The 114312-nt window shown below is 64.1% G+C and carries 104 protein-coding genes, 1 tRNA gene and 1 pseudogene (2 of these 106 only partly in view); 51 read left to right on the forward strand and 55 right to left on the reverse strand.

From position 1 onward, the window contains the following. The 3 genes in view from secF to AAFG13_RS03930 are tightly spaced (at most 6 nt apart) and all read left to right on the forward strand, a layout consistent with a single transcriptional unit that may run on beyond the window. Window positions 1-992: the 3' portion of a protein translocase subunit SecF gene (secF, locus tag AAFG13_RS03920; RefSeq protein ID WP_212319609.1), read on the forward strand. 37 nt of this gene lie to the left of the window's left edge; 992 of the gene's 1029 nt are visible here — the last part of the coding sequence; its start codon lies beyond the left edge, outside the window; its stop codon occupies window positions 990-992. 6 nt (window positions 993-998) lie between these two features. Next, entirely contained in the window at window positions 999-1382 is a 384-nt protein-coding gene (locus AAFG13_RS03925; protein ID WP_092114014.1) for an MTH938/NDUFAF3 family protein, read from the forward strand. After that, complete coding sequence (locus tag AAFG13_RS03930) at window positions 1379-2242, forward strand: phytoene/squalene synthase family protein (protein ID WP_212319613.1); 864 nt, start codon at window positions 1379-1381, stop codon at window positions 2240-2242. Before AAFG13_RS03925 ends, AAFG13_RS03930 begins: the two co-directional genes overlap by 4 nt. A 97-nt stretch (window positions 2243-2339) precedes the next feature. Here the strand turns inward: AAFG13_RS03930 and AAFG13_RS03935 are convergent, their stop codons facing one another. The 4 genes from AAFG13_RS03935 to AAFG13_RS03950 all read right to left on the reverse strand — a co-directional run bounded on the left by AAFG13_RS03935 (window position 2340) and on the right by AAFG13_RS03950 (window position 5609). Next, on the reverse strand, window positions 2340-2624 hold the full coding sequence (locus AAFG13_RS03935) for a DUF1488 family protein (protein ID WP_212319615.1): 285 nt from the start codon (window positions 2622-2624) through the stop codon (window positions 2340-2342). 75 nt (window positions 2625-2699) lie between these two features. Beyond that, window positions 2700-3803: a serine/threonine protein kinase gene (locus AAFG13_RS03940; protein ID WP_342711182.1), complete on the reverse strand. Its 1104-nt coding sequence runs from the start codon at window positions 3801-3803 to the stop codon at window positions 2700-2702. Between the two features lie 5 nt (window positions 3804-3808). Then, complete coding sequence (gene trmFO, locus AAFG13_RS03945; protein ID WP_342711183.1) at window positions 3809-5242, reverse strand: methylenetetrahydrofolate--tRNA-(uracil(54)-C(5))-methyltransferase (FADH(2)-oxidizing) TrmFO; 1434 nt, start codon at window positions 5240-5242, stop codon at window positions 3809-3811. A 214-nt stretch (window positions 5243-5456) separates the two neighbouring features. Next, a complete protein-coding gene (locus AAFG13_RS03950; RefSeq protein ID WP_016846063.1) occupies window positions 5457-5609 on the reverse strand; it encodes a DUF1127 domain-containing protein in 153 nt (50 codons plus the stop codon). Window positions 5610-6343: 734 nt separating this feature from the next. On the opposite strand from AAFG13_RS03950, the gene AAFG13_RS03955 reads away from it, so the two are divergent. Beyond that, on the forward strand, window positions 6344-6631 hold the full coding sequence (locus AAFG13_RS03955) for a hypothetical protein (protein ID WP_092114028.1): 288 nt from the start codon (window positions 6344-6346) through the stop codon (window positions 6629-6631). A 131-nt stretch (window positions 6632-6762) separates the two neighbouring features. On the opposite strand, the gene AAFG13_RS03960 is transcribed toward AAFG13_RS03955, so the two are convergent. Further along, window positions 6763-7578: a lytic murein transglycosylase gene (locus tag AAFG13_RS03960; protein WP_212319621.1), complete on the reverse strand. Its 816-nt coding sequence runs from the start codon at window positions 7576-7578 to the stop codon at window positions 6763-6765. 233 nt (window positions 7579-7811) lie between these two features. Continuing rightward, window positions 7812-8723 carry a DUF2189 domain-containing protein gene (locus AAFG13_RS03965; RefSeq protein ID WP_212319623.1) on the reverse strand — a complete coding sequence of 304 codons (912 nt, stop codon included), beginning with the start codon at window positions 8721-8723 and terminating at the stop codon, window positions 7812-7814. Between the two features lie 288 nt (window positions 8724-9011). Here AAFG13_RS03965 and AAFG13_RS03970 point away from each other — a divergent pair, with 288 nt between their 5' ends. Both AAFG13_RS03970 and AAFG13_RS03975 read left to right on the forward strand, forming a co-directional pair. Next, window positions 9012-9425: a DUF3597 domain-containing protein gene (locus tag AAFG13_RS03970; protein WP_092114034.1), complete on the forward strand. Its 414-nt coding sequence runs from the start codon at window positions 9012-9014 to the stop codon at window positions 9423-9425. Window positions 9426-9563: 138 nt separating this feature from the next. Next, window positions 9564-10355, forward strand: a complete 792-nt coding sequence (locus AAFG13_RS03975; protein ID WP_342711185.1) for a fumarylacetoacetate hydrolase family protein — start codon at window positions 9564-9566, stop codon at window positions 10353-10355. A gap of 11 nt (window positions 10356-10366) precedes the next feature. Here AAFG13_RS03975 and AAFG13_RS03980 read toward each other — a convergent pair whose 3' ends face one another. After that, complete coding sequence (locus AAFG13_RS03980) at window positions 10367-10639, reverse strand: GNAT family N-acetyltransferase (RefSeq protein ID WP_212319627.1); 273 nt, start codon at window positions 10637-10639, stop codon at window positions 10367-10369. Window positions 10640-10739: 100 nt separating this feature from the next. Between AAFG13_RS03980 and AAFG13_RS03985 the strand changes: the two genes are divergently transcribed. The 5 genes from AAFG13_RS03985 (at window position 10740) to AAFG13_RS04005 (ending at window position 16350) form a co-directional block, all read left to right on the forward strand. After that, complete coding sequence (locus AAFG13_RS03985; RefSeq protein ID WP_342711186.1) at window positions 10740-11684, forward strand: tetratricopeptide repeat protein; 945 nt, start codon at window positions 10740-10742, stop codon at window positions 11682-11684. 184 nt (window positions 11685-11868) lie between these two features. Then, entirely contained in the window at window positions 11869-12270 is a 402-nt protein-coding gene (locus AAFG13_RS03990; protein WP_342711187.1) for an SPW repeat protein, read from the forward strand. 226 nt (window positions 12271-12496) lie between these two features. Beyond that, the gene (locus AAFG13_RS03995; RefSeq protein ID WP_342711188.1) at window positions 12497-14137 is read left to right on the forward strand and encodes an acyl-CoA synthetase; all 1641 of its coding nucleotides are present in this window, start codon (window positions 12497-12499) and stop codon (window positions 14135-14137) included. A gap of 4 nt (window positions 14138-14141) precedes the next feature. Next, window positions 14142-15017 carry a DUF296 domain-containing protein gene (locus tag AAFG13_RS04000; RefSeq protein ID WP_342711189.1) on the forward strand — a complete coding sequence of 292 codons (876 nt, stop codon included), beginning with the start codon at window positions 14142-14144 and terminating at the stop codon, window positions 15015-15017. A 328-nt stretch (window positions 15018-15345) separates the two neighbouring features. Further along, window positions 15346-16350, forward strand: a complete 1005-nt coding sequence (locus AAFG13_RS04005; protein ID WP_092114046.1) for a hypothetical protein — start codon at window positions 15346-15348, stop codon at window positions 16348-16350. A 21-nt stretch (window positions 16351-16371) separates the two neighbouring features. Here the strand turns inward: AAFG13_RS04005 and AAFG13_RS04010 are convergent, their stop codons facing one another. Both AAFG13_RS04010 and AAFG13_RS04015 read right to left on the reverse strand, forming a co-directional pair. Continuing rightward, window positions 16372-16695: a hypothetical protein gene (locus tag AAFG13_RS04010; RefSeq protein ID WP_342711190.1), complete on the reverse strand. Its 324-nt coding sequence runs from the start codon at window positions 16693-16695 to the stop codon at window positions 16372-16374. A gap of 4 nt (window positions 16696-16699) precedes the next feature. Beyond that, window positions 16700-17107: a PaaI family thioesterase gene (locus AAFG13_RS04015; RefSeq protein ID WP_212319639.1), complete on the reverse strand. Its 408-nt coding sequence runs from the start codon at window positions 17105-17107 to the stop codon at window positions 16700-16702. Window positions 17108-17284: 177 nt separating this feature from the next. Between AAFG13_RS04015 and AAFG13_RS04020 the strand changes: the two genes are divergently transcribed. The 3 genes from AAFG13_RS04020 (at window position 17285) to AAFG13_RS04030 (ending at window position 19829) form a co-directional block, all read left to right on the forward strand. Further along, window positions 17285-18052 carry an AAA family ATPase gene (locus tag AAFG13_RS04020; protein WP_342711191.1) on the forward strand — a complete coding sequence of 256 codons (768 nt, stop codon included), beginning with the start codon at window positions 17285-17287 and terminating at the stop codon, window positions 18050-18052. 157 nt (window positions 18053-18209) lie between these two features. Further along, a complete protein-coding gene (locus tag AAFG13_RS04025; RefSeq protein ID WP_342711192.1) occupies window positions 18210-18749 on the forward strand; it encodes an SRPBCC family protein in 540 nt (179 codons plus the stop codon). 141 nt (window positions 18750-18890) lie between these two features. Then, complete coding sequence (locus AAFG13_RS04030; RefSeq protein WP_342711193.1) at window positions 18891-19829, forward strand: cytochrome D1 domain-containing protein; 939 nt, start codon at window positions 18891-18893, stop codon at window positions 19827-19829. Between the two features lie 67 nt (window positions 19830-19896). On the opposite strand, the gene AAFG13_RS04035 is transcribed toward AAFG13_RS04030, so the two are convergent. Next, window positions 19897-20292: a c-type cytochrome gene (locus tag AAFG13_RS04035; RefSeq protein WP_342711194.1), complete on the reverse strand. Its 396-nt coding sequence runs from the start codon at window positions 20290-20292 to the stop codon at window positions 19897-19899. Between the two features lie 86 nt (window positions 20293-20378). Continuing rightward, the gene (locus AAFG13_RS04040; RefSeq protein ID WP_212319646.1) at window positions 20379-20942 is read right to left on the reverse strand and encodes a hemerythrin domain-containing protein; all 564 of its coding nucleotides are present in this window, start codon (window positions 20940-20942) and stop codon (window positions 20379-20381) included. A gap of 276 nt (window positions 20943-21218) precedes the next feature. Between AAFG13_RS04040 and AAFG13_RS04045 the strand changes: the two genes are divergently transcribed. Together AAFG13_RS04045 and AAFG13_RS04050 are read left to right on the forward strand one after the other, a co-directional pair. After that, entirely contained in the window at window positions 21219-21551 is a 333-nt protein-coding gene (locus AAFG13_RS04045) for a PRC-barrel domain-containing protein (protein WP_050400497.1), read from the forward strand. 190 nt (window positions 21552-21741) lie between these two features. Then, complete coding sequence (locus tag AAFG13_RS04050) at window positions 21742-22113, forward strand: VOC family protein (RefSeq protein ID WP_342711195.1); 372 nt, start codon at window positions 21742-21744, stop codon at window positions 22111-22113. A 121-nt stretch (window positions 22114-22234) separates the two neighbouring features. Here the strand turns inward: AAFG13_RS04050 and AAFG13_RS04055 are convergent, their stop codons facing one another. The 5 genes and pseudogenes from AAFG13_RS04055 to AAFG13_RS04075 all read right to left on the reverse strand — a co-directional run bounded on the left by AAFG13_RS04055 (window position 22235) and on the right by AAFG13_RS04075 (window position 28303). After that, complete coding sequence (locus AAFG13_RS04055; RefSeq protein ID WP_342711196.1) at window positions 22235-22876, reverse strand: hypothetical protein; 642 nt, start codon at window positions 22874-22876, stop codon at window positions 22235-22237. 74 nt (window positions 22877-22950) lie between these two features. After that, window positions 22951-25926: an excinuclease ABC subunit UvrA gene (uvrA, locus tag AAFG13_RS04060; protein ID WP_176531237.1), complete on the reverse strand. Its 2976-nt coding sequence runs from the start codon at window positions 25924-25926 to the stop codon at window positions 22951-22953. A 321-nt stretch (window positions 25927-26247) separates the two neighbouring features. Beyond that, a complete protein-coding gene (locus AAFG13_RS04065; RefSeq protein ID WP_212319748.1) occupies window positions 26248-26907 on the reverse strand; it encodes an outer membrane beta-barrel protein in 660 nt (219 codons plus the stop codon). 237 nt (window positions 26908-27144) lie between these two features. Further along, window positions 27145-27471, reverse strand: a pseudogene (locus tag AAFG13_RS04070) (outer membrane beta-barrel protein); the annotation flags it as partial. Between the two features lie 88 nt (window positions 27472-27559). After that, entirely contained in the window at window positions 27560-28303 is a 744-nt protein-coding gene (locus tag AAFG13_RS04075; protein WP_342711197.1) for an outer membrane beta-barrel protein, read from the reverse strand. Between the two features lie 446 nt (window positions 28304-28749). Here AAFG13_RS04075 and AAFG13_RS04080 point away from each other — a divergent pair, with 446 nt between their 5' ends. Continuing rightward, window positions 28750-29244: a single-stranded DNA-binding protein gene (locus AAFG13_RS04080; protein WP_092114064.1), complete on the forward strand. Its 495-nt coding sequence runs from the start codon at window positions 28750-28752 to the stop codon at window positions 29242-29244. 19 nt (window positions 29245-29263) lie between these two features. Here AAFG13_RS04080 and AAFG13_RS04085 read toward each other — a convergent pair whose 3' ends face one another. Then, a complete protein-coding gene (locus AAFG13_RS04085; protein WP_212319658.1) occupies window positions 29264-29632 on the reverse strand; it encodes a low molecular weight protein tyrosine phosphatase family protein in 369 nt (122 codons plus the stop codon). Between the two features lie 340 nt (window positions 29633-29972). Between AAFG13_RS04085 and AAFG13_RS04090 the strand changes: the two genes are divergently transcribed. After that, window positions 29973-30371 carry a DUF2306 domain-containing protein gene (locus AAFG13_RS04090; protein ID WP_342711199.1) on the forward strand — a complete coding sequence of 133 codons (399 nt, stop codon included), beginning with the start codon at window positions 29973-29975 and terminating at the stop codon, window positions 30369-30371. Between the two features lie 212 nt (window positions 30372-30583). Then, window positions 30584-33310, forward strand: coding sequence for a DNA gyrase subunit A (gene gyrA, locus AAFG13_RS04095; RefSeq protein ID WP_342711200.1), 2727 nt, complete (start codon window positions 30584-30586; stop codon window positions 33308-33310). A gap of 424 nt (window positions 33311-33734) precedes the next feature. Here the strand turns inward: gyrA and AAFG13_RS04100 are convergent, their stop codons facing one another. Beyond that, a complete protein-coding gene (locus tag AAFG13_RS04100; protein WP_173643488.1) occupies window positions 33735-33914 on the reverse strand; it encodes a hypothetical protein in 180 nt (59 codons plus the stop codon). 261 nt (window positions 33915-34175) lie between these two features. Between AAFG13_RS04100 and AAFG13_RS04105 the strand changes: the two genes are divergently transcribed. The 3 genes from AAFG13_RS04105 (at window position 34176) to AAFG13_RS04115 (ending at window position 38883) form a co-directional block, all read left to right on the forward strand. Next, window positions 34176-34985, forward strand: a complete 810-nt coding sequence (locus AAFG13_RS04105; protein WP_212319665.1) for a transglutaminase family protein — start codon at window positions 34176-34178, stop codon at window positions 34983-34985. Next, entirely contained in the window at window positions 34982-35173 is a 192-nt protein-coding gene (locus AAFG13_RS04110; protein WP_212319667.1) for a hypothetical protein, read from the forward strand. The genes AAFG13_RS04105 and AAFG13_RS04110 overlap by 4 nt, the downstream gene beginning before the upstream one ends. A gap of 635 nt (window positions 35174-35808) precedes the next feature. Then, entirely contained in the window at window positions 35809-38883 is a 3075-nt protein-coding gene (locus AAFG13_RS04115) for a hypothetical protein (RefSeq protein ID WP_212319669.1), read from the forward strand. Between the two features lie 97 nt (window positions 38884-38980). Here AAFG13_RS04115 and AAFG13_RS04120 read toward each other — a convergent pair whose 3' ends face one another. Both AAFG13_RS04120 and AAFG13_RS04125 read right to left on the reverse strand, forming a co-directional pair. Next, window positions 38981-40846 (reverse strand): KUP/HAK/KT family potassium transporter, encoded by a 1866-nt coding sequence (locus tag AAFG13_RS04120; protein ID WP_312011732.1) that lies wholly within the window; start codon window positions 40844-40846, stop codon window positions 38981-38983. Window positions 40847-41192: 346 nt separating this feature from the next. Further along, on the reverse strand, window positions 41193-41450 hold the full coding sequence (locus AAFG13_RS04125; protein ID WP_342711201.1) for a hypothetical protein: 258 nt from the start codon (window positions 41448-41450) through the stop codon (window positions 41193-41195). Between the two features lie 266 nt (window positions 41451-41716). Between AAFG13_RS04125 and coaD the strand changes: the two genes are divergently transcribed. The 5 genes from coaD (at window position 41717) to queA (ending at window position 44865) form a co-directional block, all read left to right on the forward strand. Then, window positions 41717-42214 (forward strand): pantetheine-phosphate adenylyltransferase, encoded by a 498-nt coding sequence (gene coaD, locus AAFG13_RS04130; protein ID WP_092114077.1) that lies wholly within the window; start codon window positions 41717-41719, stop codon window positions 42212-42214. Window positions 42215-42261: 47 nt separating this feature from the next. Beyond that, entirely contained in the window at window positions 42262-42825 is a 564-nt protein-coding gene (locus tag AAFG13_RS04135; RefSeq protein ID WP_173643492.1) for a peptidylprolyl isomerase, read from the forward strand. A 6-nt stretch (window positions 42826-42831) separates the two neighbouring features. Next, window positions 42832-43272: a hypothetical protein gene (locus AAFG13_RS04140; RefSeq protein ID WP_212319675.1), complete on the forward strand. Its 441-nt coding sequence runs from the start codon at window positions 42832-42834 to the stop codon at window positions 43270-43272. Continuing rightward, the gene (locus AAFG13_RS04145) at window positions 43248-43712 is read left to right on the forward strand and encodes a peptidylprolyl isomerase (protein WP_016846097.1); all 465 of its coding nucleotides are present in this window, start codon (window positions 43248-43250) and stop codon (window positions 43710-43712) included. The genes AAFG13_RS04140 and AAFG13_RS04145 overlap by 25 nt, the downstream gene beginning before the upstream one ends. 76 nt (window positions 43713-43788) lie before the next feature. After that, a complete protein-coding gene (gene queA, locus AAFG13_RS04150; protein ID WP_342711202.1) occupies window positions 43789-44865 on the forward strand; it encodes a tRNA preQ1(34) S-adenosylmethionine ribosyltransferase-isomerase QueA in 1077 nt (358 codons plus the stop codon). 150 nt (window positions 44866-45015) lie between these two features. Here the strand turns inward: queA and AAFG13_RS04155 are convergent, their stop codons facing one another. From AAFG13_RS04155 to AAFG13_RS04170, 4 genes are all read right to left on the reverse strand, one after another. Next, entirely contained in the window at window positions 45016-46053 is a 1038-nt protein-coding gene (locus tag AAFG13_RS04155) for an aspartate-semialdehyde dehydrogenase (protein WP_212319679.1), read from the reverse strand. 249 nt (window positions 46054-46302) lie between these two features. Next, window positions 46303-46905, reverse strand: coding sequence for a PepSY domain-containing protein (locus AAFG13_RS04160; RefSeq protein WP_249132681.1), 603 nt, complete (start codon window positions 46903-46905; stop codon window positions 46303-46305). Between the two features lie 305 nt (window positions 46906-47210). Further along, the gene (locus tag AAFG13_RS04165) at window positions 47211-47948 is read right to left on the reverse strand and encodes a TetR/AcrR family transcriptional regulator (protein WP_342711203.1); all 738 of its coding nucleotides are present in this window, start codon (window positions 47946-47948) and stop codon (window positions 47211-47213) included. 97 nt (window positions 47949-48045) lie between these two features. Further along, window positions 48046-49179, reverse strand: coding sequence for a patatin-like phospholipase family protein (locus AAFG13_RS04170; protein ID WP_212319685.1), 1134 nt, complete (start codon window positions 49177-49179; stop codon window positions 48046-48048). A gap of 255 nt (window positions 49180-49434) precedes the next feature. Between AAFG13_RS04170 and tgt the strand changes: the two genes are divergently transcribed. Beyond that, window positions 49435-50568, forward strand: a complete 1134-nt coding sequence (tgt, locus tag AAFG13_RS04175) for a tRNA guanosine(34) transglycosylase Tgt (RefSeq protein WP_342711204.1) — start codon at window positions 49435-49437, stop codon at window positions 50566-50568. Between the two features lie 10 nt (window positions 50569-50578). On the opposite strand, the gene AAFG13_RS04180 is transcribed toward tgt, so the two are convergent. Continuing rightward, a complete protein-coding gene (locus tag AAFG13_RS04180) occupies window positions 50579-50794 on the reverse strand; it encodes a hypothetical protein (RefSeq protein ID WP_050400485.1) in 216 nt (71 codons plus the stop codon). 228 nt (window positions 50795-51022) lie between these two features. Here AAFG13_RS04180 and cysK point away from each other — a divergent pair, with 228 nt between their 5' ends. Together cysK and AAFG13_RS04190 are read left to right on the forward strand one after the other, a co-directional pair. Next, window positions 51023-51997, forward strand: a complete 975-nt coding sequence (cysK, locus tag AAFG13_RS04185) for a cysteine synthase A (RefSeq protein WP_092114098.1) — start codon at window positions 51023-51025, stop codon at window positions 51995-51997. 3 nt (window positions 51998-52000) lie between these two features. Then, the gene (locus tag AAFG13_RS04190) at window positions 52001-52246 is read left to right on the forward strand and encodes a BrnA antitoxin family protein (protein ID WP_092114100.1); all 246 of its coding nucleotides are present in this window, start codon (window positions 52001-52003) and stop codon (window positions 52244-52246) included. 78 nt (window positions 52247-52324) lie between these two features. Here the strand turns inward: AAFG13_RS04190 and AAFG13_RS04195 are convergent, their stop codons facing one another. Then, window positions 52325-53200, reverse strand: a complete 876-nt coding sequence (locus tag AAFG13_RS04195; protein WP_342711205.1) for a DMT family transporter — start codon at window positions 53198-53200, stop codon at window positions 52325-52327. Between the two features lie 142 nt (window positions 53201-53342). Here AAFG13_RS04195 and AAFG13_RS04200 point away from each other — a divergent pair, with 142 nt between their 5' ends. Next, window positions 53343-53741: a RidA family protein gene (locus tag AAFG13_RS04200; protein WP_342711206.1), complete on the forward strand. Its 399-nt coding sequence runs from the start codon at window positions 53343-53345 to the stop codon at window positions 53739-53741. Between the two features lie 85 nt (window positions 53742-53826). On the opposite strand, the gene AAFG13_RS04205 is transcribed toward AAFG13_RS04200, so the two are convergent. From AAFG13_RS04205 to AAFG13_RS04235, 7 genes are all read right to left on the reverse strand, one after another. Further along, window positions 53827-54381, reverse strand: a complete 555-nt coding sequence (locus AAFG13_RS04205) for a hypothetical protein (RefSeq protein WP_212319693.1) — start codon at window positions 54379-54381, stop codon at window positions 53827-53829. Beyond that, window positions 54326-54685 (reverse strand): hypothetical protein, encoded by a 360-nt coding sequence (locus tag AAFG13_RS04210; protein WP_249132680.1) that lies wholly within the window; start codon window positions 54683-54685, stop codon window positions 54326-54328. The genes AAFG13_RS04205 and AAFG13_RS04210 overlap by 56 nt, the downstream gene beginning before the upstream one ends. 193 nt (window positions 54686-54878) lie before the next feature. Then, window positions 54879-55478: a formyltransferase family protein gene (locus tag AAFG13_RS04215; RefSeq protein WP_342711207.1), complete on the reverse strand. Its 600-nt coding sequence runs from the start codon at window positions 55476-55478 to the stop codon at window positions 54879-54881. A 119-nt stretch (window positions 55479-55597) separates the two neighbouring features. Beyond that, entirely contained in the window at window positions 55598-56887 is a 1290-nt protein-coding gene (locus AAFG13_RS04220; RefSeq protein WP_212319697.1) for a hemolysin family protein, read from the reverse strand. 217 nt (window positions 56888-57104) lie between these two features. Beyond that, window positions 57105-57362: a hypothetical protein gene (locus AAFG13_RS04225; protein ID WP_212319699.1), complete on the reverse strand. Its 258-nt coding sequence runs from the start codon at window positions 57360-57362 to the stop codon at window positions 57105-57107. Window positions 57363-57490: 128 nt separating this feature from the next. Beyond that, window positions 57491-57706 (reverse strand): hypothetical protein, encoded by a 216-nt coding sequence (locus AAFG13_RS04230; protein ID WP_342711208.1) that lies wholly within the window; start codon window positions 57704-57706, stop codon window positions 57491-57493. Window positions 57707-57840: 134 nt separating this feature from the next. Next, the gene (locus tag AAFG13_RS04235; RefSeq protein WP_212319704.1) at window positions 57841-57990 is read right to left on the reverse strand and encodes a hypothetical protein; all 150 of its coding nucleotides are present in this window, start codon (window positions 57988-57990) and stop codon (window positions 57841-57843) included. Between the two features lie 245 nt (window positions 57991-58235). Between AAFG13_RS04235 and AAFG13_RS04240 the strand changes: the two genes are divergently transcribed. The 7 genes from AAFG13_RS04240 to AAFG13_RS04270 all read left to right on the forward strand — a co-directional run bounded on the left by AAFG13_RS04240 (window position 58236) and on the right by AAFG13_RS04270 (window position 62002). Then, on the forward strand, window positions 58236-58427 hold the full coding sequence (locus AAFG13_RS04240) for a hypothetical protein (RefSeq protein ID WP_342711209.1): 192 nt from the start codon (window positions 58236-58238) through the stop codon (window positions 58425-58427). 139 nt (window positions 58428-58566) lie between these two features. After that, window positions 58567-59418: a 3-hydroxybutyryl-CoA dehydrogenase gene (locus AAFG13_RS04245; protein ID WP_342711210.1), complete on the forward strand. Its 852-nt coding sequence runs from the start codon at window positions 58567-58569 to the stop codon at window positions 59416-59418. Between the two features lie 297 nt (window positions 59419-59715). Next, the gene (locus tag AAFG13_RS04250; protein ID WP_092114117.1) at window positions 59716-59976 is read left to right on the forward strand and encodes a DUF3551 domain-containing protein; all 261 of its coding nucleotides are present in this window, start codon (window positions 59716-59718) and stop codon (window positions 59974-59976) included. Window positions 59977-60063: 87 nt separating this feature from the next. After that, the gene (locus AAFG13_RS04255) at window positions 60064-60228 is read left to right on the forward strand and encodes a hypothetical protein (RefSeq protein ID WP_212319712.1); all 165 of its coding nucleotides are present in this window, start codon (window positions 60064-60066) and stop codon (window positions 60226-60228) included. Window positions 60229-60265: 37 nt separating this feature from the next. Next, window positions 60266-60748, forward strand: coding sequence for a hypothetical protein (locus AAFG13_RS04260; protein WP_342711211.1), 483 nt, complete (start codon window positions 60266-60268; stop codon window positions 60746-60748). A 606-nt stretch (window positions 60749-61354) separates the two neighbouring features. Further along, entirely contained in the window at window positions 61355-61549 is a 195-nt protein-coding gene (locus tag AAFG13_RS04265; RefSeq protein ID WP_092114120.1) for a hypothetical protein, read from the forward strand. Window positions 61550-61756: 207 nt separating this feature from the next. Next, window positions 61757-62002, forward strand: coding sequence for a hypothetical protein (locus AAFG13_RS04270; RefSeq protein WP_342711212.1), 246 nt, complete (start codon window positions 61757-61759; stop codon window positions 62000-62002). A gap of 728 nt (window positions 62003-62730) precedes the next feature. Here the strand turns inward: AAFG13_RS04270 and AAFG13_RS04275 are convergent. Both AAFG13_RS04275 and AAFG13_RS04280 read right to left on the reverse strand, forming a co-directional pair. After that, a complete protein-coding gene (locus AAFG13_RS04275) occupies window positions 62731-63279 on the reverse strand; it encodes a hypothetical protein (RefSeq protein ID WP_342711213.1) in 549 nt (182 codons plus the stop codon). Window positions 63280-63852: 573 nt separating this feature from the next. Next, window positions 63853-64242, reverse strand: coding sequence for a hypothetical protein (locus AAFG13_RS04280; protein ID WP_342711214.1), 390 nt, complete (start codon window positions 64240-64242; stop codon window positions 63853-63855). 35 nt (window positions 64243-64277) lie between these two features. Here AAFG13_RS04280 and AAFG13_RS04285 point away from each other — a divergent pair, with 35 nt between their 5' ends. Together AAFG13_RS04285 and AAFG13_RS04290 are read left to right on the forward strand one after the other, a co-directional pair. After that, a complete protein-coding gene (locus AAFG13_RS04285; RefSeq protein ID WP_342711215.1) occupies window positions 64278-64484 on the forward strand; it encodes a hypothetical protein in 207 nt (68 codons plus the stop codon). 17 nt (window positions 64485-64501) lie between these two features. Beyond that, complete coding sequence (locus AAFG13_RS04290; protein ID WP_342711216.1) at window positions 64502-64678, forward strand: hypothetical protein; 177 nt, start codon at window positions 64502-64504, stop codon at window positions 64676-64678. Between the two features lie 118 nt (window positions 64679-64796). Here AAFG13_RS04290 and AAFG13_RS04295 read toward each other — a convergent pair whose 3' ends face one another. The 4 genes from AAFG13_RS04295 to AAFG13_RS04310 form a co-directional block, all read right to left on the reverse strand. Next, the gene (locus AAFG13_RS04295) at window positions 64797-66161 is read right to left on the reverse strand and encodes a D-glucuronyl C5-epimerase family protein (protein ID WP_342711217.1); all 1365 of its coding nucleotides are present in this window, start codon (window positions 66159-66161) and stop codon (window positions 64797-64799) included. 339 nt (window positions 66162-66500) lie between these two features. Beyond that, window positions 66501-66576: transfer RNA gene (locus AAFG13_RS04300), tRNA-Lys, on the reverse strand. A gap of 179 nt (window positions 66577-66755) precedes the next feature. After that, on the reverse strand, window positions 66756-69584 hold the full coding sequence (locus tag AAFG13_RS04305; RefSeq protein ID WP_342711218.1) for a glycosyltransferase: 2829 nt from the start codon (window positions 69582-69584) through the stop codon (window positions 66756-66758). Between the two features lie 193 nt (window positions 69585-69777). Next, on the reverse strand, window positions 69778-70389 hold the full coding sequence (locus tag AAFG13_RS04310) for a beta-1-3, beta-1-6-glucan biosynthesis protein (RefSeq protein WP_097672279.1): 612 nt from the start codon (window positions 70387-70389) through the stop codon (window positions 69778-69780). A gap of 244 nt (window positions 70390-70633) precedes the next feature. Here AAFG13_RS04310 and AAFG13_RS04315 point away from each other — a divergent pair, with 244 nt between their 5' ends. After that, window positions 70634-72262, forward strand: a complete 1629-nt coding sequence (locus AAFG13_RS04315) for a beta-(1-6) glucans synthase (RefSeq protein WP_212319723.1) — start codon at window positions 70634-70636, stop codon at window positions 72260-72262. Here AAFG13_RS04315 and AAFG13_RS04320 read toward each other — a convergent pair. Together AAFG13_RS04320 and AAFG13_RS04325 are read right to left on the reverse strand one after the other, a co-directional pair. Next, entirely contained in the window at window positions 72222-72602 is a 381-nt protein-coding gene (locus AAFG13_RS04320) for a hypothetical protein (RefSeq protein WP_342711219.1), read from the reverse strand. The genes AAFG13_RS04315 and AAFG13_RS04320 overlap by 41 nt on opposite strands. A 95-nt stretch (window positions 72603-72697) precedes the next feature. Then, window positions 72698-74074, reverse strand: a complete 1377-nt coding sequence (locus tag AAFG13_RS04325) for a hypothetical protein (protein WP_342711220.1) — start codon at window positions 74072-74074, stop codon at window positions 72698-72700. A 183-nt stretch (window positions 74075-74257) separates the two neighbouring features. Between AAFG13_RS04325 and glmU the strand changes: the two genes are divergently transcribed. Next, window positions 74258-75616, forward strand: a complete 1359-nt coding sequence (gene glmU / locus AAFG13_RS04330; protein WP_342711221.1) for a bifunctional UDP-N-acetylglucosamine diphosphorylase/glucosamine-1-phosphate N-acetyltransferase GlmU — start codon at window positions 74258-74260, stop codon at window positions 75614-75616. Between the two features lie 284 nt (window positions 75617-75900). Here the strand turns inward: glmU and AAFG13_RS04335 are convergent, their stop codons facing one another. The 3 genes from AAFG13_RS04335 to AAFG13_RS04345 form a co-directional block, all read right to left on the reverse strand. After that, window positions 75901-77484, reverse strand: a complete 1584-nt coding sequence (locus AAFG13_RS04335; RefSeq protein WP_342711222.1) for a cation acetate symporter — start codon at window positions 77482-77484, stop codon at window positions 75901-75903. Between the two features lie 15 nt (window positions 77485-77499). After that, window positions 77500-77790 carry a DUF485 domain-containing protein gene (locus AAFG13_RS04340; protein WP_342711223.1) on the reverse strand — a complete coding sequence of 97 codons (291 nt, stop codon included), beginning with the start codon at window positions 77788-77790 and terminating at the stop codon, window positions 77500-77502. 78 nt (window positions 77791-77868) lie between these two features. Beyond that, complete coding sequence (locus AAFG13_RS04345; RefSeq protein ID WP_342711224.1) at window positions 77869-78819, reverse strand: LysR family transcriptional regulator; 951 nt, start codon at window positions 78817-78819, stop codon at window positions 77869-77871. A 262-nt stretch (window positions 78820-79081) separates the two neighbouring features. Between AAFG13_RS04345 and AAFG13_RS04350 the strand changes: the two genes are divergently transcribed. Then, window positions 79082-80137, forward strand: coding sequence for a carbon-nitrogen hydrolase family protein (locus tag AAFG13_RS04350; protein WP_212319732.1), 1056 nt, complete (start codon window positions 79082-79084; stop codon window positions 80135-80137). Between the two features lie 65 nt (window positions 80138-80202). Here AAFG13_RS04350 and AAFG13_RS04355 read toward each other — a convergent pair whose 3' ends face one another. The 3 genes from AAFG13_RS04355 to AAFG13_RS04365 are packed head-to-tail and all read right to left on the reverse strand — an operon-like array spanning window position 80203 to window position 82095. After that, window positions 80203-80538, reverse strand: coding sequence for a hypothetical protein (locus tag AAFG13_RS04355; protein WP_342711225.1), 336 nt, complete (start codon window positions 80536-80538; stop codon window positions 80203-80205). A 55-nt stretch (window positions 80539-80593) separates the two neighbouring features. Continuing rightward, a complete protein-coding gene (locus tag AAFG13_RS04360) occupies window positions 80594-81868 on the reverse strand; it encodes a hypothetical protein (RefSeq protein ID WP_342711226.1) in 1275 nt (424 codons plus the stop codon). Further along, on the reverse strand, window positions 81865-82095 hold the full coding sequence (locus AAFG13_RS04365; protein ID WP_212319735.1) for a hypothetical protein: 231 nt from the start codon (window positions 82093-82095) through the stop codon (window positions 81865-81867). Before AAFG13_RS04365 ends, AAFG13_RS04360 begins: the two co-directional genes overlap by 4 nt. A gap of 288 nt (window positions 82096-82383) precedes the next feature. Here AAFG13_RS04365 and AAFG13_RS04370 point away from each other — a divergent pair, with 288 nt between their 5' ends. Then, window positions 82384-83178 (forward strand): adenylate/guanylate cyclase domain-containing protein, encoded by a 795-nt coding sequence (locus AAFG13_RS04370; RefSeq protein WP_342711227.1) that lies wholly within the window; start codon window positions 82384-82386, stop codon window positions 83176-83178. A 64-nt stretch (window positions 83179-83242) separates the two neighbouring features. Here AAFG13_RS04370 and AAFG13_RS04375 read toward each other — a convergent pair whose 3' ends face one another. The 4 genes from AAFG13_RS04375 to AAFG13_RS04390 form a co-directional block, all read right to left on the reverse strand. Then, on the reverse strand, window positions 83243-85210 hold the full coding sequence (locus AAFG13_RS04375) for an oleate hydratase (RefSeq protein WP_342711228.1): 1968 nt from the start codon (window positions 85208-85210) through the stop codon (window positions 83243-83245). A gap of 126 nt (window positions 85211-85336) precedes the next feature. Then, window positions 85337-85660, reverse strand: a complete 324-nt coding sequence (locus tag AAFG13_RS04380) for a hypothetical protein (RefSeq protein ID WP_342711229.1) — start codon at window positions 85658-85660, stop codon at window positions 85337-85339. Between the two features lie 44 nt (window positions 85661-85704). After that, entirely contained in the window at window positions 85705-86925 is a 1221-nt protein-coding gene (locus AAFG13_RS04385) for a sensor domain-containing diguanylate cyclase (protein ID WP_342711230.1), read from the reverse strand. A 246-nt stretch (window positions 86926-87171) separates the two neighbouring features. Next, window positions 87172-88287: an acyltransferase gene (locus tag AAFG13_RS04390; protein ID WP_212319739.1), complete on the reverse strand. Its 1116-nt coding sequence runs from the start codon at window positions 88285-88287 to the stop codon at window positions 87172-87174. A gap of 330 nt (window positions 88288-88617) precedes the next feature. Here AAFG13_RS04390 and glmS point away from each other — a divergent pair, with 330 nt between their 5' ends. Next, window positions 88618-90444 (forward strand): glutamine--fructose-6-phosphate transaminase (isomerizing), encoded by a 1827-nt coding sequence (gene glmS, locus AAFG13_RS04395; protein WP_212319740.1) that lies wholly within the window; start codon window positions 88618-88620, stop codon window positions 90442-90444. Window positions 90445-90642: 198 nt separating this feature from the next. After that, window positions 90643-91428, forward strand: a complete 786-nt coding sequence (locus tag AAFG13_RS04400; protein ID WP_342711231.1) for a DUF502 domain-containing protein — start codon at window positions 90643-90645, stop codon at window positions 91426-91428. A 128-nt stretch (window positions 91429-91556) separates the two neighbouring features. Here the strand turns inward: AAFG13_RS04400 and AAFG13_RS04405 are convergent, their stop codons facing one another. Together AAFG13_RS04405 and recG are read right to left on the reverse strand one after the other, a co-directional pair. Further along, window positions 91557-91844: a GIY-YIG nuclease family protein gene (locus AAFG13_RS04405; protein WP_342713542.1), complete on the reverse strand. Its 288-nt coding sequence runs from the start codon at window positions 91842-91844 to the stop codon at window positions 91557-91559. Window positions 91845-91967: 123 nt separating this feature from the next. After that, a complete protein-coding gene (gene recG, locus AAFG13_RS04410; protein WP_342711232.1) occupies window positions 91968-94076 on the reverse strand; it encodes an ATP-dependent DNA helicase RecG in 2109 nt (702 codons plus the stop codon). Window positions 94077-94295: 219 nt separating this feature from the next. On the opposite strand from recG, the gene AAFG13_RS04415 reads away from it, so the two are divergent. From AAFG13_RS04415 to AAFG13_RS04435, 5 genes are all read left to right on the forward strand, one after another. After that, window positions 94296-94586 carry a succinate dehydrogenase assembly factor 2 gene (locus AAFG13_RS04415; RefSeq protein ID WP_342711233.1) on the forward strand — a complete coding sequence of 97 codons (291 nt, stop codon included), beginning with the start codon at window positions 94296-94298 and terminating at the stop codon, window positions 94584-94586. Beyond that, entirely contained in the window at window positions 94583-98101 is a 3519-nt protein-coding gene (gene mfd, locus AAFG13_RS04420; protein ID WP_342711234.1) for a transcription-repair coupling factor, read from the forward strand. The genes AAFG13_RS04415 and mfd overlap by 4 nt, the downstream gene beginning before the upstream one ends. Before the next feature lie 258 nt (window positions 98102-98359). Beyond that, window positions 98360-99073 (forward strand): hypothetical protein, encoded by a 714-nt coding sequence (locus AAFG13_RS04425; protein ID WP_342711235.1) that lies wholly within the window; start codon window positions 98360-98362, stop codon window positions 99071-99073. A 320-nt stretch (window positions 99074-99393) separates the two neighbouring features. Then, window positions 99394-105387, forward strand: a complete 5994-nt coding sequence (locus tag AAFG13_RS04430) for a hypothetical protein (RefSeq protein ID WP_342711236.1) — start codon at window positions 99394-99396, stop codon at window positions 105385-105387. A gap of 552 nt (window positions 105388-105939) precedes the next feature. Next, window positions 105940-111843 carry an AIDA repeat-containing protein gene (locus AAFG13_RS04435; RefSeq protein ID WP_342711237.1) on the forward strand — a complete coding sequence of 1968 codons (5904 nt, stop codon included), beginning with the start codon at window positions 105940-105942 and terminating at the stop codon, window positions 111841-111843. Between the two features lie 103 nt (window positions 111844-111946). Here the strand turns inward: AAFG13_RS04435 and AAFG13_RS04440 are convergent, their stop codons facing one another. Next, window positions 111947-113173 (reverse strand): GGDEF domain-containing protein, encoded by a 1227-nt coding sequence (locus tag AAFG13_RS04440; RefSeq protein WP_342711238.1) that lies wholly within the window; start codon window positions 113171-113173, stop codon window positions 111947-111949. Between the two features lie 106 nt (window positions 113174-113279). Continuing rightward, on the reverse strand, window positions 113280-114312 hold the 3' portion of the coding sequence (locus AAFG13_RS04445; RefSeq protein ID WP_342711239.1) for a class I adenylate-forming enzyme family protein. 479 nt of this gene lie beyond the right edge of the window; the window shows 1033 of its 1512 coding nt (coding positions 480-1512); the start codon falls outside the window, past its right edge; its stop codon occupies window positions 113280-113282.

Here is a 114312-nt window from a genome sequence, read left to right on the forward strand (position 1 = left end):
TCGCCGTGCTCACCGTGGTCGCGGCGCTCGGGCTGATGCCGGCGCTGCGCATCGTGCCCGACGACACGCATTTCGACTTCACGCGCTTTCGCCGCATCAGCTTCCCGATCTCGGCGCTGCTCTCGATCGTTGCGATCACGCTGTTCTTCACCCACGGCCTGAATTTCGGCATCGACTTCAAGGGCGGTACATTGCTGGAGGTCCGGGCCAAGTCCGGCACCGCCGACATTGCCGCGATGCGCACGACCTTGAACGGCCTGGGCCTCGGCGAGGTGCAGTTGCAGCAGTTCGGAGGTCCGGCCGAAGTCCTGATCCGCGTCGCCGAGCAACCCGGCGGCGATCAGGCACAACAGGACGCGGTGACGAAGGTTCGCGGCGCGCTCGGCGATTCCGTCGACTACCGCCGCGTCGAAGTGGTGGGACCGCGTGTCTCCGGCGAATTGCTCGCCTACGGCATGCTCGGCCTGATGCTCGCGATCGTCGGCATCCTGATCTATCTCTGGTTCCGGTTCGAGTGGCAATTCGCGCTCGGCGCCATGATCGCCAACGTCCACGACATCGTGCTGACGATCGGCTTCATGTCGATCACCCAGGTCGACTTCGATCTCACCAGCATCGCGGCGCTGCTGACGATTCTCGGCTACTCGCTCAACGACACCGTCGTCATCTACGACCGTATCCGCGAGATGCTGCGGCGCTACAAGAAGATGCCGATGCCGCAGCTGCTGAATGAATCGATCAACTCGACGCTGTCGCGCTCGATCATCACCCACGTCACCGTGACGCTGGCACTGCTCGCGCTGCTGCTGTTTGGCGGCCAGGCGATTCACAGCTTCACCGCCGTCATGATGTTCGGCGTGGTGCTGGTCGGCACCTATACCTCGATCTTCATCGCGGCACCGATCCTGATCTATCTCGGCGTCGGCACCACGCGGCGCGACGCCGCCGACGATGAATCGGAGAAGAAGCCGAACGCGGCAGCCAAGAAGTAGCCGGTCATGAGCAACTCCTCGGACGCTCCCCATCTTCCGAGGTCGGCGCCGATCGAGGCCTACGGCAAGGGCGGCTTCGCGTTTGCCGATATGTCGCACCGCGGCTCGCTGCTGTGCCTGCCCGATGCGATCTGGGCCTGGGCGGTGACCAGGCCGCAGGAGATCGACGAATACGCGCTGCAGAAGGTATTCGCGGCCGCCAATGCGATCGACACGCTGATCGTCGGCACCGGCACCGAGGTCTGGGTGCCGCCGAAGGGCCTGCGCGAAGCCCTGCGCGCGGTGCGGGTGGTGCTCGACCCGATGCAGACGGGCCCCGCGATCCGCACCTACAACATCATGCTGGGCGAGCGGCGTCGCGTCGCGGCGGCGCTGATCGCGGTGCCATGAGCACGACGGAGGCGCCGACCGACGGCGCGGCATTCTGCGCCGATCTGGTGCGAACCCATGACTTCGTGCGCTACGCGTCGACCTTGTTCATGCCGGGTCCGGAGCGCCGGGCGCTGCTCGCGATCTACGCCTTCAACATCGAAGTCTCGCGCGTGCACGAGCAGGTCAGCCAGCCGCTGCCCGGCGAGATGCGGCTGCAATGGTGGACCGACATGCTGGCCGGGACCGGACACGGCGGCGTCGAGGGCAATCCGGTCGCAGCTGAGCTGCTGTATGCGATCCGCAATCACCGCCTGCCGGTCTCGCCGTTCTCGCTCCTGGTCGAGGAGCATCAGTTCGATCTCTACAACGACCCGATGCCGTCGCTGGCCGCGCTCGAGGGCTACCTCGACGCCACGGCATCGGCGCTGTTCGCGCAAGCCACGCGCGTGGTGGCGCGGCCATCGGAGGCGATCGATCACCTGGCCCGTCATGCCGGCCTCGCGCAAGGCATGGCGCAGGTCATCGCGGCGCTGGGCCGCGATGCCTCGCGGCAGCAGCTGTTTCTGCCGGTCCAGCTGCTGCAGCAGCACGGCAGCAGCAAGGAGGAGGTGTTTGCCGGCAAGCCCACGCCGAACATCGGTGCTGCGATCGATCAGCTTGCGGACGAGGCCCAGGGCCATCTCAAGACCGCATTCGGGCTGCTTGCGGATGTGCCATCCGGCGTGAGGCCGATCTTCCTGCCGCTTGCTCACATCAGGCGCGAGCTGAACCGGGCAAGGAGGGCCGACTACGATCCGTTCCTGCCGAAGCCGGCGTCGCGCCTGCGCACGCTCTGGACGTTGTGGCGAGCTGCGCGCACCGAAGAGTTCGGTCGCTAGAGCATGATCCGGAAAAGTGCGAAGCGGTTTTCCGAAAAGATCATGCTAAAACAAGAATCTAAAGCGCGATGACGATTCAACGCAATCTCATCGCGCTTTAGCTCTGTTCCTTCGAGATGTGCTTGGTGAAGATCCGGATCGTCGCGCCTTTGACCACCGGGCCGCTGTCAAAGATGTCGGATGCGATCATCTCGATCGCGTCGCGCAGCGCAATGAACTGCGCCTGCCGGGCCAGGCTCGGTGTTCCGCGCGTGCCGGCCAATTCGTCCATTGCGGCGTCGCTGATCTGACATTCAATTTCCTGATCGCCGTGCATCATGGTGAATCCGAACGCCAGGCGTTCGGAATCATATCCCCCGATACGGCCACGGGTGAGTGGCATTAAGCTTGTCCCTTGAGCGCGCTAGCCCTCACAAGATTGGCGCTTCGAGCTGCGTTTGTCGAGAGTGCGCGCGCTTCAGCGCGCCAGCCGATCCATCTCGGCAACTTCGAAATTGAAGCGATCGCGCAGATTCTTGCGTTGCTCGAGGATGTCCTTGAGGAACTCGCGATCGGCGTCGCTGCGCATCATCGGTTCGATCAGGTCGATCTGGTTCATGGCGACGAGCTGCAGGATTTCGGTGCGTGGCTTGCCGGCCGCATCGCGCGGCAATGCATGCACGATCTGGATGTGTTCGGGCGGCTTGACGCCCTTGGCCGCGGCAAGCTCGTTGCGCAGCGTCTTTTCCAGCGCGGACTGGTCGGCCTCGACGAAGGCGTAGAGCCCGACGCCGACGCGCCGGTCGGCAAAGGCGACGATCGCGGTGTCGCGCACGTCGGGATTCCTGCGGATCAAATCGACCAGCACCGGCGCGTCGTTGACCAGCCGCCGGCCGCCGCCCTCGCGGTCGGTGAAGTTGAATATGCCGCGGGTGATTGCCTGATAGACCTTCTTGCCGGTCTTGAGCCAGACGCTGGCGACCGCGGACTTCTTCGCGAGCACCTTGCGCTCCATCGGCGTCAACGCCTCCGGCGCGTAGCTGCGCTTGTGCTTCAACAGATGCCGCAGATCCTCATAGGCCGCGATGCGGAACAGCCGGCTTCGGGTCTTGAAGCAGGCAGCAAGCTGAAAGTCGGTGAGGTAGGCGCGGCTGTCGCGGCCGACCAGCCAGTTCTGCTCCTTGGCGAGGTCGTTGTGGCAGATGCCGGCACGATGCAGCTTGCGTAACGCGGCCTTGGCGGAACGGAAATAGGCGACGTCGCCATGCGGCTTCGCCAGATGCAGCGCCGCGCCGTCGATGAAGCCGCGCACCAGCGCGCGCCTGCCTGCCCACAACAGCTTGGGGCCGACGTCGAGATCGTGCGCCAGGGTCAGCGCGCGGCGTTCGCGCGAGAACAGATGCAGCGCCACGGCGAACGACCAGAACGGCACCTGATCGAGCCGGCGCAGCACGCCTTCGACCTCGCCGTCATCGGTCCGGAAGCGGCCGCGCTCGACGGTCGAGAACACGTCGCGCTTGAGCAGCACGCCCTGGCTCCATCGCGCCGACAGGGTGGCGTCGTCATCTTTCGGCAAGCTCATGACTGTCAGGCCGCTGCCGCAACGCGCAGGTGCTCTGCGATCCAGTGGTCGAGGTCGGCGAGTGCCCGCGCGCTGATCGCCTGCTTCTTGGCGACCGTCTTCTCGTTGCCGCGCAGGCGCGAGCCGTCCGGCTTCTTGGTCGGAGGGCTGGCCAACGGCGGGAACAGACCGAAATTGATGTTCATCGGCTGGAACGAGCGCGAACCGGCGTCGATCGTCTCGATATGACCACCGGTGATGTGGCCGAGCAGCGCGCCGAGCGCGGTGGTGGCGGGCGGTGGCGTCAGCGCGGTGCCGCGCATGTCGGCGGCAGCGCAGAGGCCCGCAATCAGGCCGACGCTGGCCGACTCGACGTAGCCCTCGCAGCCCGTCATCTGGCCGGCGAAACGCAGCCGCGGCTGCGCGCGCAGGCGCAGCTGGCTATCGAGCAGCTTCGGTGAATTCAGGAAGGTGTTGCGATGCAGGCCGCCGAGCCGGGCGAACTCCGCGTTCTCAAGGCCCGGGATGGTGCGGAACACGCGCTGCTGCGCGCCATGCTTCAGCTTGGTCTGGAAACCGACGATGTTGTAGAGCGTGCCGAGCTTGTTGTCCTGCCGCAGCTGGACGATCGCATATGCCTTGACCGTCGGATTGTGCGGATTGGTCAATCCCACCGGCTTCATCGGCCCGTGGCGCAGCGTCTCCTGACCGCGCTCGGCCATCACCTCGACCGGCAGGCAGCCGTCGAAATAGGGCGTGTTGGTCTCCCAATCCTTGAAGTCGACCTTCTCGCCGTCGAGCAGCGCCGCGACGAAGCCGTTATATTGCTCCTTGGTCATCGGGCAGTTGATGTAATCGGCGCCGGTGCCGCCGGGACCGACCTTGTCATAGCGCGATTGAAACCAGGCCACCGACATGTCGATGGAATCCTTGTGCACGATCGGTGCGATCGCATCGAAGAACGCCAGCGCATTCTCGTCGGTGAGCTGCCTGATGGCGTCGGCGAGCGGCGCCGAGGTGAGGGGACCGGTGGCGACGATCACGTTGCTCCAGTCGGCCGGCGGCAGGCCCGCGACTTCCTCGCGGCTGATCTCGATCAGCGGATGTTCGTTCAGCGCTTTGGTGACGGCAGCGGAAAAGCCGTCGCGGTCGACCGCCAGCGCGCCGCCGGCGGGCACCTGATTGGCATCGGCCGAGCGCATGATGAGGGAGCCCAGCCGCCGCATCTCTGCGTGCAGCAGCCCGACCGCGTTGTTGGCGGCATCGTCGGAGCGGAAGGAATTCGAGCAGACCAGTTCGGCGCAGCCTTCGGTCCGATGCGCCTCGGTCATTCGGTGCGGGCGCATTTCATGCAGGACGGCACGGACGCCGGAATTGGCAACCTGCCAGGCGGCTTCCGAGCCGGCGAGCCCCGCGCCCACGATGTGCACGGGTTGGGAAGAGGATTGATGCGGTGTCATCGCGCAGCGTTAGCGCGTTTTGATTCCATATGCATCTGAAACTGCAGCAGAGCGTTTTCAAGCGAAGTGGGTACCGGTTCGCGTGAAGTAAACGCGTCAAACCTAGGACCAGAGGCCATCCCGTTCCGATGCCGTCGGAACGGGATGGGCTCTGAAACGAGAACGCCCGCTGTGGAAGCGGGCGTTATCCGTTCATCAGATGGCTTGCGGCCGATTAGCCGTTGTAGGTACCGGCGGCAACGCGCGGAATGTCCGAGCGGTCGAGGCCGATATCGGCCAGTTCGCGATCGCTGAGCTGGGACAGTTCGCTGACATTGCGCTGATAATCCCGGAAAGCCTGGATCATGCGGATGAGCGAGAGCAACATGGTAGTCTCCTAGTAATTCAGATTCAGCTTTTCAAAAGCCTCATCGTTGAAGTGAATATAGATGATATGGTGCGGCGCGGTAGTTCCAATGGTGCGATGCAGCTAGACCCAAAACGCATGGCGGCGGTAAGGTCTGGTTAACCGTTGGGCACTTGCCGAGCAGGTCTGTAAATGAAAGTTCCGTCGACACGCAGTGTATCGCAAAAATATTCCTGAAATCAATTGGTTGATAGAATTGCGGCAAGCTCGATCAGGTTGGATATATGGTAATTAAAGACCGCCCAATCAAGTTTTTCCGCGCCTTCGCTCACCGGATCACATCGATGTGTTCCATGCGTGATTCGCATGCGACAAGATGGCATTGAAATGATTTTTTGTTCATATGTTGGTGCGAGCGTCCATGAATGGGTGGAGCGTCAATCGGTCGTATTGACGCGAGAGGTAATTCGGTCCTCCCGCGCCGTGCGGATCTCCGTCGCGTCCGGCGTGTCGCGTGGAATGCGCTGAGGATTATCGGAAATGCATTTCGATTGAAGTGAACGTTGGCAGCAAAGCTAATGCGGCGCCGCTTCCTTACCGACATGTAATCGAAATACTATGCAACGCATGCGCGATCCGCGTGCAGCGCTCATCACATTCGTATCGCGCGAAGTTCATTCTGAATGGCGCCGGGAACAGCGAATAATTGCGCTGCAGATTCCGCAATCACGCAGGGATCTGTCCAAGAACAAGAGATGGATCATCCCATGATTAAAACATTCATCGCCGCAGCCAGCATGGCTGCCGTTGCTTATGCTGTCGCTGCTCCCGCCCAGGCCGCTCATCGCCATCATATGGGCGTCGGCTGCAGCGGTGCCAATTTCGGCAAGACGGAAGCTGCCGTCGAAGCTATGGCCGACAATGAGGTCAAATTCGCGGCGGAGAAGGAAGTCTCGCTCGCCCAGGACGCGATGCTGAACAACAAGTGGGGCGCATGCGGCGCGCACCTCAGCAAGGCCGCCGAAGAGAGCATGGCGAAGTAAGCTTTTGATCATGGCATAAGGGCCGATTGCCTGGGGCAATCGGCCCTTTTTGATTCATCCCGGAGCGGGAGCGGTTCTGATCGAAGCGGAGCCGACGTGCGGGCTTCTCGCCGCTACGCAACTCCACCGCGCTACGGAGCCTTGGCGAGCTGGGTGGCGAAGTAGCCGATCGTCTTGGCGTACACCTCGCTCTTGTTCCATTGCTGGATAACCGCGAAATTCTCGCTGCCGGGCTCCCAGCCTTTGCCCTTCTTCCAGCCGTAGCTCTTCAGGAAGTTCGCCGTCGAGGCCAGCACGTCAGGCACGTTGTGCAAGAGGTCGCGCTTGCCGTTGCCGTCGAAGTCGACCGCGAACTTGATATAGGACGACGGCATGAACTGGGTCTGGCCGATCTCGCCGGCCCAGGCGCCGCGCATCTCCTGCGGCGCGAGATCGCCGCGCTCCACAATGCGCAACGCATCCATCAACTCGGCCTTGAACATGTCGGAGCGGCGGCAATCATAGGCCAGCGTCGCAAGCGAGCGCATGGTCTGAAACTTGCCGGTGTTGACGCCGAAATCGGTCTCCAGCCCCCAGATCGCGACCAGGATTTCGCCCGGCACGCCGTAGGCCTCCTCGATCCGCGACAGCACCGAGCCGTAGCGCTTCATCATGTCGGAGCCACGATTGAGCCGCGGCGGCACCATACGACCCGAGAATTGCTCGAAGGTCTGGCTGAATACCTGCTGCGAATGGTCGCGCGCCAGGATCGCCTTGTCCTGCGTGACGCCACTCAAGCCGGCCTGGATCGCGTTCTGCGAAATGCCCTTCGTCACAGCCTCTTTCTTGAAATCGTCGAGCCAGGACTCGAACGTGCCCGTGCCGCATTGGGCGGCGAGCGCAGACGCGGTCGAGGTCAACAGCCACGCCCCGACGGCGAGCGTGTGAAAGGAAAAGCGCGAGGTCATAGGCAATTTCACTCCGGAGTCTGCGATGTCATCGATTGGTCGCGAAACCCGGCGGGTATGTTCGCGGCAACAGCGGCTAAAACAAGGCTCGTGATCGAGCCGTTTATCTCAGGCAATGCTGCAAATGCCACGCCAATTTCACACCCATTTGACGATCCGGAACGACAAACCGCCGGCCGAATATAATCGGCCGGCGGTTGCTTTGGCGTTTACGCGTTCGGGGTGACTGGCGCTTAGCCGCGATCGCTGCGCCGCCACGGGAACAGGTTGGCCGGGAAGTCGGCGGCGGGCTTGCGCTCACGCGGCTCGGGGATCACCGGCTGCGCGTTCGGATCCTTGACGATGACCTCGCGATAGAGATGCCAGGTGGCGTGACCGAGCAGCGGGATCACGACGGCGAGCCCGAGGAAGAACGGGATCGTGCCGAGCACCAGCAACACCGCGACGATCAGGCCCCAGGCCGCCATCGGCACCGGGTTCTGTGCGACGGCGCGCATCGACGTCACCATGGCTTCGCCGGCGGTTGCCTGGCGGTCCAGCATCATGGGGAAGGCGACCACGCTGATGCACAGCGCGACGAGCGCGAACAGGAAGCCGACGCTGCAGCCGACCACGATCAACCACCAGCCTTGCGGGGTGGTCAGCACGCGCTCGGCAAAATCGGGAATGTTGGCTGCGGTCTGATAGCCGAATACCGCGGTGTAGATCGCCTGTGCGGTGGCGATCCAGGTCACGAACAGTGCGAACAGCAACGTTCCGACCCCGAGCATCGCGCCGAATGACGGCGAGCGGAATACCTGCATGGCGTCCCATGCGGATGCCTCACCGCCGTCCTCGCGCCGACGGCTCATCTCGTAGAGGCCGATCGCGGCGAACGGGCCGAGCAGGGCAAAGCCCGCGGCCAGCGGAAACAGCAGGGGCAGCACGGAATAACCGTGCACGGTGCGCGCAAGCACAATGCCGAGCACGGGATAGATCAGACACAGGATGATGGCGTGGCTTGGCACAGCCTTGAAGTCTTCCCAGCCGAGACGCAGCGCTTGATGCAAATCGGACAGGCCGATGGTGCGGATAACCGGCGCAGATGCGGGACCTTGTCCGCTCTGCGTCATCGATGTGACATTGCCTTGGTATGGAGTGGCCATGGTCGTTGTCTCCCTCTGGGCGGGCGCATTCTGCGCCCGGCACGCGGGCACAAACGTACCGCCTCTCGAAGCGATCACGAGCAAGCCAGACGCGAAAGACAGAGCAGGGAACTGGCCGTGTCGCGAACTGTGCACTGAGGGTACTCCCAAACCGCGGCAAAAGCACTCACGCTTAGGTGAATGTCGCATTGGCAAGGTATTGAGGGAGCGATACACTTGAACTGCGATCTCGGTCAGCCGGCGCGTTGCCGCGTGGCCTTCACATCTCAACTCTCTTGGGAGCGAACGATGAGCATTTTCGGAAAAATCATGGGCGCGATCTTCGGCAGCAGCGCCAGCGCCGCGCCCGCCGGCGGAACGGCCACAAGCGCAGCTCCCGCCGGTGGATCCGGTAGCGCCTCGCCGTCGCCTGCCGCGGTACCCGCCGGTGCGGCGCCCGCGCAGTCCGTTGACGTCGCCCCCATCCTCGACAAGGCGGTAGCCGCGAAGGGCGAGAAGCTCGAGTGGCGGACTTCGATCGTCGACCTGATGAAGGCGCTCGACATCGACTCCAGCCTGTCGGCGCGCAAGGAGCTCGCCAAGGAGCTCGGTTACACCGGCGACACCAACGATTCCGCCAGCATGAACATCTGGCTGCACAAACAGGTGATGACGAAGCTCGCGGCCAATGGCGGCAAGCTGCCCCCGGATATCAAGCACTGACGGGATCATCATCCCGCACACGGCCAGGGCCCGCGCCAGCGCGGGCCCTTTTTTATGGACCGGCGAGCATCTATAGATCGGCGGACAAGAAGGAGAACGCCCATGAAAACTCCCAAGAAAACTCCCAAGAAAACTCCCATGACTGATCTCGATCGCCGGACGATGCTTGCGACCGGCGCCCTCGGACTGGCCGGCGCCGCCGCGCAATCTGTGCCGGCCCACGCCGAGGCCGCGCCCAAGGCGATGTTTGCGGTCCCGGCCGTGACGATCCCGATCGTCGGCGCCACCGAGGTGTTCCAGGTCCGCCGCATCTACTGCATCGGCCGCAACTACGCCGCGCATGCGATCGAGCGCGGCTCCGATCCGAGCCGCGAGCCGCCGTTCTTCTTCCAGAAGCCGACGGATGCGATCCAGAATGTCGCGATCGGCACGGTCGCGGATCATCTCTATCCGTCGCTGACCAAGAACTATCACCACGAGGTCGAGCTGGTCGCCGCGCTGAAGTCCGGCGGCGCCAACATCCCCGCCGACAAGGCGCTCGATCACGTCTATGGCTACGCGCTCGGCCTCGACATGACGCGGCGCGATTTGCAGAACGGCATGGCCGCGGAGAAGAAGCCGTGGGAGATCGGCAAGAGCTTTGACCATGCCGCGGTACTCGGGCCGATCCATCCGGCTGATAAGACCGGCCATTTCACGCAAGGCGCGATCTCGCTCGCGGTCAACGGCACGGTGCGGCAGAGCTCGGATCTGAAGAACATGATCTGGAGCGTCGCCGAGCAGATCGCAAAGCTCTCCGAGGCATTCGAGCTCAAGGCCGGCGACATCATCTATTCCGGAACGCCGGAGAATGTCGGCCCGGTCGTCAAGGGCGACGTGCTGCTCTGCAAGCTCGAGGGCCTGCCCGACATGTCGATCAAGATCGTCTGACGAACGCGGCGCTAACCCGCAAGATCCGCGTATTCCGGATGCTTGTCGAGGTAGTCCACCACGAAGCTGCAGCCGGCGATCACCTTGTGGCCGTCGGCGCGGATCAGCTCCAGCGCGCCCTTGACCAGCTCCGATGCGATGCCGCGGCCGCGCAGGGCGCGCGGTGTCTCGGTATGGGTGATGATGACGGCCGAGGGCGTCTGCCGGTAATTCGCAAAGGCTGTGCCGTCCTCGGTATCGAGTTCGAAGCGCCTCTCGGCCTTGTTGTCGCGGACGGCAGCCATCGCAAAATCCCGGTTGATTCACTGGCCTTGATCTAAGCCCGTGAACCCGCCGGTGCAAAGCCGCGACCAACCCGCAAATTGGCATTTGTGGATTGACGAGATGCGCATTTTGGCCTGCCTGACCGCCGCATTGCTCGGCGCTGCGTTGACGCTGCCAAATCCTCCGCGAGCCGTCGCTGGCGATGATCCGAGCTGGCAGGCCTGCGTCGGCCTGACGACGGCGCCCGGCGACCGTGTGTCCGCCTGCACCACGGTGATCGACGGCAAGACCGAAACCGGCAGGCGGCTGGCCGGCGCCTATTGCAACCGCGGCCACGGGCTGACCGAGCAGCGCGAACTCGACGCCGCGCTCGCCGACCTCAACGAGGCGATCAAGCTCGATCCCGCCTATGCCTGTGCCTACACCAACCGCGGCCGGGTCTACGCCTTCAGGCGCGATCTCGATCATGCGATCGCCGATTACGACGAGGCGATCCGCATCGATCCGGCCTTCGCACTGGCCTACAACAATCGCGGCGATGCCTGGCTCAACAAGGGCGATCTCGACCGCGCGCTGGCCGATCTCAGCCTCGCGATCAGATACAACCCGCAGCTCGCCACGGCCTATGGCAATCGCGGCTTCGTCTATTACCGCAAGCGCGATGCGGCCCATGCGATCGCCGACTACACCACCGAGATCAAGCTCGAGCCCAACGCGCTCGCCTACATCAACCGCGGCAATGTCTATCGCGATACCGAGCAGCTCGACCGCGCTGCCGCGGATTACGGCGAGGCGGCGAAGATTGCGCCGACCGACGCACGCGGCTGGCGCAACCGCGGCATGATCCGGCTCTTCCAGGGCGACAACAAGGGCGGGCTCGCCGATTATGACAAGGCGCTGCAATACGATCCTGCCGACGTCTATTCCTGGAACAACCGCGGCCAGGCCAAGCTGCGGCTCGGCGACAAGAAGGGCGCGGCGGCCGATTTTCGCAAGGCGCTGGAGCTGCAGCCCGATCTGAAGTCCGCCAAGGAGGCGCTCGCGCGGCTCAGTGGGGCGCGCTGACGCGCGGTGCCGGGCGCCCTCGATCCTGCCGCATCGCACATACGCCGATCGGGCCTTGCGGGCCGATGCAATTCGATTAGGCTTATTCCCAGACATACGCCCCCGGATGCGGCCCAATAGTCGTCTGGTACCGAGTGGTGAGGCCGGCCGCTGACGTATGCCCCTTGTCGCAAGGAGGTTCGTCATGTCGGACAATCGTTTCTTCGGCACACACCGCCCCTGGGAGGACTGGATCGGCATGCTGCTCGGCGTGCTGATCATGGTCTCGCCCTGGTTTCCGATACAAGTCAGCGACGTCGTCGACGTCGAGCGCAGCCACCTGGTGCTCAACAGCTTCGTGGTCGGCATGCTGGTGCTGGGCCTCGCCCAGCTCGAATATGTCGCGCTGCATCGCTGGGAGGAGGTGGCGAGCATCGTGCTCGGCCTCTGGCTGGTCGCGTCGCCGAACATCTTCGGCTACTCGGAAGACCAGGCGCTGCAGCTCTGGCACATCCTGCTCGGCGGGCTGGTCGCCCTGATCGGCGCCTTGCAGCTCTGGCAGGACTGGAACCTGAGCGAGCAGGACCTGGCCAAGCATCCGCAATAGCGGCCTCCGGCCAGGCATTGTCGGGCCAAGCATTGTCGGGAATGGCGGCCGCCGGCGCGGTAGCATCGCGCCGCGCCTGACGGGCCTTGCCGAGGCGCGCGGCTTGGCGATAAACCGGGGGGCACCAATCCCTTGCGGCGCTTGAAGACGCCCGGTTCTGACCGAGGAAACACCCGATGACCGTCCTGACCATGCTCTGTCTGTTGTGCGTATCGGCGGGGCGGCAATGAGCGGGACCGAGGTGACCGCGCCGCGCGGCGGGATCGCGCGGGTGTCGCGCCGGGTGATGAACCTCGCCTACATCCTGACCCAGAATGCCCGCCGCCACGGCGACCGTCCCGGCTTCATCTGGAACGAGAAGACCTGGTCGTGGCGCCATATCGACCAGAACGTCTCGGCGCTGGCGGCGGCGCTGGCCGCGCGCGGCATCGGCAAAGGCGACCGCATCCTGGTGCATTCCAAGAACTGCGATGAGATGTTCTGGTCGATGTTCGCGGCCTTCCGGCTCGGCGCGGTCTGGGTGCCGACCAATTTCCGCCTGATGCCGGACGAGGTCGCCTATCTGGCGGCAGCCTCCGGCGCCAAGGCGTTCCTGTGCCAAGCCGATTTCCCCGAACATGCCAAGGCGGCCCTCAATCCCGCGCTCGAATTCGTCTGGCGGATCGGTGAGGAGGGCACGTTCGGCGAGGCCACGGTCGGCGACGTCATCGCCAAGCACGCCGGTGCTGCGGTCGAGAACACCCCGGTCGAGTACGACGATCCCTGCTGGTTCTTCTTCACCTCCGGCACCACCGGCCGCTCCAAGGCCGCGGTGCTGACCCACGGCCAGATGGCCTTCGTGATCACCAACCATCTCGCCGACCTGATGCCCGGCACCACCGAACGGGACGCCTCGCTGGTGGTGGCGCCGCTGTCGCATGGCGCCGGCGTGCACCAGCTGGTGCAGACCGCGCGCGGCGTCCCGACCATCTTGCTGCCGTCTGAGAAGTTCGACATCGCGGAGGCCTTCCGGCTGATCGCCAAATACCGCGTCAGCAACATGTTCACGGTGCCGACGATCCTGAAGATGATGGTCGAGCATCCCGCCGCCGACCAGCACGACCACTCCTCGCTGCGCTACATCATCTATGCCGGCGCGCCGATGTATCGCGAGGACCAGAAGGCGGCGCTGAACAAGCTCGGCGGTGTGCTGGTGCAGTATTTCGGCCTCGGCGAGGTGACCGGCAACATCACGGTGCTGCCGCCTGGCCTGCACGATCCCGAGGACGGACCGCATGCGCGGATCGGAACCTGCGGCTTCGAACGCACCGGCATGCAGGTTGCGATCCAGGGCGACGACGGAAGCGAGCTGAAGGCGCACGAGACCGGCGAGATCTGCGTGATCGGCCCCGGCGTGTTCGCCGGCTATTACGACAACCCCGAAGCCAACGCGAAGGCGTTTCGCGACGGCTGGTTTCGCACCGGCGACCTCGGCCACATGGACGAGGAGGGTTTTGTCTACATCACCGGCCGCGCCTCCGACATGTACATCTCCGGCGGCTCCAACATCTATCCGCGCGAGATCGAGGAGAAGCTCTTGACCCATCCCGCGGTCGGCGAGGTTGCCGTGCTCGGCGTGCCCGATCCGTTCTGGGGCGAGGTCGGTGTCGCCGTCTGCGTCGCGCGCGAGGGCACCGAGGCCGTCGCGGAGGCGGAGCTTGCGGCGTACCTTGCGCCAAAGGTGCCGCGCTACAAGATGCCAAAACGCTTCTTCTTCTGGGAGGCGCTGCCGAAGTCTGGCTACGGCAAGGTGCCGAAGCGCCTGATCCGCGACGAGCTCGAGGCGCGCGGGCTGCTCGAGGTGATTGCCAAATCGACGGGCGCGTGAGGCGATGCGCAGCATCGCCCAGCCCGGCGCTCCGATACCCGAGCGCATCCAATGGGTCGCCGCGCGCGGCCGCGCCTTTTCCTTCGTGCTCGAGGCCGGCATTCCCTTGCTCGACGCCGTGCGCCGCGGCTTTGCGACGGAAGGATTTTCCAGCGGCGTGCTGAGCGCCACGCGTGGAGCGCTCGGGCCGTTCGCCTATGTGATGCCGGCGCTGTCGAAGGACGGCGTCAACGCTGCGTTCTACAGCGATACGTTCCGTCCCGATGGCGTGACGCGGCTCAAGCTCGCTGCGCTGACTTTCGGCGAACGCGACGGCGCACCGTTCTTCCATTGCCACGGGTTGTGGACCGAGGCCGACGGCCGCTTCAACGGCGGACACATGCTGCCGGATGAAACCATCGTCGCCGAGCCGTTCGAGGTCAGCGCGTTCGGCATCGACGGCGCGACGTTCCTGGCTGAGCCCGACAGCGAGACCAATTTCAAGCTGTTCGGTCCGGTCGCCAGCGCGCCGCGCGGGGCGAAGACCACGAGCCATGCCTTCGCGTTGCGGCTGCGGCCGAACCAGGATTTCGCCTGTGCGCTGGAGGGCTTCTGCCGCCAGCACGGCATTTTGCGCGCACGGCTGCATGGCGGCGTCGGCTCGACCATTGGCGCGGTCTTCAGCGATGGCCACAGCGTGGTGCCGTTCGCGACCGAGCTCGCGGTGATCGCGGGGCAGATCGGGCCTGACGCCAACCGTCGGGTGCGCGCCAGCCTCGACGTCGCGCTGGTCGACTATCTCGGCGGCATCGCGGAGGGACGCCTGGTGCGCGGCGACAATCCCGTGCTGATGACGATGGAGCTGGCGCTGGAAGTGCTGGAGGAGGCGGAGCGGCCGTAGGGGCGGGGTAAACCCTTCCTCCACGGTCGTCCCGGCGTTCGCCAGAGTCGATATCGCGCCGCGTCCTCCGCTGTCGTCCCGGCCCCGGTGCGCAATTGCGCACTAGGCCGGGACGACGGCGAGTGCGTGGCGCCGCCTGTGAGACGCACATCCGCAGTCTCGCGACATGTTGGGCTTCGCGGGAACCGGAGCCCGTATTCAAGCTGTTTCTGAAAATCTCTGCACGTTAGAATTGAGTTGATCGAGAAACGCCTTTATTGTTGCGTCATTGCGCCGACAGGAGCGAGGTCGGGTTTATTTTTGAGCTGGATATATTGGGGAAGCGACCATGGCCAAATTGCTGGTGGCGGGCGGTCTGTACGAGAAGGATGAGACAGGGCCGATGCGCAGGCGCTTCGCCGAAGCGCTTGGTCGACAGACGGTGCTGAGAGGCCATGCGCTGCTCGGTGGTTGCCGTACCCAGCTCGATCTCGTCGTTGCGCAAGCCGCCTCAGCCGCTGCGCAATCCAGGAGGCTGGATCCGAACAAGGTGATCCATTCCTGGGTCACCCGCACCACGACGCCGATCCACAGAATCGGCGAGATCACGCGGTCGCAGCTCGGCGACTGGTCCCAGGTCCCGCGCGGATTCGCGTTTCCCGAGCCGGTGCATGAATGCGACGCGATGATCATCATCGGCGGCTGGGACGGGACGCAGCACGCCGCAAGCTGGGGCCGGTTCGCGAACAAGCCAATCCTGGCGGTCGCGACATTCGGCGGCGCGGCGACGGACATCCATGTCGACGAACTGGCGTCGTTCGAGCGACGAGGGGTCTCGAACCTTTCGCGCGAGGATTACCAGGCCTTGAACCGCTTCATGACCGACGAGAACGACGAGGTGGTCGAGCAGTACGCGGCCGAGGTGGTCACGCTGGCCGAACGCGCGATCCTGTCGACCGAAGTGTTCGTCGTGATGTCGTTCGAGAACGTTCCGCACCTGACGGACGCCTACGCGACATTCGGCCGGGTCTGCCGCGAGAAGGGCTTCTCGGCGGTCAAGGTCGACAACCATCTCGACAGCAATGAACGTATCGTTCCGGCGATCTTTGCCGGCATTCGGCGTGCGGCCTTTGTCATCGCCGAGGTCAGCGGCGCACGTCCGAATGTCTTCTACGAGTTGGGCTTCGCGCGCGCCAGCGGCAAGGCCGTCATCCAGACGGCTTACGCGGGAACCAAGCTGCCGTTCGACGTGTTCGACGTGCCGACGCTGTTCTGGAGCGGTCAAAGCGAGCTGGAGGGCAAACTGAAGACCGCTATTGATCAGTTCATGGCCAAGCCCGGAAAGTTTATCTGATGCGACCGCGACGCGCCGGGTTCATCTGTGCTTGCGGACATGGATGTTGATGTCGAGGTCGATCGCGCTGACACAGGTCTGCTCGGTGCGGTGCGAGCCGCCCTCGTGCCAGTGGCCCTTGCGCAAGCTGATCGCGCTGACCTGGGCAAGCCGCAGGCAGCGCCATTGCGGCAGCTTGCCGGAGCTCTCGCCGGCGAACTGCCGGGCCAGCACGACCTCTTCACCGCTCTTGTTGTGGCCGATGATATGCGGGCAGAGCTCGCGCGGCCGGCCGTCATAGATGCAGACCACTTGCTGCTCGGTGAGGACCGCTTTGCGGAACAGCATGTAGGCGCGGCTTGGCATGCGCTCATTCGTCGAAGACGCGGAAGACGGCCGCGGCCGTCACCAGCAGTCTGTCGTCGGCGAAGGCCTCAGCATCGACGAAGGCGAAGGTCCGCGTCACCTTCTTCACGGTCGTGCGGCCGATGATCCATGGACCAGGCGCGACGCCGCCGACGAAGCGGGTGTCCAGCGAAACGGTCGCGCATTTGCGTTTCGTTGCCATGAACACGGCACTGCCAAGGGCGGTATCGAGAAAGCCGAGGATCGCCCCGCCGTGAATGTAGCCGTAGGGATTGCCGTGCCGGTCGTCGCTCTGAAACCCCCATTCGGGCGCGGCGTCGCCGGTCTCGCGCCAGTAGTAGGGGCCATTATGGTCGATGAACCCTGGGCGGCTCGGCAGGAGCTTGAACCCTTCTGGAGGCGAGGTTGTCATTTCGGGAATCCCAACAAGGCTTGCTGATTCCGCGTCGTATGCGCGGGACGTTGAACCTAGCATTGTGCGCCGACGTGTGCGCCAGACCAGTCCGCGTGTTCCCGTTGTGTTCTTGACGGATTCACCTCTATCTGGGATCGTGGTTGGCGCCGCCGCAGAGTGCCGGAAGCAGAACGAATGGCCAGAGGACGATATCGCCCGATCAACATGCCCGCGCCGTATCTCCGGCGCGTCTGGCTCGATCCCGAGCGCATTCCCAATCGCAACGCATATCCGTTCGTGCTGCCGCTGCTGCGCGACGAATTCGAACTCAGCTTCGACAAGGCGATCACCATCATCGTCGGCGAGAACGGCACCGGCAAGTCGACGCTGCTGGAAGGCATCGCAGTGATGGCGGGCTATGACGATGCCGGCGGCGGCAAGGGCTATCGCGCGGTCGACCACAGCAATGCCGTGGAGAAGATGGGCGGCTCGCTTGCGTCAGCGCTTCGCGCGAGCTGGCTGCCCAAGATCACCAACGGCTGGTTCTTCCGGGCGGAAAGCTTCTTTTCGGTCGCCCGCTATCTGGATCAGGCCGCGATCGACGTCCGAGACCTGCCGCCGAACTTCCTGTCCTATTCCCACGGCGAGGGCTTCCTGCGCTTTTTCGAGGAACGCTGCCAACGGCAGGGCATCTTCATCTTCGACGAGCCGGAATCCGCCCTGTCGCCGTCACGGCAGATTGAATTCCTCAAGCTGTTGCACCGGATGAACGGCACAGGCCACTGCCAGGTGATCATGGCCACGCATGCGCCGGTCCTGATGGCCTATCCCGACGCGACGCTGCTGCGGCTGAGTAAATACGGCCTCGAGCCGGTCAGCCTGCGCGAGACCGATCATTACCGGCTGATGCGCGAGTTCTGCGACGACCCGAAGGGGTTCGTCGAGGCGGCGATCGAGGATTGACGCCGATCCCGGCGGGCTTGTCTCCCGGGGAAGCCGGCGCAGGCGACTTCGCTCTGGTGCAAGAAGCCGGCCCACGATCTAGTCTAGAAGCTCGAACCATAAACTGCGGGATGCGCCAGGCGGCGCGGGGCCGACAGACATCGGGAGAGGAACAAGGATGAGGCTGACGATCGCGAAGGCTGGCGTGGTGGTGGCGGCATTGGCCGTATTGGGGGCCGCCTGGGCCCATGGGCCGACCCGCCAGAAGGTGCGGGAATCCATCGAGATCGACGCGCCGCAGGCCAAGGTGTGGGCCGTGATCGGCAATTTCCAGGACATGAGCTGGCTTGCCGGCGTCGCCAAGACCGAGGGCGAGAAGGGCAACGAGATCGGCGCCACGCGGCGGCTGACACTGGCGCCCGGCATTACCATTGACGAGGAGCTCTACAAATATGAGCCCGAGATGATGAGCTATTCGTACCGGATCACGGCGGTCGACGTGAAGGTGCTACCCGTCACCAATTACTCCTCGACGCTGTCGGTGTCGCCGGCGCCCGGCGGCAAGGCGAAGCTGGAATGGGCCGGCGCGTTCTATCGCGGCTTTCCGAACAGCGATCCGCCGCCGGAGCTGAACGACGAGGCTGCGGTGAAGGCGGTGAGCGAGCTGTACAGGGGCGGCCTGGCGGCGCTGAAGAAGAAGATCGAGAGCGGAAGCTGAGAGGGCGTGAACCTATACCGGTCAGTCATTGCGAGGAGCGTCAGCGACGAAGCAATCCATGTTTCCGTTCTGCGGAGCTGTGGATTGCTTCGCTTCGCTCGCAATGACGTTGATCGAGTCGTTTGTGTGGGACCCCTGAGCATGCGCGCGATCGCGCTGCTGGCGCTGCTCGCCGGCTTCAGCGGCGCACGCGCCGAGGAGGCCTTCGTCACCAACCAGCTCAGCGACGATCTGACGGTGGTCGATCTTGCGACCTCGAAGCCGGTCGCGACGATCCCGATCGGCGGCAAGCCCGCGGGCGTTGCCGTCAGCCATGACGGCCGGTTCGCCTATGTGACCAGCCCGGATGCCAAGGCGGTCACCGTGGTCGATGCGTCGGCGCGCAAGGTGGTCGGCCGGATCGACGTCGGCGGCGGGCCGCTCGGCATCGCGGTGGCTCCCGACGGCGCAACCGTCTATGTCGCCGACTGGTACGCCGCCGCGGTGCGGGTGATCGATGCCCGGGAGCAGCGGGTCGTCGCCAGTCTTGCGGTCGGCGCATCGCCGTCCGGGCTGGCCGTGACGCCGGACGGGCGGCTGCTGTTCTCGGCCGACCGCGACGACGACAGCGTGTCGATAACGGACATTTCCGCGCACGAGCGGCGATGGGTCGTGAAGGTCGGGACCCGTCCGTTCGGCGTCACCATCGATGCCGAAGGCAAGCGCGCCTACACCGCCAATGTCGGCTCCAACGACGTCTCCGTGATCGACATCTTAACCGCCCACGAGATCGGCCGCGTCCATGTCGGCCTGCGCCCCTATGCGGTGGCGCTGGCGCAGGGCCGAGGCTTCGTCACCGACCAGTATGACGGCAAGGTCAGCGTGTTCGACCTCGCGACAATGCAGCCGATGAAGCGGATCACGGTCGGCGACTACCCCGAAGGCATCGAGGCAACAGCCGACGGCAAGCGCATCGTGGTCGCGAACTGGGAGAGCAATACGCTGACTGTGATCGATGCCGCCGAGCTGAAGGTGGTCGGTGAGGTCAAGGTCGGCGACGGCCCGCGCGCGTTTGGGGCGTTCTTGAGACGGACGGAGTAGCTGTGGCCGGTAGCCCGCATGAGCGAAGCGACATGCCGGCTCCTTCATCGCATGCACGCTGCGAGATTCAGCGCGCGGTCTTCAGATAGGCAATGACGTCGGCGCGATCATGAGCGTCGGGCAGCCCCTTGAAGAACATCTTCACGCCGTGAACGTCGCCGCGAGGATCGGCGAGGTAGGTATCCAGCGCTGCTGCGTCCCAGGGGGTCTTGTTGCCGCGCATGGCGTCCGAATAGTCGAAGCCCTGGACCGACGCCGGCTGGCGGCCCACGATGTGCCACAGGCTCGGGCCGACCTTGTTCACGCCGACGTCGAGCGAATGGCAGTTCACGCAGGTGCGCTGGAAGATGGCCTGGCCCGCGATCGGGTCACCGTCCATCGCCCGGACCGGCGCGGGGGACGTTGCGAGCAAGGTGGCGGCGAGCGCAACGCTGCCGACAGAGCAGGCGGCGCCGAATTTCATTCCCATCATGAGAGTCTCCGGAAATGGATTGGATTGCAATCGGTGAGAATGTGGGTCGATGTGCCGGCAGCCGCCCGGCACGGTGACTAATGCCGCTCGGCTTCCGCCTCCTTCTCCAGCTCCATGATGTGGTTGCGCAGGACGTCGAACCGCGCTTCGGTCACATCGCTGAACAGCGGATCCTTGTGCGGGGAGCGGGCGGACGCGATTTCGGCCCAGTCCTGCGCCGTCAATACCTTGATCGCGGTCGGGAAGAAATCGCGGTCTTCCATCATGATGTGCCGCCGTTCGTGGGCCAGGAAATCGCGGATGATGGCGTCGACATTCTCGCGCGGAATCTCGGCCCCCGCGCGCACATTGGCGACGGCGTGCGCGACGCTGTGCAGGCGATCGGAGCCCTTTTGATGCTCGCGCGCGAGATCGCCGATTTTCGCGGCGGCGACCGGATCGCGGAGCTGGAGCCTAGCGAAGATCAGATCTTCCTGGCGGTGATGGTAAAGTTCTGTGTAGACCTCGAAATAGGCGATGATGCTGCCGATCACCTCGTAGTCCGGCCGGCCGGCGTGATCGAAGATATCCAGCTCGTGCTCAAGTACGGTAAGCAGCCGCTCGATATTGCGGTGTTCCCGGGAAAGAATGTCGATGATCATGGCAGTGATCCACGCAGAAAGCTGAATAAATCAGTAGACGAAAAGACCGTCCCGGAGTTTGCGCTGGATCAAGGCGCAGCCGAATTTTCTTGACGGCTCAAGGTCGGGTATCGCCGCGAAGGCATCGGGGCGACCGCTACCGGGACTGGCTGCGGTGGGTGAAGTCGCGGCGGTGAGCAGGCGGGTTTGGCGCGCCGGGGTGGATGCGATCTCTGCACATCGGGCGCGCTCTGGTGCTATAATGTCAGTTGAACCAGGGAAAACAGGGAGGATGCCATGCATCATACCTTGGTGCCCAGCGACCGCGTCGAGCATGTCTGCGTGTTCGGGCGCGACGGCTCAAAGCTCGGATCGATCGAGCGGCTGATGCTCGACAAGGTGAGCGGAACGGTGGCGTACGCCGTGATCAAAACCGGTGGCGTGCTCAGCAGCCACCACCATTATCCGGTCAAGTGGACGGCCTTGAAATTCGACCCCGCGCGCCAGGCCTTCGAGGCCGAGGTCACGCTGGACGATCTGCGCACCGGCCCATCCGAGTTCGACGGTGACGAATTCGACTGGGGCGACCGCTCGCACGCCTATACGCACCCGAATTATTGGGCGGTGTAGCGCGGTGGCAGGGGACGGTTGGTAGCCCGCACGAGCCAACGGGTCGCGCGAACGCGCGCCCGATGATAGGCTCCGCGACATGCGGGACAGAGGTCGACGACTACGAGAAGGCTCCCGGATATCGCTTCGCTCATCCGGGCTACTGCTCTAATCTACGACGCATCGTCGTGGCCTAGGCAAAGACAGACGCATGCCCCAGTTCAAGCCCGCCGGCTGGCCTTCCGTCATACCGCGAATTGTCACGCGCGACCTCACCGGCTTGGCCAGATTCCTGCGAGACGTTTTTGATGCGAAAGGCGAAGTCCGGTCCGGCGCGCCAACGGAAATTCGGATCGGAGACTCGATCGTCCTGATCAGCGACGGCGGAGGCGTCCGCGAGGCCATGCCGGCCTTTCTCTATGTGTATGTTCAGGATGCGGACGAGACCTACCGGCGAGCGATCGCCGCTGGCGCCGAATCGATCGAGACCCCTGCGGATACGCCTTATGGCGACAGGCGCGCGATGGTCCGGGATACATGGGCGAACGTCTGGCAGATAGCCACTTACCGAGGGAATCCGTAGAATGGGTGGAACGAAGCGATACCCATCATTCGGGCCGCAGGATGAGTTAATGGGTTTCGCTTCGCTCTACCCATCCTACGCGCTGGTCCGCGCTGCTTACCAGCGTGCCCGGTACCGAATTTCACGCGGACGCAATTGCCGCTAAGCGTGCCCGGATGTCATCGTACCTTGGTCCCACCACACCGATCTTCGGACGGTATCGAAGTCCGGACTCTTCCTGGTCGGCCGCACTAAGCGCTGTGCGTGCGTTGTTCGCGGCAAGGTCGGTCAATCCGTAGGTGTTCATGATGAGGGCGCGGCTACCGTAGACGCGGAATACTACCACGGGAAACAATGCTGCTCGATTCCCGAACTCATCAAGGACCGCAAGGGCAGTCTCATAGCGGTTCGAGAGTTCGTTAGTCGCGACGACCCACGCAAGTTCAAGCCACGCCCATGTCTGGACACTCGGCTTGACACGCATCCTCTGGATCGCATGCTCATAGTAAGTCAGCGCGCCCTCAATGTCTCTTGACCTTAAAAGACAGTCGGCTTTTGCGGAGAGCGCTTGCACGACGGTAATGGAATTAGGGTAGCGATCGATCACGTGGTTGAAGAGAGCTATCGCATCGGCGTCGTATCGCTGCTCGATTTCCATCAGAGTGAAGCCTTGAACGAAGACGTACTGCGCCCGATTTGTCTCCCGCGCTCTGTTCAAGCGCCGCCAAAATTCGGTTTGATCCTCTTGCGACCAAGACTGCTTGCGAAACCAGTCGACGCCCATTCTAAGACCAGTCAAAAACGCTTTGGCGCACTGAGGATATCCACGATTGACCCCGGAATAGGGGGCTTCCTAAACTACTCCGCCGCCTCGCTCGCCGAGCTCTTCCTCGGCTTGCTGTTCGCCTTCTTCAGCACCGGGGCCAGAAACTTGCCGGTGTAGCTGCGCGGCGCCTTGACGATGTCCTCGGGCGGGCCCCAGGCGACGATCTCGCCGCCGCCGTCGCCGCCTTCGGGGCCGAGGTCGATCACCCAGTCGGCGGTCTTGATGACCTCGAGATTGTGCTCGATCACCACCACCGTGTTGCCCTGGGCGACCAGCTCGTGCAGCACCTCCAGCAGTTTTGCGACGTCGTGGAAGTGCAGGCCGGTGGTCGGCTCGTCCAGGATGTAGAGCGTGCGGCCGGTGGCGCGCTTTGACAGCTCCTTGGCCAGCTTGACGCGCTGGGCCTCGCCGCCGGACAGCGTGGTGGCCTGCTGGCCGACATGGATGTAGTCGAGGCCGACGCGGTGCAGGGTCTGGAACGTCTCGCGCACGCGCGGCACCGCCTTGAAGAACTCGGCGGCTTCCTCGACCGTCATGTCGAGCACGTCGGCGATGCTCTTGCCCTTGAACAGCACCTCCAGCGTCTCGCGGTTGTAGCGCTTGCCCTTGCAGGTGTCGCAGGTGACGTAGACGTCGGGCAGGAAGTGCATCTCGATCTTGATGACGCCGTCACCCTGGCAGGCCTCGCAGCGGCCGCCCTTGACGTTGAAGGAGAAGCGCCCGGGCTCGTAGCCGCGCGCCTTCGCCTCGGGCAGACCGGCGAACCATTCGCGGATCGGCGTGAAGGCGCCGGTATAGGTCGCGGGATTCGAACGCGGGGTGCGGCCGATCGGCGACTGGTCGATGTCGATGATCTTGTCGATGTGCTCGAGGCCCTCGATGCGGTCGTGCGGGGCGGCGCCTTCGCTGGCATTGTTCAGCTTGCGCGCGATCGATTTGTAGAGCGTATCGATCAGCAAGGTCGACTTGCCGCCGCCGGAGACGCCGGTGACGCAGGTGAACAGGCCGAGCGGAATCTCGGCCGAAACGTTCTTCAGATTGTTGCCGCGGGCGTTGATGACCTTGATGGTGCGCCGGTGGTTCGGCGGCCGCCGGTCGGGCACGGGCACCGAAAGCTCGCCGGTGAGATATTTGCCGGTCAGCGATTTCGGGTTGCGCATGATCTGGTCGGGCGTGCCTTCGGCGACGATGTGGCCGCCATGCATACCGGCGCCGGGCCCGATATCGAGCACATAGTCGGCAAGCCGGATCGCGTCCTCGTCATGCTCGACCACGACCACGGTATTGCCGAGGTCGCGGAGCCGCTTCAGCGTGTCGAGCAGGCGGGCGTTGTCGCGCTGGTGCAGGCCGATCGACGGCTCGTCCAGCACGTAGAGCACGCCGGTCAGGCCCGAGCCGATCTGCGAGGCCAGGCGGATGCGCTGGCTCTCGCCGCCGGACAGCGTGCCCGACGAGCGCGACAGCGTCAGATAGTTGAGGCCGACGTCGAGCAGGAAGGTCAGGCGCTCGCGGATTTCTTTCAGGATGCGCGTCGCGATCTCGTTCTGCTGCGCATTCAGCGCCTCCGGCACGGTCTCGAACCATTCGCCGGCGCGCCTGACCGAGAGCTCGGAGATCTCGCCGATGTGTTTGCCGCCGATCTTGACGCACAGCGCCTCCGGTTTCAGCCGATAGCCGTTGCAGCCGGCGCAGGGCACGTCGGAGAAATACTTGCCGAGCTCCTCGCGCGCCCATTCGCTCTCGGTTTCGCGGTAGCGGCGGTTGATGTTGGTGACGACGCCCTCGAACGGCTTCTTGGTGTCGTAGGAGCGGACGCCGTCCTCATAGGAGAACTTGATCTCGTCGTCGCCGGAGCCGTGCAGCAGCGCGGCCTGCACCTTCTTGGTCAGGTCCTTCCACTTGGTGTCGAGCGTGAACTTGTAGTGCTTGCCGAGCGCGGTCAGGGTCTGGATGTAATAGGGCGAGGACGATTTCGCCCACGGCGCGATCGCGCCCTTGCGCAAGGTCAGCTCCTTGTCGGGGATGACCAGGTCCTCGTCGATATGCTGCTCGACGCCGAGGCCGCCGCAGGCAGGGCACGCGCCATAGGGGTTGTTGAACGAGAACAGGCGCGGCTCGATCTCGGGGATCGTGAAGCCGGAAACCGGGCAGGCGAACTTCTCCGAGAACAGGATGCGCTCGGGCCCGCTCTTGTCGTGGATTTTTGCGGTCTTCTTCTTGTCCTCGGCCGGTGCCGCCGCCGGCGCATCGGCATACTCGATCACGGCGAGGCCCTCGGCGAGCTTCAGCGCGGTTTCAAAACTTTCCGCGAGGCGCTGGGAGAGATCGGGGCGCACCACGATGCGGTCGACCACGACGTCGATGTCGTGCGGGAATTTCTTGTCGAGCGCGGGCGCCTCCGACAGCTCATGGAAGGTGCCGTCGATCTTGACGCGCTGAAAGCCCTTCTTGAGATACTCGGCGAGCTCCTTCTTGTACTCGCCCTTGCGGCCGCGCACGACCGGCGCCAGCAGATAGAGGCGGGTGCCTTCCGGCAGCGCCAGCACGCGGTCGACCATCTGCGAGACGATCTGGCTCTCGATCGGAAGGCCCGTGGCCGGCGAATAGGGCACGCCGACGCGCGCCCACAGCAGGCGCATATAGTCGTAGATCTCGGTGACGGTGCCGACGGTGGAGCGCGGGTTCTTCGACGTGGTCTTCTGCTCGATCGAGATCGCGGGCGACAGGCCGTCGATCTGGTCGACATCCGGCTTCTGCATCATCTCGAGGAACTGGCGCGCATAGGCCGACAGCGACTCGACGTAGCGGCGCTGGCCCTCGGCATAGATGGTGTCGAATGCGAGCGACGACTTGCCGGAGCCGGACAGGCCGGTGAACACCACGAGCTTGTCGCGCGGAATCTCGACGTCGATGTTCTTCAGATTGTGTTCGCGCGCGCCGCGGATCGTGATGGCGCGCGATGAGGACCCGGCGTTCTGTTGGCGCTTCGCCTTGAGCACTTCATCCATAGCGACATTTCCGGGCGCATGATCGGGCGCCTTTTGGGCGCGCATCCCCGGTGCTGCCGGGACCTTGCGCCGATGGGTGAGAAGACTGGAACGTAGGAAGAACGGCCGACAATTTCCAGTGCTGAGTCGCGTCCATCAACGGATAGTTTGCCTGATGGCAGCAGCCGTCAGCAGGGTCCGGTTCCGCCAGAGCCTTTTTTGACGCGTTTTCTTTTACGCGAACCGGGATCCACTTCGCTCGAAAACGCTCCGACGGAAAAAGGCCGGCGCGAGGCCGGCCTTTCCGTGTGATCTGATCGCAGATCGAACTTAGTACTTGGCTTAGTACTTGGCGACGATCGGGCCGCCGAAGTGATAGTTCACGCCGAACTGGACGCTGTGCAGGTTGAGGTCGGGGGAAGGCACGCCGAAGTAGGTCTCGCTGCCGAGGCTGCGATACAGGTACTCGCCCTTGACCGACCACTGCGGCGCGATGAACGCCTCGATGCCGGCGCCGACGGTCCAGCCGGAGTGGAAGTTGCTCTGCGAAGCGGTCACGCCGAGCGCGCTGACGCTGATCTTGTTGTCGACCCAGGCGTAGCCGCCGGTGCCGTAGAACAGCACCTTGTCGACGGCGAAGCCGATGCGGCCGCGCGCGGTGCCGAGCGCGTCGACCTTGCTCTTCACAGTGACGCCGAGCGTGCTGGCCGAAGCGTCGACGTCAGCCCAGGCGCCGTCGGCCTCGAGGCCGTACACGATGTTGCTGGTCTGCCAGTTGTAGCCGATGGTGCCGCCGGCGAAGCCGCCTTCCATCTTCGGGTTGCCGGATTCCTCGCTGGCATAGCCACCGAAGCCGCCGATGTAGAAGCCGGTCCAGTTGTAGATCGCGGCCGGCGGCGGAGCCTTCACGTAAGGCGCGCGGGCCGCCATATCGGCGGCCATTGCCGGTGCAATTGCGCTGAGGGCAAACATGCCGGCCGATGCCAGCAAAGCATTCCTGATTTTCAAAGTCCCAGTCCCATTTTCTCGTTGTCCCTTCAAACATTGAAGGGAACGTCACAGCAGTGTCGTGTGACGATCAGGTGTTTCTACATAGAAATCTTGGAAGTTGTGTATCCGTGAAACCACAATGCACGGAAAATGGCCCGCACGAGGCGCGCGCTTGCACGCAACGAAAAAGCCGGCGCAAGGCCGGCTCCTGTGTTCGCTGTGCAGATGCGCCGCGCGGCCGCCGGTAGCTCAGTATTTTGCTGATACGACCGGGCTCGCCGCCTTGAAGTGGTAATTGATGCCGAGCTTGACGGTGTGGAACGTGTCCTTCCACTCCGAGCGATCGTTGATCGCGGGCGTGTACTGGATCGGCGCGACCTTGCCGAGATCGATGTAGTTGTACTCGAGCTTGGCCGACCAGTTGGCGGCGAACATGTATTCGACGCCGGCGCCGGCGGTCCATCCCCAGCGCGTGTCGCTGGCCGAGACCGAGGGTGGCGCGAGCCCTGCATTGTAGCGATGCAGGATGTCGCCGACCGCGGCGCCGCCGTTGACGAACCACAGCTGCGGCGGAGCGCACCGACCACACAAACAAGCCGACCAGGCAAACAAAAAGGCCGGCGCGAGGCCGGCCTTTCGTCTGGATCAAATCCGTGTCGCGCGATCAGTAGCGCGCAACCACCGGGCCACCCCACTTGTAGTTCACGCGGACGGTGACGAGGTCGACGTCCTGGCGATCGCGGATGCTGCTGAACAGCGCGCCGGTCGGGGTGGTGAGGTTGTAGGTCTTGTCCTGCATGAACAGGTGGTCGTATTCGACACCAGCGGTCCAGTTCGGCGCGAAGCCGACTTCGATGCCGGCGCCGATGGTGCCGCCCCAGCGAGTGTCGCTCGCGCGACCGGCAAGTACGCCGGTCGGCATGAAGTAGGTGCTGAAGCGGTTGTCGGTCAACGCCGCACCGCCCTTGGCGTACAGCAGCACGTTGTTGACGGCGTAGCCGATCTGGCCGGTGAACAGGCCGAACGCGTCGATCTTGCTCTGGTTGGTGAACAGACCCGGGAAGATCGCGCTGTTGTTGCTGCCCTTCAGGTCGGCCCAGTCGCCCTGCGCTTCAAGGCCGAACACCCAGGTGCCAGCCTGCCAGCGATAGCCGATCTGGCCACCGGCAACGCCGCCGGTCGCATCATGGCAACCATCCGAGCCGATGAAGATGCCGCCCGGGACCTGGTCCCAGCAATTGTGGCTCGAGCCCCAGCCGCCGTTGGCGCCGATGTAGAAGCCGCTCCAGTCATAGACGGCAGCAATCATCGGCGGCGCCTTGGTGTAGGGGCGCGCCGCGAGATCGGCAGCCGCGGCGGGCGCGGCAAACGCAACTAGAGCAACCGTACCGAGCAAAAACTTCTTCATAATCAAACCCCAGCTCCCCAATCGGCTTCCAAAGGTCCCGAAGCGCGATCTCAGACGCGAGCGCCCATCTGATGGGTGGTAGCTATACGCTGATTCAACCGCAAACGCCGTCTCCCAAATGCAACACTCGCGGAAGAAGCTATCTGCAAGTCAAGGCTTTGATTTAACTTGCATTTTTGTAAGGCGTCGGAGCCCGCTGGTGACTGGGAGCGAAATCGGCAGCCACGCCATGGCCATCGGCCGCTTCTACGGCTGGTTGTGGCGAACAAAACTGGAACAGCGTCGGCTGCGGTGCTATATCTCGATAATCGTGGATAACCGCGCGACGGCGAGGGCATCGAGCCGGCACCGGCCGTATAGGTCATTCGCGACGCCTGCAAGTAAGTGGCGATGGTTGAGAGTGGCTGCCGATGTCCGGCGCCCGGTTTTTGAGTGGAGATGATGCGATGGCAGGAAGCGTGAACAAGGTGATCCTGGTTGGAAACCTCGGCAAGGATCCGGAGATCCGGCGGACGCAGGACGGCCGTCCGATCGCAAATCTTTCCATCGCCACCTCGGAGACCTGGCGCGACAAGGGCACCGGCGAGCGCAAGGAAAAGACCGAGTGGCACCGCGTCGTGATCTTCAACGAAGGCCTCTGCAAGGTCGCCGAGCAGTATCTGAAGAAGGGCGCCAAGGTGTACATCGAGGGTCAGTTGCAGACCCGCAAATGGACCGACCAGAGCGGCGTCGAGAAGTACTCGACCGAGGTCGTGCTGCAGGGCTTCAACTCCAACCTCACCATGCTCGACGGGCGGAGCGGCGGAGGCGGCAGCTTCGCCGATGATGGCGGCGGCAGCGATTTCGGCTCGTCCGGTCCGGTCAGCTCGGCGCCGCGCCGAGCGGTCGCCGCCGGCGGCGGCAGCCGCAACAGCGACATGGACGACGACATCCCGTTCTGATGTTCGTTCGCAAAACGGCCTACGGGGCGGGCTCGTCCGGCTCGTCTCGTGTGGTCGGTGCGGCCTGAGCAATGAAGCGACCGACACGATTTTCAAGCATCCGGACCAAGACCGGATCCATGAACTCATAGTCGTCGGGAATGTCGAGACAGATGACGCGCTTGTTGTTCAGGTGAGACCGAAACCGGCTCCTGAGCTTGTTGCGATGGGTCTTCTCCATCACAAAAATGATGTCGGCCCAATCGATCTGTTCGGAGGACAGCAGGACGCTTGCACCGGACGAGATGCCAGCCGAGTCCGTCTCGACGCCAGGCCACGTCGAAAAGACCTGCTCTGCAGTAGGACTGCGCAGACGGTTGGCGCTGCAGACGAATAGGACGTTGGTCATGTGCTGTCGAAGCCAACTTGAGTGCGGGCATCTTTGCGTGAGGTTGGTCGGAATAGGTACGGAAGCAGCGCTTTCTGGGCAACTGGTTGGCCGAAGCTTTGACTATTCCGTCGGTCGGCGTTTCCGTGAAGGTCATTTCCCGGAGTGGCGCTGCGGCTTGCCGCGATAATTTTCTCATGTGAATTATGAGGATAACTATCTAACCTACCGCCGTAGCGTGCTTATCTGATGGCAACTAGCGCGAGTTCCCCAGACTTTGACACAGGCTAATGTGAATGATATTTACATTGGCCTGCGGCAAGCGACGTCTGGTCGTGAGCTTCACTCGAGGGCTGCCATCATGAGCCTCGCGCCATTGCTCGACGCTGCGCCTGCGATCCCGCTCCATGCCTTTGCCGCGATGGCTGCCTTCGTGCTCGGCTCCATCCAGCTCGCCGCACCGAAAGGCACGCTGCCGCACCGGACGCTGGGCTGGATCTGGGTGATCCTGATGCTGGTGGTCGCCGGGAGCTCGTTCTGGATCCATCAGATCAAGCTGGTGGGCCCGTGGAGCCCGATCCACCTGCTGTCGATCTTCTCGCTGGTCATGCTGGTGCTCGGCGTGACGGCCGCGCGGAGCCACAATGTCCGCCGCCACAAGTTCACGATGATCGGCATTTTCTTCGGCGCGCTGGTCATTGCCGGGCTGTTCACCTTCATGCCCGGGCGGATCATGCACGCGGTGATTTTCGGCCAATAATCGGACGATCAGGGCGTTGCGAAGGCCGGTTCCACCAGGTCTTCGCGACCTCGCAACCGCCGGGCAAAGCGGGCGCGTCGCAAATCTGCAATGCGGCCGGTAAGTGCATGAAAAAACGAAGGGAAAAACGGCTTGCCGGAGCCGCGCAAGGGTGGTTATCAGGCCCTCGATGGTCTATATGATTCCCCAGCAGAACTGACCGGATTTCCCCTTTGTCCGAACCCGAAGACGACAAGCCCGGCGAGCCGCCGGTGCCCTCAGATATTCGTCCCGTTTCCATTCTCGACGAGATGAAGAAGTCCTACCTCGATTACGCGATGAGCGTGATCGTGTCCCGTGCGTTGCCCGATGCGCGCGACGGGCTCAAGCCGGTGCACCGGCGCATCCTCTATTCGATGCATGAGCAGGGACACACGCCGGACAAGAAATACGTCAAGTCCGCGCGCGTCGTCGGCGACGTGATCGGTAAATATCATCCGCATGGCGACCAGTCGATTTACGACGCGATGGTCCGCATGGCGCAGGACTTCTCGCTGCGGGTGCCGCTGATCGACGGCCAGGGCAATTTCGGCTCGGTCGACGGCGATCCGCCGGCGGCCTATCGATATACCGAGGCACGGCTGACCAAGGCGGCGCTTGCCGTTCTGGCCGACATCGACATGGACACCGTCGATTTCCAGCCGAACTACGACAACTCCGAGAAAGAGCCGGTGGTTCTGCCGGCCCGCTTCCCGAACCTCCTGGTCAATGGCGCCGGCGGCATCGCCGTCGGCATGGCAACCAACATCCCGCCGCACAACCTCGGCGAGGTCGTCGACGCCTGCGTGGCGCTGATCGACAATCCGGCGCTCACGATCGACGAGTTGATCGATATCATTCCCGGACCGGACTTCCCGACCGGCGGCATCATCCTGGGCCGCCAGGGCATCCGCTCGGCCTACCATCTCGGCCGCGGCTCGATCGTGATGCGCGGCAAGGTGGCGATCGACACCATCAGGAAGGATCGCGAAGCGATCATCATCACCGAGATTCCCTATCAGGTGAACAAGGCGACGATGGTCGAGCGCATCGCCGATCTCGTGAAAGAGAAGAAGATCGAGGGCATCGGGGACCTGCGCGACGAGTCCGATCGTGACGGCTATCGCGTCGTCATCGAGCTGAAGCGCGAAGCGGTGCCCGACGTGGTGCTGAACCAGCTCTACCGGTTCACGCCGCTGCAGACCAATTTCCCGGCCAACATCCTGGCGCTGGATTCCGGCCGTCCGCAGACGATGAATCTGAAGGACCTGCTCACCATCTTCGTCGCATTCCGCGAGCAGGTGGTGACCCGGCGGACCAAGTTCCTGCTCGGCAAGGCCCGCGATCGCGCCCACATTTTGGTCGGCCTTGCGATCGCGGTCGCCAACATCGATGAGATGATCCGTGTCATCCGAACCTCGCCCGATCCGAACACCGCGCGCGAGGCCCTGATGTCGCGCGACTGGCCGGCGCGCGACGTCGAGGCGATGATCACGCTGATCGACGATCCCCGGCATCGCATCAACGATGACGGCACGCTCCGGCTGTCGATGGAGCAGGCCAGGGCCATCCTCGATCTCCGGCTGCAGCGCCTGACCGCGCTGGGGCGGGACGAAATATCCGAGGAGCTCGACAAGCTCGCGGCCGAGATCGCCGATTATCTCGACATCCTGCGCTCGCGTGCCCGCGTGCAGGGCATCGTCAAGACCGAGCTCGCCGAGGTGAAGCAGCAGTTCGCAACCCCGCGCAAGACCGTGATCATCGAGCAGGAAGGCGAGGTCGAGGACGAGGACCTGATCCAGCGCGAGGACATGGTCGTCACCGTGTCGCATGCGGGCTACGTCAAGCGCGTGCCGCTGTCGACCTACCGGGCGCAGCGCCGCGGCGGCAAGGGCCGCGCCGGCATGCAGACCCGCGACGAGGATTTCGTCTCGCGGCTGTTCGTGGCCTCCACCCACACGCCGGTGCTGTTCTTCTCGTCGCGCGGCCAGGTCTACAAGGAGAAGGTCTGGCGGCTGCCGATGGCAGCTCCAAACGCGCGCGGCAAGGCGCTGATCAACATCCTGCCGCTGGAGCAGGGCGAGCGCATCACCACGATCATGCCGCTGCCGGAGGATGAATCCTCCTGGGGCAATCTCGACGTGATGTTCGCGACCACCAGCGGCACCGTTCGCCGCAACAAGCTGTCTGACTTCGTCGACGTCCGCCGCTCCGGCATCATCGCCATGAAGCTCGGAGAAGGTGAGGCGATCGTCGACGTGCAGATCTGCACCGAGCGCGACGACGTGCTGCTGACCGCCGCCGGCGGGCAGTGCATCCGCTTCCCGGTCACCGATGTGCGCGTCTTCACCGGCCGTACCTCGATGGGCGTGCGCGGTATCGCGCTGGCCGAGGCCGACAAGCTGATCTCGCTGGCGATCCTGCGCCATGTCGAGACCACCTCGGACGAGCGCTCAGCCTACCTGAAGATGCGTCGCGCGGTGGCTGGCGAGGCGACGGCCGAGGAGCCCGCGGATGCCGAGGGCGAGGAGACGACGAACGCGATCCAGCTGTCGCAGGAGCGCTACGCCGAGCTGTCGGCGGCCGAGCAGGTGGTGCTCACCGTCTCCGTGAATGGCTTCGGCAAGCGGACCTCGTCCTACGAGTACCGCACCACCGGCCGTGGCGGCAAAGGCATCGTCGCGATGAGCGTCAACAACCGCAACGGCAATCTGGTGGCGTCGTTCCCGGTCGAGGACGCCGACCAGATCATGCTGGTCACCGACAAGGGGCAGCTGATCCGCTGCCCGGTGGCCGACATCCGCGTCGCCGGCCGCTCGACCCAGGGCGTGATCGTGTTCGATACCGCCGAGGACGAGCATGTCGTCTCGGTCGAGCACATTCCGGAGGAAGAGAACGGCGCGAACGGGAACGGCGAGTAGGGCCGTTCCCGAGCGTGGTTCGTTGCGTGCGGCTCGAGGTTGGGGCCGCGCCAGGTTGACTGGGGCCCCGCCAAGTTGATTGATGCCTGATTGCTCGGGCGCGCAGGGCTGCGCCCGTGGGTCGTTTCGGCGGGCTTCGAGAACTTGCGTCTATGTTAGAAGGGCGACCCGTTCAGGGCGCCTGGGGGGCAGATAGCATTGTGAACAGAACGCTATCGCCGTCCCGTTGCGCTGTTTCACGTGACGACGCGTAGCCGTGCACGAGCTCCAAACCGCCTTCGAAAACATGCCATTTCCAGCGAGTGGGCTCTTTCTGCGCACTCACGATAACCTCCAGGAGACGAACGCGGGTTTGTTTGGCCATCTTGCCGACATGCGTCTTGGTTGGCCCGCTTGCGAGCGCGCCCAATCTGGTCGGCAGGAGTTACTTCTTCTTCCTCGGCGGCGGAGGATTGATCTCGGCGATCTTGCGCAGGCAATCGGCTTCGGTGTCGTGCGGGCCGGTCACGAATGTTCCGCTGACTTTTGTGGAATACCAACCTGAGGTCACGCCGAGGCGCACGGACTCTTCAATCTTGACGTGACGAGGCGAGAGATTTTGCATGAAGGTCTTTCGGTGAGTGCGTTTGAATCTGTCTCGAACGCACGGGGGAGGCTTTCAACCATCCGACTGGAACATTCGTCGGGTTCGCCTCGCGCTGGCAAGCCGCGCCAGCCGGCAAGCGTCGTCGTTCCTGCGCGCGATTGCAGCAAATAGCCAGCACTTTCTCGCGCGATACGGGTATTTGTCCGATCAGGCACATCGTACCTTGTATTCGACCGCATCGTCGCCATGTCGGTAGGACAAACAGGGAATGTGTTTCGAATGAAGCTTCGCGTCGGATTCGAAATGCACTACGAGTTCCCCCAGCCGACGCCCATGATCATGGTGCTGGGCACGCATTTCACGCGCGCGTCCGATATCATCGTCCCCGACCACCTGACCACCACCCCCGCGGTACCGATCACGCCGTATCGCGACGGATTCGGCAATTGGTGCAGCCGTATCGTTGCGCCGGCCGGTCCGATGCGCCTGGCGGCCGATGGCGTCGTGCGCGACAGCGGTGAGCCTGATCCGGTGTTTGCTTCGGCCGGCCAGCACGCGGTCGAGGACTTGCCGGCGGACACGCTGGTCTATCTGCTGGGCAGCCGCTACTGCGAGACCGACCGGCTTTCAGAAATCGCATGGAAGCTGTTCGAGGGCACGCCGCCGGGCTGGCCGCGGGTCCAGGCCATTTGCGACTTCGTCCATTGCCACATCGCTTTCGGCTACCAGCACGCCCGTGCCACCATGACGGCGTGGGAGGTCTTCAACGAAGGTAAGGGCGTGTGCCGCGACTACGCGCATCTCGCCATTACCTTCTGCCGCTGCATGAACATTCCGGCGCGCTATTGCACCGGCTATCTCAGCGATATCGGCACCCCGTTGCCTTGGGCGGCTGGTGATTTCGCCGGCTGGTTCGAGGCCTATATCGGCGGCCGCTGGCATATGTTCGATCCGCGCAACAACGTGCCGAGGATCGGCCGGGTTCTGATCGCACAGGGACGGGATGCCTCCGACGTTCCGATCACCCAGACGTTTGGGCCAAACAAGCTGATTTCGTTCAAGGTCTGGACTGACGAGGCCGCGTCATGACGGATGATACCCAAGCCCTCAGTTCGGACGAGTTCGCCTCCCTGGTCGAGGTCGGCAAGGGCGACGCCCAACGGGAGATTCCCCAATTGCACGGGGAGCGGCTTGTCGGTCTCGGCTACGCGGTCCGACGGCTCGGTGAACTCGGCCTGACTGCATCCGGCGTTCGTCGTCTCGCGATCGGCAAATAGACCTAAAGGCCCTTGGATGTCCTTGTCCGATTTGGGTCAATGAGCCACGTCCTGGCCGGTGGAATTCTCGAGTTCTCTACTGGGACCGGCCAGCGCATCCGCTTTGCAGGGCGTTGCCGTAGGGGATCACGCATCCCGGATTGCGCTTCGGTCCATCCGGGCTACAAGACTTGGGTCCGCGTGCACTACGCTCGCTGTTGCCATGTTTGGTCCCAATGACTGTAGATGAATTGCGTTCGCACCTCCGACAGTTGATCGACACCTACGTGTGAGATCAGATCGCGAAGGCCCACCTGCTGTCGCTGGTTGCCATGCATGATGTCCCGGCCAAAGGAATCTTGGCTGAGTTCGAGGCCGCGCGGTCGGGTGCGATGAGCGGGGCCGATTCAAGACTGGTCGAAGAGATTGCGTTCTACTTTTGCTGAGTTTCCTCGCTGCCCCCAATGCTGTCGCTTGCGCCTGGTCGATCGAGACCGACAGCCGTGGCTTCAGTTGGAGAGGCGCGTCGCCTGACATTCCCTGACAGCACCCGTAGCCCGGATGGAGCGAGATGAAATCCGGGCTCTCGCAATTCGCCGCAACATTTGATAATTCACTGTCATTGCCTCTACGGTTTAGACGGCAGGTACAGTTGCATGGCACTCATCATACTATCTAACGCGGTACAGACTTATTCAATCCTGGGAAGCCCGACACTGATCGCCGCCGATGGCGGCCCTGCCTGGCAGACGACGATCTCGGCCTCGCCCACGCTGGTGCAGAGTTACACGGTCTCGACAAACGCCATCGCCGGCGTGCTTCTCATCCCCGACCCGGAATATGTCGACTACCTCAATGAAACCGGCGCCAACGGGGTCTTTACGCTCCTCCAATACAAGCCATTCGGCTCTATCCAGGGCAGCGCCATCACGGTCGCACTCGAAGTCGGCGCATTCGCCTATTACAATAACTTGATCGCCGCGAACGTCCAATTCGTATCGACGTTGAACGCCTACATCGCGAACGGCTACAGCGTTCAGAACACCTTCGATGCGATCGAGCCGTTGGTCAATGCATTGCTGCAACCAAACGGACAGTCCCCGCTCGCGATCGGCTCTCAACTTGCCAACGATGCAACCGAGCTGGCGAATGCAGGCTTCTCGGCGCTTGGCTCCGAGGTTCAGGTGTTGTCGCAGATCGCCACCGAATGGGACACGCCGGTCTATTTCCTCAACGGCCAGCCGGTTTCTGCGGGCGCGATCGACTTTGGCATCGTGCAACTCGCCATCAACGGCGCAAGCACGACTTGGGCGGTGAACGGAGCATCCGGGGGCGTCACGGTCAGCGGCTTTACCGCGGTCAGCCGCTGGTCCGGCGATCCCTCGTCGACGAGCGGACACGGGTACTACAACATCCTTGACGCAGACACGTACGGATCACTGAACGTTTCCTCCTTCGGTTTCGCGCACGCGGGCAGCATGCCGCTGGCGAACCTGGTGTCCGGGGGAGCAGCATCCGGGAGCGGCACAATCACGCTCTACAATATCTGGGAGACCGGCAGCGGCGGGGCGAAGGTCACCGTCAACGGGGTGGTCCAGCCGAACGGCGTGACGGTCGGCCTGACCGCTGCACAATTGGCGCAGGCTACCTATTTTGCGGGCTCCGGCAGCGACACGTTTTGGGTCCAGTACGTCTACGGGAGCGTCACGGGCTCCTGGCAGCCAATTCAGATCACGGCCCCCGTCGATACGCCTGGTGTCGTGGGGGTCGCCAAGACCGCTACGCACAACCAGATCTTCAGCGCCGCGTCGTTGTTCAGTTACAGCGACACGCTGGGCAGCGCCGCCACGCAATATGACTTCTGGAACACAGGATCTGGCGGCGGCTATTTCCAGCTCGACGCGCTTGCTCCCTATGCCGGCGGCCAGGACATCATCATCAATGCGAGCCAGCTCGCCAGCCTGACGTACACGGCCGGCTCCGGCTCCGACACGCTGTGGGTCCGTGCGTTCGACGGGTACGTGTGGAGCTCCTGGTCGAATGCCTTCACCGTGGTCGGCCCGATCGATACCGGACCGGTGGAGGCCGTCGCATCCATCCAGGCGACCCATGGCCAGAGCTTCGCCGCCAGCACGCTGTTCAGCTACAGCGATCCGTTCGGGGTCGGCGCCACGCAGTATGACTTCTGGGACAGTGGCACCGGCGGCGGGCATTTCGTTCTGAACGGGGTGACGCTCAACCCCAACGCGGACAACATCATCACGGCCGCGCAACTCTCGCAGCTTGTCTATCAGTCGGGTTCCGGCGCGGATACGCTGTGGGTACGTGCCAATGACGGGACCTTGTGGGGTAGCTGGTCGGCAGCGTTTACCGTGACTGCCCCGCTTGACAGCGGTCCCGTCGAAACTGTCGCCAACCATGCGGCTGTTCATGCCCAGAACTATGCCGTATCGTCGCTGTTCACCTACAGCGATCCCTTCGGAAGTGCTGCAGTCGCGTACGATGTCTGGGACAGCGGCGTCACCGGCGGCCATTTTTCGCTCAATGGCGTCGCGCTTCAGGCTGGCCGGGACAACTACATCACGGCCGCCCAACTCTCATCGCTCTCCTATCAATCCGGATCGGGCATCGACACGCTCTGGATACGGGCAAATGACGGGACCGTCTGGGGAGCCTGGTCGAACGCCTTTACCATTTCGGCCCCGATCGATCCCGGCCCCGTCGAGATCGTGCAAAATCTGAACGCGACCCATGGGCAAAGCTACGCCGCATCGTCGCTGTTTACCTACAGCGATCCGTTCGGGAGCGCGGCCACGCAGTATGACGTGTGGGACACCGGTGGTGGCGGCGGGCATTTCGTCTTCAACGGGCAGGCACTGCAGCCCAACGGCGACAATATTTTTTCCGCAGCACAGCTTCCGTATCTGACCTACCAATCGGGATCGGGAACCGACACGCTTTGGGTGCGCGCCAATGACGGGACGGTTTGGGGCGCATGGTCCAGTGCATTCACGGTCAACGCGCCGATCGACACCGGCCCGGTCGTCACGCCGGTCAACCCGACGGTGACATCCATCCAGGGCCAGATCTATCCCGGCTCGGTGCTCTTTACCTATTCCGACCCATTCGGGAGTGCGGCAACGCGGTATGACGTATGGGACACCGGAGTTGGCGGCGGCGCGTTCTTCCTCAATGGGGTGGCACTGGCACCGAACCAGGACAACTATGTATCGGCGTCTCAACTCGCGCAGCTGACCTACAAGGTCGGTTCAAGCAGCGACACGCTCTGGATTCGCGCGTTCGATGGCACGGTCTGGGGAAACTGGTCGAGCCCGTTCACGGTTCAGGACCCCTCGACGATCGCGCCAGGACAAACGCTCGATCTGCCTTCGGCGAGCGCTGCCGATCTTTACTTTGCGTCAGATGGCGGCACGTTGAAACTGGACAACTCCCAGACCTTCACCGGAACGGTTGCGGGAATGACGGGGCGCGACGCCATCGATTTCGCCGACATCGCGTTTTCGAAGGCGGTAGTCCCGGGCTATTCGGGCGACAGCACGGGCGGGACGCTCAGTTTGACCGATGGGACGCATGCTGCGAACATCGCGTTGCTGGGCAACTACATTGCGTCAACCTTCGTCGCCTCCAGCGACGGCCATGGAGGTACACTCGTGGTGAACCAGCCCGTCAGCCCGGCGACGGTGCTTGCGGCCCCGCCGCATGTTGCATGATCGTTGGCCAGCAACGGCCTAAATCAAACGAGGCTTGCTTTGCCGTCCGTAGCCCGGAATGTAACGCAGAGACATCCGGGCTACGCGAGCCGCTCGATCAAATCTCGATCTCGGTGCCGAACTCCACCACCTGACCGGTCGGCACGCCAAAGAACGCCGCGGAGCGCTCGGCGTTGCGCTGCAGGAAGGCGAACAGCGATTCCCGCCACACCCACATGCCTGGAACGTCCTCGCGCGGGATGATGGTTTCACGGCCGATATAGTAGGTCACGTCGGAGAGATCGACGCCGGGCAGCTTGCCCTGCCGGCAGGCGAGCTGCAGCCCTTCGTAGATCGTCGGGTATTGCATGAAGCCGTAGTGCAGGATGATGCGGGTGATGCCCGGGCTGATCTCGTTGACGTCGGCGCGTTCCTCGTCGGGAATCCGCGGCCGCTCCTCGATCTGCACGGTGACCAACAGCACGCGCTGATGCAGCACGTGATTGTGCTTGACGAACTGGGTCAGTGCGAGCGGCACCCCGTTGGGGGCCGAGGCCAGGAACACGGCGGTGCCGGGCAGGCGGGCGCTGCACTTGTTGACCGCGGTCTCGATCAGATCCTCCTCGGGCTGGCGCAGCTTGCCGCGCGCCCTTTCGACCAGCTTGACGCCGCCGCGCCAGGTCATCATCAGGAACGCCACCGCGGCCGCAAGCAGCAGCGGGAACCAGCCGCCCTCGAGCAGTTTCTCGGTGTTCGCCGCGAAGAAGATCGCATCGATGATGAAGAAGAAGCCGTTCACCGCGATCACGATGATCGGTGAATAGCCCCACTGGATCGCGACCAGCGCAGCGAGCAGCGTGGTGATCGCCATCAACAGCGATACGGCGATGCCGTAGGCGCCGGCGAGTGCGTCCGAGGTGCCGAAGGCGAGCACGGCGCCGAGCGTTGCGGCCGCGAGCAGCCAGTTCACCAGCGGCACGTAGATCTGTCCGATCGCATCGCTCGTGGTGTGGCGGATATGCATGCGCGGCAGGAAGCCGAGCTGGATCGATTGCTGGGTCAGCGAGAACACACCGGAGATGATGGCCTGCGAGGCGATCACGGTGGCAACGGTCGCGAGCAGGACGAGCGGGTAATGCGCCCAGTCGGGGGCGAGCTGGAAGAACGGGTTGTCGATCGAGCCCGGGTCGTTGATCAGTTCACCTGCCTGGCCAAAATAGTTCAGCACCAGCGCGGGCAGGCAGATCGCGAACCAGGCGAGCCGGATCGGAAAGCGGCCGAAATGCCCCATGTCGGCATACATCGCCTCACCGCCGGTGACGGCGAGGAACGCGGCGCCGAGGATCGCAAAGCTGACGTGGAAATCCTGATGGATCAGGAAATCGAACGCATAGAACGGGCTCAGTGCGACCAGCACGCCGGGCGCCTTGACGATGCCGTGAATGCCGAGCGCTGCGAGCACCGCGAACCAGAACAGCATCACCGGGCCGAAGATCTTGCCGATGAAGCCCGTACCCTGCTTCTGCATGAAGAACAGGCCGATCAGGATCACGACGGTGAGCGGCACTACCGCAGGGGCCAGCGAGGGCGCGTCGACCTTCAGGCCTTCGATCGCCGACAGCACGGAAATGGCCGGCGTGATCGCGCCGTCGCCATAGAGCAGGGCAGCGCCGACCAGGCCGACGACCAGCAAATGGGCGCGCCAGGTGCCGGGCGCCGCGTTGCGTGCCGAGAGCAGCGCCAGCAGCGCGACGATGCCGCCTTCACCGCGGTTGTCGGCGCGCAGGATCAGCATGGCGTATTTGACTGAAATGATGAGGATCAGCGCCCACAGGATCAGCGAGACCGTGCCCAGCACGGCAGTTTGGCTGAGTGGCCCGCCATGGGCGGCGGCCTTGGCGGCTTCCTTCAGGGCGTAGAGGGGGCTGGTGCCGATGTCGCCATAGACGACACCCAGGGCACCGAGCGTGACGGCAAACGGAATCGGGCTGGTTGGAGGATGGCCAGAAGAAACGATGGCGGGCGTACTGGTCACGGCAATCCCCCGATGGCTTGCGCCCGCCGGGTCATCCGGTCGGGCGCCTTAGACGATAGTCTGCGACGGGACGTCGCAAATTACCATTGGGTTTTGTGTGACGGACTGAGCTTACACCGAACTGACGGGCCGGTTTCGGGCCCGATCGCGCCGGAGCGGCAAGGCTATCGCTTCGAGTTGCTGCGATGGGCAGCTACTTTGCATGGGGTTGTTTTCGATATTTTGGCAACGCCCCATGCAGGTCGTCGGGATTCGTCGTCTGCACCTGGACCAGTGCCCACCGTCCTCAAATCACCTACGGAGTGCGGTCGGCAGTGACGAGGCGGGCTTCGCGAACGACCGTCTTGTTGCCGGCGCTGCGCAGGCAGGAGGCTTCGAAATTCGGCCAGGCCTGCTGCGAGCACTCCTTGCCGATCGGGTGGACGTCGAGACGATCGCTCTTGGCCAGCGGCTGCGGGGTGGAGGCTGCGACCTGCGGCGCAAAGCCCGGCAGAACGGTGAGCGCGGCGGCAATGAACGCGGCAACGGCGATGGCGGAAAGTGCCTTGATCATGACGGTCCCCATATGATCGGACCCCCGGGCCCGTCGTTTCGTTGTCCAATGTCTACCGGCCGCAGGTTTCCTGGTGTCTTCGCCAGGGTGGAAAATGGTTTCATCGCCGGCCGGTTTTGTTTCGTCCGCCAGCGGCCGACGAAACATTCACCCACGTAGACGCTGGCATCCCAGGACTCGTTCACTGGACGAGCAGGTATTTATTTCGCGCGACGGACGGAACCCGGGCGGCTTGCCGGGGAGAGCCGGGCGGGTTAGGAGGGACCATGTCCCGTATCGCGCTCTATCCCGGCTCCTTCGATCCCGTCACCAACGGCCATCTCGACGTGGTCCGGCAGGCCGTCGGCCTGTGCGACCGCCTGGTCGTCGCCGTCGCCATTCATGCCGGCAAAAAGCCGCTGTTCTCGACCGAGGAACGGCTGGACATGCTGCGCGAGGTGTGCGGCCCGATCGCCCAGCAAGCGGGCTGCGCCTTCGATTGCACCACCTATGACAATCTGACGGTGACGGCGGCGCGCAAGCTCGGCGCCACCATCATGATTCGCGGCCTGCGCGACGGCACCGATCTCGACTACGAGATGCAGCTCGCCGGCATGAACGAGGCGATGGCGCCCGAGGTGCATACCGTGTTCGTTCCGGCGTCGGTCGCGGTCCGCCCGATCACCGCCACACTGGTGCGCCAAATCGCCCAGATGGGCGGCGACTTCTCTGCATTCGTGCCGTCATCAGTCGCCGCTAGCCTGAAGGCCAAGTTCGCCGGCTGATGCCGGCGGCCTGCCACACCCAGAACGTCCAGAGGTCCGGAGTTTCCATGATCCGCATTCTTGCATTCGTTGCCGCGCTGCTCTGCGTCGTGCCTGCGGTCGCGCAGCCGCTGCCTGCCAATCTCGACAAGGCCAATGCGATCGTGATCGACACCACCAAGGGCCGCATCGTCATCAAGCTGCGCACCGACATCGCGCCCCAGCATGCCGAGCGCATCAAGCAGCTGGCGCGCGAGGGCTTCTACAACAACGTGCCGTTCCATCGCGTGATGGATGGCTTCATGGCGCAGACCGGCGACGGCCAGAACTTCAACGGCACCGGCGGCTCGAAATATCCGAACCTGAAGCAGGAATTCTCGCAGGTCCCGTTCAAGCGCGGCATCGTCGGCATGGCCCGGCGCGGCGACAGTGTTGACAGCGCCAATTCGCAGTTCTTCATCATGTTCGCCGACGGATCGAGCCTCAATGGCCAGTACACCGTGGTCGGCGAGGTGGTGTCGGGCATGGACGTGGTCGACAAGCTGAAGAAGGCTCCCGCGGGCTCTCCCGGCGGCGCCGTCACCGATCCCGACAAGATGGTGAAGGTGCAGGTCGCATCCGACATCAAGTGATCGGCGATGGCGGCGCGCAGCAAACCATTTGCCTGGTTCGCCGCGCCGCTGGTGCTGTGGCTTGCGCTGACCGGATCGGCGGCGGCGGAGCCGGAGCAACTCAATACGATCCGGGACGTTGTTCTGGCGATCCATCGCTGCTGGCGGCCGCCGGCGGCGGACAAGGCCGCTCCGATCGATATTACCGTCATTGTCAGCTTCAACCGTGAGGGCGCGATCCTCGGGCATCCCAGGATCAGCTATGAATCGCAGGAGGCGACCGACAACGACCGGATCGCGTACCGGGTCGCCGTGATGGAGGCGTTGCAACGCTGCACGCCGATGCCATTTACCGAGAGCCTGGGCGGCGCGGTGGCGGGTCGTCCATTCGCGATCCCGTTCCGGAACAAGAAATATCCACCCCGAAGCCAGGAGAAGCGAGCATGGCTGCTACCGAAAATACTCTGATCCTCGAAACCACCCAGGGCCCGGTCACGATCGAAATGCGCCCGGATCTCGCGCCCGGTCACGTCGCGCGGATCAAGGAGCTGGTGCGCGAAGGCTTCTACGACGGCATCGTGTTCCATCGCGTGATCGACGGCTTCATGGCGCAGACCGGCTGCCCGCAGGGCACCGGCATGGGCGGCTCCGGCAAGAAGCTGAAGGCGGAGTTCAACAAGGAGCCGCATGTCCGCGGCACCGCCTCGATGGCCCGCGCCGCCAATCCGGATTCCGGCGACAGCCAGTTCTTCATCTGCTTCGACGACGCCTCCTTCCTCAACGGCCAGTACACGGTCTGGGGCAAGGTCACCGAGGGCATGGAGAACGTCGACAAGATCAAGCGCGGCGAGCCGGTGAAGGATCCCGACAAGATCGTCAAGGCGCGCATGGCCGCCGACGCGGCTTGAGCTGAACACTTCGTCACTCCGGGGCGTAGCGAAAGCGACGTACCCGGAATGACAACGTTGAAGTTGCAATCGCGCCATGCGCACCGATCTCTTCGATTTCGAACTGCCGCCCGAGAGCATCGCGCTTCGCCCCGCGAGCCCGCGCGATTCCGCGCGGATGCTGGTGGTGCATCCGGACGGCGTGCTGCGCGACGCCACCATCGCGGACCTGCCGCATTGGCTGGAGGCGGGCGATCAGATCGTCGTCAACGACACCAAGGTGATTGCGGCCCAGCTCAAGGGCCGCCGGATCGGGCGCGAAACCGAGCCGAAGATCGAGGCGACCCTGATCAAGCGGCTCGACGGCTCGCGCTGGCAGGCGCTGGTGAAGCCGGCGAAGAAGCTTGCGCCCGGCGACACCATCCGCTTCGGCAATGAGGGCAAGGTCTGCCTGCTCGGCAATCTCGATGCAGAGGTCGAGGCCAAGGGGCAGGAGGGCGAGGTGACGCTGTCATTCTCGTTCCATGGTCCGGTGCTCGACCAGGCCATCGCCGATGTCGGCGCCACGCCGCTGCCGCCCTACATCGCCTCCAAGCGCACGCCCGACGACCAGGACGTCAGCGACTACCAGACCATGTTCGCCGCCCATGAAGGTGCGGTCGCCGCGCCGACGGCGGGGCTGCATTTCACGCCGGCGCTCGAGGCCACGCTGAAGAGCCGCGGCGTCGAACTGCATCGCCTGACGCTGCATGTCGGGGCAGGGACGTTTCTGCCGGTCAAAGTGGACGAAACCTCCGAGCATAGGATGCATGCCGAATGGGGCTGCATCACCGCCGAGACCGCTTCTGCCTTGAACGCCGCGCGCGCAAAGGGCGGCCGGATCGTCGCGATCGGCACCACATCGCTGCGGCTGCTGGAGAGTGCCGCCAATGCCGACGGCACCATTCAGCCGTTTGCCGCGGAGACCTCGATCTTCATCACGCCGGGCTATCGCTTCCGCGCGGTCGATATCCTGCTGACGAATTTCCATCTGCCGCGTTCGACGCTGTTCATGCTGGTCTCGGCCTTCTCCGGCCTCGAGACGATGCAGGCCGCCTACGCGCATGCGATCAGCGACGGCTACCGGTTCTATTCGTACGGCGATGCCTGCCTGCTGTTTCGGGCGGGCGATTAACTCCGCAAGCACAGCTGTCTCACCGTCACCCTGAGGTGGCCGCTCTTCAGCGGCCCTCGAAGGGCGACGGCCCGACTGGGGCCGATGCATCCTTCGAGGCTCGCTCCGCTCGCGCCTCAGGATGACGGGTCAGGACTTCGCGTCATTCCCTCACGCCATCGCGCGCTCGGGCAGCAGCTCGGCGATCTGCACCGCGTTCAGTGCGGCACCCTTGAGCAACTGATCGGCCGCGACGAACATCGAGATCGAGTGCCCGGAGGGATCGCTGAGATCCTTGCGGATGCGGCCGACCAGCACGTCGTCCTGGCCGGACGCATCGATCGGCATCGGGAAGTAGTTCTTGGCGCGGTCGTCGACGATCTTGACGCCCGGCGCCTGCGCCATGATTGCGCGCACCTGATCCTCCGTGATCGGCTTCTCGCATTCGAAGGTGATCGCCTCGCAATGCGCGCGCAGCACCGGCACCCGCACGCAGGTGACGCCGACGGCGATCTTGTCGTCCTCGAAGATCTTGTGGGTCTCCTTGATGACCTTGGTCTCTTCGTCGTTGTAGCCGGTCTCCGGATCGATGGCCGTGTTGTGATTGAACAGGTTGAAGGCGTAGGGGTGCGGCATCACCTTCGGGGTGTAGACCTGTCCGTTGAGATTGGCGCGGGTGGATTCGACGAGCTCCTCCATCGCGGCTGCTCCCGCGCCGCTCGCGGCCTGGTAGGTCGAGATGATCACGCGCTTGATGCGGTTCTTCCGGTGGATCGGCCACAGCGGCACCAGCGCGGTGATGGCGGCGCAGTTCGGGTTCGCGATGATGCCCTTGTGGTCGCGGATGCGGTTGGCGTTGATCTCGGGGATCACCAGCGGCACGTTCGGATCCATCCGGAAGGCCGACGAATTGTCGACCACGACGGCGCCGGACTTCACCGCGACAGGCGCGAACTTCTTGGAGATGCCGCTGCCGGCCGAGAACAGCGCGATGTCGACGCCCTCGAAGGCGCGCTCGGTCAGCTCCTCGATCATGACCGGCTTGCCGCGGAAGCTGACGGTCTTGCCAGCCGAGCGGGCGCTCGCCAGCGCCTTCAGCTTGCCGACGCGGAAGCCGCGCTTGTCCATGGTGGCGATGAATTCGGCGCCGACTGCGCCGGTGACGCCGACAATCGCGACGACGGGATCGTTACTCACTTTGTCCTCCATTCGAATCTGAGCATGACGCGGGCAACAAAAAAGCCCCGGACCTTCATCAGGCGGGGCTTCGGGTAGAGATGATGCTGTACGACCGACTACGCGCGCACGCCTCCCGAGGCCCCAGAGGGCTTGGTGGTTTTGGTGGTGCGTTTGGTCGCGGTGATCATAGCTCGGACTTATGCGGCAGAGATCGGCGTCCGTCAACGGCTTTTGGGCGAAAACCTGGCAAGGGAGAGCCTGGCAGCACCCGCGCCGCTCTCAGCGCCGGCGCGCGCCGGGCGGCTCGAGGATCACCTCTTTCAGATCGCCTCCAGTCAGCACCACGATGACGAAATTGAGCTTGCCGCGCTCGCGCATCAAGCCGCCGCTGATCGCCTTGCCCGAGGTCGTGTGCTCGGCGACGCGCACGGCATCGGCGAGCCGATGCCGGAGCGCCCTGAGCACCACAAGGTTGTCGCGGTCCTCGGCGCCGAGGGAGGCCAGCGGCGAAGGCGGCTCGCCGCCGACCACCTGGCCGGTCGAGGCATCGATCGCATGCTGCCAGATGCGGTTCTGCTGCATGGTCTTGACCCGATAGACCGCGGGATCCGACGCGCCGTCGAAGCTGATGTCGGCGGTGATCGAGCCTGAGTGCAGCGCCTCCGCAATCGCCATCGCCTTGCGCAGCGAGATCTGGGCGGACTGGAAGCTGTCGAGCTCGCGGCGAACCGCATGCACGTCGAGCGCGCTATCACTGTCCTGCGGGGTGAGCGCGGCGGCAGCCGAGCTCGTGATCGCATGGGCCGGCGACGCGAAGGGCAGGGCCAGCAGCGCGGTTGCAAGTAGCCGCGCTCCCAATGCCCAATGCCTCAGTGCGTGCAATCGTCCTGTCCTCATCGTCGAACCTGTATTGAACATGTGCACGCGCATGACCCGCGTTCGCAGAGCGAGGGGCGGGCCGAGAAAGGTGCGGCCGACCTCTGTTAGTCAGAGGTCGGCCGCCGAACGTTCAGGCGGAGCGATGGCGGCAGCTCCGTCGTGACGATCGAAGTTACAAGGTGACGCAGAACCCTTGGGGGGCGATCCGGGCTGAGCGTCTCTTTGCAACTAAACAATACGGTTTCGTTCTGTTTATTCAAGACTCATCACGGCAACGTGTAGGACGACGAAACGATCCAATAAAACGGTCAGCGCGTCGGCCGGCGACGTGCTTTGGCGGCGTCACGCAGCCGGTCCCGCGGTCCCACGGCACCGGCGAGGAACAACCGGATCGAGACTTCCATCCGCGTCACGGCGGCTTTCATGTCGATCAGAATCCCGAACGTCGCCATCCGGTGGGTGTGGCCGACCACCATGTTGAGGAAGGTCTCGGCCGCGATCGTCGTATCCTCGAGATCGAGGGCGCCGTTGTCGACCAGATGGTCGAAGAAATCCGCCGTCGTCGACACCGCTTTCGACCAGCCTTCGTCGACGGCAAGCTTGGCGATCTCGGGGAAATTGATCGCCTGCGCGGTCAGGATCCGGCTGAAGGCGATCGAGTCGGCGCTGCAGTTCAGCACCAGCAGCTGGCGCCCGAGCTCGATCAGCCGTTCCTCGACCGAGCCATCGCAGCTACCGCCGGCCTGCGCTTCGGCCGCCGCGGCGGCGAGCGGGGCAAGCCACCGGGCAATTTCGCGCCTGAGCACCGCGGTGAACAGGCCGCGCTTGTCGCCGTACTGTCCGTAGACGGTGGGCTTGCTGACGCGGGCGGCCTCCGCCACGGCGTCGATCGACGTCGCATCGAAGCCGCGCTCGAGGAACAGGCGCGTGGCGACCTCGATCAGCCGCTGGTCGCGCTCGATCGCAGCATCCCGGGTCGGCCGGCCGCCACGTGACTTGATCACGCCGCGCTTGGCCACCTTGGCCTTGGTTGCCGTCAATCCCATTGCCCATTCATCTCGTTGTGCGTTCGGACGGGTCTGTCCGGTCTATAACCCGCGCGATGCGGATTCGTCCATTCGGTGGTACCGGGGGCTGGCCCGGTTAGGGCGGCGTCGCGGTCCAGGCCTGCCCCGCGGCGGCCTTCTCGTAGCCGTGCTGGTAGAGCGCGCGCATATAGGCGGTGTCGAAGCCCTGGGTTTCCGGCGCCGGATAGTCGCGCTCGATGTAGGACAGATGGAAGCCCAGCCGGTTGCGCAGGGCGAAATCATAGGTCGAGAGAATGACCGAGCGCGTCTGCGCCTGGGTGATCGCGGAAATGCTGCGTGAGGCGACGTCGATCGTCGAGTTCGACACCAGCTCGAAGTTGCCCTCGAGCTTCTTGTTGACGAGGATGTAGATGTTCATGCGGCCATCGGCCGGCCAGGCACGCTCGCGGAACAGCAGTGCGTCCGGCAGCGTCAGGACCGGCGCAGTCACGCCGCCGTCGACATGCATCTCCTGGAAGCGGCGGCCCTGGCCCTCGGCGTCGATCATGATCGGCGGAAACACCAGCGGGATGCTGGCGGAGGCCGCCATCACGTCGCGAAACAGCTGCAGCGCCTCCGGCGTTCCGACGGCGGCGATCCGTCCCATGTCCCAGATCACCGTGCGCTGGGTGTCGAGATCGGTGGTGGCGATCAGGAGCTTTCGGCCCTTGGCGTTTTCGCGCGCCACCTCGCTCAGGACGTCCTGGCCGACGTAACGCGCCACCAGCTCGCGCAGCCGCTTGTTGCCGAACAGGCCGGAGCCGAACAGCACCCGCATCAGGCTCGGGTCCTGCAGCAGACTTTCGGCGATCCCGGACGTGTAGACCTCTCTCAACGTATCGTCGTAGCGCGGGCCGAGGAATGCAAAGGGCGCGATCAGCCCGCCGGTGCTGACACCGGAGACGACCGAAAAGTTCGGACGGTTGCCGGCCGCGGTCCAACCGTTGAGGACGCCGACGCCATAGGCGCCGTCTGCGCCGCCGCCGGAGAGGGCGAGGTAGGTCTTGATCGGGGCGCGGTCGCTCTTCTCGAGCCGGAATTTGGACGCCGGCTCGTCGGCGTAGCGGCGCAGCCCGTCGAGATCGAGCACCCGCGAATTGGCGGCGTCGGCCGCCGTGTAAGGCATCCGCGGCAGCGAGCTGCAGGCCGCCACCGCGAAGGCAAGCCCGCACAGCAGCACCGCTCGCCGGATCACATGACCAGCTGTCATCCGATGGCGGATGCCGTCAGGCCGGGCGCTGCAGGGTGGGAACATCTCGGCCAGTCAGGTTTCACGCGGATTGCAGTCGCGGCGGGAACGATCCGCCGCCTTATTCTCGACATAAAACGATACGGTTTCGTTTTGTTTAACGGAAAGACGGTTCCGGGGCAAGCGTCCGCCCGGGCGGTTGGCGTTCACGAAGTCGCGCGGAGGCCGTTACCCGACGGGTTGATCGGGCACCGGCGACACGCAATAAGCAGCCGCATGAATCTTCCCAATCATTTCGAACTGCTGGCCACTGACGGCGCCGCCCGTACCGGGCGCCTGACCACGCCGCATGGCGTCGTCCGGACGCCAGCATTCATGCCGGTCGGCACCGCCGGGGCGATGAAGGGCATGCATTGGCGCGAGGTGCGCGATGCCGGCGCCGATATCGTGCTCGGCAACACCTATCACCTGATGCTGCGGCCGGGCGCCGAGCGGATCGCAGGGCTTGGCGGCCTGCAGCGCTTCACCGGCTGGGGCGGGCCGATGCTGACGGATTCCGGCGGCTTCCAGGTGATGTCGCTCTCGGAACTGCGCAAGGTGACCGAGAAGGCCGTGACCTTCCGCTCGCATATCGACGGCGCCAAGGTCGAGCTGTCGCCTGAGCGCTCGATCGAGGTGCAGCGGCTGCTCGGCTCCGACATCGCGATGCAGATGGACGAGTGCGTGCGGCTGCCGGCCGAGCGCGCCGACATCGAGCGCGCGATGCAGCTGTCGCTGCGCTGGGCCGAACGCTCCAAGCGTGCCTTCGAGAGCGCGCCGGACGGCTACATGCTGTTCGGCATCGTCCAGGGCGGCGACATCCCCGATCTCCGCCACGCCAGCGCCCGCGGGCTGACCGACATTGGCTTTCACGGCTACGCGATCGGCGGGCTGGCGGTCGGCGAGCCGCAGGCGGTGATGCTGTCGATGATCGAGGAGACCGCGCCAGCGCTGCCGTCCGATCGGCCGCGCTATCTGATGGGCGTCGGCACGCCGGAGGACATTCTGGAGGCGGTGGCGCGTGGCGTCGACATGTTCGACTGTGTGATGCCGACCCGGAACGGGCGGCACGGCATGGCGTTCACCCGGTTCGGGCAGATCAACCTGCGCAACGCCCGGCACATCGACGATCCGCGTCCGCTCGATGAAGAGAGCACGTGGCCCGCGGCGCGCAGCTACTCGCGCGCCTATCTGCACCATCTGGTGCGTGCCGGCGAAACACTTGGGGCAATGCTGCTGTCCGAAATCAACGTCGCCTATTACCAAGAGCTGATGCAGGGCATCCGCGACGCGGTGGCAAACGGCACCTTCGAGGATTTTAAAATGAAAACGCGCGCCGGTTGGGCGCGCGGTGACATCGCTCCGAGGTGAGCTTAAGTGATCAGTTGCACACGATCGGTTTCACCGTGTGCTTGGTCACGAACCCGTAACCGCAATTGTCGCAGGTCCAGAGATAGCTGATCAAATTGTCGAACAGGTACGCGGACGCTTCTGCCGCTACCATGGAGTCAGCACACACAGGACAGGTCGGCAAATCGCTGCCGCGCGGATCGGGTCTGGACGCTGCGGTCGACCGGACTTCAGCAAGTGCTGGCATGTGCGCCTCCCTTTGCGTTCTGAGCTGCACCTGACGAAAGTATATAGACGCACTTGTTTGACCTTGTCGCAACACAAATGCGTAGGTTTTACGTTATTTGCGTAGGTTCTTATTTTGCGATGCAACGAATTGGCGCCTCGGCGGTTTCTCACTTGCGCGTCATGATGCGCTGCTTCTAATGAGAGAAGACCGCATATTTCCAGCATATCCCGCAACAGGAGCCGCTTGATGGACGCGCCGTCGACAACGAGTGCAGTGCAACCCGGACGCGGCCGCGTCTTTGACTCCATCGTCGATGCGATCGGCTCGACGCCGATCGTGCGGCTGCGCAGACTGCCGCAGGCAAGCGGCGTCAACGCGACGATCCTCGCCAAGCTGGAATACTTCAATCCGGCGGCCAGCGTGAAGGATCGCATCGGCGCGGCGATGATCGTGGCGATGGAGAAGGCCGGCATCATCAACGCCGACACCGTGCTGATCGAGCCGACCTCGGGCAATACCGGAATCGCGCTCGCCTATGTCGCGGCATCGCGCGGCTATCGGCTGAAGCTCGTGATGCCGGAGTCGATGTCGATCGAGCGGCGGCGGATGCTCGCCTTCCTCGGCGCAGAGATCGTGCTGACCCCGGCGGCGCAGGGCATGAAGGGCTCGATCGCGACCGCGGAAGAACTCGTACGCACGACCCCCAACGCCGTCATGCCGCAGCAGTTCAAGAACCTCGCCAACCCCGAAATCCATCGCCGCACCACCGCGGAGGAGATCTGGAACGACACCGGCGGCAACATCGACTATTTCGTCGCCGGCGTCGGCACCGGCGGCACCATCACCGGCGTCGGGCAGGTGCTGAAGCCGCGCAAGCCGTCATTGCGCGTCGTCGCGGTGGAGCCGGAGGAGAGCCCGGTGCTGTCGGGCGGCCAGCATACGCCGCACAAGATCCAGGGCATCGGCGCGGGCTTCATCCCTGACATCCTCGACCGCTCGGTGATCGACGAGATCGTCAAGATCAACAGCGCCACCGCAATCGAGACCGCGCGCGCGCTGGCGCGCAACGAAGGCATCCCCGGCGGTATCTCGTCGGGGGCAGCGATCGCGGCCGCCTTGCAGATCGGCAAGCGGCCGGAGGCTGCGGGCAAGACCATCCTGGCGATTGTGCCGTCATTCTCGGAGCGCTATCTCTCGACGGTGCTGTTTGAAGGAATCTAGGACATGGCCGACCAGCCGAGACGACCGCGAACCCTGAACGATGCCCGTAGCGAAGCAGAGGCGGCGTTCAAACGGGCCACCACCAAGGTCGCGGATGCGCTGCCGAAGACTGCGGCCGTCCCGGTCCCGGGCGTCCGGGAGCAGGTCACGCTGCGGATCGATCAGGACGTGCTGGCATATTTCCAGGAGGGCGGCCCTGGCTGGCAGGACCGCATCAACGCGGCGCTGCGCAAGGCCGCCGGGAAGTAGCGCGCTTTCGAAGCAGGGAAGCCCGGGATGATCCCCGGGCTTCGTGTTCGAGCCGCAGCGGTGTAGCGCTCGCGGCCGTCATCTTGCGCGCGCCGACACCTTTGCAGCGGGCTTCAGGTTCAGAAGGTTGCCGGCCAGGATCATGGCGGCGCCAAGCACCGTATAGGCGTCGAGCTGCTCGGCATAAATCAGCCACCCGACGATCGCGGTCAGCGGGACCCGGACGAAATCCATCGGGATCACGACGGTTGCATCAGCGTGGAGCAGGGCGCGCGCCATGCAGTAATGCGAGAAGGTGCCGCAGAATGCGATCACGGCAAGCCAGCCCCAGGTGGAGAGCGGCGGCCAGGTCCAGACATAGAGCGCAGGCCCGATGCTGGCGAGCGACTGCACCACCAGCATCCAGAAGATGATCGTCAGCGCCTGCTCGGTCCGAGTCAGCGATTTGACCACGACGATCGAGACTCCGAAGCCCATGGCCGCGGCAAGCGCGATCAGCTGGCCTGGATTGATCGCCCCGGTCGCCGGCCGCACGATCACGATGACGCCGATGAGGCCAAGCACGATCGCAACGACCTTCCAGGATGTCATCCGTTCGCCGAGGAAGCCCGCCGCGAGGATCGCGGTCCAGATCGGCATCGTGAACTCGATCGCGACCACCTGGCCGATCGGAATCAGTGTGAGCGCATAGAACCAGCCAAGCTGCGCGCAGAAATGGATCAGGTTGCGCGCGATGTGCAGGTGAACGCGCGCGGTCTTCACGATCGCAAGCCCGCCATGGATGTGGACCAGCGGATACAGCATCACGAAGCCGAGCACGCCGCGCACGGCCATCAGCTGGAAGACGTTGACCTCGCGCGTCGCCTCGCGGCCGGCCACCGCCACGATCAGCATCAGCGCGAGCCAACCGGACATCCACAGTGCTGCGCGGGTCTTTGAGGGCGTGCGATCCATGATCGGATTGAGATGAGGAGGGATTCCCGGTATCGGCGAGCCGATATGAATTTGCAACGCGCAATTCTGCGATGCGGTGGTGCGCCAACCGCGTGATCTCTGCTAAGCAGGGCGGGAATAATCACATTGGGAGGATCTGCTCATGCGTGTCTTGCAACCGGCCGAGTGGTCGAAACCCCGCGGCTTCTCGCACGGTGTCACGTTCGATGCGCCCGGCAAATGGATCGTGCTGGCGGGGCAGACCGGCGGCGACGAGAAGGGCGAGTACGCGTCCGAGATGGCTGCCCAGGTCGGCACGGCGCTGAAGCGCATCATCAAGCTGTTGAACGAAGCCGGCGCCGGTCCCGAGCACATCGTCCGCCTGACCTGGTACCTGACCAGCCGCAGCGAATACGAGGCCGCGGGCGCCGGTATCGGCGCGGCGTGGAAGGAGACGCTCGGACGCAATTTCCCGCCGTCCACGCTGCTCTATATCGACGGGCTGGTCGATCAGCGCGCCAAGGTCGAGATCGAGGTCACCGCGTTCGTGCCTGCCGCATAGAGGCACATGCGCGCCATTGCCTGCGCAGCCAACAAAAAAGCCCTCGGGATTACCCGAGGGCTTTTGTCGTTGGAGTCCTGATAGCTTACTTCGACAGCGTGATGTTGGCGCCGCGGAACTGGCTGTCGGCCCTGATCGTGACGGACTGCTTGTTGCCGGCGGTGCGCATCGAGATGTCGGCATTGAAGCCGGGCGCGCTGGCAGCGACCTGGAAGTTGCCGCCGCCGCCGCGACCTCGCAGATCGCCGTTGACATTGCGACTGGACTCGCTCCAGGAGCCCGTGACCGCATTACCCTCGGCCTGCACATCGGCCGCCAGGTTGAACTTGTAGGCGTCGCTGGCGCAGGTGAGGCCCATAGTCATCCGGGGCCCGCCGACGTGGTAGGTCGCACGGCAGCGGATACGTTCGCTGGAACCGTCATCCAGGGTGACCGTGCCGGCGCCCGACCAAGTGCCAGCCATGCCGGCGAACGGGCTGGACTGGGCGTGGCCCGCGCTGCTTGCCAATGCGGTCACGAAAAACGCGACGGCTGCAAATGCTGGCCGCCGCGCGATGGCGAAGAAACTCGATACGCTGGTGATCTTACTGACGGGATGCTTCCCATCGGCCGCTGCACGGTACGCCAGCTGATGCCCCATTCCACTTCCCCGATCCGGAGTTGCCACTGAGTTGTCCGTTCGCATATGCACCATTGATCGAGACTCGCACAAGGCCCCCGCTGCCCACGGTTCCGGAGATCCCCGCACCCTGCGCTGAGATCTTTCCGTCGACGACATTCACTGTTGAACTGGACGACGGCTCGCAGCTGCCGGTCTTGGTGACGACAGTGACGCTCCAGAGGCCGTCGTAGGGCTGCTGGGCGGACACGGGAACAGCGGTGAGGGCAACTGCCGAAGCGACCGAGGTGACCAAAATCAGGTCGCGAATGCGGATCGAACGCATGAATCAAATCCCTGTAATTTCGTGTGATGACGCGGCTTATCCTGTCACAATGTGTTCAAAATTTGCTGCGTCGCAGAAGCCCCAAATGTTCCTGTGGACTCAAACACATCATAGTGAATCTGGTTCCGGGTCAGGAACGAAGAATTTGTTCCGTCGCTTGATTGCATCGGGTATTAAGATACCAAGATGCGGATTAGTGTTTGCTGGGGCTGAGGTTAGGCGCCTTGGTCGCAAACTGCTCATCCTGGGGCTTGGCCGGCAGCGTCTTGAAGGCCTTCGCGTAATCGATGACCTCCCCGAGCAGGCGCAGGCCGAGCGGTGCGAGCGCACGCTCCCACAATTCGCGTGCGGTCTCGCCCTTCTTGACGAACACCCAGTCCTGGGCGGCGATGGCGCCGGCGTCCATGCGGTCGGCGAGGTGATAGATGCTGCCGCCGGCGATCGGATCGCCTTCCTTGATGGTCCACTCCACCGCCGCGATGCCGCGGTGGCGGGGCAGCAGCGACGGGTGGTAGCCGACGCCACCAAACTTGGCCACGGCGAGGGCCTCCTTGCTGACCCGGGCGTGGCTGTGGGCCGTGACGATCAGGTCGGTGCCCGGCGCGATCTCGGCGGCCGTCACCAGCTTGGGATCGGCCTGGACCACGACCTCGATGCCGGCCGCCCGGGCCGCAGCCGCCAGCCGGTCCTCGCCGTCATGGACGACCACCCTTGCGATCTCGACGGCGTGCTCGCGCAGCATGTTCAAGGTCGTCACGCCGAAGTGGCGGGAACCGACGAGGGTAAGGCGCATGGGATCAATTCCGTGGGGGTTACGCGGGATTTGGTTGGGCTGCCGCTATGCCGATAGCACACCGCGGCCGCCTGTTTCGTTGTCCTGCCCGTTATCAACAGGTCGGCCGGCTGGCAACCTCAGGCCGACGGCTGCTTGCTCGCCAGCACCTTGTCGATACGCCGGCCGTCGAGATCGACGATCTCGAAGTCCCAGCCCTGCGCGTTGATTTTCGCACCGACATCGGGGATCGCGCCAAACGCATGCAGCAGGAAGCCGGCGGCGGTCTGGTAGGGCCGCGGCGAGGGCAGCACGATGCCGAGCAGTTCGCTGAACTCGAGCGCCGGCATCCAGCCCGAGATCAGATAGGAGCCGTCGTCGCGCCTGACATAGGCGGGCTCGGCCGGGCCTTCCTCGGTATGGAAGGCGCCGACGATGGCCTCGAGGATGTCGGCGCTGGTCACGACGCCCTGGAAGGTGCCGTACTCGTCGTGCACGAGGCCGATATGCACCGCGGAGTCGCGCAGGATCGCGACCACGTCGCGGGCGTCGACGGTCTCCGGAATGATCGGCGCATCGCGCGTCAGCGCGCGGATGTCGGGCGTCTGGCCGGCGAGGTAGACGTCGAGCACGTCCTTGGCCTGCACGATGCCGAGCGCATGATCGCGGTTGCCGTCGAACACCACGCAGCGCGAGTGACTGCTCCTTTGCAGCGTCGCCAGGATCTCGGGCGCGGGGGCGGCGAGGTCGATCAGGCTGACCTCGTGGCGCGGCGTCATGACGGCGCCGACCGGCAGATCGCCGAGCCGCATCACGCCGGCGATCATCTCCTTTTCGCCGGGCTCGAGCACGCCGGCGTTTTCGGCTTCCACCACCAGCGTCTTGATCTCGTCCTCGCTGACGCGGTCCTGCGCATCCTCGCGATGGCCCAATAGCCACAGCAGCGATTTGCCGGAGCGGTCGAGGAGCCACACCACCGGCAGCGACAATTTCGCCATCACCGTCATCGCCGGCGCGGCCCGCACCGCGATCGCCTCGGGATCGCGCAGCGCGATCTGCTTCGGCACCAGCTCGCCGACGATCAGCGAGGCATAGGTGATCACGCCGACCACGATGCCGACACCGGCAGCGTCGGCGACGTTGGGCGGCACGCCAAGCTCGAACAGCCATTGCGAGAGGCGCTGGCCCAGCGTCGCGCCCGAGAAGGCGCCCGACAGCACGCCGATCAGCGTGATGCCGATCTGCACCGTGGAGAGGAATTTTCCGGGATCGGAGGCCAGCGCAAGCGCGCGGCGCGAACCGCTGACGCCGCGTTCGACCAGCGCGGCGAGGCGCGCCGGACGGGAGGAGACGATCGCGAGCTCGGACATCGACAACAGACCGTTGACGACGATCAAGACCGCCACGATCGCAAGTTCCAGATATAACACGGGAGTCCCTGAGGTTTGGCGGCATGGGCCGCTCTGCGACGCCCTATATAGGCATACCGGGGCCGTTTTGCTGTGCCTTGTCGGGCGCCCCTGCACAAGCAGAGGGTGCGTATGGCGCGCATGCAGCAGGAGATCGCGGCATTTTGGCGCGCGGGCGCTTGTGACACCGGCGCGTTTTCTTCACGCGAGCGGCAATCCGCTGCGCTGGAAAACGCTCCTAGGCGAGTATCCGCAGCTCAGGTCTGACGAACGTCTTGCCCGATGCAGAAGGCTGACTCAGCATCTGTTTGGAAGCGGCTTGCAGCTGCACGCGTAAATCGGCGTTGCATTGCTTCATCTGGTTGCGCAGTTCGCGTCGGGAGAAGGCGGTGAGCGAGGGGTCCGCAAGCTGCTGCCAGGCGCTGCGGAGCCATTCCTGCAGCTCGCGAATGTTCTGATCCAAAATCTTCTGATCCAGGACGCTGGGCTGGGTCATGCAGCCAAATCCCACGAAGTGATCAGTTGCAAAGTAACGCTGATTCGCGTCGCTTCACCTAGCGTTATGTTGCGCAGGCGCGTGTTCGGCAGGGGAGATCGGATGCGGCAGGCGCGCCGTGGCCCGGCTCAGCGCGCCTTGCCGGGGCCCGTGCGCAGGAAATCCAGCGCGATCGGCAGCGCGAGGAACAGCGCGGCCATCATCGAAAGATGACGCGTTTGCGTGGCGGTCAGGCCGAGATCATGTTGGGCGAGATCGGCGAGCATGATCGCTGTGTAGGCGGCGACGCAGATCGCGACGGCGATGCTCCCGAAATCGGTCTTGCTGTCGGTCTCATCGTTCACGGCGGCACCACTTCCTTGTGGGAGTGGTGTAGCGTGGCTCACCGGTACCGACTATGAGCTGGATCACGGGCGCGAGACGGACGACCGGCTTCGCTCGTCGCGGCGATCGATCAGGCTGGCTCGCGGCACGAAGCCTAGCGAGGGAGCTTGCGTTCCGGCTGGCTTTCCTGCGGAAGCTTGACCGGGACGTGGGGTGATGTGCTCACCACACGCGGGCTGCCGTCGGAATGGGTCTGGCCGTTGAGCAATGTCTCGAGAACCAAAAAGAATTTTTCAGAAAGCATGGGCGTAGCCCTCGTCGTCTAATGTCCTTATGTCGCGGCACCCGGCGGAAAATTCGATCAATTAAAAGCGAGTCGCGCCGCCATGGCGATGCTGCGGCGCGGGGGCGGCCCGGTGCAATCCGGGAGATTACCGGCACTGAGCCTTCAGCCTGCGCGCCGATAGTTGCCAAATTCCTAACGGCGGCCGCCGCAGCGGGTGATCGCGTCACACCGTTCCTTCAAGGATCGACGCTAACGGGAGCGGCATGGATCGAGACCAGGACATCGACGAGGGATTTGGGTCGGCGCTGCGCCGCAGCTACGGCCGGTTCGCCTGGTGGATCGTGCGGCTTAACCGCGTGCTCGAGCCGTCGCGCGCGGCCGAGCCGCCGCGCACCCAATTGCCGCCGCGCGCCGCCGTCCCGCCACGGCGATCCATCCCACCGCGCCCGGAATAGACCTCACCAGAATACCGCCGTCTCCTGTATCGGCCGTTCGGCCGGACTGCTATGCATGCGCCATCCGCGGACCCTCGGGGTCCGCCGTTTTGACGATGCGGCCGCGAGGCGGCGCAAGCGACGAGAAGGGACAGACACAATGATCGAGACGGTTGGCATCATCGGCGCCGGAACCATGGGCAACGGTATCTCGCAAATCTGCGCGGCGGCGGGGATTGCCGTGACCATGGTGGATATCTCGGACGCGGCGGTGCAACGCGGCCTGAAGACGGTCGGGTCCAGTCTCGACCGCCTGGTCGCCAAGGAGAAGATGACGGCGGCCGATCGCGACGCGACGCTCGCGCGGATCAACGCGACCACCGACAAGTCCAAGCTTGCCGCCTGCGATCTCGTGATCGAAGCCGCCACCGAGAACGAGGAGCTGAAGGTCAAGATCCTCAGGGATCTCTGCGCCGGGCTGAAGCCGAGCGCGCTGGTCGCAACCAACACCTCGTCGATCTCGATCACCCGCCTTGCGGCCTCGACGGATCGTCCCGACCGCTTCATCGGGATGCACTTCTTCAATCCGGTCCCGGTGATGGCGCTGCTCGAACTGATCCGCGGCCTGCAGACCTCGGACGACACGGTCGCCAAGGCCGAAGCCTTCGCAAAGCGTATCGGCAAGGTCGCGATCACCGCGAAGAACAGCCCGGGCTTTGCGGTGAATCGCATCCTGTGCCCGATGATCAACGAGGCGATCTTCGCGCTGCAGGAAGGCATTGCGACCGCGGAAGAGATCGATGCCGGCATGAAGCTCGGCTGCAACCATCCGATCGGCCCGCTCGCGCTTGCCGACCTGATCGGGCTCGACACCATGCTGTCGGTGATGGAGGTGTTCTACACCGGCTTCAACGATCCCAAATACCGGCCGGCGCCGCTGCTGAAGGAGATGGTCGATGCCGGCCATCTCGGCCGCAAAACCGGGCAGGGGTTCTACAGCTACAGCAAGTGAAGTCTGCGCGCGCCCGACCCCCGTAGTCATCCGGGATGGATCGCGCGGACAAGCTCGCGTAACCACAACGCCTGATCCGCCACTGAGGCGGGGGACATCAGACACGAGGCCCGGGCTCCTAGGCACACCGGGCCTCGTGTTTTTTGTGTGGTCCCCAGCCCATCCGGAGCGCCTTGGCTTCCGATGCGCTCCTCGCGCGCGGGTCACACCTTCTTGAGGCGGAGAGCGGAAACCTCGCAGATCTTCCCGGCGTACCTAAATCAACGGCTGGGTGCCGATCGAGAAGGAAGCAGGATCATGCGCAGGTCGAATTTGGCAATTCTGGCGTTCGCGGCGCTCGGGACGAGCTGGATTGTCGGCTCCGCACAGCCGGCGGCGGCCGATCCCTATGATTATCCCTGGTGCATCCAGGGCAGGGATGAGGGATATCCCGGCTATTGCGGCTACCAGACCTACGAGCAGTGCCAGGCGTCGGCGTCAGGCCGCGATGCCTATTGCGGCATCAATCCGCGTGTTGCGTTCAGCCAGCAGCGGATATCGCCGCGGGCCCCTCGCTAAGCGGTACGAGCATGTCGGCCGGGCGGCCATCAGGCATGATGGTTGCATTGTCGATGGTCGGAGAATTCACCCTGCGTTGGAGAGCACATGGGCGAGATCATCAGGTTCATCTCGAAGTCTGAACTGGAGCGCGCGCGTCTGATTCGCGAAGCCCGGGCCAACTACGAGCGCATCTTTCCGTCGGCCGATTCGGCTGATGTGCAGGGCGCCGCGGTCGAGGGCGACGGCAGCGAGGCGTCGTCGAAGCCGTAGCCGTCGGTATTGCGCTCGAGAGGATGCGGTCGCTGCGATGTGGAAACGGAACTGGCGGCAGCTGTGGCAGACGCTGTGGCGGACTTGGACGATCGACAAGCCGGCCGCGCTTGGCGACTGGCTCTGGCAGGTCCTGGTCGTTGAGCTCGCGGCCCTGCTGGATCGGCTGACGTTGCGGAAGCTGATCGCGCTGATCCCGGTCGTCATCCTGATCGGTGCCTATCTGCACCGGATTCCGCTTCCTCCCGAATTGATGCTGGTCGGCGATGTGCTGGCCTATATCGACGTCTTCTCGATGATCTTCCTGATCGGCCTGTTCACGCGCGTGGCGACCGTGATGGCCGTGGTCAGACAGGCCATCGAGCTCGCTCAAGGCCTCGCGCGGCGTGTGCCGATGGCGCTACGCCGGTTTGATACGCGTCATCGTCGCGCCAAGGACAGCGCGCGCCGCAGGCGCCTCACCGGTGCGAGGACCGACGATGATGAGCCCGCTGTCGTCGCGGGGCTGGCATGGGCTTAGATCGAGGCGATGCGGCGGTGAAGAACGCAATTGCGCCGGCTATCGCGGCTGTCGGACCTGTTGGTCGCTGTCGTCGGCCGCGGGCCGGGCAGGGCTGCTCGCGGAAGAGGCGTCCTGAGAGCCGTCCTGGCTACGCCGGTGCGAGCTGGAGAGATCGGTTGCGCCCTGTCGGGAGCGATGAAACGCGATCCCCATCTGGAAACTCCAGACACCGAACAACACCGCGCCGGCCACGCAGGCGGCCACGAAGGCCCAATCGCGTTTCTTCATCTGATACAACAATGCCAACTCAAGGACACGCCGGCCACATGCCTGCGCCAACCACTCCACCAAATGCCTCGCCACCGCCATCCGCGCGAAGACGCCCCAACATCGCGGTCAAGACGCGGCTGCGTCCGAAGCAAGACTCACGCATACTGGAGCGATCGGGCGTGCTTGTCGATCCGCGTAGCGCGCCCCGCACTGGTCACGGAGCAGTGATTATCAAATCACGCCTCCAGCAACACTCCGACCAGATCATCCCGCGTCCGCAACAATCTTGCCAAACTTTCACTAGGCCGTTGGCGCACTGAGTTCGAAGATGCAGATGAAATCGGACGAATCGCAATGACCGAACTTGAGGAGCTTCGCTACTTCGAGCACCAGTGCCTGGAGATGGCCAAGCAGTCCACGCTGCCGGATGCTCGACGCGCGCTCCAGATCCTGGCACGCAACTACGCCACGGCGGCCGAAATCCTCGAACGGCGCGCGCAATCCGCCAACACGGCGCTCGCCCAATTGTTTCGATGCCTGAGGCTCTGACGAGCGGCCGGACCGGTACGGCTGCGGCGCCGTGCGGATGATCCTGGCCTTGTTGCCGGGGATGCCGCCACCGCACCAACAACGTTTCGTTAACTCGACTCACTCACGCTCCCCTTGGGCCGTCTGGATGGGCCGCTACGCCGAAGGCCGCCACGATGAGTTTCGTGGCGGCCTTTTGGCTTCTGACAGTGCTGAGGGAGACGACCGATGGACTACGGCGCCTTCACCGACGCCAGCCTGAAGATGATGTACGAAGCCATCCGCGGCGCACTCAAAGCCGACGATGAATTCGAGGCCAGCGGCGAAGAGCCAAAATTCCGGGTCCGCTCGACGCCCGAATGGAAACGCCACGCCGGCAGTCTCGAGGCCGAGATGCTGAAGCGAGGGCTCCCGCTCGATATCATCGACTGGACGGGCGGTCAGGGCGAGCTGCCGCTGACGATGGAGCCGTGAACATTTTGCTCAGATGAGGGATGCGGCGGGCTCGTTGGCATGTGCTCTAGAAGAGATGCCAGGTATCCGAGGCGATCTCATCACGCTTGAGTGGGCTACTCTCCGCATAGAACATCCGCATCTTTGCCGCGAATTTGCGGGCAACTTCGGGCGGGAGTTCGAGCGGCTTTCGCTTCAGCATTGCCAAAAGATAAGCGTTCCGCGCTGGCTTTGTGAATATGGAGACGGTGGCCGTAGAAACACGGGAATCTCGGGCGGGGAGAATAGGGTAAAATGCAGATGTGCGATAAGCGCTTCGAGGAGTTTTTACGTGCAAGTCATACGGAATGGATTTTTATCGCTTCTGGCCTTGGGAGCATTGACCCTGGAAGGTCACGCTCAAACTGTGGTCGTAGCATTGGAGTGCGATTTTCCGCCAGCTTCAAGTGATGATTGGAACATGGCCGCGGCGACCCTGCAGTATTACGTTGATCCCGCAGGAGGCTGGAAGGTGGAGCAAGATTCCTTCTCCTTCGATGGCCCGACAAACATTACCATCGGTGGAAGAGACCACGCAGCTTCGCTTTCGATCACTATTTCTCGACAGTCAGGCAAAGCTACCAAAACCCTGTCGTCGGAACGGAAGTCCCTTACAATCAGCGGGGAATGCAGAAAGATAGACTCTTCCGGACGTAAGTTTTAGGCGTACCCGTCGGCTCAAATGCTCGAGCCGGCGAGCGGAAAAGCCCCTAACCCGAAATACCCTTCGCGAAGTTAGTGACCTCGCCCCAGTCCAGGCGGGTATCGACCCAGCCGACCTTGCCGCACGCGGTGCACTTGAGATGCGCCGAGCGCACATTTGCGGTCCGAGCGTGCTTTGATTGGTGAGCGCGGAGGGTGTGGGGAACAGGCTGCGCTAAGTCGGTCCGGGCGGTGGCTTGTTCTGGAACTGGATTGTTCTGGAACTGGATGTTGCACTTCTTCGCGATCGAGGCCTGCTCAATCGCGACCATCTGTCCCTTCATCTGGCCGAGTTCGGCCGCGGTCTGCTTGTCTCCGCCGACCAGGAAAGCCGCAGGCCAGAAGACGATGACGGCTGCTGTCGTCGCGATCGTGCCCTTCGTTCGCTGGCTGTCTTGGGCACCGGAAAGCGCCGCCGCGCGCGCGGACACGCCCTGCGCCTCGAGCGCGAGCTGTTGGCACGTGTAGGACTGATAGATGACAGGTGAAACATAGTTCGGCGTGATGTCTGCTGCCGACGACGCGCAACCGCCCGGTATGGCGGCCAGCGCCGCCACTCTCAAATTTCTCATTAAAAAAAGCCTCCCCAGCGGTCCGCTACTAGGCGCAACCACTGGTGGTGTCCGGATATCCGAAAGTAGTGTGTACGAGCGGAAGCGGTCCAGGCCTGACGAGGGAGGCCGCGAGCTAGCCGACGCGCGCCATCAACCGGGGCCGAACCAATAGCGACAAGCGCCCTTGCTGGCGCCAGGGCGTGCCCGAGTGATCTGAATCGCACCGGAAGCGCAGCCGACAGCGGCTGTCTCGCCAATCCCAAAAAGATACGCCGCCGGGCCCGAAATGATTTGTCCCGGCGGCGCCCTGTTTCAATCTGGGGACTGCAATCCCAGCAGATGAGTATCAGCAACGGCTATGCCACGCTCCGGCCGAGTGGTCGCCGAACTGCCTAAAAGCGTCACAGGATGATCCACTTGAGGTATTGACGAAGCCGCGTCAGCGGTTCTGAATTTCAGCACGACGCCCACACCGCCGCCAACTGGGCGCCGGCCCAGCGCGAGGGTGCCGAAGTCCCCAAACCCCGACCCCTCGCTGCCCCACGGCCCCGGTCCTCCAAGACCGGGGCCGTGCCGCTATCCGGGTGTATTGCCAAGACCTTGGGCCGTCAGCTTTTGCTCGATGTAAACGTTCACAGCCTCGGCGAAGCTCCGCTGATCGCCAACGACGGCGTCGCGCTGTATCAGCACGTCCTGCTGAATGAGGCGCAGCCGGCTCTTTCTGGCCGGCGCCGGTGTCGCGTCCAGGTATTCGTTGATGGCGCGCTCGGCGAGGGGGAGGCCGCTCACGTCGCCTTTGGCGACCAACCGGCGCAGCAGTTCCAGGCAGGAGCGCAAGTAGGGCATGCCAGCGAATATGCACTTTGAACGCGTGCAGGCCCGGACTGCGAAGACTACGATCAGAACCACCACCGCAAGCGCGATTGAAGCGTATCCGGCGATGGTGATGGCGGTGTCCCGGGTCATGCCTAGCACGTTTCTGAGTGTTTCCTGCCGGCCTGTTGATCCAGGTCAAGCCGGATAACACTCAGCGCCGGGCGGCGCTGCTCATCATGGCGGGCCGCTATCGCGCGGCCGCCGCAGCCATCGAGCGCGGCAATGAGTTTGCCAACACACTGCCCACACAGCGGATTTCCGGGTTGGCTGGTTTTTCTTCTAAGCTATTGATTTTGTTTGGTGAGCGCGGAGGGAACTCGACGAGGCGGTAGAACACGAGGCTGCCGTGATGACACGGGAGGAGTTTGGCGAGGCGTACAGCCAGGCTGCGCCGGAGATCCAGCAAGCCATCTCCGACAAGATCCGTGCAGTCATGGCAGAGTCGGAAATTTCCGACATACCGCTAAATTTAACGGTCCCTGCCTTGGGACAATCTGTCCTAAATATCGCTGATGGTGATCTATGAAGCGCCGTCGACGATCGCACCGGAAGCGGCTAGTGGCACACCGCCTGCGGCTGTCTCGCTAATCCCAAATCGCTAAATAAGCCGCCAATGTCTATGCCCGGTTCACCACCGGGCATTTTCAATTTCCGGGCCAGTAGACGTCCGAAATACGCCAGTTCTCGGCGTGCGCCAGCATGCGGCGGTCCTTGGTGATGATCCCGAGTTGGACGGCCCAGCGCTTCATCGGCGTGATATAGCTATCGGTGGTGATCAGCCACTGATAGCGGGCGTTGTTGATCCGGCCGTCGGCGGTCGTGCACTGGTCTGTCTTGTTCACGAGACTATAGGCCAGCTGCGCGGCGAACCGCATCATCTGATCATCCTCGAGCAGGGCCGCGGTGTTATAGACTGCCAACGCTGCGATCATCTCGCCGTCCAGCACGCCGATGTTCGGCACAGTCGGAGCATCCGATGGGTACTCAGCCACAAACATCCCGGCGCCGTCTTGGTATAGCGCGCCGCCGTCAGCGGCCGGCAGCTTCATCCAAGCCACCGCGGCACGCGCGAGTTCGGCATAGCGATCTTCACCGGTAAGCCTGAACATTACGGCCGCAGCATTGGCTATCACGCCGTTGCTGTAGCCCGAGAACCACGGCGCTTTCATCTTCGCGTTCCATGGAATCGGGAAATCGTAGGTATTTGGCCAAGCCGCCACGCCTGGCCGGATCTCAATCTTTGCCGGGAAGATGTATTCGTCGAACACTCGGCGCGCAGCAGCAAGGGTGGTCTCGCGGGTAGCCTCGTCAATGTGAGGCAATCCAAGTCCGAGCAGCATCGAAGCGAGGTGATTTCCAGCCGTAACGGGGTGAATAGCACCCTTAGAGATCGGTGCGCTATAGACGCTCGCAAGCGCTTTGCCATCAATCGCCTTGGCGGTGTCGATCGCTGTAGTAGGAGAGCCACCGAAAATCAGCATCACACGGTGGCCGTCGATCGAGCCCATCACATTGTCGATGCTTTCACTGGGCACGGTCTCGGCGACAAAGGCCTGCAGCGGCAGATAGCCGACAAATTGGTCGCGAATACGTCGGACCTTCACAAAGGTGCTGCCGGCGCGCAGGTCGTGGAACTCGTCGTCGACGACATCGAATTCGTCCCCGACAACAACGGGATACGCCTCCGACCAGATCACAGGGTGATCGGCCGGGCTTAGCTGCTCCGTGCGCAGCATTGTGCCGCCGGCGCCGACATATCGCACACGTTGCACAAATTGCGGCTGATAGCTGCCTGGATCGGGAGAAGTGACGTTGGACAGACCCAGATAAGGATCGCGCGAGAGCAGGATTGGCTTGGCCGGTGCTGGTGCTGGCGCCGCTGCGGGTGCTGGCTTCTTCATCTCAGCCATGGCGGCTACGAGCGCCACGTTCTGTTGCCGCAGCTGGTAAACCCCAGCCGCCAGCCCGCACAGCGCCAAGCCGCCGACGATTCTATCCAGATACCTCATGAGGGCGCTGATACCACCACAGCGGGCGGGCGACATCGCGACCAAGTGCGCGCTTGACACATGGCCCACAACGGTGGGCCTGCCAAAATTTGCCGACGAGTGCGCCGTCTCCGTGACCGCATGGGATCCGAACTCGACGACTATCGGCGCCTAGAGCGCATCTGCCGACAGGAAGCGGAGAGGGTGGTGCTGTCCGAGAGCGGGCGCCGCTGCTCATCATGGCAAGCCGGTACCGCGCGGCCGCCGCAGCGATCGAGCCGGTAATGTGTTTGCAGACACAGCGCAGACACGATGGATATTAGCGTTGCGCGAATCTCAGTCTAAGCTATTGATTTTATTTGGTGAGCGCGGAGGGACTCGAACCCTCGACCCCATGATTAAAAGTCACGTGCTCTACCGCCTGAGCTACGCGCTCACTCACCTGAACATCGGATCCGGACGCGCAGGCTTCGAGCCGCTCCGGATCATGCTCCAGCCCGCGCTGTGTAGGGGGCAGGGCCCATCGGGTCAATAGCCGAGGGACGGTCAATTGTGCACCTTGAGGGCGGATTTGCCGTTCCGGTGCCTCGGGTTAGGCCGGTTTCTTGAAGTTAGTCAGCTGTCGTGGCGGATTTCCGAGCCGACCGGCTGCGACGGGGCGGCGACCGAGGGCAGGCTGACCGGGCGGAGCCCGATCAGTTCCGCCGTCCGGATCGCGCTGTTGCGCCAGAATGCGAACTCGTTGATCCGCGAATTCTCCAGGATCGCAATGGAAACCGCCGCAAGGAATGGCAGGCTTTGCAGCACCAGCACGCCGGCGAAGATGTAGATCTCGCGCACCTGCTTGTAGCCGTTGGTGACGACAAGCACGATGGCGCCGACCAGCAGCAGCACGCCGATCACGGCCTCCCAGAACGCCTGGAATTCGATCGACATCCGCGACAGGCCGCCCTTCGATGTGCGGGCGAACGCGAGATGCTCGGTGATCAGGCCCTGCGCCACCGCGCGCGACACCGTCCACTGCACGCTCATCGCCGCGATCATGGCGCCCAGCATCTGGGCCGCCTTGATGTTCACCCGCAGCCGGTAGAGCACCACGAAGTGCGACAGCGAGACGATGAAGGAGGCGATGATCGGCAGCGTCAGGATCTTGTCGGGGATCGCGATGTCCGCGAACGCGACGATCGGGACCCAGATCAGATTGAGGATCGCAACCACGACGCCGAGGCTTTCGGCGCCTAACCAGTTGAGCCAGCCCAGCGAGAATTCGCGGCGCTGGTCCGGCGTCAACCGGCTCGCGCCGGGCAGGAAACGCCGCCAGTGCTTCTTGACGATCTGGAAGCCGCCATAGGCCCAGCGGTGGCGCTGCTTCTTGAAGGCCTCATAGGTGTCGGGCAGCAGGCCTTCGCCGTAACGCACGTTGGTGTAGTGCGTGAGCCAGCCCTGCTGCTGGATCGAAAGGCCGAGATCGGTGTCCTCGCAGATCGTGTCGCTGGACCAGCCGCCGGCCTTGTCCATCGCGGCGCGGCGGATCAGGCACATCGTGCCGTGCACGATGATGGCGTTGAACTCGTTGCGTTGGACCATGCCGATGTCGAAGAACCCGGCATATTCGCCGTTCATGATGTAGTGCATCAATGAGCGGTCGCCGTCGCGATGCTCCTGCGGCGCCTGCACCAGGCCGACACGCGGATCGGCAAACGCCGGCACCAGATCCTTGAGCCAGTCCGGATGCACGACATAGTCGGCGTCGATGATGCCGATGATCTCGGCGTCCGCCGCGGTCCGCTCCATCGCAATCCGCAGCGCGCCGGCCTTGAAGCCCTGCACCTTCTCGGCATTGATGAACTTGAAGCGCTCGCCGAGCATCCGGCAGTGATCCTGGATCGGCCGCCAGAAGTCGGGATCGGGCGTGTTGTTGATGATGCAGACGCACTCGAAATTCGGATAGTCGAGCCGCGACACCGCATCGAGTGTCTGCTTCAGCATCTCGACCGGTTCGAAATAGGCCGGGATGTGGATCGAGACTTTCGGGAACGTCACATTCTCGCCCATCGTGGCCGGTGCGAGGGTCGCGCTCCTGCCGATCAGCCGGCGCGGGCCGCGGCCGAACGCCACCGCTGCGATCTCCTCGATCCGCGCCATCGCGATCAGGACCAGCGGAACCAGCAGCACGAGGCCAAGGCTGAGCGCGAAGGCCGAACCCCAGACGAAGTAGTGCGTGGTCCAGTACGAGAACACGGTCGCAACCCAGGCGCCGACACCGTTGGCTGCGGCCGACAGCAGCAGCGCCTGCATCACGGTCGGCTGGTCCAGCCGCAGGATCGGCAGCGACATGAAAAGGCCGACCAGCACGGCGACCAGCGCGATCTTCCAGTAGTTCAGATCGGTGACCGGGCCGGTCCAGGCGAACTTCGCCTCGCGGTCGGCATTGAGGATGCCCCAGTAGGGACCGACGCCGCCTTCAAAGAACTTCCACGGCTGATCGATGGCTTCGACGATGTTGTAGTCCATGCCGATGGCTTCGGCGCGCGCGACGAAATTGCGCAGCACGGTGGCCTGCTGGAATGGGCCGGGCTCGGCGCTGCGCAGATTGTAGCCCTGGCTCGGCCAGCCGAATTCGGCGATCAGGATGCGCTTGCCGGGAAAGGAGTCGCGCAGGAGGTTGTAGCGGTCGACCGCCTGATCCACCGCCTGCTTGTCGGTGAAGTTTTCCCAGTACGGCAGCACGTGCGCGGCGATGAAGTCGGACGAATTGGCGAGCTGCGGATGGTCGCGCCAGATGTTCCAGATTTCGCCGGTCGTGACGGGAACGTTGACCGACTTCTTGACGCGCTGGATCACCTTGATCAGCCGGTGCACGTTGCTTTCGGCGATCGCCCATTTGACGGCTTCGGACCGCTTGTCTTCGGGTTGCGTTTCCGCGTCGCGCAGGCGCTGCGCCTCCTCGCGGAGGATGCGCTCGGACTCCTCGGGCGGCACTCCGATCTCCGGAACCGAGCCGAGGTTTTCGAGTGGGACCTGCTCGCCGCGGAACACGGTTTCGTTGCCGACCACGATGCCGATGACGTTGCTGTTGCGCTTGGCCAGGTTGATCGCGGCTTCGATCTCGCGATTGTTGCGGTTGGCGTCCTTGTCGATCCAGGCGCCAACCGTGACCTTCATGCCGAACTCGGCGGCGACCGGCGGCACCAGCTCGTTGCCTTCCGTCGACGAATAGAGGCGGACCGCTTTGGTGAGCGTCGAGAGCTTTCGCAGGTCGGTGCGCACCTTCTCGCTGTCGGCGGCAACGTCCGCGACGGAGTGGCCGGACTCGAACGGGGCATAGGACAGGCTCGGCAACGTGCCACGGAAATCGGGCGCCGACTGCTTCTCCTGGAAGAGACCCCACAGGGCGGCGTGGGCGGCGGTGACAAGCAACAGGACGGCGACGACGGCGCGCATCGCGGTTAAACCATACGGGGCCTGAGATTGAGGACTAAGCGAACCCGTCCCCTGGGTTCGACCAACATAGCGGCGGAGGGAAAGATATCTCCGCCATCCGATTTAACAACTGGTGTGCCGCGATGGCGTTTTAAGGGCGCAAGCCGTTCCAGCCGCGAAAAAAATCGTGGCCGGATCCGATCGTGCCATGCGGCTATTTCGATGCCGGCGCCGGTGTCGCCGACGGGGTCGGCGCAGGCGAGGGCGAGGCGGCCGGCGCAGGCGCGGCATTGCCGGCCGTCGACGGCGCCGGGGTGGGCGCGGCTGCGGCTGCCGCGGCCTGCGGCTGGGCACCCGGGTTGATCCAGCAGGCGTGAATGCGGCCATCGAGGCTGCCGCGCACCTTGTCGTCGATCTGGGCGCCGAACCGGGTCAGGCAGCGGAAGGCGGCCTGGACGTGGCCGCCGGGGCAGCCGAACCGGTCATAGAGGTCGAGATGGCGGAAGGCGGTGTCGAGGTCGTCGTTCCACATCAGGCGGACCACGCGGCGGCCGAGCCAGACGCATTCCGGATTGCCGGCCGGGCCGTTGATGGCCTGCTGGGCCTCGACGAACTCCTCGACCTTGCGCTGGTTGGCCTCCCGCACGGCGTTGGCATTGGCGTCGGGCTGTCCAGGCTGCTGTTTGGCCTGATCAGGCGGATTCGGCGTGCCGCTCTGGGCGAACGCGCCGCCCGCTCCGTTCAAGAGCGCGAGCGCTGTGACGAGGCCCGTTACGGCAAGATGGCGCAAAGCAGTGTTCTTCAACTCAAGCAGCCGTCGACGCATGCATTCCCCGATATGTTCCGGCCCCTGCGGGATCATCCTAACGGCTCGCGTGATGCCGTCCAAATAGGTCTCCAGTGCGGCGGAGACTCTGGCGGAATCCCATGACTGGAATTTGGTATTTTGTCCAGCAAACTCACAACTTTATCGACCCAGCGCAAAACTGTCGCAGGACAACCATGGTATTGACCGATTCCTGGACTTGGCAGACGGGCTGTGACCGGCTAATTCGACGGTCCCCCGGAGGATGGAACCGATTTCGCTTCGTACGCCGCTGGCGCTTCTCCTGATCTCGCTCGCTGTGATTGCATCTGTGTGGTGGTGGCTCGCCACGCCGATTACGCTGGCGCGTGCGCCGATCGATCCTGCCGCAAAGCTGCAATGCGTGTCCTACACGCCGTTCCGCGGCGCCCAGACGCCGCTTGATCCGACCACGCAGATTCCGGTCGAGCAGATCGAGCAGGACCTCGCCGATCTCGCCAAGGTCACCGACTGCGTGCGGACCTATTCGATCGAGAACGGCCTCGACCAGGTGCCCGGCGTGGCTGCCAAGGTCGGGCTGAAGGTGATGCAGGGCATCTGGCTCAGCAGCAACCGCTTCAAGAATTTGCAGCAGATCGCAATCGCGGTCCGGCTCGCCAAGGAATATCCCGGCGTCGTCACCTCGCTGATCGTCGGCAACGAGGTGCTGCTGCGCGGCGAGATGACCGCCAACGATCTTGCCGGCAACATCCGTGCGGTGAAGGCGGCGGCGGGCAATCTCCCTGTCACCTATGCCGACGTCTGGGAATACTGGGTGAAGAACCGCGAGATCTATGACGCGGTCGATTTCGTCACCATTCACATCCTGCCGTATTGGGAGGACGTCCCGATCAAGGCGAAGTACGCCGCGGCGCATGTCGACGATATCCGCAAGCGGATGGCGGTGACGTTCCCGGGCAAGGAGATTCTGATCGGCGAGACCGGCTGGCCGAGCGCGGGGCGGATGCGGGAGGGCGCATTGCCGTCGCGCACCAACCAGGCGCGGGTGGTGTCCGAGATCCTCGATCTCGCCAAGCGCGAGGGCTTTCGGGTCAATCTGATCGAGGCCTATGACCAGCCCTGGAAGCGCAAGCTCGAGGGCACCGTCGGCGGCAATTGGGGCCTGTTCGATGCGGCCAAGCGGCAGGTGAAGTACCCGCCCGGCGTTGCGATCAGCAATTACCCCGACTGGAAGCTGCAGATGGCGGGCGGCATGGCGCTGTCCGTCGCGACCTTCCTCGCGGCCTGGCTGACGCTGCGCCGCCGGCCCTGGACACCGCGGCCGTCGGCCTGGATCGCGGTCGCGATTTCGGCGACGACGGCGGGGGCGCTGCTCGGGATCGCCGGCGACAAGATGTATTACGAGAGCTACGGCGTCGGCGGCTGGCTGCATTGGGGCGTGCTGCTCGCGGCCGCGATCGCCTCGCCCCTGCTGACGGCGCATGCGCTGATCGCCGGGCGCTCGCTGCCGACCTTTCTGGAGCTGGTCGGGCCGCGCGACTATCGCGGCAAGGGCGCGATCGGCGCGTTGCTGGCGATCGTGCTGGTCATCACCACGGTGATCGCAGCCGAAACCGCGCTCGGCTTCGCCTTCGATCCGCGCTACCGCGATTTCCCGTACGCTTCGCTCACCATGGCGGTGGTGCCGTTCGCGCTGCTCACCATGCTCAATCGCCCAAAGGAAGGCATCCGGCCGCTCGCGGAATCCGTGTTCGCCGGCCTTCTGGCGATCGCCGCCCTGTTCACGATCTACAACGAGGGCACGATCAACTGGCAGTCGGACTGGACCTGCGTGATGTACCTCTTGCTCGCCGCTACGCTGTGGCGGGCGCGGGCCGCGCAAAACCCAGGATGAACAAGCCGATCGCAAGCCCCGACAACACGACGTTGTAGAGCACGATCCCGAGCCCGGCTGCGACCAAGCCGACGGTAAGCAGCACGATCGACGGCCGCGTCAGGTTCAGCACCGCAATTACCAGCGCGGTGATCCCGAACACCGAGTTCTTGAACAGCACGGTCGACAGCGCGCGGGCCTTGCAGAGCATGGTCTGCGTGCCGGCGTCGCAGGCCAGTGCAACCGGCGAGAATTCGATGGCGAGATAACGCACGTACAGCGCGTAGCCGACGGTGACGAAGCCCACGACCATCAGGAACTGGACCTGATAGGGGGAGAGGCGGAACGGAGGTTTTGTCATCGCGGCACTATGGTCGGGAACGGGGTTTCGGACAAGGCTCGGTCAGAGCAGCGAAATCGGTTGAGAATTTGGCCGCAATCCTTTGCCGGACATGATTATTGGCTGTTCCGCCGGAACATCGAGGAGATTGACGTCGGCTCCGGCTTCTTTTCCTCGGCAACCGGCTGCGGCGGTGCGACCGTGCGCCTCGGTGCGACCCGCCGGTGCGGCAAAGCCGGCCTAGCTCCGGCCGGCGGCTCGTTCAGGGCCAGCCGCTGGCCGTCATAGATCGCCGTCTCGCAGGTCCGCTGGACCAGGCTGAGGCCGGCGCAAATCCTGGCGGCGGTCCCGGCGTCGTTCAGCGGTCCGGCCACCAGGCGCAACTGCATGCCAAGCCCGTTGCTGTTCTCCTTGATGACGATGATCGGCCGCAGCGCAGCCAGCGGCGCGTTGGCCTTCGACTTCAAGAGGCTGCGCCAGAGCCCGCGCAGTCCATTGACCGAATTTGCCGTGCCGAGATCGACGCCGAACTCGGTGCGCTGGATCTGCGCCTTCGGCGCATCCTCTTCAACTTCGGAGTCCGGATCCGGGGTGATCACCAGCGGCGGGATCGGCGCGGCGTTGACATCGCTCGAAGTCGGCAGCTTGGCCGCTTCGGTCGCCTTGTTCGGCGCAGGATCGCGCGATGCCAACAACAGCTTGTCCGCAGCCGGCGTGGCCGCGGGCGCCGGCGCGGCCGGTTTTACTTCGTCGGTACTGGCCGCGGCGGCCGCGGCGCTCATCGGACTGGCAACTGACGGGGCGGAGGCAGAAACCGGCGACGAGCTCTCGGGCGCCGACGGCTTCTCCCCGGCAACCTGCGGCCTGCTCGCGGCGGCCGCCGGCTTCTTGTCAGCCGCCATGGGCTTCTCGGCCGCAGCAATTGGCTTCTCGACCGGCGCCGGCGCCTTGCTGTCGATGGATGCCACCACCTTGTCGGTCGCGACCGGCTTGTCCGATGCGGCAGCCAGCGTCGTTGCGACGGCGGCAACGGCTGGTGCCGCCACTGCCGGCGCCGAATTGGCTGAAGCGGGCGGCGTAGCAGGCGCCGCTGCCGGAGTTGGTGGTGGTGCCGCCGGCTGTTTCGCGATGGCGCCGGTCACGGAGTCGAGCCCCTGTTCCAGCGTGGTGACGCGCGAATACAGCCGGTCGCGGTCGCCGTTGAGTGTATCGATCGCGGATGCCAGCCGGCGCGTCTCGTTGTGGCTCTCCTTCGCCAGCGTCTGCAGCTGCTGGGCCTGGCGCGCGACATCGGATGCGGCGACCTGGTCGCGCCGCAGCGTCAGCGCCGACTGGTTGGCCGTCACGGCGATGATGACGGCGCCGACCGCAGCCACGCCCCACGAGCCGAGCCGCCACAGCATGCGGCGATCGAAGGCATCCTCCTCGGCCAAAAAGCCGGTGGTGCTTTCGGTGTCGAAATCCGCCGCCAGATTGTCGGGATCTTTGGCCAAAGCCCGCTTGGCCCTCCTCAAGGCCCGCCGAATCACGAGGCAAAGATTAACAGGAAATGGACCGGGAACTTGAATCTGAGGAGCCACGGAGGCGAATCGGTTTCTTCTGCCGGGGAAAACAATTAAAGACGGCCTCAAAGAAAGCGCTGCGCAGCTGGCTGCGCGAACCGTCGAGGATGCCGAATGACTGCGCGTACGAGCCTGACAGTGGTGCTTGCGGCCGGCGAGGGCACGCGGATGCGCTCGTCGCTGCCGAAGGTGCTGCACCCGGTGGCCGGGCAGTCGCTGCTGGCGCATGTGCTCGATGCCGCCGCCTCCGGCGAGGGATCGCAGCTCGCGGTCGTGATCGGTCCCGACCACGAGGCGGTCGCCGCCGAGGCGCGCCGGGTGCGGCCCGATGCGCAGACCTTCGTGCAGCGCGAGCGGCTCGGCACGGCGCATGCGGTGCTGGCGGCGCGCGAGGCGCTCGCCCGCGGCGCCGACGACCTGCTGGTCGCGTTCGGCGACACGCCCCTGATCTCGGCCGAGACCTTTGCGCGGATGCGCGCTCCGCTGCGCGACGGCGCCACGCTCGCGGTGCTCGGTTTCCACGCCGCCGACCCGACTGCCTACGGCCGGCTGGTGACAGGGAACGGCAAGCTGATCGCGATCCGCGAGCATGCCGATGCCAGCCCCGAGGAGCGCAAGATCACGCTGTGCAATGCCGGCGTGATGGCGTTCGACGGCAGGAAGGCGCCCGCGATCATCGAGAAGATCGGCAATGCCAACGCCAAGGGCGAATATTATCTGACCGATGCCGTCGGCATCGTCAGGGAATTGGGACTGGAGGCCGTCGTGATCGAAACCAGCGAAGACGAAGTTCGCGGCATCAACACCAAGGCGCAGCTCGCCGAGGCCGAGGCCGTGATGCAGGCGCGGCTGCGCAAGCAGGCGCTCGAGGCCGGCGTGACCCTGATCGCGCCGGACACCGTCTATCTTGCCGCCGACACCAAATTCGGCAAGGACGTTGTGATCGAGCCGTTCGTGGTGATCGGACCGGGCGTTTCGATCGACGAGGGCGCCGTGATCCATTCCTTCTCGCACATCGTCGAGGCCCGCATCGGCAAGAAGGTGTCGGTCGGTCCCTATGCGCGGCTGCGGCCTGGCACCTCGCTCGGCGACGGCGCGCGGATCGGTAATTTCGTCGAGACCAAGGCCGCGACGCTGGAGGCCGGCGTCAAGGTCAACCATCTCTCCTACGTCGGCGACGCCCATGTCGGCGCCAATTCCAATCTCGGCGCCGGCACCATCACCTGCAACTATGACGGCTTCCTCAAGCACAAGACGCTGATCGGCGAGGGCGCCTTCATCGGCACCAACACCTCGCTGGTCGCGCCGGTGACGATCGGCAAGGGCGCCTATATCGGCTCCGGCTCCGTCATCACCAAGGACGTCCCCGACGACGCGATGGCGCTCGAGCGCAGCGAACAGTCGATCCGCGAAGGCGGCGCCGCCCGCTATCGCGCGGCGAAGCTGAAGGCGAAGGCTGCGAAGGGGAAGTGAGGACGTCGCGCGACGTTCACGACCCTGCTTCCGCGAAGATGCGTCGTCCCTGCGAAAGCAGGGACCCATACTCCGCAGCCGACGTTGGAGGCGGGACTCGTCGTTCCAGCATCGTGAAACAATGACCGTCGGTGGTTATGGGTCCCTGCTTTCGCAGGGACGACACCGAATGTGTAGCGCGGCCGGGGAGTCACACATTCGCGTTCCCGTGACATGATTGTCCGAGCCAATCAGCGCTAGGGGCCGTTCGTCCTCATTGAGGGTGGTCGTCCCCGCAGCGCTGTTCAGGCTGCACTCTTCACCTGGCCCTGCGCGCTGGTGTTGGGCTGAACCGGCCCGAGCAGGATGCGCCGCTGCATCTCGTCAAAGGCGAGATCGGCGTTCTTCTCCCGCGTCATCAGCGATAGCAGGATCGCGACCGCGAACGACAGTGGCATGCTGATGATCGCAGGATTGCGCAGCGACACGAACCACCATTGATGCTCGATCGCGGCCAGCGGCTTGCCGAGAATGTCGACCTGGATGGTCGGCGACAGATAGATCAGCACCAGCGAGCTCAGCGTGCCGACGAGAATGCTCGCCACCGCTGCAGGCGTCGTGAAGCGACGCCAGGTAATGGCGAGCACCAGCGATGGGAAATTGGCGGCGCAGGCGATCGAGAACGCGAGGCCCGCCATGAAGGCGACGTTCTGGCCCTCGAACGCGATGCCGAGAAAGATCGCGAAGATCGAAATCATAACGGTCGCGACGCGCGCGACCTTGAGCTGCTCGGCCTCGGAAGCGCTGCCGTTGCGGATCACATTGGTCCAGACGTCGTGGCAGAGCGTGGCGACGCCCGACAGCGTCAGCCCGGCGACGACGGCGAGCATGGTCGCGAATGCGACCGCACAGATGAAGCCGAAGAAAGCATTGCCGCCGACCGCCAGCGCGAGCAGGGGCGCTGCCATGTTGCCGCCGCCTCCGGCCTTTGCCACCGCGTCGGCGCCGACCAGCACCATGGCGCCAAAGCCGATGATGAAGACCATCAGATGAAACACGCCGATCAGGCCGGTGGCATAGAGGATTGACAGCCGCGCGGCCTTGGCATCCTTCACCGTATAGGCCCGCATCAGCACATGCGGCATCGCGGCGGTACCGAACATCAGGCCGAGCCCGAGCGAGATGGCGTCCCATTGGCCCGAGACCACCTTGGATCCCGGCTGCAGGACCTTGGTGCCGTATTTCTCGGACGCCGCGGCGAACAGCTTGAGCGGGTTCATGTCGAAATGGGTCAACACGAGGAAAGCGAGCAGGATGCCGCCGCCCATCAGCAGCGCAGCCTTCACCACCTGTACCCAGGTCGTCGCCAGCATGCCGCCGAACAGCACATAGACCAGCATGACGCTCCCGACCACGACCACCGACCAGGTGTAGGGCAGGCCGAACAGCAGCTTGATCAGCGATCCCGTCGCGACCATCTGGGCGATCAGGTAGAACAGGATGACGGCAAGTGTCCCGACGGCGCCGGCGAGGCGCACCGGGCGTTGGCGCAGCCGATAGGCCACGACGTCAGCGAAGGTGAAGCGGCCGACGTTGCGCAGCGGTTCGACGATCAGGAACAGAATGATCGGCCAGCCGACCAGCCACCCGATCGAATAGATCATGCCGTCGAAGCCGTTTGAGGTGACGATGCCGGCAATGCCGAGCAGGGCGGCGGCGCTCAGGAAGTCACCTGCGAGTGCCCAGCCGTTCTGCCACGGCGTGACCTGGCCGCCGGCGGCGAAGAAGTGTTCGGTGGTGCGCGTGCGCCGTGCGGCCCAATAGGTGATCGCCAGCGTCAACGCCATGAAGGCGAAGAAGAACCCGATCGAAAGCGTGGTGCTGCCCATCTTGCTCTGGTCCCTTCAGCGAAGATTGCGGATGCCGGCATCGAACACCCGGTTCGCCCACAGCACGTAGACCAGGCAGAGCGCGAAGGAGGAGATGATGACGAGCGGGCCGAGCACAATGCAGAGCGACAGGCCGGGCATCAGGATGGTGCCGAGCAGCGGCTTGTCGAACGCGAACAGCCCCATGAAGCTGAAATAGATCACGATCATCGCGGCACTAAGCACGAGCGCGACGATCAGCCGCTTCTTGGCCAAGGCCCTGACGCTGGGCGCCGGATCGGTATTGCCGGGAATAACCACGTTCATGCTTGCCCCCTCAAAACTTCAGCGCGCGCGACCTTGCGCCAATCGGGCGAGCTTCAGCCGGGCTCCGATGCAAGGGAACTATGGATTTTTGCAATCTGCCGTGCGCGGCTGCGGCAGGGCGTCGGCCAGCGTGACCTGCATGTCGGGGTCCTGCTTCAGGGTATTTTTCAGAAACGCGCGGACGGCGCGGATGCGCGGGGCAAATTGCAGGTCGCTGTGGACGTTGAGCCAGACCTCGCGAACGGTGCCGGCGAGGGCGGGCAGCACGGGGACCAGATCGGGCCGGTCGTTGGTGGCAAAGCTCGGCAGCATGACGATGCCGAGGCCACCCGCCGCGGCGTTCATCTGTGCGATCATGCTGTTGGAGTGGAAGGCGACCTTCGGCTCCTCGATGACGTCGGCGAGCCAGCGCACCGAATCGACCTGGATCAGGTCCTCGATATAGGAGACGAACCAATGATCCCCGAGGTCGCGAAGGCTTGCAGGCATGCCGTGATTGTCGAGATAGCTCTGGCTCGCGAATAGCCCGAGCCGAAACTTGCCGATGCGTTCGGAGATCAGGCCCGGACCGGGTGGCCGGAAGAAGGACACGAACAGATCGGCCTCGCGCTTGTGCACGTAGACCGTCTGCGCGGAGGTGACGAGTTCGACGGAGAGTTGCGGCGCGGTGCGCCGCAGTTTCGCAAAGCGTTGCGCCAGATAGAGCGAGGCGATCCCCTCCATGGTGGCGAGCCGCACGGTCCCGACGAGTTCCTGGGTGTCGCTGGCGCTGGCCTCCTCGCGAATGGCGATTACCGCGCTCTCCACCCGCTCGGCATGACGCAACAACCGCTCGCCGACTTCGTTGAGCTTGAGCCCGGTACGGTGGCGTTCGAACACCGCAATCCCGAGCGAAGCTTCCATCTGGGCGATCCGCCGGCTCACGGTGGAATGATCCAGCCGCAGCCGCTTTGCTGTCTGACTCAAATTTCCGGCACGAGCGGCGCAGAGAAAGACCCGCAAATCGTCCCAGTTGATCGTATCGAACATGACCTGCCTCCGGATTTACGGCCCCTGTCAGCAAAGCAATTCCCGTTCCAACGCGCCGACGGCTCCGATCCTTCGCAACCGACCTTGCGACAATTCCCATGCATGCCGGGAAGGCCGTGATGATACCGCTTCGCCTCCCTAGTCCTAGAGCTTTTCCGTTCCGATTGGATCGGAACGGAGCTCTAGATTTTGTTTTGACGCGTTTTCTTCGCGCGAACCGGTGTCCACTTCGCGGGAAAACGCTCTAGCCGGGATTTTCGTCATGCTCCCTCGTTTCAAGGCTGCTGCTGTCCACGCCGCGCCCGTCTTCCTCGACAGCCGGGCGACCACCGAAAAGGCGATCGCCATCATGCGGGAGGCAGCCAGGGCCGGCGCCGAGCTGATCGCGTTTCCTGAAACCTACATTCCCGCCTTTCCGGTCTGGGCCGCGCTGTGGCCGCCGATCGACAATCACGATCTGTTCGTGCGGATCGCGGAGCAGTCCGTGCTGGTGGACGGACCGGAAGTGGCGCGGCTGTGCGCCGAGGCGCGCGGCCTCGGCGTCACCGTCTCGATCGGCATCAGCGAGCGCTCGGCCGTCAGCGTTGGAGGGCTGTGGAACTCGAACCTGTTGATCGGCGAGACCGGCGAAATTCTGGTTCATCACCGCAAGCTGGTTCCGACCTTCTATGAGAAGCTGGTGTGGTCGTCGGGGGATGGTGCGGGTCTCAAGGTCGCGGAGACACGGCAGGGCCGGATCGGTGGGTTGATCTGTGGCGAGAATACCAATCCGTTGGCCCGCTTCGCATTGATGGCGCAGGGTGAACAGGTGCACATCTCGAGCTGGCCGCCGATGTGGCCCACCCGGCGTCCGGCAGGCGGCGGCAATTTCGACAACGTCGCCGCCAACCGCATCCGGGCCAGCGCCCACTGCTTCGAAGCCAAGGCATTCGGGATCGTCACCGCCGGCTACATGGACCAGCCGATGCGGGCCTTCCTCATTGAACGCGACAGAACCATCGCCGACGTGATCGACCAGACGCCACGCGCGGCGAGCTTCTTCGTCGATCCGACGGGTGGTGTCTTTGGCGATGAATTGCAGGACCAGGAAGGGATCGCCTACGCGGAGATCGATCTCAATCGCTGCGTCGAGCCGAAGCAGTTTCACGACGTCGTCGGCTACTACAACCGCTTCGACATCTTTGGCATGACCGTCGACCGCAGCCGCCTAACCCCGGCACGATTTCGCGATGAAGAACAACCCCTCGCGGCAGCCCAAGACGCGGCAATTCCAGACACCGATACCGACGCTGTATCGAACCGGCAGGGGGTGAGGTGACCAGGTTGAATCGCAGTCGCAGCTCTAGCCCCCGACGGCGGTTCGAGCGACTGCGCTGCCGGTGTTCATGGGAAGCCGGGAGGGGGCGGTACGCGAGCTGCCGTGAACGCTTGAATCATATTGGCTTTCTTGTTCGCCATGTTAGCTCGCTGGATCGGATCTAGCTGACTCCACGTTCCAGCCATCGCCGACACACCGCTGACCCACACATTCGAAGGCGCAATGCCTGGTGGCGGCAAGTTGCGGATGACGACGTCAAACTGGGATTGAAAGCGTCTGGCTCGATTGATGGCGATCACCACGGAAATAACAAGCCATGCCAATCTCAGAAGAAGGACTAGAATGGGCAATGCGAAGAGGATCGGCAAATAGTAAAGCAAGCCACTCAGATCATTTTGCACAGCAACCTCCCTGAATGAGTTTCGCAATATCGAGGCGCACTACGCCGTGATGCAGCTAGACGATCCGAATACTCCTGAGCTTTGAACGCACGACTTCAGATAGTTCCGATTTGTCGGAGTACAGCTCCACGGAAAGCTGAGCAATTTCCGGAAACAGCCTAGTCCTCTCCCATGTTGCGCGATCGTGGCATAGAAGGAGAGGGCGGCCGAGAATTCGAGCAACGCCGAACTCCAGGCAGACGTTGGACGTCACCCCGGTCAAATCGACAACGATAAGGGACGCCCGTCCGATACCATTCCAAATGCGATCCAGAATCTGCAAATCACGCTCGGTATCACCACGTTCGTAAATGACGTGCGGCTCGCATGCCTCTCGTACCCCCTGGGTCACCCAATCCGGGCGATTGAACTGCAAAACGTGGAAGCAGTGGCGTCGATCATGATCGGGATACGCCGGCCGAAAGGAGGAGATTTCGGTTCTGTAGGCGCCGCCAGGTCGACCGACATGACTGTCGATGGCGCGCCGTATCGCAATTGGGTCGACCTCGAACTTGCTGCATCTCTCCTTGAGACGTTGCGCCGTATGCCGGGTCCACCCGTCGGCTGGCGGATCAACGTCAAGCGTGTAACATGCCGCCGCTCCGACGAGATCCTGATCACGTGGGTCGTTCGGTATCTGGAGCATGGCGGCGGTCAGTGAACTGGCCGCAGAGTGGAGCGATGCTTCTACGCTGCGATCGAAGGGAGCCACGCATACGTCGAACGGCAACTCCAGGGCGCAATCAGTGATGACGAAAATGACGCGGCTGATCGCCAACGCGAAACCCATTGCATAGCAGGCTCTCGGCCAGACCGTGTCACGCTCGGATTCCCTCAAATCGATCAGCAGAATTTCCGCGGTCGCGACCTGACGCCAAAGATCTTGTTCAGCCGGTTGCCCCGCGACAGGTTTGTTCGGCCGCAGACCCGCTTCTTTTGCCACGAGCTCCAGCTCGGTATCCCCCTCCCCAGCCACGATCGCGCAGGCGTTCGGGTCAGATTGCAGAGGGGGCCAGGGACACCGGACAATTTGCAAATGGCACCGGCGGGCATATTGCCGCAACGATTGCGCAACCGGTCTAAGATGATCCCGTTCCAGCCGCAAAAGCACATCGAGGGAGGCGGCATCCCTGATCGCAGCACCAGTTTCAGCAGCCCTTCTGTAGAGCTCGAATATCTCGGCGCTTTCCTCGGTGGCCTTCATGGGGTCGGCCAGCAGCAACCCGGCCGCGTGCACCAATCCTCGCGCCGCGGTTCGGATTGCTTCGGTTCGCCCCTCGGTCAAGATCAACGCGGTTCTTGAGCGAAAGTCGCATTCATGCGCGCCATCACTCTCTTCATCTCGACCACTCGATCCTCGAGGTCTGGAAGGGCGCGGGCTCGATCGAAGTCGGCCATGATCCCGCGCAACGCGGCAAGGCGTTCGCCCGAAATCTCGCCTTTTCTGAAGCGCTCTTCCATGACAGGGATCAACATCGCCCGCATGAGTTCAATTTGCTGCTCGAAATCTTCAGCCATTGCAAAGCTCCCAAGCGAAATAAACCTTAGGGTGCATTATTTCTATGGCTAAATCCAGACAACTATCGGTGAACTGTTTGGCCTGCTTCATGCAGACTGCGCCACACCAGTGACGCTAAAGTCTCGGATCAAGGCGAATAGTGCCGTCGTGAGTGTTGATTGCGTACGCGGTCGAGCACGGGCGCCGTCGGCAAATATTCGGTTCAGGGGGCCTGTTGCCAATGCGGGAATGTGTGACTACGCTTGCCCGATAAGCCCCAAAGCGCTCGTTCGATCGGCCGGACGCTCATGCCCAAATTCCTTCGCATCGGAGTCCATCAGTCGAACGTGTCCGGATACACGTCAAAGGCATGGTGCATTCGACGGTCTGGCTCGACGGTCTTCCTGAAATGGGGCGCCGTGGAGGTTCAAGGCGCCGGAGCCGGACGAAAGGTCTACTGGACGTTTCCACCGCAGGAAAAAACCATTCGCTGCCGCACGGTGCAGCGTGCCCAGGACTATACAAGGGCGGCCGTCGCGCGGCGGCGCAGCCATAGCTATGAACCGTTGACGGGAAATATTGCGAACCGGCGTCGAACCGCCGATCGAGGCTCGGAGCTCAAACAGGCGCTCGCCACGATCCTCTTTGTGGACATCGTCCGATCCACCGAAAAGGCCGCGCGGCTGGGTGACTCGCGCTGGGCAACGGTGATGAATCACTACTACGCCGCCGTTCGCCGCGAGCTGAAGGCCTTGCGCGGCAAGGAGGTCGTGACGACCGGCGACGGCGTGCTGGCGACGTTCCGCGCGCCCGCTGCCGGAATTAATTGCGCGACCGCGATCGTCAAGGCCGTCCGCACGCTCGGGCTCGAGATCAGGGTGGGACTACACGCCGGCGAATACAAGGTCAGCGGCGCGGAGGTGATCGGTCTCGCGTTTCACATCGGTGCGCGCGTCGCCGCCAAGGCACGTGCCGGCGAGGTGCTGGTCTCGAGCGCAGTCAAGGACCTGATGCCAGGGTCAGCCATCCAGTTCAAGGATCGCGGCGCGCACCAGCTCAAGGGCGTGCCGGAGCGATGGCGGCTCTACCGGGTTGAACCTTAAGGCGTCCGGCAGGAACTGGACTCCGGTGTTGCGATCAACGCGGACGTGACACGCTCGGCATGCGCTAACCCTTGCGGGTCGAGATGCTCTCTCGAATTCGTTCCAGCCAGCCGATGATGGCGCCGAGCGCCTGATCCCCCTTGCCGAGAAGTCCCGCCAGTTCGCGCTCCGCGCTGCCGCGTCGCGTGGAGTCGGGTTCGGGCAATGGCGGAAGAATGTGGGCGTAGTACGTCTTGTCGAGCAGCCGGTGCAGCAGGCGTTCACCCGGGAATGGTTCGTTGTTGTTCAGGGCACGGGCCCCCTTCAGGATGGTGCGGATATCATATTGCGTAGGGCTGATGTCCGGCACCTGCTTGGGGAGTTTGAGAAGCGTATACACCGCGACCCGCGCGGTGCGGACCGAACTGTCCATCGTGAAGATGATGTCGTTCGACGTTTCCACGAACTGGCCCATCAGCCCCAGATTGGTGCAGCCCGCGGGGACCGGATGCGGCCGGTCGCCTGCCGCGCGGGGCATGAACATCGCGGTGATGTAGGGCATCAGGGCAAGGCGGGCCTTGGTGTTCGCCACCACGGCGTCCAGCTTGTCCTCGATGCCGAGGTGATAGCAGAGCTCCGCCAGGATTTCGCGGCCCGTGCAGGCCGGCATCGGCTTCTTGACGTAGTTGCCCTCCTTGTCCATCAGCAACGCATAGACCCAGACGACCAGGACGTCCTTGGGCTGGGTCGGAAAGTGCGGCTGTCGGTTGCAGGTGAAGCTGAGCACCCAATTGGAGTCGGTGAAGGTGATGATCCCGCCGGTGACCGTCTTGCCGGAATAGGGATCGTTGACCGAAAGCTCCTTCAGGCGGTCGACGAAGGGCGACGGCTTGCAAGTGAGGGTGACCGACTCCCACATCGACTTGTCGACATTGCCGTAGAATTTTTCGGGCTTGCCGAAGATCGGCGATTTCTTCGCCAGGTTCGTCCACAGCGTCCAGTCGCTGGCTTCGCCCGGATCATGCTTGCCGCGCGCAAGAACCGGGGCGTGGTCCATGTCGCCATAGGCGGTGCCCTCGGTCATCGATCCCGTGAGCGCAAAGACGAGGTCTTTCGGACCGACCGGAATCCTGGTGTCGGCGCCGCCTACCTTGGCGTGGATTGCGGTCACCGTGCGAGCATCGCCTTCGACCTTGATGTCGAGATCGTGGACGCGCGTATCGAACTGCACCTTGACGCCGCGTTCGCGCAGATGGATCACCAGCGGACGGACGAAGCTGTCGAACTGGTTGTACTTCGGGAAGATCAGCGCCGACATGTCGGTCAGCCCGTCGATCGCATCGAGGAAGCGATGCATGTAGAGCTTCATTTCGAGCAGGCTCTGCCAGTTCTCGAAGGCAAACATCGAGCGCCAGAGGAACCAGAAATTGGTCTGGAGGAAGCCCGGGCTGAAATATTGCTCGATGGTGATGTCGTCGAGATCCTCCTTGCGCTTCAGGAGCAGGCGGATCAATTCCCATTGCTGCGGCTTCGACAGGCCGAGCGTCGAGAAGTCGCGGATCTGGCCGCGCTTGTGCATCAGCCGCGCCTTGGAGAAGTTCGGATCGTTGTCGTTGACGAGTCGGTATTCGTCGAGAACGCTGTATCCTTCGGGCAATTCGAGCGCCTGCACGTCCTGGAACATGTCCCAGAGATTGTCGTAGTTCCAGTTCATCTCGCGGCCGCCGCGGATGATGTAACCGTTCTCGGGATCGCCGGCGCCGTCGAGCGAACCGCCCTCGATGTGCATCGTGTCGAGGATGGTGATGTCCTCGCCCTTCATGCCGCCGTCGCGGATCATGTAGAAGGCCGCGGCCAGTCCCGCGATGCCGCTGCCGATGATCCAGGCCTTGCGGGCTTCGACCGGCCCCTGTGGCACCGGACGGTTGCGCATGTAGGCGCCCATCATGTCCGGCGGTGGCAGCGTGTTGTGGCTGCTGTTGTGCCAGTAGCGGCTGGACGCGTCGGTTTCGACCTCGAAGGTGGGCGTGCCGGAAGCTGCGACATCAGTCATTGGCGACCTTTCTGGGTGATTGGCTTTCGCGATCTCCGTGGACCTGATGCTGGCAGGTCGCCGTGTCATTTTCTGGCCCAAGCCCGGTTGCGGCGAAGATGTCGCGCCACGACCGGCGATGCTCCGTTAAGGGAGCGTACCGCGGAGCCGGCAAATTTTCTTTGATTTGGGGACGTCGGCCGCAATGCGGTGCAACGCTACCGCGCCGAGGATGCGCTGCCACAGCGTGCCGCCGACCACCTTCCAGCCGAGATAGAAATACAGCACGATCAGCGCGAACAGCAGCAGCGCGGGGCCGCCGGTCAGGTTGAATCCGTCCTGCGTGGTCTGGCCGGTGGCGGCGCCGATGGCGTAGCCGCCACCGAAGAACACCGTGATGAAATCGAGGAAGCCGGCAAGGCCGCGGCGCCAGAACGGTTTTGCGAGGGGCGGTGGCTGATCGTTCGACATCGTGGGGTCCTCACCAACGGAGACAGGTTATCCCGCGCCGTCGCTCAGGTGAAGGCGACCTCGATCCGGTTGTCGGCCTTCGCGGTGATGCGGCAGGCCCGCGACAGCGCGTCGGCGACGATCGCGAGCTTGAACTGATCGGGGATGCCCGAGATCGACAGCACCTCGATCGTCGCGGTGTCGCGCGACAGCCCGCGCACCGTGCAGTCGATCGTGGAATGGCCGGCGTTGAAGCTGATCTTGCCGGCCTTGAACACGCGCCGCGCGGTCGGCGCAATCGACGGCGCCCGGTCGACCCAGGCCAGCGCCTGATTGCGGCCGGCCTGCTTGGCGCCGTACATCGCAAGGTCGGCGTTGCGCAGCATGTCGTCGAAGCAGTTGCCGGGCGAGAGCACCGCGCCGCCAAGGCTGCAGGTGACACCGATCGTGCCGGCCGGCGTCTCGATCCGCGTTGCCGCGACGGCGGCGCGCACCTTCTCGAGCACGCCCATCGCCTGGTCGAGCCGGGTGTGCGGCAGCAGGATGCCGAATTCTTCGCCGCCGAGCCGGCCGATCACGTCGGAGCCGCGCAACGCGCGGCGCGCGGCATCCGCGACCGCCGCCAGCACCATGTCGCCGACGGCGTGCCCATAGGTGTCGTTGACCTGTTTGAAGTGATCGACATCGAGCACGGCGCAGGCAAGCGGACTGAGATGCCGCGCGGCCAGCGCGGTCAGCCGTTCGCCTTCGCCTTCGCCGCGGAAGGCGCGCCGCGAGGAGCAGCCGGTGAGCCCGTCCTGCATGCTCAGGTTCCGCAGCATCATCTCGTCGACGGCGATCGCGGCGAGGTCGGTCAGCATGCCGACCGCATCGGCATCGAACTCGCGGGTGCGCGTGTCCATCGCGCACAGGGTTCCGACGATCGCGCCTGAGATCTTGAGCTGCGCGCCGGCATAGAAGCGGATGAATGGCTTGCCGCGCACGAAAATATTGTCGGCGAGGCGCGGGTCGCGCTGCGTGTCGGGAATGATGAGGGGATGGTCCTGCGCGATCGCAAAATTGCACAGCGCAGGTCCGCGTGCGGTCTCGCGATCCGCCATGCCGTCCGAGGCCTTGAACCATTGCCGATGGCCGTCGATCAGCGTCAGCGTCGACATCGGCACGCGAAAGATCTTGCGGCACAGCCCGGTCAGGCGATCAAAAGCGAGTTCACGCGGCGTATCGAGGATGTCGAGTTCCGCCAGGACATCGAGGCGCTGCGTCTCACGGTCGTGCGTGGCTTGCATCAGGGCACCTCCGGCGGCGGCACCCTCTCCGAAAGCCGTTAATGCTGCGTTGACGTGACGCGCTGCGTTTGCCGCCGGCGCTTTCGCCCATCTTGGGAACCGCGGTGCAAAACCGGCGGCATCCTGACCGATCGGCATCGGATTGCGCGGCATGCTGCGGGCGTGCCGCGTGGCGCCGCGCGCAGCGGTGGGAACCGTGATCGAACAGTTGATCGGCGGCTTCGAAGCGCTGTTCGGAATCGATCTTTAGCCGGCGCGGTATGCCGCACCGTCCAGCACGTCCGGCCGCTCGCCCGCATTGGACGCCGGAGATCTGCGGACCGAATGAATTTTGAAACGCAGTGCCGGTTGCTCGACGGCGAACCACGTCGCAATCGCGGCGATGGCCGTCGTCACGATTAGGAGGACTGCGGCCGAAAAGCCCTGCCATCCGAAGGCGTGCAGGAGCATCACGACCGGCATATGATGCAGATAAATGCCGTACGATATGTCGTTGCCTGCGAGCGGCTTTGACAGATTGGTCCAGGTGAAGGCCGCGGACATGACGCAGCAGGCAAGAAGGATCGTCAGCGCGGTCGATTGCAGCGTCGGCGGACGATAGAACGCAATGCCGTTCTGATCACCGATCAGGACGACCATCTCGGCATACAGCAACGCCCACAGCATGAACTTGCCGCGGAATAGCCGGTCAATTCGCGGCCAAAGGAGCGAAAATATCGCGCCGATGCCGAAGAACCAGAAATAGAACAGCGGGTTTGTCACGCGCGTGCTGTCGTCGGTCACGGTGACGGTGGCCAAGTAGTGCGAGTAGATGGTCGCGGCAAACATCACCGCGACCGAAGCCCACCGGCGGCGCCTGATCGGCGGCAGCAAGATCGCGGGGACGATCAGGTAGAAGCCAAGTTCGAGCTCGATGGTCCACAGCGCGGTTGTCGGCAGGAAAGGCAGGGCGTCGTTCCAGGCGAACGGGTATGGCGACAGCAGCCAACTGGTGACGGCATCGGAGCCGGTGGCGAGGACGACGGTCCAGTATCGCAGAAACTGCGGGCTGAGGAGCGACCCGATCGGCAACGCCCCGAACCCGATAAGCAGGGCGAGGATGATCGCGAGATTGAGCCAGAGCCCAGGATAGATGCGCAGGCAACGATTGCGCAGATACACGCCGACGTCTCCGTCGTTACGGAAGAAGGTGCCGGTGATCAAGTATCCGCTGATGATGAAGAAGATCGGAACGCCGGACGTATAAGCGACCAGCAGGGGCAGTGGCCTCGCCCAGGGAACCTGCAAATAGGCAGCATGCTGCAGCACCACGTTAAAGGCCGCGAACAGCCTTAAAACGTCAAAATTATTCCTGTGGTCCACTTCGCCCCCAGCCAGAGCAAACGCACTCTTGGCGTGCAGCGCGAATTGTGATTGACCTTGTCTCGACTGTTTCGCGCTGCGACGAAGGTTGTCGCAGATCCCTTATCACATCCTTAACGTGTGCATCGACGCTGCACGTGCCGCCTCATGCGGGGCCGGGTTTGCCGCGGCATAGTTAGCCCCGATTAACCAGCCTTTCGCATCAACCCGCCGCTTAAGACTGTCGCAATCGGCAATAATTATTGAGTATCTTGCGGCTGGCGATTCCCGTTAAGGGACCGTGTCGCCGCTTTGGCAAATTTTCGGCGATTTTTGGGGACATTGAACCGCATGTGCGGCATCGTCGGCATTCTTGGACGCGCTCCGGTCGCGGAGCAACTGGTGGATTCGCTCAAGCGGCTGGAGTATCGCGGCTATGATTCCGCGGGTGTCGCCACGCTGGAGAACGGCTCCCTGACGCGGCGCCGCGCCGAGGGCAAGCTGAAGAACCTCGAGGCCCGGCTGCAGGCCAAGCCACTCGGCGGCCACACCGGCATCGGCCATACCCGCTGGGCCACCCACGGCAGGCCGACCGAGAACAACGCGCATCCGCACGCTACCGAGCGCGTCGCCGTGGTGCATAACGGCATCATCGAGAACTTCCGTGAGCTGCGCGAGGAACTCGAGCACAAGGGCGCGGTGTTCTCGACCGAGACCGACACCGAGGTCGTGGTGCATCTGGTCGACAATCTGCTCAAGGGCGGCGTCGCGCCGGTCGAGGCGGTGAGGGCGGCGCTGTCGCAGCTGCGCGGCGCCTTCGCGCTCGGCTTCATCTTCGCCGGCGAGGACGATCTGATGATCGGCGCCCGCAACGGCCCGCCGCTCGCGGTCGGCCATGGCGAGGGCGAGATGTATCTCGGGTCGGACGCGATCGCGCTCGGGCCGTTGACCGACACGATCAGCTATCTCGAGGACGGCGACTGGGTGGTGCTGACCCGCAAGGGCGCGACGATCTTCGACAAGGACAACGCGATCGTCCACCGCGAGGCGATCAAGCACACCACCGCGACCGCGCTGGTCGACAAGGCAAATTATCGCCACTTCATGGCGAAGGAGATCCACGAGCAGCCCGAAGTGGTCGGGCACACGCTCGCGCGTTATGTCGACATGGCGACCGAGCGCGTCGCCCTGCCGATCAAGCTGCCGTTCGACTTCAAGGATATCCAGCGCATCTCGATCACGGCCTGCGGCACCGCGAGCTATGCCGGCTTCGTCGCAAAATACTGGCTGGAGCGGCTGGCACGCGTTCCGGTCGAGCTCGATGTCGCCTCCGAATTCCGCTACCGCGAGGCGCCGCTGCGCAAGGGCGACCTTGCGATCTTCATCTCGCAGTCGGGCGAGACCGCCGACACGCTGGCTGCGCTGCGCTACGCCAAGGCGCAGGGCGCGCATACGCTCTCGGTCGTCAACGTGCCGACCTCGACGATCGCGCGCGAGAGCGAGACCGTGCTGCAGACGCTCGCCGGTCCCGAGATCGGCGTCGCCTCGACCAAGGCGTTCACCTGCCAGCTGATGGTGCTGGCCGCGCTCGCGGTTGCCGCCGGCAAGGCGCGCGGCGAACTGTCCGATGCCGACGAGGCCAAGCTGGTGCATGGCCTGGTCGAGATCCCGCGGCTGATGTCGGAAGCGCTCACGTCAGAGCCGCAGATCGAAAAGCTGGCGCGCGAGATCTCGAAGTCGCGCGACGTGCTCTATCTCGGCCGCGGCACCAGCTATCCGCTGGCGCTGGAAGGCGCGCTGAAGCTGAAGGAAATCTCCTACATCCATGCCGAGGGCTATGCCGCCGGCGAGCTCAAGCACGGGCCGATCGCGCTGATCGACGAGCACATGCCGGTCGTGGTGATCGCGCCCTATGACAAGGTGTTCGAGAAGACCGTCTCCAACATGCAGGAGGTCGCCGCCCGCGGCGGCAAGATCATCCTGATGACCGACGCCAAGGGCGCCGCGGAGGCCACCATCCAGTCGCTGGTGACGATCGTGATGCCGGACATGGCGGCGACCTTCGCGCCGATGGTCTATGCCGTTCCGGTCCAGCTGCTCGCCTATCATACCGCCGTCGTGATGGGCACCGACGTCGATCAGCCCCGCAATCTGGCCAAATCAGTCACGGTCGAATAGCCGCAAGTGACGCTGTCACGCAGCCCTTCAAAAACCTGCTAGAATGGCTTAGCTCAGGTGGTGCTGCGCGCCGAAGTTCGGGGCAGGATCATCATCTCGCGCTAGCCTTTTGTTTATACACGATCTTTTCGGAAATCCGCGGCGCACTTTTCCGGATCATGCTGGTGAGGACGGCCGCTTCGACGATCTGGAACAGCAATGACGTCCAACAAAGTGCCTCCCCCCGCGCCAGGTGAACTACCCCCGGACGCTCCCCGCGGGCTGATGGCGCGGTTCCGCAACTATTTCCTGACCGGTCTCGTGGTGGCCGGACCAGTTGCGATCACCTTCTATCTGACCTGGTGGTTCGTGAACTGGGTCGACAATTTGGTCCGGCCGTTCGTGCCCACGGCCTATCGGCCGGAGACCTATCTGCCGTTCGGATTGCCGGGTTCCGGCCTGATCGTCGCCGTCATCGCGCTCACGCTGCTCGGCTTCCTCACCGCCAACCTGATCGGGCGGACCCTGGTCGATCTCGGCGAGCGGCTGCTCGGACGGATCCCTGCGGTGCGTGCGATCTATCGCGGCCTGAAGCAGGTGTTCGAGACGCTGTTCTCCGGCAACGGATCGAGCTTCCGCCGGGTCGGCCTGGTCGAGTTTCCCTCGCCCGGGATGTGGTCGATCGTGCTGATCTCGCAGGCGCCGAGCGCCGAGCTTGCGGCCAGTCTGCCTGGCGAGGAGGAGCACATCTCGGTGTTCCTGCCGTGCGCGCCGAACCCGACCACCGGCTTCTTCTTCTACGTGCCGAGGAGCAAGATCATCGAGATCGACATGAGCACCGAGGATGCCGCGACGCTGATCATGTCGGCCGGCGTGGTGCAGCCCGGCGCCAACGATCAGAAGCAGCGCGCCGCGGCGCTCGCCGGCATGGCCAACGCAGCGCGCGTCGCCAACCAGGCCTCGTTGCAGCCGGCCACTCAGCCCGCGCCGGCGAAGGTGGAGTAGGACCCTCCGCTCTATCCCCGTCATTGCGAGGAGCGAAGCGACGACGCAATCCATGCTTCTGCATATGCTGCGCGATGGATTGCTTCGCTTCGCTCGCAATGACGGTGGGAAGGAGCGATGAGCAAAACCTAGATCAGCGTGTCGAAGAGGTCGTTCCAGTCAGGATTCAGCGCCTCGATCAGCGTGATCTTCTTCGCTCGACTGCCGGCCTTGATTTGTTTTTCCCGCGTGATCGCGTCGTGCATCGTTTCGTGAAGCTCGTACCAGACCAGCATCTTGCATCCATATTTGGCCGAGAATCCCTTTACTAATCCCTCGCGATGCTCAAACGCGCGCTTGGGCGGATTGGCGGTGACGCCGGTGTAAATGGTGCCGTGACGTTTGTTCGCAAAGATGTATACGCACGGTTGTTTCATGGTGATCCCCCAGCCGTAAGCATACATCGTCATTGCGAGGAGCGAAGCGACGAAGCAATCCATGGCTCCGCATACGTGGATGGATGGATTGCTTCGCTTCGCTCGCAATGACGGGGCTGGCCGTTACCCCGCGCCGATCAGCGGCACCGCCTCGTCGCGCTCGTAGAGATAGAGCAGGCAGCGCAGCGCTTCGCCGCGCTCGCCCTTCAGCTTCGGATTGTCCTTCATGATCCGCAGCGCCTCGTCGCGGGCCTGGGTGATCAGCTGGCCGTGCACCTCGGAGCGCGCGATGCGGTAGCCGGGCAGGCCGCTCTGGCGGATGCCGAGCACGTCGCCTTCGCCGCGCAGCTTTAGATCCTCCTCGGCGATCCGGAAGCCGTCCGTGGTCTCGCGGATCACTTTCAGCCGCGCCTTCGACATCTCGCCGAGCGGCTCCTTGTACAGCAGGAGGCAGGTCGAGGCCTCCGAGCCGCGGCCGATGCGGCCACGCAGCTGGTGCAGTTGAGCCAGGCCAAAGCGTTCGGCGTTCTCGATCACCATGATGGTCGCCGCCGGGACGTCGACGCCGACCTCGACGACGGTCGTTGCGACCAGCAAGCCGATCTCGTGCGCGGCGAATTGCGCCATCACGCGATCCTTCTCGGTGCCCTTCATCTGGCCGTGCACCAGGCCCACACGATCGCCGAACCGCTGCTGCAGGCTCTCGAACCGCTCGGTCGCATTGGTGAGATGTTCGGTGCCCTCGGCCTCGGATTCATCGACCAGCGGGCAGATCCAGTAGACCAGCTTGCCGGCGCCGAGCGCGCGGCCGACGCCGTCTATGACATCCTCGATCCGGTTCATCGGCACCGCGCGGGTGTCGATCGGCTGGCGGCCGGCGGGCTTTTCGCGCAGCTCCGAGACGTCCATGTCGCCAAAGTATGTCAGCACCAGCGTGCGCGGGATTGGCGTTGCGCTCAGCACCAGCACGTCGACGGCCTCGCCCTTGGAGGTCAGCGCGAGGCGCTCGCGCACGCCGAAGCGATGCTGCTCGTCGACCACGGCGAGCGCCAGCGCCTTGTAGATCACGTCATCCTGGATCAGCGCGTGGGTGCCGACCAACAGGTCGATCTCGCCGGCTTCGAGCCGCGCCAACAGCTCGCGGCGTTCCTTGCCCTTCTCGCGGCCGGTCAGGATCGCAACCCGCATGCCGGCGCTCTCGGCGAGCGGCGCGATGGTCTTGATGTGCTGGCGCGCCAGGATTTCGGTCGGCGCCATCAGCGCGGCCTGCTTGCCGGCTTCGGCGACGGCGGCGGCCGCCAGCAGCGCCACCACGGTCTTGCCGGAACCGACATCGCCCTGCACGAGGCGCAGCATCCGCACCGGCTGGCGCAGATCCTCAATGATCGCCGCGACCGCCTGCTGCTGCGACTTGGTCAGCGCATAGGGCAGGGCGTCGATGATCCGGTTGCGCAGATGGCCGTCACCGGCGTTGCGCACGCCGGCGGGGCGGCGCAACGTGGCACGGATCAGCGCCAGCGCGAGCTGGCCGGCGAGCAGTTCGTCGAAGGCGAGCCGCGACCAGAACGGGCCGTCCGGCAGGATGTCGGTCAGCTCGACCGGAACATGGACGCGGGTCAGCGCCTCCCTGATCGGCGGGAAGTTGCAGCGGCGCAGCACGTCGGGACTGATCCACTCCGGCAGGTCCGGCAGCTTGGTCAGCGCCTGCGCAATCGCGCGGCGGAGCGAGCCGATCGCAAGCCCCTCGGTCAGCGGATAGACCGGGTCGATCCCGGACAGCTTTGCAAAGCCGGCTTCATCGATGACGCGGTCGGGATGCACGATCTGCGGGATGCCGTCATACATCGCCAGCGTGCCGGAGACGTAACGCTTCTCGCCGACCGGCAGCAGCTTCTCGACATAGCCGGGCTGGGCGCGGAAGAAGGTCAACACGACATCGCCGGTGTCGTCGCTGGCATAGACGAGGTACGGCGCGCGCGAATTGCGCGGCGGCGGCGGACGATGGCGGTCGACGGTGACCTCGAGCGTGACCATGGTTCCGACCGCGGCGTCGCGGATCTTCGGCCGCGCGCGGCGATCGATCACGCTCGCCGGCAGGTGCAGCAGCAGATCCACCAGCCTCGGCGTCTCGCTGCGGTCGAGCAGATAGCGCAGCAGCTTGTCCTGCTTCGGGCCGACACCCTGGAGGGTCGTGACCTGGGCAAACAGCGGATTGAGCAGGCTGGGGCGCATCGGGAGAATCTAGGTCCGTTTTGATACGTCATGCCCGGCCTTGTGCCGGGCATCCACGTCTTTTTTTGGAGCCGGCATGGATGGCCGGTCCAGTCTGCAGGTTCGGCCGTGGCGGCATGCCACTCAGGCGGCGAAAGAGGGCTGACATCGGCCCCGGCCATCGCTATATCAAGCCCGCCCGGCACGTCCGGGCTTTTGGCGTTTGATGGATTTTGGGACATGACGGGATCGACACGATCGAGCCACGGGCTCGATGACCGCCGCAAGCGGCTTTTGTTTCGCTGCTGGCATCGCGGCACCCGGGAGATGGACCTGATCCTCGGCCGCTTTGCCGATTCGACCATCGCCGACCTGTCCGATCAGGAGCTGGGCGAGCTCGAGCATTTGATCGAGGTGCCGGACCCCGACCTCTATGCCGCGCTGACCGGCGATAGGGTGCTGGCTGCCGAGCATCAGACCGCGCTGTTTGCCCGCATCAAGGCGTTTAGGGTGGCGGATCCCAGCGCATGAAGCAGCCCATGAAATCCCCGGCCGCGATGCTCGCGCCCGGCCGGGTGCTGACCATCGCCAATGTCGCCGAGGGCGCCGAGGGGCTCGTCATCTCCGACCTGGCGCGCGCGATCGCCGCGCAGCCGAAGCGGTCGGCGGTCAGCCTCGCCGTGGTGTGCCGCGACGGCGCCCGGATGCAGCAGCTCGCCCGCGCGCTGGAATTCTTTGCACCCGATATCGCCGTGATGCAGGTTCCGGCCTGGGATTGCCAGCCCTATGACCGCGTCTCGCCGCATTCCGGCGTTCTGGCGCAGCGGCTGACTGCGCTGGCGAAGCTGTCGCGCCTTGTGGGCTCCGACAAGCCGCTGATCGTGCTCACGACCGTGAACGCCGCCGTGCAGCGGGTGCCGGCGCGCGATCAGGTCGCAGCGCAAGCGCTGTCGGTTGCGCCCGGCAACGTGGTGCCGATGGATTCGGTCGTCGCCTGGCTCGAGCACAACGGCTACACCCGTTCGTCCACGGTGCGCGAACCCGGCGAATACGCGGTGCGCGGCGGCATCCTCGACCTGTTTCCGGCCGGCCTCGACCAGCCGGTGCGGTTCGACTTCTTCGGCGACTCCCTCGAATCGATCCGCACCTTCGACGCCGAGACCCAGCGCACGCTGCTCGACATGCGCGGGCTCGACCTCGTGCCGGTCTCCGAATTCCAGCTCACCACCGAGACGATCCGTCGCTTCCGCATGGGCTATGTCGCAGCGTTCGGCGCGCCGGGACGCGACGACCAGCTCTATGAAGCGGTCTCCGAGGGACGGCGCCATCCCGGCATGGAGCACTGGCTGCCGCTGTTCCAGGAGCGGATGGACACGCTGTTCGACTATCTCGACGGCGCAACGATCGCGATCGAGCCGCAGGGCGAGGACGCCGCGCGCGAACGCTTCACGCAGATTGCCGATTATTACGACGCACGGCGCGAAGCGCTGGAGCATCCCGGCAGCGGCGCGATCTACAAGCCGCTGCCGCCGGACAAGCTGTATCTGTCTGAGGCCGAATGGACCAGGCTGCTCGGCGATACGCCGCTGGCGCGGCTGACGCCGTTCGCGGTGCCGGAGGGCTCACCCGACGTGTTCGATGCCGGCGCGCGGCAGGGCCGCAATTTCGCGCCGGAGCGCGCCGACGGCAATGTCAACGTGTTCGAGGCCGTCGTCGGCCACATCGGCGCGCTGCAGTCGCAGCGCAAGAAGGTGATCGTCGCGCTGTGGAGCGAGGGCTCGCGCGACCGCATGGGCGCGATGCTGCGCGACCACAAGCTGCTCAACACCACCAGCGTCAACACCTGGCGGATCGTGCAGGCGACCCCGCGCAACGAGACCATGCTGGCCGTGCTCGGCATGGAATCCGGTTTCGAGACCGACGAATTCGCCGTCATCAGCGAGCAGGACATGCTCGGCGACCGCCTGGTGCGGCCGCGCAAGGCGAGCCGCAAGCTCGACAATTTCATCTCGGAGGTGACGAGCCTTGCGACCGGCGACCTCGTCGTTCACGTCGAGCACGGCATCGGCCGCTTCGTCGGGCTGCAGACCCTGGAAGTCTCCGGCGCGCCGCATGACTGTCTCGAGCTGCACTATGCGGCGGAGACCAAGCTGTTCCTGCCGGTCGAGAACATCGAGCTGCTGTCGCGCTATGGCTCCGACAGCGCCAATGTCGAGCTCGATCGTCTGGGCGGTGGCGGCTGGCAGGCGCGCAAGGCGAAGCTCAAGAACCGCATCCGCGAGATCGCCGGCGAACTGATCAAGATCGCCGCCGAGCGGCAGCTGCACGAGGCGCCGAAATTCCCGCTGCAGCCGCATGTCTATGACGAGTTCTGCGCGCGCTTCCCCTATGAGGAGACCGAGGATCAGCTTGGCGCCATCAATTCGACCTTGAACGACCTCGAGATCGGCCGCCCGATGGATCGCCTGATCTGCGGCGACGTCGGCTTCGGCAAGACCGAGGTGGCGCTGCGCGCGGCGTTCGCCGTGGCGCTCGAAGGCAGGCAGGTCGCGGTCGTGGTCCCGACCACGCTGCTGGCGCGTCAGCACTCGCGCACCTTCACCGAGCGCTTCAAAGGTTTCCCGGTCAACGTCGCGCAGGCGTCGCGGCTGGTCTCGACCAAGGAGTTGAACCAGGTCAAGAAGGGCCTCACCGATGGCAGCGTCGACATCGTCGTCGGTACCCATGCGCTGCTCGGCAAGGCCATCAAGTTCAAGGACCTCGGCCTCCTGATCGTCGACGAGGAGCAGCATTTCGGCGTCAGCCACAAGGAGCGGCTGAAGCAGCTTCGCGCCCAGGTCCATGTGCTGACGCTGTCGGCAACCCCGATCCCGCGCACGCTGCAACTGGCGCTGACCGGCGTGCGCGAGCTCTCGATCATTGCCTCGCCGCCGGTCGACCGCCTCGCGGTGCGCACCTTCGTCGCGCCGCACGATCCCCTGATGATCCGCGAGGCGCTGCTGCGCGAGCGCTACCGCGGAGGGCAGGCGTTCTACGTCGTGCCGCGGATCGAGGACCTCGCCGGCGTCAAGGATTTCCTCGACAAGAACGTGCCGGAGATGAAGGTCGCGGTCGCCCACGGCCAGATGCCGCCGACCGTGATCGAGGACATCATGTCCGCGTTCTACGACGGCAAGTACGACATCCTGCTCTCGACCACGATCGTGGAATCCGGTCTCGACATCCCGAACGCCAACACATTGATCGTGCACCGCGCCGACATGTTCGGCCTCGCCCAGCTCTACCAGCTGCGCGGTCGTGTTGGCCGCTCCAAGCTGCGCGCCTATGCGCTGTTCACCTTGCCGGCGCAGCAGAAGATCACGGCGCAGGCGGAGCGGCGGCTGAAGGTGCTGCAATCGCTGGAAACGCTCGGCGCGGGCTTCCAGCTCGCCTCGCACGACCTCGACATCCGCGGCGCCGGCAATTTGTTGGGCGAAGAGCAGTCCGGCCACATCAAGGAAGTCGGCTTCGAGCTGTACCAGTCGATGCTCGAGGAGGCGATCATCAACCTCAAGGCCGGCGTCGCCGAGCCCGCCGCCGACCGCTGGTCGCCGCAGATCACGATCGGCATGCCGGTCCTGATCCCCGAGGACTACGTCAACGACCTCAGCGTGCGGCTGTCGCTCTATCGACGCCTCGCCGATCTCGAGACCGACGACGAGATCGACAGTTTTGCCGCCGAGATGCGCGACCGCTTCGGCGTGCTGCCGGACGAGGTGCGTTATCTGTTCAAGGTCGCCGCGATCAAGGCCTATTGCCGCCGGGCCAATGTGGGGAAGGTCGATGCCGGCCCGAAGGGCGCGGTGATCGCGTTCCGCGACAACAGCTTTGCGCATCCGGAGCGGTTGGTGACCTTCATCCGCCAGCACGGAAAGGCCGCCAAGGTGCGGCCCGACATGAAGGTGGTGTTCTTCCAGGAATGGGATACGCCGGAAGAGCGGCTCGCCGGCACCACCGAGATCCTGCGCCAGCTCGCCAATCTCGCGGAGACCAAAAAGGCTGCGTGAGGTTTTGGCCTGCCCGGAGCGGGAGGCTCGGCTCAAAAAGTCAGTGATCGAGACCTCGCGCCAAGTGAGTTGGCGAGGGCCAGCGGATCTTCGCTTCGACTGTCGGGCATCGGCCAGGCTCGGCCGCGGGGCGAGTTGCCGGACAGACTTGTTGGGAGTTGGAATCGCGATCGACACCACGATCGATGGCGTCCGAATGACAGTTGACAGTGGTTCAACCGCAAGCAGCACCACGTCGACAGCAACGGCAAGCTGACCGTGTTCGGCGGCACCACCAGCGACACCACCATCGATGGTAACGAAGAGTCGGGTGAGGAAATCTATCGCAGCACCGCCATCAATACGACGATCAAGAACGGTTGGCTCCAGTGCGTCTCAAACGACTGCAACAACAACCTGGCGCCTGCGGCAGCGCAGTCGCGTCCAACACCGCGGTGGAAAGCGGCTCCGAACAGATCGTTGGATTTCCTGGGGCTGCCACCGCGATCAACACCTTCGTCGAAGGCGGTACGCAGTACATCGGCTCGGAGCGGAATTTGCGTACTGGTCTTTACAACCGGCCGCGATGGTGATCGCCACGTTCGTTGTCAGGGGCAGAGCAGACTTCGCCCAAGGCAAGCTGGAGCGGCGCTGGGATTCTGTTCATCGTTGTATGTTGCTTTGTTCCTGCGATTCCGGAGCAGCCCCGAAGGGGTACTCGCCAAGGTTTCGTTGACGAGGTTGTCAATCTCGCCTAGCTTTTTCTCACATTTCGAACAGTTTCTTTGTATTTCACTACAGGGGTTTTTCGTGAATGCGATTACCGTCGCGCCGGCGATCGCGCTGAAGCGCCCGGCGGACCATTTGCCGGAACATCCCAACGTCATCGTTGATCGTTCGGCTGACGCCGCGCCAGTCATGCTGACTTTTTCATTGGTCTGTCGAGCGGCCTGTCGTGGCTTGCATGGGCGTCAGGAACGCGGGTCATCATGATCAGCGGGTTCACCCATCCCACCAACGAATTTGTTACGCCTTACCGCATTGTCAATTTTCACGCGTGCAACAGTTTCTGGAACGATCCGCGGATGCGTTTCGACCACAAGGATTTCCTGTGGCGTCCGCGGCACGCAAATTCACCGCGACAATTTGAATGCACGCGGCTGATTTACGGCCGATCACGTAAAGCAGGTTATTGAGCGCATACCAGGATTTTCGGTCGACGCCAACGCGGTGCGCGTAAAGGACGTCGACGCCGACGGGCATCGCTGCCCGAAACCGGCAAATGAATTTTAGTCTGGCCTAGAGGCGGAACCATGCAGACGATTTCCAGCGGCGTCACCATTACTGTATCTTCTGGCACGGAATCCGGCGATACCGTCCTGACCGGCGGCACGCTGATCATTGAGTCCGCGGGCAGCGCCACTGGAACGACTGTGTCCGGCGGCTCCGAGGTGATTTCGAGCGGTGGTGTCGACAGCGGCGCCACGATCCTGTCCGGCGGCAGCCAGAATATCTCCAGCGGCGGTCTCGGCGTCTCGGCCACGGTGTCTGCAGGCGGCCTGCTCAACGTTTCCTCGGGCGGTTCGGCGTCGTTCGTTGCCGTGTCGTCGGGTGGCACGCTGAACGTTACCGGAACGGTGACAAGCCACGTTGAGGTCTTTTCGAGCGGCCTTGTTGTGATCTCTTCCGGCGGCATCGAGACGGGCGCTCCCGGCAGCGACGAGACGATTGTGTCGGGTGGCACGGTCAGCGTGACCTCGGGCGGCCAGCTCTCCTACTTCACGGTCAGGAGTGGTGGCCTTGTCACGGCCGACAATGGCGCGACGATCCACGACTTCGGCGTCAGCAGTGGCGGCATCCTCAATCTCGCAGGTTCTCAGACCAGCAACTCGGAGGTCTTCGCCGGCGGCACCGAGAATGTCTTTTCGGGAGGCAACGCGCAGAACTTCGATGTGTCGGGGGGCACGCTGAACGTGCTCTCCGGCGGCAATGCGCAGTCCTTTACGGTGTCGGGAGGCTCGCTCAATGTCCTCTCCGGAGGCCAGTCCGAGTTCTTCACCCTGTCGTCCGGAGCCTCGGCCAGCGTCGCAACCGGCGGCACCGTTCACGATCTGACCATATCGAACGGAGCAACGCTCAGCCTTTTGGGTTCGGCGACGAACTTCGTGTTCGTTGGGGGCGGCGCCACGTTGAACGTCTCTGCCGGCGGTGCCCTCAGCGGTTCATTGGATCCATCCGCCCTCCCAACGGTCACCGTTGTGGGCACAGTGAATGCATCCGCGGGTGCGTCCGTCAGCTACGTTGCGGTCAACGGCAACGGCGCCCTGAACTTGCAGGCCGGCGCGTCCGCGCACGACATCAATGTGAATAGCGGTGGCCAATTCAATCTCGCGGGGAGCACGACCAGTAACATCAACATCCACGACGGTGGCCTGGAAACCGTTTCCTCCGGAGGAGCCGAGAACGGCGCCAATGTCTTCGGCGGCGGTGAGCTCGATGTCCTTTCCGGCGGATCGGCAAACGGCACGATGGTCAATGGTGGTCTGCTGAAGCTGTTCTCAGGCGGGACCCTCAGTGGCGTTTCGGTCAATTTCGGCGCCGTAGAACTGGTCAGCGGAGCGTCCGTTTCGCAGCTTTCCAACACCACTTTTGGTAGCGGTACCGAGCTTGAGGTGGGGCCTGGCGCTGTCGTAAGCGGCTATTCGGTGGGTAGTGGCCCGATCCTCGAGGTTCTGTCGGGCGGCTCAACCTCCGCCATCACCGTCAGCGCGAATGGAACGGAGATCGTGCTTGCGGGCGGCACGGCCCTGGGCACCATCGTTGGCAGTGGCGGCTTCATGCAAGTCGGCATTCCGTCGTTCCAGGGATCGGGTGGTTCGGCGGGTGGAACCGCGAGCAATACGACCGTGGCGGGCGGTCAGCTCGATGTGAACTCCGGTGGCCTCGCGGTGTCCACCACGATTGCCAGCAACGGCGGCGCGCAAGTCACCTCAGGCGGTGCAGTATCTGGAACGACGATCTCCAACTCCGGTGGCATGACCGTGCTGAGCGGCGGCACGGCGGCCGGCACGACGGTGCTGAGCGGTGGCTACTTCCAACTCGGATCGTTCAACGGTAGTCCCGGTTCAGCCGGTGGCAGCGCGACGGGCACTATCCTGTCTGGCGGATTCGAGGCCGTCTTCAGTGGTGGCGCCGATTCCGGCGTCACGATTCTGTCGGGTGGCACTCAGGTGGTTTCCTCTGGTGGCGTCACCATTGGCGCCACGATCTCAAGCGGCGGCGTGTTGAATGTGTCGGCCGGCGGTTCGGCCGCGGCGCAAGTTTCAAGCGGAGGTGTTGAGGATGTTTCGTCTGGCGGCCTGACGTTCAACACTGCGGTCTTCGGCGGCGGCGCCTTGAATGTTTCCGCCGGCGCGACGGCGCACGACGTCACCCTGTCGGGTGGAACGCTCAATCTTGGCGGCACCGTCACCAGCAACGTTTTCATCTCAAGCGGCGGCATAGAAAACGTGCTGGTGGGAGGATTGGTCTCGGCATCCTCCAACGGTGTAGGGACGACGGTTTCGGCCGGCGGCATCCTCAACGTGATGGGGACCACGTCCAACATGGTGGTGGTGTCCAGCGGCGGCGTCGAGAACGTCTCGTCCGGTGGCGTCATCCAGGGCACCATCAGCGGTGCGGCCAGTGCGGGAACGTTCATCGCGGCCGGCGGAACGCTCAACCTCCTGGCCGGAGGCTCGGCCAGCATGATCAACGTGTCCGGCACGCTTAACGTGCAGGGCAAGATCACCAGCAATGTCACCATTCAGAGCGGCGGCCACGAAATCGTCTCTGCAGGTGGCTCCGTCACCGGCGTCACCGGTTCGGGGACCGTCATTTCCGGACTCGTCGACGTTCTCTCCGGCGCGTCGTTCGAATATGCGACAGTCTTCAATGGTGGTGACCTGAATGTCTCGTCCGGTGCGATGGCGGACCATATCTCCGTCTCGAGCGGCGGCATCTTCAACGTTGGCGGCACGGTTCTGAGCAATGTCTCGGTCTTTGCCGGCGGCATCGAGAACGTATTCTCCGGAGGTGTGGTCACCGGTGTCACCGGCTCCGGAACCGGGATTTCGGGTGGCACCGTCAACGTGTCCTCGGGAGGCGCAATCGACCACACGACCGTCATCAGCGGTGGCGTGCTGAACATTAAATCTGGAGCCGCGGCGCACGACATCGCGGTGTCGAGCGGTGGTGCGCTCAACGTCGCTGGCGCGGTGACGAGCAACGTCGCGGTCTTTGCCGGAGGCAATGAGATCGTTTCCTCTGGCGGCTCCACGGGGCCGGTCACGATCTCCGGCGGCGTGGTCGAGCTGCGGGCCGGCAGCATCGCGAACGGCGGTATCACCTTCAGCGGTTCCGGCGGTCAGCTCAAGATCGATGGCACCTCCCTGGCCGGCACGACGATCAGCAGTCTGGTGCTGGGCGACAGCATCGATCTGGCAGGCCTCAATTTCGTATCGGGTGGGGCGGCGACCTTGCAGGCCGGCAACATCCTGCGCGTTACCGAGGGGGCATCCACCTTCAATCTGCAGCTTGATGCGATACCCGGCGTGCGGTTCAGCGTCAGCGCGGATTCCGGCACCGGAACGCTGGTCACGACGCGTGCCGATATCGCTCCGGTCACGTCAGCGTCCAACATCCATGCAGGCGCTGGCCAGACCTCCGTGCTGGCTTCCAGCCTCTTTACGGTGTCGGACGCCGATGGCGATCCGATCACCCAATACGCGTTCTGGGACACCGGCGGCAACGGCCACTGGGTGGTGAATGGTGTCGCCCAGGCGGCCAATGCCGAGATCGATGTTGCGGCGGCGAACCTGTCGCAGGTGAGCTACGTCTTCGGTCCAAACGGATCGACTGATACCCTTCGCGTTCGAGGCAATGACGGCACGGTTTGGGGCGACTGGACTCAATTTACGGCCAAGGCATTTGGCGACAACGCGCCAACCGTGAACGCAGTCAACGTGACTGCGGCGCACGGCCAGACGTCGATTGCTGCATCGAGCCTGTTCACGGTGAGCGATCTGGACGGCGACACGATGACCCAGTACGCGTTCTGGGACACCCAAGGTAACGGACATTGGGCCATCAACGGCGTCGTCCAGGCCACCAACGCCGAGATCGATGTTTCGGCGGCGAACCTGTCGCAGGTGAGCTACGTGTTCGGCCCCGGCGGTTCGACGCCCGATACGCTCTGGGTGAAGGCCAATGACGGTATCTTGTGGAGCGCCTGGCAGAGCTTCACGGCGTCGCCGGGTCCCGACACGGCTCCGGTGGTGACGGCACCGAACGTAACCGCCAATCACGGGCAGTTCTCGGTTCTCGCCTCGAGCCTGTTCTCGGTCAGCGATGCCGAGCACGACACGATCACCCAGTACGCGTTATGGGACACGCAAGGTAACGGACACTGGGTCGTCAACGGTGTCGTCCAGGCCACCAACGCCGAGATCGATGTTTCGGCGGCGAACCTGTCGCAGGTGAGCTACGTGTTCGGCCCCGGCGGTTCGACGCCCGATACGCTCTGGGTGAAGGCCAATGACGGCAGCCTATGGAGCGCCTGGAAGAGCTTCACGGCAACACCGGGCCCCGACACGGCCCCGGTGGTGACGGCACCGAACGTGGCCGCGGTTCACGGGCAGACGTCGGCGCTCGCCTCGAGCTTGTTCTCGGTCAGCGATGCCGAGCACGACACGATCACCCAATACGCGCTCTGGGACACGCAAGGTAACGGACATTGGGCCATCAACGGCGTCGTGCAGGCCACCAACGCCGAGATCGATGTTTCCGCGGCGAACCTGTCGCAGGTGAGCTACGTGTTCGGCCCCGGCGGTTCGACGCCCGATACGCTCTGGGTGAGGGCCAATGACGGCAGCATGTGGGGCGCCTGGCAGAGCTTCACGGCAACACCGGGCCCCGACACGGCCCCGGTGGTGACGGCACCGAACGTGGCCGCGGTTCACGGGCAGTTCTCGGCTCTCGCCTCGAGCCTGTTCTCGGTCAGCGATGCCGAGCACGACACGATCACCCAATACGCGCTCTGGGACACGCAAGGTAACGGACATTGGGCCATCAACGGCGTCGTGCAGGCCACCAACGCCGAGATCGATGTTTCGGCGGCGAACCTGTCGCAGGTGAGCTACGTGTTCGGCCCCGGCGGTTCGACGCCCGATACGCTCTGGGTGAGGGCCAATGACGGCAGCATGTGGGGCGCCTGGCAGAGCTTCACGGCAACACCGGGCCCCGACACGGCCCCGGTGGTGACGGCACCGAACGTGGCCGCGGTTCACGGGCAGACGTCGGCGCTCGCCTCGAGCCTGTTCTCGGTCAGCGATGCCGAGCACGACACGATCACCCAGTACGCGTTATGGGACACGCAAGGTAACGGACACTGGGTCGTCAACGGCGTCGTCCAGGCCACCAACGCCGAGATCGATGTTTCCGCGGCGAACCTGTCGCAGGTGAGCTACGTGTTCGGCCCGACCGGCTCGACGCCCGATACGCTCTGGGTGAAGGCCAATGACGGCAGCATGTGGAGCGCCTGGAAGAGCTTCACGGCAACACCGGGGCCCGACCACCTTCCGGTCGTTTCGGCCTCGAACGTGGTGACGGTCTCCGGGCAGACGTTCGCCGCATCGAGCCTGTTCAGCGCCACGGACGCCGACGGCGATACCATCACGAAATATGCGCTGTGGGATTCCAACTCGAACGGGCACTGGAGCATCAACGGCACATCGCAGCCCGTGAATACCGAGATCGACATCACTGCGGCGCAACTTTCCCAGACGACCTATCAGGCCGGCTCGGGCACGGATCAACTCTGGATCCGGGCCAATGACGGCATTGCGTGGGGAGCCTGGCAGCCCTTCAACGTGACGGGCGAGAGCGCCACCAATGCCACCATCGCATCGGGCAGCACCCTGGAATTGACCGGAACGTCGAATGCCACCGTGGCGTTCCAGGGTTCGACGGGGACGCTCAAGCTGGACAATTCCGCGAGCTTTGCCGGAACGGTCGCCGGGATGACCGGTTCGGACGCGATCGATTTCGCGAACATCAATTTCGCGAACGTTCACACTCCGAGCTTCAGCGGAGACTCAACGCACGGAACGCTCACGGTGACGGACGGCACCGTCACGGCGAGCATTGTGCTGCTGGGCAACTACATGGCCTCGACCTTCACGACCTCAAGTGATGGCCATGGTGGGACCCTGGTTGTCGATCCGCCGGCGATGCAGGTCAGCCAGCTTGCGCAGCCACAGCATGCGTGAGGCTTGACGATGAGGTATGCGGAGCCACCGAGATAAGGTGGCTTCGCCTGCCGCGATGCCCGCGCAGCGATCGCAGCAACTGATAGGCGCCGGCACCACCGAGCTCCTGCGCCAGCTCGCCAATTTCGTGGAGAGCAGGAACGGCGGCGTGGCAGACTTCTCATGGCGGAGACAACTCCGTAATTTGACGGGTCATCTGTCGGCTGCCGAGCGGGCCGACTGTTTCACACTGTGAACAACCGGCGAGAAACATTGAACTTTTGCGATCAGCACCTTGACGACCCTTGGGCGACTTGTAAGCTGATCACGTTTTTAGTTCATACCGGCGATTTGTAATTTTGGATGACGTAGCAACTTGAAGCTGGTTCGCGTCCCGCCAGCATTTCAACTGCTCTCCAAAACTCAGTGATCAAGACCCCGCGCCAAGTGAGTTGGTGAGGGCTAGCGGGCGTTTGCTTCAACTGTCGGGCGATCGGCCAAACTCGGCCGTGGGGGCGAGTTGCCGGACAGATCTATTGGATTTCGAGATCAGTTTTTTCGGGGGAGGGGTTGATGAGTGTGAATGTTGCCAGCGGCAGCACCGTTTCTGTGTCCGATACGCAAAGTGGCAACACGGTTCAGGACGGCGGCACGCTTTATGTGCTGAATGGCGGGACTATCAGCAGCACCCTCGATGTTGGCACCGTCGTTGTGTCCTCCGGCGGCACCGATGTCGGCGACACCGTATCCCACGACTCAAATGGTGCCGCGCAGCTCTACGTTCTCGGCACCGTGATCAGTGCCGTGATCGACGGCGGCAACGCGATCCTCGGCTTCAGCTATGTCCCTTCATACACGACCGGCGTTGGAACCGCGATCAACACCACGATCAGTGGCGGCCGACTGTCAGTGGACACCGGCTCAACCGCGAGCAACACCACGGTCAGCAGCGGCGGCAGGCTAGACCTGTTCGGCGGCACCGCCAGCAACACCACCGTCAATGGTGGAGGCGTGGACATCTATGGCGGCACCGCCATCGGTACGACGATCAAGAACGGCGGGCTCGAGTACGTCACAAACGACTACAATAACAACCCTGGCGCCTACGGCAGTGCAGTCGCATCCAACACCACAGTGATGGGAAGCGGTTCCGAACAGATCGTTGGATTTCTTGGGGCCGCGACCGCGGTCAACACCGTCGTCGACGGCGGTACGCAGTACCTCGGCTATACCGCCTTCGGAAGCGCCGGTTCTGGTTTCGCAAGCAACACCACCATCACCAACGGTGGAATCCAGTATGTTGCGCCATACGGCCTCGCTAATGCGGGCGGCACAGCCGTCAACACGACGGTCACCGGCAGCGGCAGCATCCAATATGTCGGCAGTGGCCAATTCAGCGGCAGCGCAACGGCAAGCTCCACCACGCTGATCGCGGGCGGTGAGCAGGTCGTCTGGGGCGGCACCGCCAGCAGTACGGTGATCAGCTCCGGCGGTACCGAAATCGTTTCGTCCGGCGGCATCGCCAGAACCGCGGTGATCAGCGCCGGCGGCACCGAGATCGTGATGGCGGGCGGCACCGCCAGCGCGGCGGTGATCAGCTCCGGTGGCACCGAAGTCGTTTCGTCCGGCGGCACCGCAAGCGGCATCGTCGTCGATAGCGGCGGGACCCTGATTCTCATTGCTGGCGCCAATGTCACGAACGTGACCAGCAACGGCGGCACAGTCGTTATCGAAAGCGCCCCTGTGACCGTAAGCAGCGGCTCGTCCTACACCGTATCGAGCGGCCAAACCGATACCGGTGATACCGTGCTCAATGGCGGTTCGATGTTCGTTGCCTCCGGCGGGTCGGTCGTCAGCACCACCGTCAGCAGCGGCGGGCTTCTGACCATCAGCAAGGGCGGCAGCGACACCGGCACGACCGTCTCTTCCGGCGGCACCGAAGCGGTCGCGGGCAGCGATACGAATGCCGTCGTTGCAAGCGGCGCGACGATGTTTGTCAGCAGCGGCGGCACAGCCAGCGGAACGCTCGTATCCGGGGGAACGCTTGACGTCCTGGCTGGCGGATTTGCCACCGGGACGACGGTCTCAGTGGGCGGCACTCTCAATGTCACGGGGACCACGTCCAACACGGTCTTGGTGTTGAGCGGTGGCATCGAGAACGTCTCGTCCGGCGGCGTCATTCAGGGCACCATCAGCGGCACGGCCGGTACCGGAACGTTCGTTGCAGCCGGTGCGACGCTCAACGTCCTGGCTGGAGGCTCGGCCAGTATGATCAACGTGTCCGGCACGCTCAACGTGCGGGGCAAGATCACCAGCAATGTCACCATTCAGAGCGGCGGCCACGAAATCGTCTCTGCGGGCGGCTCCGTCACCGGCGTCACCGGTTCGGGTACCGCAATTTCCGGCGTGGTCGACGTTCTATCCGGAGGTTCTTTCGAATATGCGACCGTCTTCAGTGGCGGTGACCTGAATGTCTCGTCCGGCGCGACGGCGGACCATATCTCGGTCTCGAGCGGAGGCCTCTTCAACGTCGGCGGCACGGTCCTGAGCAACGTCGCGGTGTTGGCCGGCGGCATCGAGAACGTGCTCTCGGGAGGTGTCGTTACCGGCGTGACCAGCTCCGGAACCGGGATTTCGGGCGGCACGGTGAACGTGTCATCGGGAGGCGCAATCGACCACACGACCGTCAGCAGTGGCGGCATGTTGAATATTCTGTCCGGGGCGACTGCCCACCATGTTGCCGTCTCCAGCGGCGGCACGTTCAAAGTGGCTGGCGCAGTGACCAGCAACGTGGCGGTGTTTGCCGGCGGCACGGAAATCGTTTCCTCCGGCGGGTCGACTGGTCCGGTGACGATTTCGGGCGGCGTGGTCGAGTTGCTGGCCGGCAGCGTCGCGAGCGGCGGCATCACGTTTGGCGGCTCCGGCGGGCAGCTCAAGATCGACGGCACGTTGATGCCGTCGACGACCATCAGCGGGCTGGTGCTGGGCGACAGCATCGATCTGGCCGGGGTGACGTTCTCATCCGGCGGAGCAGTGACGTTGCTCCCGGGCAATATCCTGCAGGTCACGGAGGGCGCTTCCTCCTACGATCTGCAGCTTGATCAGACGCCTGGCGTGCGGTTCAGCGTCAGCACCGATTCCGGCAGCGGCACACTGGTCACCACGCGTGCCGATATCGCTCCGGTCACGTCAGCGCCCAATGTACAGGCAACCGTGGGCGAGAGTTCGGCGGCGGCTTCCAGCCTGTTCACCACCTCGGACGCCGATGGCGATCCCATCACCCAATACGCGTTCTGGGACACCCAAGGTAACGGCCACTGGGCCATCAACGGCGTCGTCCAGGCCACCAACGCCGAGATCGATGTTGCGGCGGCTAACCTGTCGCAGGTGAGCTACGTGTTCGGTCCAAGCGGTTCGAGCGATACCCTTTACGTTCGCGCCAATGACGGCACGGTTTGGGGCGGCTGGACTCAGTTTACGGCAACCGGATTTGTCGACACCGCGCCAACCGTGAACGCAGCCAACGTCACTGCGGCGCACGGCCAGACGTCAATTGCCGCATCCAGCCTGTTCACGGTGAGCGATCCGGATCACGACACGATCACCGAATACGCCCTCTGGGACACCGGGGGGAGTGGCCACTGGGCGTTGAACGGCGTGGCTCTGCCTGCCAACACCGAGATCGATATTCCCGCGGCGCAGTTGCCGCAACTGACCTACGTGTTCGGACCGCCAGGGTCAGCCCCTGATACGCTGTTCATCAAGGCGAACGACGGAACGTTGTGGGGAGCCTGGAAAGCGTTCACGGCGGGGCCAGGGAGCGATGCTGCTCCGGTTGTGACGGCACCGAACGTCACCGCCAATCACGGGCAGACATCGGCTCTCGCCTCGAACCTGTTCTCGGTCACGGACGCTGATGGCGATGCGATCACCCAGTACGCATTCTGGGACACCGGCGGCAGCGGCCATTGGGTGGTAAATGGCGTCGCCCAGGCCGCCAACGTCGAGATCGATGTTACCGCGGCGAACCTGTCACAAGTGAGCTATGTGTTCGGCCCCGGCGGCCCGACGCCTGATACGCTTTACATACGGGCGAATGACGGAATGCTATGGGGAAGCTGGACCGCGTTCACGGCAGCACCTGGCCCTGACACGGCTCCGGTGGTGACGGCACCGAACGTGACCGCCAATCACGGGCAGACGTCGGCGCTGGCCTCGAGCCTGTTCTCGGTGACAGACGCCGAGCACGATCCGATCACCCAGTACGCGTTCTGGGACACCGGTGGCAACGGCCACTGGGTGGTGAATGGTGTCGCCCAGGCCGCCAACGTCGAGATCGATGTGTCGGCGGCGAACCTGTCGCAGGTGAGCTACGTATACGGCCCGACCGGCTCGACATCAGATACGCTCTATGTGCGGGCCAATGACGGATTGCTGTGGGGAGGCTGGACGGCGTTCTCGGCCACCCCGGGGCCCGACCACGCGCCGGTTGTGACGGCACCGAACGTCACCGCCAATCACGGGCAGACATCGGCTCTCGCCTCGAACCTGTTCTCGGTCACGGACGCTGATGGCGATGCGATCACCCAGTACGCATTCTGGGACACCGGCGGCAGCGGCCATTGGGTGGTAAATGGCGTCGCCCAGGCCGCCAACGTCGAGATCGATGTTACCGCGGCGAACCTGTCACAAGTGAGCTATGTGTTCGGCCCCGGCGGCCCGACGCCTGATACGCTTTACATACGGGCGAATGACGGAATGCTATGGGGAAGCTGGACCGCGTTCACGGCAGCACCTGGCCCTGACACGGCTCCGGTGGTGACGGCACCGAACGTGACCGCCAATCACGGGCAGACGTCGGCGCTGGCCTCGAGCCTGTTCTCGGTGACAGACGCCGAGCACGATCCGATCACCCAATACGCGTTCTGGGACACCGGCGGCAGTGGTCACTGGGTGGTGAATGGTGTCGCGCAGGCGGCCAATGTCGAGATCGATGTGTCGGCAGCGAACCTGTCGCAGGTGAGCTACGTGTACGGCCCGACCGGCTCGACATCAGATACGCTGTACGTGCGGGCCAATGACGGCATGCTGTGGGGAGGCTGGACGGCGTTCACGGCCACACCGGGGCCTGACCACGCTCCGGTTTTGACGGCGCCGAACGTCACCGCCAATCACGGGCAGGCGTCAGCTCTCGCCTCGAGCCTGTTCACGGCCACGGACGCCGACAACGACACGATCACCCAATACGCATTCTGGGACACCGGCGGCAGCGGCCACTGGGTGGTCAATGGCGTTGCGCAGGCGGCCAATGTCGAGATCGATGTGTCGGCGGCGAACCTGTCGCAGGTGAGCTACGTATACGGCCCGACCGGCTCGACGCCTGATACGCTCTACGTGCGGGCCAACGACGGATTGCTGTGGGGAGGCTGGACGGCGTTCTCGGCCACCCCGGGGCCCGACCACCCTCCGGTCGTTTCGGCATCGAACGCGACCGGAATTCACGACCATTCGGTCACGGCCTCGAGCCTGTTCACGGTCACGGACGCCGACAACGACACGATCACGCAGTACGCGTTCTGGGACACCGGCGGCAACGGCCACTGGGTGGTCAATGGTGTCGCGCAGGCGGCCAACGCCGAGATCGATGTGTCGGCGGCGAACCTGTCGCAGGTCAGTTACGTATTCGGACCCGGCGGCTCGCCGGCGGACACGCTCTACGTGCGAGCCAATGACGGCATCACGTGGGGTGCATGGACGGCCTTTACGGCCACCGCCACGAACCAGGCGCCGACCGTCGCGGTCGCCAACGTCGTGACGGTCTCGGGGCAGATCTTTGCTGCTGCGAACCTCGTCACTGCGACGGACGCCGACGGCGATACCATCACGAAATATGCGCTGTGGGATTCCAACTCGAACGGGCACTGGAGCATCAACGGCACATCGCAGCCCGTGAATACCGAGATCGACATCACGGCGGCGCAACTTTCCCAGACCACCTATCAGGCCGGCTCGGGTACGGACCAACTCTGGATCCGGGCCAATGACGGCATTGCGTGGGGGGCTTGGCAGCCCTTCAACGTGACGGGCGAGAGCTCCGGCAGCGCCAACATCGCAGCGAGCGCCACCCTGGAATTGCCGGGGGCTTCGAGTGCCACCGTGGCGTTCCAGGGTTCAACGGGGACGCTGAAGCTCGACAATTCCGCGAGCTTTAACGGAACCGTCGCCGGGATGACCGGTTCGGACGCGATCGATTTCGCGAACATCAATTTCGCGAACGTTCACACTCCGAGCTTCAGCGGAAACGCATCGGGCGGAACGCTCACGGTGACGGACGGCGCCGTCACGGCGAGCATTATGCTGCTCGGCAACTACATGGCCTCGACCTTCACGACCTTGAGTGACGGCCATGGCGGGACCCTGGTTGTCGATCCGCCGGCGATGCAGGTCAGCCAGCTGGCGCAGCCTCAGCATGCGTGAGGCTTGAGGATGAGGCATGCGGAGCCGCCCAGACAAGGCGGCTTCGCCTGCCGGCGATACCCGCGCAGCGATTGCAGCAACTGACAAGCGGCATAGAGCTTGTTTACGACGCCGCGCGCTCCGGCTTCTCGAACAATCGTCCCAGCAGCGACATCGCGGAATCGCCCGGCAGCAGCGTTGCGATGCTGACGGCGGGCTCGGCCCTGCTGTCGCGGCGGCCGTTCTGGGTGTGGCGCATCACGCTCGCCAATCGCCGCGTAATTGCCTGGGCGTTGCGCATGTCGGTCCCGGCGAACGCCACGACGAGCGACCGGTCGTCGTGCACGGCGCCGAAATCGGCCTGGCGCATCAGCCGGCTGATGATCCGCGCGCCGTCGAATTGCGCGCGCGGCTGCGTGTTGTCGAAGGTGAAACGCGCCACCGAGAGCGCGCCGCCGCGCTCCGCGGTCTGGTAGACGGTGGTCGCGAAGTCGCGCTCGAACGCGGCCTTGGTGAGCAGACCGGTGCGGGGATCGATCAGGCCCTTGGCGTCGATCGCCTTCAACATGCGGCCGAGCCGCGCCTCGAAGGCATGCTGCCGGATCATCGGCAACACCATGTCGCCGACGCGTGTCGGCCCGGCCGTGACGATCTCGAGATTGGGCAGCTCGTAACGCGGCGTCAGCTCGCCGGAGGCGACGATCACGGGCAACGGACGAAAGCGGACATCCTCGGTCAGCACCGTCAGGAACGCATCCATCACACGCGGGGTGAAGCCTTCGGCCAGCACGATGCCGTCGATGTCACGGTTGGAGAGATGTTTTGCGGCCGCCTCGATGCTCAGCGCACCGACCACGCCGGCGCGTTCACCGAGCGCGACCGACAGGGCCGGGTAGGCGCCGCCGCGGCCGATCAGCAGCGCGGTGGCCTCTCCGACCGGATCGATATCGGACATTGCGATCGGCGCCGGCGGCACCAGGCGGCGCATTACGGTCGCATGCAAGGCGCGAACGCGTAAGGACGCGTTGAGCCGGGCGGCCAGGCGATCCGGCATGCCCTTGTGCTGGAAGAACGCGATGACGGTGTCGGGTAGGGTGGTCGCAGGATCGACCGCGATCAGCGGCAGATAGGGCGCGCGGGCGGCAGCGCGCTTGGCAAGGCCCGACAGGGCGACGAAGTCGACGCCCTCGGCGGCGGCGATGATCGCCGCCGGCTTGACCTGTTCGATGGCGCGTCCGACCTCGTTCCAGTCGGTGACCACGACCGGAAACAGCTTCCTCTCATCGAGGACCGCGGCAAACGGCGGCTTTGCCGACGCCGATACGATGAGGACCGGACCTTGTTGAGACATTCGAACGCTCGAAACCAATGCACAGATCAGCAAACGGCTACGATGCTAGTTGGCATGGCTTAATGCGGCGTCAACACAATGCTAAGACTAACGCAATGATAAGATTCTAGGGCGTTCCGGTGCCGTTGCGGTCGCGAAATGCTTCGACCATCAAGGGGTTAAGCCCAAGTTCTGTCAGGGCGTCGCGGGCCCGCGCATTGTCCTGGGCCCGTCCGGCCAGCCGGTGGCCGCTCAGGCGGTCGGGCAGTGCCGTCAACAATGCGCCCTGGCCGAGCCGGCGCGACCACTCCTGCAACTCCCCGGCAAGGAAGCGGTAGCCGCCGACCGTCATGACCCCTGACGGCGGGGCGGTGATGTTGACGGCGCCGGTCGCGCGGTCGACCCGCGCAGCATATTCGGTGTCGACGTAATCACGCGGCGGCGGCGCAATCAGACTGTCGCCCGGGGGCGGTGGCGGCGCATAGGCCGCGACCGGTACCATGGGCCCGCGCAGGCCGAGCGTACCCTTGGGGGTCAGCAGGATTTCGCCGGCGATCGATGCGCCGGGAGCCTCACGCGGCGCGCCGTGCGGGCCGGGCTTGATCGGGGCCGGCGATCCATCCTCGGCGTTGCGGCGGGCGCCGAACAGCCCGGCCTCGCCGAACAGATAGACGTCGGTCATCGTCACCCGCCGCGAGGTCCAGTGCGCACTGGAGGCAACCTGCTCCGGCGTCCGCCAGAGGCCGATCGCGTTGCGCAGGGTGGGCAGGCGTTCCGACAGGCCACACTCGTCGAGCCGCAGCGCGAGCTGCGCCGGCGCGATCAGCGTGTCGCAGCCGTGATCGTTGAACTGGGCTTCGAACGCTTCCTCGTCGAACGGGTGATGCATGACGAGCGTTCCGCCCGACAGCAGCCAGGTCACCAGCGACGAACAGATGCCGGCAAACGACATCGGCGCGAACGCCGACATGATGGTCGCGCCCTGTGCCAGGTCGCTCTCCAGCGACATCGCGAGCCCGCCGGCGATCAGGCCGAAATGCGCGCGCGGCACCGGGCGAAAGCCCTCGCTGGTGACGTCGAAGGAGATCAGCGCCGCCTTGCGGCCGTCCTGGATCATCGGGCGTGCGGTCCGCGAGTCCTGCAGGATCGCGTCATCGAGC

This window comes from Bradyrhizobium sp. B124 (assembly GCF_038967635.1).
Classification (GTDB): domain Bacteria; phylum Pseudomonadota; class Alphaproteobacteria; order Rhizobiales; family Xanthobacteraceae; genus Bradyrhizobium.

Coding starts and splice junctions, on each gene's coding strand:
- AAFG13_RS04125 (WP_342711201.1), bottom strand. CDS start 41,450: ATGATCAAGGCACTTTCCGCCATCGCCGTTGCCGCGTTCATTGCCGCC.
- AAFG13_RS04025 (WP_342711192.1), top strand. CDS start 18,210: ATGAGGCTGACGATCGCGAAGGCTGGCGTGGTGGTGGCGGCATTGGCC.
- AAFG13_RS04225 (WP_212319699.1), bottom strand. CDS start 57,362: ATGACCCAGCCCAGCGTCCTGGATCAGAAGATTTTGGATCAGAACATT.
- AAFG13_RS03985 (WP_342711186.1), top strand. CDS start 10,740: ATGCGCATTTTGGCCTGCCTGACCGCCGCATTGCTCGGCGCTGCGTTG.
- AAFG13_RS04200 (WP_342711206.1), top strand. CDS start 53,343: ATGCGTGTCTTGCAACCGGCCGAGTGGTCGAAACCCCGCGGCTTCTCG.
- AAFG13_RS03930 (WP_212319613.1), top strand. CDS start 1,379: ATGAGCACGACGGAGGCGCCGACCGACGGCGCGGCATTCTGCGCCGAT.
- AAFG13_RS03960 (WP_212319621.1), bottom strand. CDS start 7,578: ATGACCTCGCGCTTTTCCTTTCACACGCTCGCCGTCGGGGCGTGGCTG.
- coaD (WP_092114077.1), top strand. CDS start 41,717: ATGTCCCGTATCGCGCTCTATCCCGGCTCCTTCGATCCCGTCACCAAC.
- AAFG13_RS04000 (WP_342711189.1), top strand. CDS start 14,142: ATGCGCAGCATCGCCCAGCCCGGCGCTCCGATACCCGAGCGCATCCAA.
- AAFG13_RS04040 (WP_212319646.1), bottom strand. CDS start 20,942: ATGATCATCGACATTCTTTCCCGGGAACACCGCAATATCGAGCGGCTG.
- AAFG13_RS04265 (WP_092114120.1), top strand. CDS start 61,355: ATGACCGAACTTGAGGAGCTTCGCTACTTCGAGCACCAGTGCCTGGAG.
- AAFG13_RS04270 (WP_342711212.1), top strand. CDS start 61,757: ATGGACTACGGCGCCTTCACCGACGCCAGCCTGAAGATGATGTACGAA.
- AAFG13_RS04385 (WP_342711230.1), bottom strand. CDS start 86,925: ATGCAAGCCACGCACGACCGTGAGACGCAGCGCCTCGATGTCCTGGCG.
- AAFG13_RS04090 (WP_342711199.1), top strand. CDS start 29,973: ATGAGCCTCGCGCCATTGCTCGACGCTGCGCCTGCGATCCCGCTCCAT.
- AAFG13_RS04435 (WP_342711237.1), top strand. CDS start 105,940: ATGAGTGTGAATGTTGCCAGCGGCAGCACCGTTTCTGTGTCCGATACG.
- AAFG13_RS04080 (WP_092114064.1), top strand. CDS start 28,750: ATGGCAGGAAGCGTGAACAAGGTGATCCTGGTTGGAAACCTCGGCAAG.
- AAFG13_RS04430 (WP_342711236.1), top strand. CDS start 99,394: ATGCAGACGATTTCCAGCGGCGTCACCATTACTGTATCTTCTGGCACG.
- AAFG13_RS04085 (WP_212319658.1), bottom strand. CDS start 29,632: ATGACCAACGTCCTATTCGTCTGCAGCGCCAACCGTCTGCGCAGTCCT.
- AAFG13_RS04045 (WP_050400497.1), top strand. CDS start 21,219: ATGCATCATACCTTGGTGCCCAGCGACCGCGTCGAGCATGTCTGCGTG.
- AAFG13_RS04405 (WP_342713542.1), bottom strand. CDS start 91,844: ATGAAACAACCGTGCGTATACATCTTTGCGAACAAACGTCACGGCACC.
- AAFG13_RS04440 (WP_342711238.1), bottom strand. CDS start 113,173: ATGTCTCAACAAGGTCCGGTCCTCATCGTATCGGCGTCGGCAAAGCCG.
- AAFG13_RS03975 (WP_342711185.1), top strand. CDS start 9,564: ATGACTGATCTCGATCGCCGGACGATGCTTGCGACCGGCGCCCTCGGA.
- AAFG13_RS04170 (WP_212319685.1), bottom strand. CDS start 49,179: ATGACAGCTGGTCATGTGATCCGGCGAGCGGTGCTGCTGTGCGGGCTT.
- AAFG13_RS03965 (WP_212319623.1), bottom strand. CDS start 8,723: ATGGCCACTCCATACCAAGGCAATGTCACATCGATGACGCAGAGCGGA.
- AAFG13_RS04295 (WP_342711217.1), bottom strand. CDS start 66,161: ATGAGGTATCTGGATAGAATCGTCGGCGGCTTGGCGCTGTGCGGGCTG.
- AAFG13_RS04315 (WP_212319723.1), top strand. CDS start 70,634: ATGGAACCGATTTCGCTTCGTACGCCGCTGGCGCTTCTCCTGATCTCG.
- AAFG13_RS03925 (WP_092114014.1), top strand. CDS start 999: ATGAGCAACTCCTCGGACGCTCCCCATCTTCCGAGGTCGGCGCCGATC.
- trmFO (WP_342711183.1), bottom strand. CDS start 5,242: ATGACACCGCATCAATCCTCTTCCCAACCCGTGCACATCGTGGGCGCG.
- AAFG13_RS04110 (WP_212319667.1), top strand. CDS start 34,982: ATGACGGATGATACCCAAGCCCTCAGTTCGGACGAGTTCGCCTCCCTG.
- AAFG13_RS04115 (WP_212319669.1), top strand. CDS start 35,809: ATGGCACTCATCATACTATCTAACGCGGTACAGACTTATTCAATCCTG.
- uvrA (WP_176531237.1), bottom strand. CDS start 25,926: ATGGATGAAGTGCTCAAGGCGAAGCGCCAACAGAACGCCGGGTCCTCA.
- glmS (WP_212319740.1), top strand. CDS start 88,618: ATGTGCGGCATCGTCGGCATTCTTGGACGCGCTCCGGTCGCGGAGCAA.
- AAFG13_RS04030 (WP_342711193.1), top strand. CDS start 18,891: ATGCGCGCGATCGCGCTGCTGGCGCTGCTCGCCGGCTTCAGCGGCGCA.
- AAFG13_RS03990 (WP_342711187.1), top strand. CDS start 11,869: ATGTCGGACAATCGTTTCTTCGGCACACACCGCCCCTGGGAGGACTGG.
- glmU (WP_342711221.1), top strand. CDS start 74,258: ATGACTGCGCGTACGAGCCTGACAGTGGTGCTTGCGGCCGGCGAGGGC.
- AAFG13_RS04020 (WP_342711191.1), top strand. CDS start 17,285: ATGGCCAGAGGACGATATCGCCCGATCAACATGCCCGCGCCGTATCTC.
- AAFG13_RS04235 (WP_212319704.1), bottom strand. CDS start 57,990: ATGCTTTCTGAAAAATTCTTTTTGGTTCTCGAGACATTGCTCAACGGC.
- cysK (WP_092114098.1), top strand. CDS start 51,023: ATGGACGCGCCGTCGACAACGAGTGCAGTGCAACCCGGACGCGGCCGC.
- AAFG13_RS04345 (WP_342711224.1), bottom strand. CDS start 78,819: ATGTTCGATACGATCAACTGGGACGATTTGCGGGTCTTTCTCTGCGCC.
- AAFG13_RS04305 (WP_342711218.1), bottom strand. CDS start 69,584: ATGCGCGCCGTCGTCGCCGTCCTGTTGCTTGTCACCGCCGCCCACGCC.
- AAFG13_RS04380 (WP_342711229.1), bottom strand. CDS start 85,660: ATGTCGAACGATCAGCCACCGCCCCTCGCAAAACCGTTCTGGCGCCGC.
- AAFG13_RS04350 (WP_212319732.1), top strand. CDS start 79,082: ATGCTCCCTCGTTTCAAGGCTGCTGCTGTCCACGCCGCGCCCGTCTTC.
- AAFG13_RS04205 (WP_212319693.1), bottom strand. CDS start 54,381: ATGGGGCATCAGCTGGCGTACCGTGCAGCGGCCGATGGGAAGCATCCC.
- AAFG13_RS04190 (WP_092114100.1), top strand. CDS start 52,001: ATGGCCGACCAGCCGAGACGACCGCGAACCCTGAACGATGCCCGTAGC.
- AAFG13_RS03980 (WP_212319627.1), bottom strand. CDS start 10,639: ATGGCTGCCGTCCGCGACAACAAGGCCGAGAGGCGCTTCGAACTCGAT.
- AAFG13_RS04100 (WP_173643488.1), bottom strand. CDS start 33,914: ATGCAAAATCTCTCGCCTCGTCACGTCAAGATTGAAGAGTCCGTGCGC.
- AAFG13_RS03970 (WP_092114034.1), top strand. CDS start 9,012: ATGAGCATTTTCGGAAAAATCATGGGCGCGATCTTCGGCAGCAGCGCC.
- AAFG13_RS04155 (WP_212319679.1), bottom strand. CDS start 46,053: ATGGAGGACAAAGTGAGTAACGATCCCGTCGTCGCGATTGTCGGCGTC.
- tgt (WP_342711204.1), top strand. CDS start 49,435: ATGAATCTTCCCAATCATTTCGAACTGCTGGCCACTGACGGCGCCGCC.
- AAFG13_RS03995 (WP_342711188.1), top strand. CDS start 12,497: ATGAGCGGGACCGAGGTGACCGCGCCGCGCGGCGGGATCGCGCGGGTG.
- AAFG13_RS04240 (WP_342711209.1), top strand. CDS start 58,236: ATGGATCGAGACCAGGACATCGACGAGGGATTTGGGTCGGCGCTGCGC.
- AAFG13_RS04260 (WP_342711211.1), top strand. CDS start 60,266: ATGTGGAAACGGAACTGGCGGCAGCTGTGGCAGACGCTGTGGCGGACT.
- AAFG13_RS04005 (WP_092114046.1), top strand. CDS start 15,346: ATGGCCAAATTGCTGGTGGCGGGCGGTCTGTACGAGAAGGATGAGACA.
- AAFG13_RS04195 (WP_342711205.1), bottom strand. CDS start 53,200: ATGGATCGCACGCCCTCAAAGACCCGCGCAGCACTGTGGATGTCCGGT.
- AAFG13_RS03940 (WP_342711182.1), bottom strand. CDS start 3,803: ATGAGCTTGCCGAAAGATGACGACGCCACCCTGTCGGCGCGATGGAGC.
- queA (WP_342711202.1), top strand. CDS start 43,789: ATGCGCACCGATCTCTTCGATTTCGAACTGCCGCCCGAGAGCATCGCG.
- AAFG13_RS04255 (WP_212319712.1), top strand. CDS start 60,064: ATGGGCGAGATCATCAGGTTCATCTCGAAGTCTGAACTGGAGCGCGCG.
- AAFG13_RS04400 (WP_342711231.1), top strand. CDS start 90,643: ATGACGTCCAACAAAGTGCCTCCCCCCGCGCCAGGTGAACTACCCCCG.
- AAFG13_RS04215 (WP_342711207.1), bottom strand. CDS start 55,478: ATGCGCCTTACCCTCGTCGGTTCCCGCCACTTCGGCGTGACGACCTTG.
- AAFG13_RS04145 (WP_016846097.1), top strand. CDS start 43,248: ATGGCTGCTACCGAAAATACTCTGATCCTCGAAACCACCCAGGGCCCG.
- AAFG13_RS04010 (WP_342711190.1), bottom strand. CDS start 16,695: ATGCCAAGCCGCGCCTACATGCTGTTCCGCAAAGCGGTCCTCACCGAG.
- AAFG13_RS04320 (WP_342711219.1), bottom strand. CDS start 72,602: ATGACAAAACCTCCGTTCCGCCTCTCCCCCTATCAGGTCCAGTTCCTG.
- AAFG13_RS04140 (WP_212319675.1), top strand. CDS start 42,832: ATGGCGGCGCGCAGCAAACCATTTGCCTGGTTCGCCGCGCCGCTGGTG.
- AAFG13_RS04055 (WP_342711196.1), bottom strand. CDS start 22,876: ATGGGCGTCGACTGGTTTCGCAAGCAGTCTTGGTCGCAAGAGGATCAA.
- AAFG13_RS04370 (WP_342711227.1), top strand. CDS start 82,384: ATGCCCAAATTCCTTCGCATCGGAGTCCATCAGTCGAACGTGTCCGGA.
- AAFG13_RS03955 (WP_092114028.1), top strand. CDS start 6,344: ATGGATCATCCCATGATTAAAACATTCATCGCCGCAGCCAGCATGGCT.
- AAFG13_RS04310 (WP_097672279.1), bottom strand. CDS start 70,389: ATGCGTCGACGGCTGCTTGAGTTGAAGAACACTGCTTTGCGCCATCTT.
- AAFG13_RS03950 (WP_016846063.1), bottom strand. CDS start 5,609: ATGTTGCTCTCGCTCATCCGCATGATCCAGGCTTTCCGGGATTATCAG.
- AAFG13_RS04180 (WP_050400485.1), bottom strand. CDS start 50,794: ATGCCAGCACTTGCTGAAGTCCGGTCGACCGCAGCGTCCAGACCCGAT.
- AAFG13_RS04050 (WP_342711195.1), top strand. CDS start 21,742: ATGCCCCAGTTCAAGCCCGCCGGCTGGCCTTCCGTCATACCGCGAATT.
- mfd (WP_342711234.1), top strand. CDS start 94,583: ATGAAGCAGCCCATGAAATCCCCGGCCGCGATGCTCGCGCCCGGCCGG.
- AAFG13_RS04290 (WP_342711216.1), top strand. CDS start 64,502: ATGACACGGGAGGAGTTTGGCGAGGCGTACAGCCAGGCTGCGCCGGAG.
- AAFG13_RS03935 (WP_212319615.1), bottom strand. CDS start 2,624: ATGCCACTCACCCGTGGCCGTATCGGGGGATATGATTCCGAACGCCTG.
- AAFG13_RS04165 (WP_342711203.1), bottom strand. CDS start 47,948: ATGGGATTGACGGCAACCAAGGCCAAGGTGGCCAAGCGCGGCGTGATC.
- AAFG13_RS04335 (WP_342711222.1), bottom strand. CDS start 77,484: ATGGGCAGCACCACGCTTTCGATCGGGTTCTTCTTCGCCTTCATGGCG.
- AAFG13_RS04075 (WP_342711197.1), bottom strand. CDS start 28,303: ATGAAGAAGTTTTTGCTCGGTACGGTTGCTCTAGTTGCGTTTGCCGCG.
- AAFG13_RS04245 (WP_342711210.1), top strand. CDS start 58,567: ATGATCGAGACGGTTGGCATCATCGGCGCCGGAACCATGGGCAACGGT.
- AAFG13_RS04015 (WP_212319639.1), bottom strand. CDS start 17,107: ATGACAACCTCGCCTCCAGAAGGGTTCAAGCTCCTGCCGAGCCGCCCA.
- AAFG13_RS04415 (WP_342711233.1), top strand. CDS start 94,296: ATGACGGGATCGACACGATCGAGCCACGGGCTCGATGACCGCCGCAAG.
- AAFG13_RS04035 (WP_342711194.1), bottom strand. CDS start 20,292: ATGAAATTCGGCGCCGCCTGCTCTGTCGGCAGCGTTGCGCTCGCCGCC.
- recG (WP_342711232.1), bottom strand. CDS start 94,076: ATGCGCCCCAGCCTGCTCAATCCGCTGTTTGCCCAGGTCACGACCCTC.
- AAFG13_RS04280 (WP_342711214.1), bottom strand. CDS start 64,242: ATGACCCGGGACACCGCCATCACCATCGCCGGATACGCTTCAATCGCG.
- AAFG13_RS04250 (WP_092114117.1), top strand. CDS start 59,716: ATGCGCAGGTCGAATTTGGCAATTCTGGCGTTCGCGGCGCTCGGGACG.
- AAFG13_RS04135 (WP_173643492.1), top strand. CDS start 42,262: ATGATCCGCATTCTTGCATTCGTTGCCGCGCTGCTCTGCGTCGTGCCT.
- AAFG13_RS04375 (WP_342711228.1), bottom strand. CDS start 85,210: ATGACTGATGTCGCAGCTTCCGGCACGCCCACCTTCGAGGTCGAAACC.
- AAFG13_RS04340 (WP_342711223.1), bottom strand. CDS start 77,790: ATGAACGTGGTTATTCCCGGCAATACCGATCCGGCGCCCAGCGTCAGG.
- AAFG13_RS04210 (WP_249132680.1), bottom strand. CDS start 54,685: ATGCGTTCGATCCGCATTCGCGACCTGATTTTGGTCACCTCGGTCGCT.
- AAFG13_RS04365 (WP_212319735.1), bottom strand. CDS start 82,095: ATGGCTGAAGATTTCGAGCAGCAAATTGAACTCATGCGGGCGATGTTG.
- AAFG13_RS04105 (WP_212319665.1), top strand. CDS start 34,176: ATGAAGCTTCGCGTCGGATTCGAAATGCACTACGAGTTCCCCCAGCCG.